This window comes from Colwellia sp. MB3u-8 (assembly GCF_014076985.1).
Lineage (GTDB): Bacteria > Pseudomonadota > Gammaproteobacteria > Enterobacterales > Alteromonadaceae > Cognaticolwellia.
On sequence record NZ_JACGVA010000030.1, the window covers coordinates 115,343 to 230,685 of the forward strand.

The following is a 115,343-nucleotide window of genomic DNA, read 5'->3' on the forward strand; positions in this document are numbered from 1 at the left end:
TTTAACCTTGCCCCTAAATACAAAGCAAAAACAGGTTTCATCATAGTAATCAACGCAACAGTACTCGCCCTTAATCTTTGTAAGATGAAAAACAGGCTAAAAACACAACCAGTGAGCCAAATATACCTAGATATCAAATCGCCCAAATAGAGCGTGCTTGCCATTGCTAATAAGGCAAACTACCATCAATAAAAAAAGCACTAAGCAGAGATTAGGCTGATAGTGCTTTCGTCGTTATTTATTGTCTAATAGTAGCGCTGCTTTAACGTTAGGCTTTCTTTAAATAGCTAGCCACTAGCACAATACGTGTTCCGTTAACTTTACCTTCGATATGCTCTGGATTATCCGTTAAGCTAATGCCACGCACCATAGTGCCTTGTTTAGCGGTAAAGTTTGCGCCTTTAACTTTTAGATCTTTAATCAAGGTGACATTATCACCGTCTTTCAATTCAGCGCCATTGCTATCGCGGGTTGGCCCTTCGCGCTCAGCGGCAGCTATACCCTGCTCTGCCCATGTTTTTACCGCATCTTCTAGATAAATCATATCTAGCGCATCTTGCGCCCAGCTTTCTGCTGACAATTTATGTAGCAGACGATAAGCCATGACTTGCACTGCGGGTTCTTGATTCCACATCGCGTCAGTTAAACAACGTAAATGATTAATATCGAGTTCAGCATGGCCTTCGACTTGTGCTAAACAAACGCTACACAAATAAATGCTTTGCTGTGCACTTAAATCGCTGGTCGGCGGCACAGGAAATACCGTTAAGTTGTTAGTTGAAGTACAAAGTTCACAACTTGAGTTACTACGTTGCTTTAATGCCTGTTCGGTTACCATAATAATATATCCACAAAAATTTTGGCGTTATTATGCTCTTAATTAAGCGATTTAAGAAGTGCTGATTATTGCCACGGTAGAAATTAAGCCGCACAATTTATTTAATGACAGTGTTTTACTGTATTTTTCATAAGCAGCTTATGCAGTAAAATTGTAAAAAAGCCATCGAGCCGAAGGTATTGCAGGACGATGGCTTTATTCAGTTTATTCCGTATGACAGTAACAAAGCACACTAAAATAGAGCTAAATGTATTATAAATTTTTAGTAATATGATGCGAGGCCGCTGCAGTAAAAACAACATCTGTAGAGCTATTCAGTGCTGTTTCTGCTGAGTCTTGGATAACACCAATAATAAAACCTATCGCCACCACTTGCATAGCAATGTCATTATCAATACCAAACAAACCACAAGCCAGTGGAATAAGCAATAATGAACCACCAGCAACGCCTGAAGCACCACAAGCTGATACCGCCGCAATAACACTCAATAAAATAGCGGTAGCAAAATCAACTTCAATATTTAAAGTGTTTGCTGCCGCAAGGGTTAATACGGTAATCGTGATGGCAGCCCCAGCCATGTTAATAGTGGCACCTAAAGGGATAGAGACCGAATAAGTATCCTCATGTAAATCAAGTTTTTCACATAACTCCATATTTACAGGAATATTTGCTGCCGAGCTACGCGTGAAAAATGCGGTAATACCTGACTCTTTTAAACACCTTAGCACTAACGGATAAGGATTTTTACGCATAACAAAGTAAACAATGACGGGATTAACGATCAGTGCCATGATCAGCATTGAGCCTAAAAGTACCAGCACTAAGTGGCTAAATTCACCTAAGGTATCAAAGCCTGTTGTCGCTACTGTATTGGCAACTAAACCCATGATGCCTAAGGGTGCGAAACGAATAACTAATTTAACAATACTTGAAATAGCTTCAGCAAAATCATGCACCATCACTTTGGTTGATTCACTGCCTTTTTTCAACGCGAAGCCTAAACCTAAGCCCCAAGCTAAAATACCAATAAAATTACCGGTAACAACGGCATTGAAAGGGTTATCAACAATTTTAAAAGCTAATGTTGATAATACTTCACCTAAACCCTGTGGAGGATTAGCGCTGGCGCCAACTAAATCTAAGGTTAATTGCACAGGAAAAATAAAACTTAATACGACCGCCACTAATGCCGCACTTATAGTGCCAATTAAATAAAGTCCGACAATAGGCTTTAAGTTGGCATCGCTATTTGGTTTTTGATTCGCAATAGATGACGCGACTAAAACTAAGACCAAAATTGGCGCAACCGCTTTCAATGCACTGACAAATAAACTGCCCAGTATGGAAAATGACTGAGCAATATCAGGTGAAACAAGTGCTAAAGCAATGCCCAAAACAATAGCAATAATGATTTGGTTGACAATATTAATCGCTTTTAGTTTGCTAAAAAGTGACTGACTTTCTAAAGGAGTATTTTCTGTTGTCATAGTTGCTCTTATTTAAGTTATTGTTATTTGAGTTGTTAAGATAACGTTTTGATGAAATATTTTTACCACTTATGCACCAATACTGTCTAGTTTATTCGTTACACAGTAACTTTAAAAAGACAGTTCACCCTGCCATGAAACAGCAAACGCTGAAGTTTTGTTATCAGCGACATAGGCCTGACAAACAAACTGCCCTGCTACAGCGACTAGTTCATGATCATAATATATAAAAGGTAATCTTTTCCTCTGCCATGGTGGGATAGTAAGCTCTTGTAATACTTTTTTTACCGGGCGTGAATGCTGTCGGTATTGCGGTAAGCAGATAGGATTTTCGTGAGAAAAACGTATTGTGACTATTTGATTATTTTTTGGTTTTTTGATCAAGGCTTGCCAGTGACTTATATCTTGCTCTTGTGCGAGTAAACTCGAAAAGCTCAACACGCCTAATTTATCTGGCAGACAAACCTGAAAGGATTTTTCATCGGTTAAAACCGCTACATCTAGACTCTGTTGCCATTGTGAAAGATCCTGATAAATAGGTGTTAAATATAGCGCTGCTTTATATCGCCTTATGCAACAGGCGGCTAACTGAATAACCGGCGACTTATCAGCTTGTGCATTTAATTGTTGGCATATTTGCATTAATTGCTGATGACTTGGCATTAAAAAATCATGGCTAGATAAAAAATAGCGTAACAGGTTTTTAAGCCGTGGCTCACTCAGTACATTTAATTTAGCAACAGATAATTGAAAAGACGAATATTGGCAATCAGCTAAGTCTTGCTGCGCTAATTCATCGAGCAGTTGCTGCGCTTCCAAGCAATGCTCAGCACTGCGTGCTATCGTCTTATTGATACTTGGCCAACGCGCATTCAATGTTGGTAAAATTTGATGACGCAAAAAATTTCGCTCAAAGCGCTCATCGGCATTAGACTCATCTTCAATCCAACTCAGTTGCCGCTGATTGGCATAGGCAACAATATCTGTACGAGACATCGATAACAGCGGCCGGGCAAGCGTGTGCTGCGCTAACGGTAAGCTTACCTGCATAGCCGATAAACCTTTTAATCCCGAGCCACGTTTTAAGGCCAATAAAAATGTTTCTGCTTGATCATTAAGATGATGACCAGTAACAATAAAAGCAGGTTCAGTGCTTGCTTGCACTAAAACTTTATAGCGTGCATCACGCGCAATCGCTTCTAAGCTTTGCTGTGCTCGCTTTTTTAAATTTAATTTATGACTGATAAAAGTTAAGGATAATCTATCGCATTCTTGCTGTGCAAACGCTTGCCACGCATCGGCATCAGGACTTAAACCGTGGTTAACATGACAAACAACAATCGCATTGGGCAGTTGTTGCTGTTGTTTTAACTTTGCCAAAGCAACCAGTAGTACTTGGGAGTCGACACCACCGCTATAGGCAATAATAATAGGTTTTTCTGGTGTAGGTTTAAAGAAACTCACCAGTGCTAATTCAATTATATTCACAGTTCTAAAACAACATCGCGTATAAAATATGATGACTAAGGAAGTGTTACCAAGCATATAAAAAGCGACCCTTTGTCGGTCGCTTTTTATGGTTTTAACAGTAGCCGAATGACATTAATTTATCATAACGACTTTCAATTAATTCATCGCTGGAAAGTTTATCAAGTTCAGCAAGATCAGACTTTAACGCTTGCTTAAGAAATGCCGCCATTTGATCCATATCACGATGAGCACCACCTAAGGGTTCTTCAACAATACTATCGATAAGCCCTAACTCTTTAATACGTTTAGCCGTAATACCCATAGCTTCTGCTGCTGTGGGTGCTTTCTCAGCCGTTTTCCACAAAATAGAGGCACAGCCTTCTGGAGAAATCACTGAGTAAGTTGAATATTGCAGCATATTCACTTTATCACCAACACCAATAGCGAGTGCACCACCTGAGCCACCTTCACCGATAACAGTACAAATAATCGGTACATTTAAACGTGACATCGCTTTTAAATTCGTCGCAATTGCTTCACTTTGGCCACGTTCTTCAGCGCCAATACCAGGATATGCACCCGGGGTGTCAATAAAAGTGATAATTGGCATTTTAAAGCGCTCTGCCATTTTCATTAAACGCAAGGCTTTACGGTAACCTTCTGGACGTGGCATACCAAAATTACGTTTAACTTTTTCATTAGTTGAACGACCTTTTTGATGACCAATAATCATCACAGGTCGACCGTCTAAACGCGCAGTGCCACCAACAATAGCTCTATCATCAGCATAGGCTCTATCGCCAGCCAATTCGTCGAATTCAGTAAAAATACGTGGCAGATAATCTAAGGTATATGGGCGCTGAGGATGACGTGCAACTCGCGCCGTTTGCCAAGGATCTAAACCAGAAAAAATCTTTTGAGTGAGTTCGTTATTTTTCTCTCGCAACTGAGAAATTTGATCTTCTAAATCAAGATCTAAACCTTGGCCATTATTGACCAATTGCAATTCTTCAATTTTTGCTTCAAGTTCCGCAATTGGGAGCTCAAAATCTAAAAAATTTAGTGACATATGATTATTATTACCTATGTTGTCTTTGAGTATCGTTGTTAATAAACGCTACCTATTTAAATTTTAACTCGACTTGCTCTTCACCCAATAGGGTTTTCAAATCGTATAATAGCGTGTCGCTTGGCGACACGCGCCACTGTACCCCCAACTCTAGCATACCTTGCGCTTCATCTCTTTGATAAAAAACACGAACTGGGCAAATACCATCTTTATAAGGCGTTAACACCTCCGTAAACTGATCGATAAATCGTCCTGAGAGCTGATTTTTATCGATTTGCAAATCTAATGACGAGACATAGTTTTCCCGTGCATCAGCAATGGTCATAATATCTCGAGCGGTCATTGTAATACCCCCAGAGTAATCATCAAAGCTGACCTGTCCACTACAGACCAAAATTGCATCAGATATGAGTAATTCAGCGAACCTATCGTAGTCATCTGGAAATAATCGGATATCCATACGCGCACTTTTATCGTCTAACGTGACTAAGGCCCAGCGCCGACCACGTTTATTGACTAATACCCGCACCGCTAAAACCAAGCCTACGGCTATGCTAGTTTTATCTTTATTAGTTGGCTGTAAGCTGACTAAACGCCCGGTTGCGTAACGTTTAATTTCATTTAAATAACGATTTATCGGGTGACCGGTTAAATATAAACCTAATGTTTCTTTTTCGCCATCTAGCCAGCGTTGTTCAGGCCACTTTGCAACCGTTTTAAATGCTTGTCGATTGTCTTCTGGCTCTTCATTAATCAAACCAAATAAATCGTTTTGCCCAATAGCTTGTGCTTTGGCATGTTGCTCGGCCGCTTTTAACGCTTCGGGTAAAGACTCAAACAAGGCAGCGCGATGTGGTCCGTCTTTGGCATTAGGACCAAGCGCATCCATGGCACCAGACTTAATTAATTTTTCTAATATGCGTTTATTAATTTTTTTCAAATCAACTCGAGCACAAAAATCAAACAAATCAATAAACTCACCATCACTTTCACGTGCGGCGATTATAGCTGCTATCGGACCCTCACCAACACCTTTGACCGCGCCAATACCATAGATAATTTGGTCGGCGTCATTGACGGTGAACTTATAGTGGCCACGGTTAACATCTGGTGGTAATAAATCAAGTCCCATGTTGCCACATTCATCAACTAAGGTAACAATTTTATCTGTGTTATCCATATCGGCTGACATTACTGCCGCCATAAAAGGTGCTGGAAAATGGGTTTTCATCCACAGCGTTTGATAAGATACTAAAGCATAGGCGGCAGAATGTGATTTGTTAAAACCATAGCCGGCAAACTTCTCAACTAAATCAAAAATCTTTATCGCCAGCTCACCATCAACGCCACGGCCAACAGCACCGGCTTCAAAACCCTCACGCTGCTTGGCCATTTCTTCTGGCTTTTTCTTACCCATTGCACGACGTAACATATCTGCGCCACCCAGCGAGTAACCCGCTAGCACCTGCGCAATTTGCATGACCTGTTCTTGGTAAAGAATAATGCCGTAAGTGGGCTCAAGGATAGGTTTTAAGTCAAGATGTTGCCAAGTTGCATCAGGATAACTTATCGCTTCACGGCCATGTTTACGTTCAATAAAGTTATCAACCATGCCTGATTGCAAAGGCCCGGGTCTAAACAGTGCTACCAGGGCAATGATATCTTCAAAGCAATCCGGCTTAAGTTTGGCGATAAGTGACTTCATACCGCTAGATTCAAGTTGGAAAACAGCCGTTGTTTCCGACCTTAATAACACTTTAAAACTGGCTTTATCTTCGAGATTGATGGTCGCTAAATTGATCCGCTCTTTACCCTGCTTCAACAGTTTTGTATCAGCCATTTCTATGGCCCACTGCAAAATGGTTAAGGTACGTAAACCAAGAAAATCAAATTTAACTAAACCGGCGTCCTCAACATCATTTTTGTCAAATTGGGTGACCGGATTTTTACCGTCTTCATCACAATAAAGTGGTGCAAAGTCAGTAATAGTGGTGGGCGAAATAACTACACCACCAGCATGTTTACCGGCATTTCGTGTTGTGCCCTCTAAGATGCGACACATATCAATAAGATCTTTTACGTCACTGTCTTGAGCATACATCTCCGGCAGCTTTGGTTCTTCTTCAAACGCTTTTGCTAAGGTCATGCCGGGTGTTGGTGGGATCAATTTTGAAATACGGTCAACAAAACCATAAGGATGACCAAGTACTCGGCCAACATCACGAATAACCGCTTTTGCTGCCATAGTACCAAAGGTAATGATTTGCGATACCGCATCACGGCCATATAACTCTGCAACGTGGTCAATAACCTCATCGCGTCTGTCCATGCAAAAATCAATATCAAAATCAGGCATAGAGACACGTTCGGGGTTGAGAAAACGCTCAAAAAGTAAATCATATTCAAGTGGATCAAGATCGGTGATTTTTTGGGCATAAGCCACCAACGAACCTGCCCCTGAACCACGCCCAGGTCCGACCGGAATATTATTATCTTTGCTCCACTGAATGAACTCCATCACGATCAGGAAATAGCCCGGAAAACCCATGTTATTAACCACTTTTAGCTCAATAGCTAAACGTTCATCATAAGGTTTACGTTTTTCGGCATAATCAGGGGCGTTTTTATCAAATAAAAATTCTAATCTTTCTTCTAAACCTTCTTCTGATACTTTAACCAAAAAGTCTTCAATCGATAAGCCCTCAGTAGGAAAGTCAGGTAAGAAATATTCTCCTAAACGCACGGTAACATTACAGCGTTTGGCTATTTCAACTGAGTTGGCTAGTGCTTCAGGGATATCAGCAAAAAGCGCTAACATTTCCTCTTCAGTGCGAAGGTATTGCTCTTTAGAATATTTTTTTGGCCGACGTTTATCGTCTAAAGTATAACCGTCATGTATAGCGACGCGAATTTCGTGAGCATCAAAGTTATCCGGACTCAAAAACATCACTTCATTGGTGGCAACAACAGGAAGCTCATAACGAGAGGCAAGATCTACAGCAAGATGAAGGTAATTCTCTTCATCGTTACGACCGGTTCTAATCAGCTCAATATAATAACAATTAGGAAAATATTCTTGATAAAAACCGAGCATTTCATCAACAAGTTCATTATTACCTTTTAGTAATGCTTTACCAACATCGCCTTCTCGGCCACCGGAAAGTATAATCAAGCCTTCTGCGCGCTCAATTAGCCAATCGCGGTCTAGTACCGCCTTACCTTGAATATGGCCACGTAAATAGGCTTGAGAGATTAATTCTGTTAAGTTTTTATAGCCTACATTGTTACTGGCTAAAATTACTAAACGTGATAATTCATCTTCAAGCGCAGCGCTTTTAACCCAAAAGTCACAGCCTATAATAGGTTTCATGCCGGCGTCGTGCGCGGCATGGTAGTACTTTACTAAACCACATAAATTAGTTTGATCGGTTAATGCCATCGCTGGCATATTTAACTCAGCTGCTCTGGCAATGATGGGCTTAACTTTTTTTAAACCATCAGACAGAGAATAGTCGCTATGCACTCTTAGATGAATAAACTTGGGATCATTAGCGCTGACTAATTGACCCGATAGTGCGGCAGATATTGGGAACTCAGATTCAGACATCTAGTGCTCTAATTATTGGTAATATGGGCTGCTGTATTAGCAAGTACATTGGCGACAGGCTTAAAACTTCTGCGATAACAATCTAATACCCCATGTTCAATGATTTTTTCTAAATGTGCTTTTGTTGGATAACCCTTGTGTTGTGCAAAACCATAGTAAGGGTATAGCTTGTCTAAGGCGACCATCTCGCCATCTCTGGCTACTTTCGCTAAAATAGAGGCGGCACTAATTTCTGCTACACGCGCATCGCCTTTAACTACACTTTGCCCGGTAATATGACCACTTTCATGAGCAAAGGTTGGACAACGGTTACCGTCGACTAAGACGTAATCAGGTGTCACGTTTAAGCCTTGCACAGCACGTTGCATCGCCAACATGGTGGCGTGGAGAATATTAAGGCTGTCAATTTCTTCTGGCGACGCACGGCCTATTGACCAAGCAATAGCACGATGCTTAATTTCTCCTGACAAATGCTGTCTTTTTTTTTCTGAGAGCTTTTTTGAGTCCATTAATCCTTCAATAGGATTGTCGGGGTCTAGTATCACCGCAGCCGTCACGACATCGCCGACCAATGGCCCGCGACCCACTTCATCAACACCGGCAATGCAGTAGGCTAAGGGATATTCAAAAGGTGGAAAAACTTTTTTAACTGCAGGCATAATTACTCTAGTTCACTATTATAATAAGTCGATAACCGCTTTAGCCGCTTGCTTGCTAGCATTTTGCTTAAGCGTTAAGTGGATATCAGTATAAGCTTGATTCAACGCAGACTGATCTTCAAACAAACGCTCTGTAACTAAAGGGAGAATATTTTCTACATTAACGTCTGCTTGCAAAAGCTCAGGCACTAAGCTTTTATTAGCAAGTAGATTCGGTAATGAAAACCATTTCAGTTTTACAAAACCTTTAAACATATGATAAGTCAACGGGTTAAACTTGTAACAAATCACCATTGGGCGTTTTACTAAGGCTGCTTCTAACGTGACCGTACCGGATGCGGTTAATAAGCAGTCACTGGCAGCCATGACTTGTTGAGTTTTACCAACGATAACCTGTACTGAAAGCTCTGGCGCTATTTTATGGTGTAATTGATGAAATTGTTGCGCCCTTTGCTCACTGATCATAGGCACAACAAAGATAACTTCAGCGCTATTTGCCTGCTCAGTACTCAAGAGTTTTTTTGCTGTCAACAAAAACGGCTCAACCAGTCGGGCAAGCTCTCCTGTACGACTACCTGGCATCAGTGCCAGTATTTTTGCTGACTCAGATAAACCGAGCGCTTGTCGCGCCATGCGTTTGTCACTCACTAGCGGAATATCATCAGCAAGCGAATGGCCAACAAAGGTACAAGGTATTTGATGTTTGTCGTAAAAAGCTTTTTCAAAAGGTAATAAAGACAGCACCATATTGGTTGCTTTAGCAATTTTGAAAACGCGCTTTTCACGCCAAGCCCAAACTGAAGGGCTGACATAATGTACGGTTTTTATTGCTTGTGTTTTTAGCCGTGCTTCCAAGCTAATATTAAAGTCAGGCGCGTCAATACCGATAAAAACGTTAGGTTTATTGGCAATAAAATAATCGCTTAAGGTTTTTCGAATATGCAGTAGACGCCGCAAGCGCCCAAGCACTTCAAAAACCCCCATTACCGATAATTCTTCCATATCAAATAGACTTTCAAAGCCCAACGCCAACATCTTAGGGCCACCAATACCGATAAATTTAGCCTTAGGGTAACTCAGTTGCAGTTGTTGCATTAAGCTCGCACCTAAGGTATCGCCAGAATGCTCACCAACCACCATAGCAAAAGTTACTGCAGCATCATTCATCGTTTCACTACTAGGTAAATGATTGTCAGATAAGGGCTTTGAATTCATTTTCATCACAGGAAAATCAACGGATGATGCCGCGACTAGAATTTTTAATAAAGTCAGCAAAGAAGGTTAATTCAGCTATATTCTCATCCCCTTCAGCAATTTTTTTCATGGCTTCATCAACCGTTAAGCCTTGGCGATAAACCGCTTTATAAGCACGTTTAATATGCAAAATAACCTCTTTATCAAAACCACGGCGTTTTAAGCCTTCACTATTTAAACCAAAGGGTTTTGCCGGTTGGCCTGAGGCCATGACATAAGGAGGAATATCTTTAAGAATTAAAGAATTGGCGCCAACAAAACAATGCGCGCCAATATGGCAAAACTGATGCACACCTGTCATACCGCCAATAATGGCATGGTCGCCAACATGAACATGGCCTGCAATTGACGCACCGTTTGCCAAAATACAGTGGCTGCCAACCATACAGTCATGCGCAACATGAGTGTAAGCCATAAATAAATTGTTGCTACCAATTTGCGTAAGATTATTGTCTTGAATAGTACCGCGATGCACGGTGCAGTATTCACGAAAAACATTGTTGTCCCCGATCACCAATTCTGTTGGCTCACCGGCATATTTCAAATCTTGGCAATCTTCACCAATCGAGGCAAATTGGAAAATACGATTGCCATTACCAATAGTCGTTGGGCCATTAATAACCACGTGTGAACTTATCTGACAATTATCACCAATAACAACATTCGCTGCGATATGAGTCCATGGTCCAATGGTAACATTTTTGCCAATAACAGCCCCGACTTCAATAATGGCCTGCGGATGGATCAATGACGTTGAATTTATCATATTATATTGCTCTTCTTGCGCACATTAAATCCGCAGAACATACCACTTTGCCATCAACTTTAGCTTCGCCGTAAAACTTCCACATGCCACGGCGCTCTTTAATAAGTTCTAAATGCAAATGTATGGTATCTCCAGGATGAACGGGCTTTTTAAATTTTGCTTTATCAATTGAGGCAAATAAAAACAATTCACCATCGACTTTATCTGCAACTGATTTAAAGCCTAGAATACCGCTAGCCTGCGCCAGCGCCTCAAGAATAAGTACGCCTGGAAAGATAGAATAGCTTGGAAAATGCCCCATAAATGCAGGCTCATTGACTGTGACGTTTTTTATCGCATGGATTGACTTTCCAGGCGTATAATCAAGTACACGATCAACTAATAAAAACGGGTAACGATGTGGAATGATCTGTTTAATTCCTTCAACATCGATAATATTATTTTGCGATTCCAAAATTTATTCCTTTATGTATTTAAGTATGACGTTTAAGTGCAAATTTTTTACTCATCGCCATTAACTTAATGAATTCATTAGCGAGAATTATTTCAATTGGGATAATTCTTTTTCTACTGTACTTAAGCGTTTAGTTAACGATTCAAGTTTTTTAATTCTAGCGTTATTCTTATGCCATTCTTTATTGGGTTGACATGGCATGCCGGATGAATAAACCCCTGGCTCAGGTACAGCTTTTGTTACCATGGTCATACCGGTAAATACACAGCCATCAGCAATATTAATATGACCATTTATACCAACAAGGCCGGCAATAACACAATTTTTGCCAACCTGAGTACTACCAGCAATAACACTACAAGCGGCCATGGCGGTATTCTCACCGATTACCACATTATGAGCAATCTGTATTTGATTATCTAAAATAACGCCATTATTAATAATAGTGTCACCTAAAGCGCCACGATCTATTGTCGTGCTCGCCCCTATTTCGACATTATCGCCAATAATAACTGTGCCTAATTGCGGTATCTTAACCCAACTGCCTTTATTATTTGCATAACCAAAACCGTCGGAGCCAATAACAGTATTAGCATGCACTGAGCAATTTTTACCGATAACCACGCCATGATAAATACTAACGTTAGACCAAATGCTGGAGTTAGTGCCTATTTGAGCGCCAATACCAATAAAACTCCCTGCGCCTATACTGACGCCGTCTGCAATATTCACACCGGCTTCTATCACCGCATTAGCACCAATAGTCACGCCTTCACCAATAATAGCGCCATCATCAATAACAGCGCTGGCGTGAATGCTGTGGGCAGGTTTTGGTGTGGTATCAAGTAACTGCGCAACTAAAGCATAGCCCATGTAAGGATTATCCATGACTAATGCGTTGGTTTGACATTTTTCCGCTTCAGCTTGGGTTACAATAACGGCACTGGCATGAGTTGTTGCTAATTGATCGCTGTATTTACTGTTCGCTAAAAAAGCGATTTGTCCGAATGATGCCCCAGCTAAAGTGGCAATACTGAATATTTCACATTGTCCATTGCCTTGAACAACAGCCCCAATTTTTTCTGCAATGTCTGCAAGAATGTAACTCATAAGCATCAACTTTTTTATATGTGGTCTAAGGTAAAAGTGTAAAGTAGCCGTTATACTAGGCAGGTTAATTAATTGTTCAACTTCAAATCGTCTAAGTAATACACTTTTTCGTTGTACACAATCACATCAGCTAACTATTTCAACCATGTGCTGCGACCTTGTTCTATTGGCTTACATCGACGTAAAAGTATTGCCTTATGCCGTGGAAGCCATGTGCTTACATAGGTGTAAGTCATCAGCGTATATAGCAGCAATTATCAAGATAGCTAGAAATTGTCATGTCGATAGCAATTATCCGTGTTGAACATGTCTCATTGAATCTAGTCAATTATTTAATCCATATTGAACATGTCTCATTGAATCTAGTCAATGATTTAATCCATTTCGACTGAAAGAAAAGTGCTAGCCATCTTAGGGCTAAACGCAATATTCCGAATCAACTTGATTCGGAATATTAAATAAGCGAGAAAGCAAAGAATAAAAAACTGTATTAGCTTTTATTCAAACTGCCTGACAATAAATTATTACTTCAGTACACTCACTTGCTTAACCACTTCTGCTGTGATGGCAGAGTCTGGTTTTGAGTAAACTACGGCACTTTGCTCAAGTACTAAATCATAATCACCTTTTGCAGCAATATTGTCTATTGCTTGGCGAACTAATGCGATGATTTTATTAGTTTCTTCGTTTTTACGTGCACCAGTTTTTTCCTGAAATGCTTTGCCTTTCGCTTGATAATCTTGATAAAGCGTACCAATTTTAGCTTCTAGATCTGCAATATCTTTAGCACTCATCACAGAACTATCGCGCTTACGCTTTTCTTGAAGGTATTTAATCTCTGACTCAAGTTGTGATAACGCAGCTTGTTCGTCTTTAAACTCTTCGCCTAGACTTTTCATTATTGCTGCAGTTTGTGGAATTTTACCCATAACTTCTTGAAAGTTAACTACACCAATTTTTTGCTCTGCTGCCATAGCTGAACTTGCTAATAAAAACCCTGATGCTGCAGTAGCCATAGCGATAGTTTTAATCAAATTTTTCAATTTTTACTCCTAAAATATTGTTCAATATTTGTATTTAATTTTGTTATGCGGTAGTTATACCGCCTCAGTTAATTTGGTTCAAGCCTATTTATTTAAAGGAAGCTCAATTATGTCAATTAGCCGCCTTTATTTAAGCAAAACTTAAAACGTTTGGCCGATATTAAAGCTAAAGAATTCGGTATCATCGCTTTCAATTTCTTTCAACGTTTTAGCAAAACTAAAAATCATTGGCCCCATGGGTGATAACCACTGTACAGATAACCCTGCCGACGCTCGATAGCGACCTGCATCTGAGTAGTCATCAATTTTTTCACGCTCAATGCTATTTAAGTCCTTATAGCTGTCTAGATCAAATTCTGTATCCCAAACATTACCGGCATCAATAAATATACTTGTGCGAACACTGTTGCTAAAGCCTTCATCTAAAAATGGCGTTGGTACAATCAGTTCAAGACCTGCAATAGCAATAGCATTACCACCAACAGAACGTCTAGAGGTTTGAATGAAATCGTGATCAGGACCTAAACAACAACCACCATCAGAGCCAACTGAATCAGGTGTCCCTGGAATTGAGGTTGGTCGGCGATATATGGCACGTGGTCCGACAATATTTGATTCAAAGCCTCTTAAAGTGCCAGAGCCACCCGCTCTAAAGTTTTCCCAAAATGGTAGCACTTGGTCGTTGCCTTCGACCGAACCATAACCATTACCATAACCGAGCTGAAACTTAGCTAAAACAGTCCAGCGTTGGTCTTGGCTTAACGGAAAATACCATTTAGTATCTAAGTTAATTTTAAAATAATTCACGTCTGAGTTAGGCGTGGTCATCTTATAAGACAGACTTTGTTGCGAGCCGGCAGTAGGAAATGTTCCGCGATTCAGCGTTGAACGTGATATGGCGGCATTAAGATCAAAGTTCTCAAAATTTAAACCACCATCAGGATCATCAGGATCTGAATATAATTCATAAAACTTCTGAATTTGTTCGTAAGATTCTAAGCGCGTAATACCATTATTCTTATAACCTGCACCAAAATTTAAGCGCACATACTCGTTAATAGGAAACCCTAAGGTGATACCTGCACCGTAAGTTTTATTATTATACTCAACTAAGTTGGCATTACCGGCGTCAAACTCTTGATAGAAAAGATTGCCGCCTAACGAAACACCGTCAACCGTAAAATAAGGGTCGGTGTAAGAAACATTGGCACTTTTTGAGTAGCTTGAGGTATTAATACTAAAACCTAAGCGATTACCCGTACCTAAAAAGTTATTTTGCTGGATACCCGCGTTTAAACTTAACTGTGTCGTTGAGCCATAACCGATACCGGCGGTAAATGAACCCGATGGTTGTTCTTTCACTTCAAAGTCAATATCAACGAGGTCGTCTTCACCAGGTAATTGATTAGTTTGAAATTCAACCGTCTCCATATAAGGCAAACGTTGTAACCAAGCTTTTGAGCCTTCAACTAGGTTGTTAGATAACCAAGCTCCTTCCATTTGACGCATTTCACGGCGTAAAACGTTTTCAGAGGTGACATTATTGCCTTTAAAGTTAATGCGATTAACATAAACTCGTTTACCTGGATCAATAGACAATACCAGTTTTACGGTTTTGTTTTCTTCATCAATTTCAGGAATAGTGACCACTTTGGGATAGGCATAACCATAGCGGCCTAAAAACTTGCTGACTAACTCTTCTGAGTAAGTCACCAGCGCACCATTATAAAGTTCTTCCGTTTTAATCGGGGTAATGGCACGAATAGTTTTGCCAAAGCCGGCCATATCACCAATAAAGTCAACTTCACTAACGGTATAAATCTCGCCCTCAGTAACATTAAGCGTGATGTATACCGCTTCTTTATTCGGTGTCATTGATACTTGCGTTGAATCAACTTTATATTGCAAGTAACCTCGGTCGAGGTAGTAGCTTTTAATGGTTTCCATATCACCTTGCAAGGTTTGCTTTTGATAGCGATCTTGCGCCATAAAGTCCCACCAAGGTGAATCATAAGTTAATTCAATTCGCTCGAGTAACTCGGCATCTGAAAACTTTTCATTACCCACAATATTGATTTGCTCTATCGCTGCAGCATCACCTTCTTTAAAAACAAAGTCGATGTTAACCCGGTTACGTGGTAAGTGAGTGACATTGGCTTTAACATCAGCGTTGTATTTACCCACACTGTGATAAAAATCTTCCAAACCGACTTCAAGACCTGAGATAACGGTCATATCTAGTGTTTCACCAACACGAATATCACTGCCGTCGAGGCTTTGAGTTAATTGCTCTTCTTTGAGATCTTTATTACCATCAAAAGTAATAGCACTAATCGTTGCTCTTTCTCGGACCCGATAAATAACAGTATTAGCATCTCTTGAGACCACAACGTCACTGAAGTGGCCAGACTTATAAAGTGCCTTAATTGATTGTGATACCCGAAACTCGTTTAAGTTATCACCGACATTGAATGGGATATGAGTTAAGGCCGCTCCTAGCGCAACACGCTGAAGGCCTTTAACTTGAATATCTTCTACTTGAAAATCGTCAGCCGCTTGCACTGATGTTCCCAAACTACCTAATAATACCGCCAGGGCAAGTTTTTTAATAATCATAAAATATTAACTTTATATACTTCTTTTAGTTATAATCGCGATAAATCGTTAAATATGGCGATACTCATTAAGCTTAGTAGCGCTATAGTACCAAATTTAAAACCTATTTCTTGTATTTTTTCTGGCACGGGTTTCCCCGTTAAAAGCTCAATAAAATAATAAAACAAATGTCCTCCATCTAAAACAGGTAAAGGTAAAAGATTAATTATGCCAAGGTTGATACTAATAAGCGCTAAAAAGCCCAGAAAGTAGACAAAGCCATAACTAGCGCTATTACCTGCACCTTGTGCAATTGATATTGGGCCACTTAAATTTTTAACTGATACGTCACCGGTAATTAACTTACCAATCATATCAAAACTTAATGTTACTAAATTCCATGTTTTTACCACACTTTGTTCAAGTGCAGATATTGGACCATAAGCTTGTTCAAATAAATATTCTTTGGGATAGGGATCCGATATCGGCTGTACACCTAAATAACCAATCACCTTACCTTGCTGCATTTTTGCCTCAGGTTGAACGTTAAGCGTTAATTCTTTACCATCTCGTAATACCCTAACCGGAATGTTTTTGTCTGGATAGAGTTTAATTTGATCAGAAAACTTCTGCCACTGACCATTAATGTTTTCATCCGCAATCGAAAGTAATTCATCACCCACGACTAATCCTGCTTTTGCTGCTGGGCTACCTGCTGCAACAACAGCTAACTTTGCTTGCACATTTGCCCGATATGGCACAAAACCTAAGCTGGCTATCGAGGATTCTTTTTCCGGAGCAAATGTCCAGTTTTTGGTATTTAAGTTAAAGTCTTGACTTGATGTTCTATCCGCGGTCTTTACCGTAAAGATAATATTGTTGTCGCCTATTGCACTGACTAACGCCAAATTAACCGCTTGCCAGTCTAAGGTTTCCTGCCCTGAAATAGCGATTATTTCACTATTTTTCGGTAAATTAGCTTGACTAGCAATTGAACCCGCCGTCACCTCACCAATAATGGGTTTTACGCTAGGCACACCAATTAAAAACATTAAATAGAAAGCGACAATAGCAAAGCCAAAATTAGCAAAAGGCCCAGCGGCAATAATGGCAATGCGTTGATATACTGACTTGGCATTAAAGGTGCGACTTATTTGTGCTTCGCTTACGTCATCGACTCGACTATCGAGCATTTTAACGTATCCGCCCAGTGGTATCATGGCGATAACAAACTCAGTACCGTGACGATCGACTTTACGCCAAATGGCTTTACCAAAACCGATAGAAAAGCGGTCTACTTGCACACCGTTTTTACGTGCGACCCAGAAATGACCGTATTCATGAACGGTAATTAAAATACCCAGTGCAACGACAAAAGACACAAGATTCCATATAAACTCTATCATGCTACTACTCTTTTATTACGCTAATGCTTGGCTTGAGTTATCAGTGATTGTGCGAAAATTCTAACATTTTTATCCAAAGCAACAACATCTTCGATTGAAGTTACCCTTTCTGAGACAAATTTATTGACAGAAGTTTCATTTATTTTCGCAATATCAGTAAATTTAATTTTTTCGTTTAAAAAAGCATCAACGGCAATTTCATTGGCAGCATTCAGTGCCGTACATGCACCTTGGCCACTTTTACAGGCATCAATGGCTAACTTTAAATTCGGGTACTTAACCAAGTCGACTGCTTGAAATTCTAATGATTTTGCGGCGAAAAAATCAAAGGGTGCGACACCAGATTCAATGCGTTGTGGAAAACTTAACGCATGCGCAATCGGTGTTCGCATATCAGGATTACCCATTTGAGCAATAACAGAGCCATCTTTATATTGCACCATAGAGTGAATAGTACTTTGCGGATGCAGCACAACTTGAATATCATCAGGGTCAATATTAAACAGCCATTTAGCCTCAATAAACTCTAGGCCTTTATTCATCATAGTAGCTGAATCAACCGATATTTTACGGCCCATATCCCAATTAGGATGTGCACAAGCCTGTGCGGGAGTCACATGTTCTAATTCATGATTCTCCCAGGTTCTAAACGGCCCACCTGAACCCGTTAATAAGACTTTACTCACCCCGTTATCAGCTAGGTCACAATAACCTGGCTGTTGTTGTGCCCTTAACGGTAAACACTGAAATATTGCATTGTGTTCGCTATCAATCGGCAAAAGCTGGGCGCCAAACTCTTTTACGGCCTCAATAAATATGGCGCCAGAAGTCACTAAAGCTTCCTTATTAGCGAGCAACACTTTTTTACCGGCTTTTACTGCCGCTAGTGTCGGCAATAAGCCGGAAGCACCGACAATGGCAGCCATGACGGTATCAGTAACAGGGTCTTGCGCGATGATTTCAAGCGCATGAGTACCTGAGGTCACCTCAATGGTAGCAAGTTTTGCAACAGTCAATTTTTTAACAAGCAGTTCGGCATGTATTTCAGAGACCATAACGACTTTATTAGGCTGAAACTCTAGGCATTGATTAAACATATCATCAACGCTTGAATAAGCCGACAAACTCACAATATCAAATTTTTCAGGATGCAATCGCACAACATCTAAGGTGCTTTTGCCAATGGATCCGGTAGAGCCGAGAATACACAATTTTTGCATTTATGCTACCACCCCAAATATACGTAACATAACGCATAAATAGGTGCTGTTGCGGTTAAACTGTCAATACGGTCAAGTACCCCACCGTGCCCGGGCAATATGGTACCGCTGTCTTTTACACCCGCTTGACGTTTAAACATACTTTCATTTAAATCACCCAAGACAGAAATAGTGGTAATTAAAATCGTTACGGGTATTACGACGCGATATTGCGCTATAGACCAATCAATAATATAACCGGCAACTGCCACCATAACACAGGCAAAAATAACCCCCCCTAAAAAACCTTCTAAAGTTTTACCTGGGCTGACATTGGGTAACAGTTTACGCTTGCCAATAGACTTGCCAACAAAGTAAGCACCAACGTCAGCACTCCACACCATGAGAAGCAGAAACATCAACAATTGCGCGCCATGGTAACTGTCGACTTGGTAATCGCTACTTCTAAGTACCATAAAAGCCAACCAGGTAGGAATTAAGGTTAAACAGCCAAAAATTCCGCGCACGGAGCGATGACTTGACCAAAATGTGCTATAGCGTGGGTATAAAAAGGTTAAGCCTGCAGACAACAACCACCAAGCAACAGCTAACCACAGCACTATATTGGCTTGCTCAAGCAAAAGCTTTGGCGCATGCCACAATTGCTCAAGCGGTAAAAAATGCCATAAGGTTGCTATTAAAATACTGGTGATACCGACAAAAGCTAATCGGCGACGCTTGTTAGCAAAACCCATTAAGGGTCCCCATTCCCAAGCACCAATAGCCATAACAACTAGCATTACTGCTGCAAAGTTAATTAGAGATAAATAAAAAATCGCCCAAATCGCAGCGGGTGCGAGTATTAATGCAGTTATAATGCGTTGTTTTAACAAACGATATTCCTTAAATTGTGTTATCGCAACTTGATTAATTATCGGTTAATTTTTAAGGGTTAAAATGAAAAACTACGGCGTTATAAAACTTATCAGTAGAATAATTACTGACTAAATTTTATGCCTGGTATTTATCCATTTTTCCTCTTTAAAAAGTAGATTACTTGAATCATCAAATTGCTATTAAGTATTTTTAGTTTTTATTAGTTACTTGTTCACCCGTTTGACCAAAACGTCGTTCTCGTTGGTCAAACACAGTAATCGCTTTTATAAACTCTTTTTCATTGAAGTCTGGCCATAACACATCGGTAAAATATAACTCTGCATAGGCTGCTTGCCAAAGCAAAAAATTACTTATGCGATAATCGCCACCTGTTCTGATCAATAAATCTAATTCAGGTAACTGCGCCAAACTTGTTTGTTCGTGAAGTGCGGCTTCGGTAATCTCATCAGCGGTAATTTCTTGACGTGCTACTTTTTCTGCCAATTTTTTTGCTGCGTGAGTGATATCCCAACGTCCGCCATAGTTAGCGGCAATGGATAATACCATACCGGTATTTTCCGCTGTTAAAGCTTCAGAGTCTTTGATCATTTTCTGCAATTTGCTAGAAAACTTACTCAAGTCACCGATAACATTAAATTTAATACCATTTTTATGCAAGCGTTTAACTTCTCGGGTTAAAACAAACATAAACAGATCCATCAAAACGCCAACTTCACTTTCGGGGCGTTGCCAGTTTTCGCTACTAAAGGCAAATAAGGTCAAGGCTTTAACACCATTTTTTGCTGCCGTAGCGACTGAAGATCTTACTGAGTCAACACCAGATTTATGCCCTGCTGCACGTTTTTTCCCTCTTAACTGTGCCCAACGGCCATTACCATCCATAATAATAGCAATATGCTGAGGTATTTTTGCCTCTACTGCTAGCAAGGGATTAATTGGGTTGTCTGTTTTACTCACATACTCTCCACAGTAAGATTAACGCTGAGTGTTAAATTGGTCTATGCAAAAACGCCGTAGTCATTATCTACGGCGTTATGGATTAAGCAATGAAAACTTTAAATTTCCATTAATTCCTTCTCTTTAACGGTCAAAATATCATCAACTTGTTTAATAAACGTGTCAGTAATTTTTTGTACGTCATCTTCCGCTTGATGCATTTCGTCTTCACTGACTTCTTTTTCTTTATTCAATGATTTAATGTCAGTATTTGCATCACGACGGATATTACGGATCGCAACTTTACCACCTTCGGCCTCAGCACGAACGACTTTAACTAAGTCTTTACGTCGCTCCTCGGTTAGCGCCGGTAAAGGGATACGAATTAACGTACCTTGTGATGACGGGTTAAGCCCTAAATCAGACTTTAAAATGGCTTTTTCAACCGCACCAATCATACCTTTGTCAAATACGGTAATAGCTAGAGTACGTGCGTCTGGTACAGCGATATTACCCACTTGGTTAAGCGGTGTATCCATACCGTAATATGAGACAACAATATTATCGAGTAATGAGCGATGTGCTCGCCCAGTACGTATTTTGTTCAAACTAATTTTTAATGACTCGATACTTTTCGCCATTCTTTCTTGAGCGTCTTGTTTTATTTCGTTTATCACTATTTTATTCCTGCACTAATTAATTTAAATTTTTGCCGTGATCTATCGTTGTACCTTCATCACCACCCATAATGACAGACTTTAATGCGCCAGGTTTATTCATGTTAAAAACACGTAGCGTCATACTATGATCACGCGCTAGCGTAAAAGCAGCTAAATCCATCACTTGTAATTCTTTTTCTAAAACGTCTTGATAGTTTAAATGGCTGTATAAAGTTGCATCTGGATTGGCCACTGGATCTTCTGAGTAAATGCCGTCAACTTTGGTCGCTTTTAACACCACATCAGCTTCAATTTCAATACCACGTAAACAAGCGGCTGAATCAGTGGTAAAAAACGGGTTGCCTGTGCCAGCACTAAAAATAACCACACGGCCAGATTTTAATAAGCTAATAGCTTCAGCCCAATTATAGCGGTCACAAACACCGGCTAAATCGATTGCTGACATTAAACGCGTATTAACAAAAGCACGATGTAAAGCATCACGCATGGCTAAGCCATTCATCACGGTTGCCAACATGCCCATTTGGTCACCCACAACACGATTCATACCGGCTTCAGCCAGGCCTTTACCACGAAACAGATTACCACCGCCAATAACTAAGCCAACCTGAATGCCCATTTCGATTAATTCTTTTATTTCTTGCGCCATGCGATCCAATACTTTCGGATCTATGCCAAAACCTTCTTCGCCCATTAGGGCTTCACCACTAAGTTTTAAAAGAATTCGACGATACATTGGTTTGGGGTTGATGCTCATGTAATAAACATTCCTTAAGAATTTTAAATTAATAGACTAGGTCTGATCGACCGCGATTATTTTAATACGTTTAGCCACGGTTCGAAAGTCAAATATGAAAAAAGTCTACCCTAGAAGCTATTTATCGTTTTTCACTGATAAAATAGTACAATATTCGAACGATAAATGTACATCATCGAAAGTAGCTGACTTATGCTAGCCTGCATTTGCTGCAAAACTTTGTCATAAAAAAAGCGCCAATCGGCGCTTTTTCAAGAAATATGCTTTAACTCATATCAATTCACTAAGGTGAATTAAGCTTTAGCCGCAGCGATTTGTGCTTCAACTTCAGCAGCGAAATCTTCTTGTTTCTTCTCAATGCCTTCACCAACTTCTAAACGAACAAAGTTAGCAACTGAAATGCCTTTCTCTTTTAAGATAACGCCGACAGTTTTCTTAGGTTCCATAATGAAAGGTTGACCGGTTAAAGATACTTCACCAGTGAATTTTTTCATACGACCAATAATTATTTTTTCAAGCAATTCTACAGGCTTTTTCTTGTTGTCTTCAAGCTTGTCATTTTCAATTTTTAAAATATCTAATTGAATCGCTTTTTCTTTTTCAACAACATTAGCAGGAACATCTTCAGGATTGATGTAATCAGGCTTGCTTGCAGCAACGTGCATAGCGATGTGCTTAAGTGCTTCTGCATCACCTTCACCAGCAACAACAACACCGATAGTAGCGCCGTGGCTGTATGTCGCTAATGTAGTACCTTCAATGTATTCTACGCGACGAACATTGATGTTTTCACCAATTTTTGTCACTAGCGTAATGCGCTTCTCTTCGAATTGAGCTTGTAACTCTTCGATACTTGCTCTAGCAGCAAGAGCGGCATCAGCAACTTCATTAGCAAAAGCTAGAAAGTTATTATCTTTTGCTACGAAATCAGTTTGGCAGTTAATTTCAACTAAAGCAGCAAGGCCAGCTTCAGTTTTAATTAAGATTGTACCTTCAGCAGCGATATTACCCGCTTTTTTAGCCGCTTTCGCTTGGCCAGACTTACGCATATTTTCAATCGCAAGTTCCATATCGCCGTTAGCTTCTTGTAAAGCTTTTTTACAATCCATCATCCCCGCAGCTGTGCGTTGACGTAATTCTTTAACTTGTGCAGCAGTAATTGTCATGAAATTTTCCTCAATATAAAAAGTGTTCAGTAATTACCACAACAATCAAAATTGTTGTGGTAATAACAGCATAAAACGTTACTTAAAACTGAATTTATTCAGTTTCAACAAAACCGTCTTTTTCAGCTTGTACTGCGATGTTTTGCTCGCGACCTGAAAGTACAGCGTTAGCTGCAGAATCTAAGTATAAGGTCACAGCGCGAATCGCATCATCGTTACCTGGAACGATGTAGTCAACGCCATCTGGATTTGAGTTTGTATCAACAACAGAAATTACTGGAATGCCTAAGTTGTTAGCTTCTTTAATAGAAATGTGCTCATGATCCGCATCAATAATAAATAAAACATCAGGTAAACCACCCATGTTTTTGATACCACCAAGGCTTTTCTCAAGTTTTTCCATTTCACGAGTACGCATTAAAGCTTCTTTTTTAGTAAGTGCTTCAAATGTACCGTCAGAGCTTTGAGCTTCAAGATCTTTTAAACGTTTGATTGATTGACGTACTGTTTTCCAGTTAGTCAACATACCACCTAACCAACGGTGATTTACGTAAAATTGATCACATTTTATCGCTGCATCTTTTATAGCATCGCTTGCTGCGCGTTTAGTACCAACAAATAAAACTTTACCTTTCTTCGAAGAAACATTGCTTAATACAGCAAGAGCTTCGTTGAACATTGGTACAGTTTGTTCAAGGTTGATGATATGAACTTTATCACGAGCACCAAAAATGTATGATTTCATTTTTGGGTTCCAATAACGGGTTTTGTGACCGAAATGAACACCTGCTTTAAGCATATCGCGCATAGAAACGTTTGGCATGTTTTTTCCTTTGTGGGGTTAAGCGTTCATACATCCAATATACACGACCCTTATTGCGCTTTACTTATTGTAAATTCGCTGAGCACCCCGGTATATCTTTGCTAGATGTATGTGAGTTTAGTTTTAATGTACTGAATTTTTTCAATACCCTTTTTAGTGCTAAATATATTCGAAAGATTCAGCAAAGATATAGACAAGCATCATCGAAGACTCAGACAAACAATTTAACGGCGCACTTTATAACATATTCAAGAGCAATTAACTAGTTTTTAACTTGAAATTAAGCTTAATCATATTTTATTTTACTAAGGGCTAGGATCTTTAATACCAGCAAGTTAAAATTAAGCCTCTTTTTTATCAGGCTCGTTAACTCATGTCATTGAACACAACAAATGCAGAACTTTTTTATATTTATGATAGTCATTGTCCTTGGAGCTATGCCTCTGCAGTATTAGTTGAAAAAGTGTTAAGTGCTTTTCCAAACATTACGCTTAGAGCTATGCACATAGGTTATTACGATGGCGACAACAAAGTATCAGCCACTACCCTTGCTGATGTAGGCGAATTTAGTCAAGTCGTGTTTGGTGCTAACTACCTTGATACACTCAATTACACAAAAGACTCGACTTTAGCCGCTAACTTAATGGCCTGGGTGCAAAATAAATCAGCAAAGTCTGCCTTTGAATTGTTGACGAAATTGCAGCATGCACATTTTGTTTTGGGTAATGAATTGACTGACCAAGAAAGCGTTAGTGAAATAATTGACGAGCTCAAACTGTCACCACCAGCAAAGTGCCTGCAATCTAACAAGTTAACCAAAGATGCTGAATTTGCTATTTATGACATTACAGAGGTGCAGGAAATTATAGGCACACAAGCTATTCCAGCGATGTTATTGGCATGTAATGATAGTTTGGTATTGTTAAATCATAACCTTTACTTAGAGAATCCTGAAGCCATAATAGAAGCGGTTAACATTGAATTAGAAAATTTATCTTAATGCTAAGTCATGACAACTTTACGTTGTCATGACTCTATAGAAATAGCTCAATAAACATCGTTCGATAAGTAGAGAAAAAAGAGCGCTGAAATTATTTTTAACTGCTGCACTGTGCTTTTTCCGTCGTTAATATTTACACGCTATACCCAGCAAACATCCGCTATTTGTCATTTAATTATGCACTCTAGCGTTTTACGATTGGGAAAAAGTAACAAAAGCAGGTAAAATCACCCATAATTATTATTTACCTACGACCTAATTTTATTGCAATACAGTTTATTACAATACAATGAGTAGCTAATTAATTTATCATAATCACATTATTTACAGATTCACGTTTGAGGTTTTATGACAATAACGATTAAAGATCAGCAAGAAATTCAAAAAATGAAAATTGCGGGAAAACTTGCTGCAGATGTATTGGAAATGATCGAACCTCACGTTCAGGCTGGCGCAACAACCGACCAGCTTAATACTTTATGTGCTGAATTTACTGACAAAGTACAAAATGCCATTTCGGCACCTTTAAATTACCATCATTTTCCAAAGTCCATTTGTACTTCGGTTAACCACGTAGTTTGCCACGGCATTCCCAATGACACGCCTTTAGTTAATGGCGATATTATCAACATTGATATTACCGTGATAAAAGATGGCTACCACGGTGACACCAGTAAAATGTTTTTAATTGGCGAAACTTCTGCTGAAGATAATCGTCTTTGTCGTATTACCCAAGAAGCACTTTATATCGGCATTAAAAAAGTTAAGCCTGGCAATACCTTTGGTGAAATAGGCACGGCTATTCAAAAATTCATCAAAAAATCGGGTCGTTATTCGATAGTCAAAGAATATTGTGGCCATGGTATAGGCACAGAATTCCATGAAGAACCGCAAATTGTTCATTATAAAAATAATGACAACGAAAAGATGCAAGAAGGTATGTGCTTTACCATCGAACCTATGATCAATTTAGGTCGTGCTAATACCTTGCTCGACAAAGAAGATAAATGGACGGTATATACCTTAGATGGTAAAAAATCGGCACAATGGGAACACACCCTTGTAGTGACCAAAACGGGTTGCGAAATATTAACCTTACGCAAAGATGACACCATTGCCCGAATATTACATAATTAAATGCTTAATAAGCCAGTAACCGAGTAACCGAGTAACCATTAGTGTCATTATAAATTAAAAGCTAATGGTAATATTTATATCAATAAAAATTATGAGAGCTAAATATGAGAGCTAATTGTTGAATACATCATCATTAATTCCAGAGAAGTACATTGAGGCTCTCGCCATTAGTGCCCCTTCATTAAGTAGTTCACAAATATGTTTACTGAGTCATGAATTTCTTCAGTGGCAAAAAGAGCAGTTTCCCATTAGTGAAGTTACCTCGCTTGTTGCCGCTAGGGCTTTTTATGTTGATCTAATTTTAACTAAGCTTTGGTGTCAACACCATTTAGATGAATTTCAAATTAGTTTGGCTGCTGTTGGCGGTTATGGTCGTAAAGAACTTCATCCCTATTCAGATGTTGATATTTTATTAATTACCCAAAATGTCGTAGCCGATGACTTAGCTGAAAAAATATCCGCCTTTATTACCCAGCTTTGGGATGTAAAGCTGGATATTGGCCATAGTGTTCGCAGCATAAAAGAATGTCTAAACCAAGCAATTGACGACGTTACCATCGCGACAAATTTGATGGAATTACGACAAATTTGTGGTAACAAAGCCTTAGTATCTCAACTACAACCCTTATTGATTGAAGATATATTCTGGACCTCTGAAAAGTTTTTTCTTGCCAAGCGTAATGAGCAGTATCAACGTCATCAACAATACCATGGTGCCTCTTATACCCTCGAGCCTAACTTGAAAGCGAACCCTGGTGGTTTACGCGACATTCAAACTATTGGCTGGGTCGCCAAACGCCATTTTATGGCAGATACGCTTGAGCAATTGATTGACCATAACTACCTCACCACTAATGAGTTTTTTGAACTGCTTGAGTGTCAAGATTATTTATGGCGCATGCGCTGTGCATTGCACTTTATCGCTGGGCGTAATGAAAACCGCTTACTGTTTGACTACCAGGCTGATGTTGCTGAGTTAATGGGTTTTGGCGATGGTGGCAAGCTTGCTATCGAGCGGATGATGAAGCGATTTTTCCGTATTATATCGCGTGTTTCAGAGTTAAATAGAATGCTATTGCAGCATTTTGAATACGCTATATTAAATGAAAAAAAACACAGTAAAAAAATAGTCCTTAACGATGACTTTGTCATTATCGATGGTCAAATCAAGGTCTGTGATAAACGAGTTTTCACCCGTTCAACCATGATCATGGAAATGTTTTTACTGATTGCCCAACATAAAGAAATTACTGACTTGCATCCAGAGACTTTACGCTTAATGCGTAATGCGCGCCGGCGTTTAGTCTCCGGCATGATTGACTATGCTCGCTGCCGGGAAATCTTTGTCGCCTTAGTTAAACACCCTCGTGGTTTAGGTTTGGCCTTTACGCTTATGCATCGCCATTCTATTATTGGTGCTTACTTACCGCTATGGCGAAATATTGTTGGCCAAATGCAATTTGATTTATTTCATGCCTACTCTGTCGATGAGCATAGTTTTCGTTTATTGAAAAACTTGTATCGTTTTAGCCAAGTAAAATATAATGATCAATACCCTTTGTGCAGTAAAATTGTTCAACGTGTACGTAAACCTGAACTATTATATTTTGCTGGTATATTTCACGACATTGCAAAAGGTCGTGGTGGTGATCATACAAAACTTGGTGCGATTGACGCGTTAGACTTTGCTAAAATCCATAAATTGGGTGATCACGATGGTCGAATGATCGCTTGGCTAGTAGAAAAACATTTATTAATGTCAGTTACCGCTCAGCGCAGAGATATTTCTGACCCTGAAGTCATTAAAACTTTTGGCGCGATTGTACGAGACGAAGCTCACTTAGACTATCTATACTGTTTAACTGTCGCTGACATGCGTGCCACCAACGAAAGTTTATGGAATAGTTGGAAAGCTAATCTACTGGAAGATTTATATTATAGTACTAAACGAGCCTTTAGACGTGGTCTTGAAAAGCCAGTGGATTTAAGAGCAAAAATTAGAGAAAATCAACAACAAGCTATTGAAATTTTAAAAGTAGAATCGCTCGATCAAGAACGCTTAAAACAATTATGGAAAGAGTTTAAAGCCGACTACTTTTTGCGTTATTCCCCTGAACAAATTGCTTGGCACTCTAAGAATATTTTGTCGCACAACAAAGTTAAGCCCTTGGTCATTATTAGTCCAAAACCTTATCGCGGTGGCACAGAAGTATTTGTTTATACAAAAGATAAACCTAATATATTTTTCAATATTGTTTCATTACTTGGCGCGAAAAAACTGTCCATTCATGATGCAAAAATAACCACTAACAAGTCTGGCTTCACTGCTAACACCTTTGTGGTCTTAGATAACCGTAATAAAGCCATTAATGATAGTGCTAGGGCCCTAACCATAGCGCGCTCATTAAGCGTTAAATTAGCGTCAAAAGAAATCCGTATCAAGCCTAAGCCTTTAGCGAAACGCTTTCGCCAATTTAAAGTGCCAACACATGTGAGTTTTATAGACGGTACAGCAAAAAACCGGACGATATTAGAAATAGTGGCTTTAGATCATCCCGGTTTATTGGCTAATATTGCTACTATTTTTCAAAAATGTAACATACAAATACATTCAGCTAAAATCACCACATTTGGCGAAAAAGCTGAGGATGTTTTTACCATTTCAAATAATGACAATAAAATACTAACCACAGAGCAAAAAAACGTATTAGAAAACATGCTTTGCGCTGATAGTCACCGATAAACTTTAGCAAATTAATCTAGGAATTTTTGATGTTAGCATTACAAACAATTATTGAACAAGCGTTCGAAGAGCGTATGAACATTACGCCTGCCACTGTATCTACTGAGGTAAAACAAGCGGTATTAGATGCATTAGCGGCATTAAACAATGGCTCAGCGCGCGTTGCAGAAAAAATTGCGGGTGAATGGGTTGTACACCAATGGCTGAAAAAAGCAGTGTTACTCTCATTTAGAATTTGGGATAACGAAGTTATCGACGGTGCAGAAAGCACATTTTTCGATAAAGTGCCGATGAAATATACTGATTATAGCCATGCCGATTTTGTTGCAGATGGTGTCAGAGTTGTACCGGGTGCGTCAGTGCGTACCGGTAGTTATATTGGCAAAAATGTTGTAGTAATGCCAAGTTTCGTTAACATTGGTGCCTATGTAGATGAAGGCTGTATGGTAGATGCTTGGGCAACTGTTGGCTCTTGTGCACAAATTGGTAAAAACGTGCATCTATCAGGTGGCGTTGGCATTGGCGGCGTACTTGAACCGCTACAAGCGGGACCAACCATCATTGAAGACAATTGCTTTATTGGCGCTCGCTCAGAAATTGTAGAAGGCGTTGTGGTTGAAGAAGGTGCCGTAATTTCAATGGGCGTTTATATCGGTCAAAGTACCCGTATTTATGACCGAGAAACTGGCGAAGTGCATTACGGTCGAGTACCAGCAGGTTCAGTTGTTGTGCCAGGTAACCTACCCTCTAAATGTGGTACCTATAGCTTATATGCAGCGATAATCGTTAAAAAAGTTGATGCAAAAACACGTGCTAAAGTAGGTATTAACGCCTTACTTCGCTCGGTATCTGAAGAGTAATTTTCTGCTTTAACTGTTAACCTTAACTTGTGTAGTGTTGTTAAGTACACTGCACAAGTTTGATGAAAACATTATCACCTCTTAAATAAAACGCTGTTTATTAACACCTCGCTTCTCATCTAGATTGACCCAATAAATTTTCTAAAGAACTGCTTAACACCATAATATCAATGCTTAAAAAGCGCTTTAAATCTAAAGTTTATTAACCAGCCAAAGCACTAGAATATTAAGCAAGAACGTCAAATAATCTAACTTAATCAAATTTATAATTGCGCTAAGCTTTGCCGCCATAACACTTACCACTGTAACCTTTGCAATAATGAAGCTCAGTACACTTTATTATCAAAAACACCATCATAATTTACTACTACAAATAGAGCTAAAACGTTATTAGGCAACCTGTCTATTAAACTGCTTTGTTTTAATGCCTAGCGGGTTTGTAGTCAGTTAATCCACCTCAATAGCGGCAGACAAAAAATAATAGATTTTTGCTGGTGCTAATTAGATAACATCAGTATCAGCTCATGTCGAATTTATAGCTAAATTATTGTTTTTTTAATGTTGAAAATACAAGCACATGTTAAGCTTGAAAAAATTTATAGCGAACGCTTGTTATAACAGAGTTTTATTGTCAAATCGCCGTAACAGCAAAGTCTACAGAAAACTTACCCATAGGAACTATTTGATGAGATTTTTTACCACCCTTTCTATCCGATCTAAACTGGTGATTGCCATGTTAATGGCTGTCGTGATATCTACCAGCATCGTCGGGTTTGTCGGTCACTCAAAAGCTAAAGAGCTACTTATTTCTCGACTACAGCATTCCGACTTACCTAACCTTTTGCTGCGCGTTCGCAATGCTGTAGATGGAGAAATTTCAGAAATGAAAGTGCTGACAAAATCAATTGCAACAAACCCCTTTTTGCTTGATTGGATAAAGTCTGGTGCGAATGCAGACAATGACGCTAACGTTATAAAAATGCTAGATAAAATAGCTAAAGATAACAACTTGAGTAATGCATCCTTTGCCGATCGTAAAACAGCTAAATATTGGAACCAAGATGGTTTTCTTCGTGTACTTAAAGATGACAATATTGATGGTTGGTTTTTTGCGTTCACCAATGGAAACAAACAAGAGTCCGCGAGTACCTACGCATACCCTAATGGTAATGTAGATGTATTTATCAACTACCAGCAGCTTAACGGAAGAGGTATATCCGGGTTGTCAAAGTCATTTAATGACATGGTGAGTTATTTAAATAGCTTTAAAATTGAAGAATCTGGCTTTGTTTATCTTGTGGATGATTCAGGGTTAGTGAAAATTCATAAAGATAAGGAAAAAAGTGACAAAACAAAACTCACTGATCTTTATAATAATATAAACGCTCAAATTCTTTTATCCCAAAAAGAGTTTGCATTCCAAGAAACCGAAGACTTAATCATTGCGACTAGCTATATCTCAAGCCTTGGCTGGTATGTAGTTGCAGAAGTTCCAAAAGCTGAGCTTTACTTAGCATTGAACGAATCTCGAAATTATATGCTGATATGGTTTGGTATTATTGTTGTTGTGTTTATCTTTATCAGTATCATTTTAGCAAAAAGTTTAACCAAACCTATTAACGATCTTGCTCGAGTATTCAGTCAGTTAGGTGATGGAGAAGGCGATCTTAGTTACCGACTAAGTGAAAGCGGTAGTGATGAGGTATCGCGTTTGGCTCATGGCTTTAATACCTTTATCAATAAAATACATGCTGTGGTTAATGATGTGTCTACAACATCGAAAAATGTTCGCCAAGCAGCTATCAAAGTTTCTCAAGATGCAGAGCAGTCAAGATTAGATGCCGAAAGTCAGCGTGATATCGCAATGCAAGTTGCAACGGCCATTAGTCAAATGGGTTCAACAATCAGCGAAATTGCCGAAAATGCCGCCCATGCAGCAGACTCGACAAGTGAAGCAACAACTCAAGCTAAGCATGCACAAATTATTGTTAAAGATTCCACTGAAAATATTTACCAGATGGCTCAGAAGATGGAGTCAGTATCTACTACTATTGCGTCGTTAGCGGATAAGAGCAATGCAATTGGTAGTGTTCTCGATGTTATTCGTGGCATTTCAGAGCAAACAAACTTGCTGGCCTTAAATGCCGCCATTGAGGCAGCTCGTGCTGGCGAACAGGGTCGTGGTTTTGCTGTTGTCGCTGATGAAGTACGCAACTTGGCGAAGCGCACCAGCGAGGCAACAGATGAAATTAATAAAATGATTAACCTGTTACAGACGGAATCTAAGCGAGCGGTAGAGGGTATAAGAGAAAGTAAAGAGACTGCCGAAATTGGGGTGACTGATGCTCAGCAGACCACAGAAGCACTCGATGAAATTGTTGCAAATATTCAACAAATTTCTGATTTAAATACTCAGGTCGCCACGGCAACAGAAGAGCAAGCCGCGGTCGTTGGTGAAATTAATACTCATGTGCATGCAATTAGTGATAGTACAGAAAGCAGTGCACAAATATCAACCCGCATAGCCTCTTCAAGTGAATCGTTAACGGCAATGGCCATGAACTTAGATAGCTTAGTAGAACGATTTAAAATATAAGAAAAAAGTTTAACAAGTGCTAATAGCAACATCTAAGCAGATATAGAAGCTGAATAAAAATCGACACAAACATCCCATGCAAGCCTACTTATGCCGTTGAGCATAAATAGGCTTTTGTGGATAAAGATGGCAACAAATTTGGCAGTAAGCTTTATTGATTAAAAAAGTATCAAAAACATGCCAAATAACGTTGGAACCTGACTTCTTGGTACGCAACGCAAGAGCAGAAGAAAAAGTTTGAATTTTTTTGTATAGGTAAAAGTCGACTGTACCCTTTAGTTGACTTACGCAGGTCGAAAGTTAATTTCGATAATCATTGCCATAGCAGCCGTTTCAAAATTTATTTTGAGACTCATATCATGATCAAAAAATCAAATACAGTTGTAGAACGAGAATAATTTCTATAACTGCTGCAAGCTCATTGCTGCCGGTGGCGATTCGTCAGCATGCTGCTGTAGTAGATCTAAAGTATCCACACTAGTAAGAGAAAGAGGTTCTCTCAAAACAACGAGCCTGTAACAGGCGTAGTTAAAATATCTTTTCATCTTTGAAAATATTTCTAATTGTTTTTTGAGTCTCTACATATTTCGTCGACAAACTCAAATTCCAAAGCTGTATGTTCAAGATGAAACGGGCTTAGTCGTGTTGATATTTCATGCTTTATTTCAATATATTCTTGTTTATCAAAATAATGGTTCACTACTAAATGAGCCGTAAGTACATGCCTTTCACCATCAAGGGACCACAAATGAAAATGATGAATATCTTTAACAAACTTCAATGTTGATAATTCATTTCTTATTTTTTCTTGCATGTCTTGCTCTGGTGTTGCCTGCAAAAATAGACGTATTGCAGTGCGGAGATTTTTTAAGACATTAAAAAGAATAAATAACGTAAATCCGATTGAAAGTATGGGATCAAGTATTGGCAGTTCGATAAACATTAAGACGATAGCGACAATTAACACAGCTACCCAACCTAAAGCGTCTTCCAGTAAATGCCAATTAAGTACACGTTCGTTTAATGTTTTCCCGTCACTTAATTTGAAGGCAGCATAACCATTAACAGTCACCCCTAATATCGCTAACCACAGCATGCCTTGAGCATCAGGCATTTCTGGTGATAACAATCGAGGGAATGATATGGTTAACACCCAAATTGACCCCGTGATTAAGACAACGCCGTTAATAAGCGCACCAAGTAAAGAAAAACGGTGGTAGCCGTAACTAAACATTTCATCATGGTTTTTCTTGCTGAGTTTATTTAATCCCCATGCGAGACCGATGGATAAACTATCTCCTAAATCGTGAACCGCATCCGCCATGATTGCGGTACTGTTGGTTAACCAGCCGCCAATAAATTCGATAATAGTAAAACAAACATTTAGTATAAATGCCCAGCCAATACGACTTGAAGACATATCTTTAGGAATATGACTGTGTCCATGGCTAGCTGGGTGTTGATGTAATTTGTCGGACATTACTTTCTCCTATAAATTGATATCCCGCAGCGAATACCTACGAGATATCTAGTTAAAGTAAAAAGTTATATTTACTTTAACCAAGTAGAACTACCTTCTCATTTCTTCAATCCGACCTTTTGAAAACCAAGCATAAAGTACGGGGAGAACAAATAAAGTTAAGAAAGTTGCGGTGACCAAACCTCCCACAATGACTGTGGCTAATGGTCGTTGTATCTCAGAGCCTACACCATTTGACATGATAATAGGTATCAAACCAAGGGCGGAAGTAATCGCTGTCATCAGTACTGGACGAAGCCTTGATACAGCGCCTTCGTAAACGGCTTTGGCAATACTTTCCGTACCTGTTTGAATGCGTAAATTAATTGCTTCAACCATAACCACACCATTAAGAACAGCAACACCAAATAAGGTAATAAAACCAATCGAGCTAGGTACAGATAGGTATTGACCAGAAATATATAAGGCGACAACCCCACCAATCATAGCTAAAGGTAAATTAACGAGGATGAGCATGGCTTGATTAACACTGGCAAAAGCAAAATATAATAACAGCGCTATCATGGCAATAGAAAGTGGTACAACGATAGCGAGTCTTTGTTGTGCCCTTTGTTGATTTTCAAATTGTCCACCGATATCAACGGAATAACCGGGAGGTAAATCAACCTTACGCTCAATTGCTGCTCGAATATCTTTTACGACACTACCCATGTCTCGTCCTTGTACATTAGCTTGAATAACGACGCGTCGCTGAACATCATCTCGACGTACCTGAGGAGGACCAGATTCAATGGCAATATCGGCAACATCACCTAGCCGTACCCATGCACCTGTTGGGGCTTGTAGTCGTAAATCAGCAATAGCTTGTTGCTGATCTCTAAACGCTTTGCCTATCCGCAGATAAATATCATAACGTTCATTGCCATTAATGACTTGTCCTACTTCCTGACCACCGATACCATTACGCACTAATCTCATGACATCACCAACCGATAAACCATATCGAGATAATTGACGACGGTTTGGTCTAACGACTAACTGAGATTCGCCTGTTATTGGCTCCATAGCTATATCCCTTGCACCATCAACACCTTGAATGGCATTAACAATGGATTGACCTTGCTGAGCAAGAATATCGAGATCTGCACCAAATAGTTTTATTGCTAACTGTGCTTTAACACCCGAAAGTAATTCATCTACTCTTGTCGCTATAGGTTGAGAAAAATTCAGTAGTAAACCAGGAAATTGCTCAAGCTTTTCTTCCATTAATCCTTGTAGTTCTTGGCGTGTTTTTGCGCTCGTCCACTCAGGGGTTGGTTTGAGACCAATATAGATCTCAATATTACTCACTGGCTCTGGATCGCCACCAATTTCTGCTCGGCCAATACGACTGGTAGCAGAAGTAACTTCAGGAAATTCAAGTAATATTTTTTCCAATTTAGGGGAAACTGAAAGGGCCGTCGCTAAGCTGGTTGAAGGGGCCATTGTTACCCGTAAATTAATAGTGCCTTCTTCAAGCTCTGGCACAAATTCAGTGCCTAAATGCGGCACTAGAAATAACGTACCAACAAGCAAGGCTCCAGCCCCTATAAGAACCACTTTCTTTGCATTCATTGCTTTGGTTAAACTACGACGGTAAAATTTTTCTAGCACACTAACGAAAGGGCTGGTTCGCGCTTTAAAACCTCGTTTAAACAGGTAACTTGCCAAGGCAGGTACAACAATGAGGGATACGGCTAAAGACGCCACCATAGCAATCATAATACTAATAGCCATGGGTTGAAATAGTTTACCTTCGACTCCTTCTAAGCTAAATAAAGGCGCAAAAACCACCATAATAATTGTTACAGCAAAAAATATCGGTTTAGCTACTTCCCTAGCGGCAATTTGTATACGCAAACTAACATTGATATCTTTTTCGACATCAAAAGGGTTCTCACTGTCATGCTTTCTTTCATGACGACGGTCTGGCTGACTGAGATGTTTGAAAATATTTTCCATCATCACCACCGCACCATCTACCATCATACCAATAGCAACCGCTAAACCACCCAGTGACATTAAATTCGCAGACAAGCCACTGTAAGCCATAATCATTAATGCCATACCAACAGAAAGCGGGATAGAAATAAGTACCAGTAAAACCGCGCGTACATTCAGTAAAAAAAGTACCAATACAATAACAATAAAGATAAAAGCCATTATCAATGCTTGAACGACCGTACTAACCGCTTTTTCGATTAAGTCTGCTTGGTCATAGATAGGTTCAAAAGTAACCCCTTTTGGTAAAGCTTGTTGAATTAGCGGTATCCGGTCTTTTATCCCATCAATGGTAACTTTGGTATTCGCGCCCATACGCTTTAATACAATCCCAGATACCACTTCACCCAGAGACTTAACGCCTTTAGCACCAATACGTTTAGTCATAGTGACTGCGCCTTGTCTAATTTCGCTACCAAATTCAACAGTGGCCACATCAGCAAGGTAAACAACAGTACCTTCAATTGTTTTAACCGGGATTTGTTTTAATTCCTCTATACCTTTTTTATTACTACTTAACCAACCCACACCTCGAATAATCAGTTGCTCTTGGCCTCTATCCATATACCAGCCACCCGCGTTATCATTATTATCTTCTAATGCGTTAGCTATATCTTCTTGGGTCAATTGGTAAGCCAGTAAACGTGATGGATTAATATTTACTTGGTACTGTTTTACATTGCCACCAAAGGCTAAAACATCAGTAACACCGTCTACGGGCATCAATAATAATTTAACCACCCAATCATTTAGACTTCGAAGTGACGTACTGTCATAACCAGAGTCTTCATCGGCGAGCAATAAATACTGATAAACTTGACCCAACCCAGACGAATTTGGACCAATTTCAGGCGTACCAACACCTTCAGGGATCAATTCTTTTGCTGATTGCAATCGTTCAAAAACTAATTGACGGGCAAAATAAATATCTGTGCCTTCCTTAAAAACAACTGTAATACCCGACAAACCTGTTTTAGAAATAGAGCGTACTTCTTCGACATCAGGTAATGCATACATTACCGCTTCTATTGGAAAGGTAATGAGTTGTTCCACTTCTTCTGAAGCTAAACCTGGGGCTTCGGTATTAATGGCCACTTGCACGTTGGTCACATCTGGAAACGCATCCAAATTCAAACGTGGAATAATAAAGATGGCCGAAGCCGTTAACGCAATCAAGGCAATAATGACCAATAATCGGTTAGTAACAGACCAGTCAATCAAACGATTTAACATGTTTTAGTTCTCCAATTATCAATAAATTAATGGTTATGAGGGTCAAAGCTGCCTTTGGCAATTTCCGCTGCAATATAAAAAGCGCCCGTTGTGGCGACTTTAGTGCCTGCGGGTAAACCATTAATTTCACGTAATGCGCCAAGTTGTCGGCCTAGTTCAATTTCTACTCCATTAAATTCACCATTTTCTTCAACAAATACCATCCAGTCACCATCACTACTCCGCATTAATGCTTCTTCCTGTACAGCCAGGACCTTTTTGTCAGTTTCAAAGGCAAAATAGACATCGGCAAATAACCCTGGATGAAGCTGATGATCGTCGTTTTGAACCGTCAAACGTATAATGCGCGTGCGCGTGATAGGGTCTATGGTATGAGCTTTTTGAGTGACAGTAGCTAGGTATATTTTATCAGCCACTTTTACTTGCGCTTTTGAGTTTTTGGGCAAGTCCAGTTCCATCGAAGGCGCTAAACGTGCTTCAACCCATAACGTGCTCTCATCAGCCAATTCAAATAAAGTACCACCGGATTCGATGCGTTGACCTTGGCGAAAATCATCAGATAATACCGCGCCAGAAATCTCTGCGTTTAAGGTGTATTGACCCAATTTTTTAGTATTGGTTGCCAAAGAGGTAATAGCGTCAGCAGATAAGCCAAACGCATATAAACGTCCTAAGTCAACCTCAAAAGCGGTCTGACTTTCTATAAATCGTTTGTCACCAACCGCTTTTTGACCCAGTTTTTGCACTCGTTTCCACTCTGAATCGGCGAGTCTATAGCTAGCTTGCGCCTCAGCCATTGACTCACTAAACAAGGTAACCAAGGGCTGATTAATTTCAACATGGTCACCTAAAGCAACATGGCGTTTGAGTATCACTGAATCCACTCTTGGCGAGACTATATAACTGGTATAATCATTAGCCTTTATCTCACCTTGAGCATAAATACTATAAGACATCGCCTGAGGCTCTAGTACGGATATATTAATTTCTGCTAAATTTAATTGCTCCTTTGAAAGTTTAACTCCCGCACCTTCTTCTTCGTGTTCATTTTTATTTTCATGCCCATCGTCTTTATCTTCTTCGTGCCCATCGTCTTTTTGTTCTTCAAGATGCTCTTTACTATGACTTTCGGCCTTATGCTTTTCGGCTTTTTCAGCCGACTGAACATTTGCAAATGTCGCAGGACTTATGGTTGTTATTCCACAAAAAAGTGCGGCAATAGCTAATAATTTAATTTGCTTATTCATATGTTATTTCCAAAATTTGTTCATTGACTATTAATTTATTATTGAGCGTGCCTTTACTATTCAAGGCTGAAATAATTGCTGGAGCACAGTCTTTATTTGTCCCACTTGTAATAGCCAATCGATTTGGCTTAACTGAAATTTACTGTGTAATTCAATACCTGCATTAAGACCTTGAGCACGTTGTTGTAATGCGAGTAAATACTCGGTAGTGCTTACATCACCGCTTTGCCATTGCTTTTGCAGTAAATCGCCACTACGTTTCCCTCTGCCATTCATCAATTGTTGCCATCGTTGATAGCTTTGTTGGTAGGTCTTTAACGTGTCTGTAGCTGATTGAATTTCATATTTTTGTTTCCTGTATATCGCGCGAAAATTAGCTTCTGCGGCAATGGCTTGTTGGTTTGCAGCCCTAGCTTGTGCCGAAAAGTCATTACGGATATTTAACGGCATTGAAAAAGTGACGCCTAGCACATTCTCTCGATCATTCTTACCCGCACTAATACCAATAGTTGGCTCGGCTTTAGTTTCTAATAACGCGAGTTGCGCATCAGTTTTGCTAATTTTCCATTGTGCTTTTGCCTCTAGAACTAAAGGGTGTTGTTGAAGCCATTGAGTTGAAAATTGAGCATTGGTGATACTTAAACCTTGCGCAGGTAGAACACGTTTATCCGGCGCCCAATCTCTTAGTAGCTCCTTAACTTGAGCTTCTGCTTGCTTTAATTGCACTTGTACCTTTGCAGTGACATTCAACATTTGCGTTAAGCTTAAAAAAGTGAGTTCGGTATCCACTTGTCCAAGATCACCTGCTTTTTGACGGTCGGTAACGATATTAAGTAAGATCCCTAACTGCTTTTCTTGTGCTTGGGCGATAACAGCTTGTTTTTTGGCTGCTTGCCAAGTAACTAACGCTTGTAAAGCTTGCGCTGTTTTTTCTTGAACAAGGTAATTAAAGTGAGCACTCGCTTGAGTTAAGCTAAAGTTAGCTTGTTGTTCTTTTGTTGCTCGCTTATCCCACCAGTCAATAGTTTGATTAATACCAATTGAATAATTATTAACATCACCTTCTCGTTCATAACCTGTCTCTAATTCAGGATTATAAAGCGGTTGCTTGTCTCCCTCTGCGGTTGAAAAAACAGCATTCAGTTCTTCTTTAGCGGCAATAATATCGGGGTGTTTGTTTATTTGCACCGACACCCAAGACGTCGATGTTGTTTGTGCATTGACTCTTTGTATATTAATTACAATAGCCAAAGACATACTGACGCATAGTAAAGCGCCAATATTTTTTTGAAAAAATATTTTCATAAATTAAACTCATATTTATTTAAATAGTGCTAACTGACGACAGTAAAATCGTAAGTAGACACGAATATAAAGATGCTCAGCTAAACTGAGCGGTTTTAACAGAGTTAACTTATAGGGGGGATTATTGGGTTATCGTGAAGAGGGTTTGAATATTGAGATAAATATCTATACTGATGTTCTATCTGATTTTGACGCTCAGTAAAATTTTCAGTTTGAACGAGCCACTGAGTATGAAATCCATGACAGTGTCCACAGTGATGACAATCTTTAACGTTATGTTCATTGTCTGTAGATAGGTCGTTATCAACCACTTGATCATCAGATTCATGTGAATGTTCTGTTTGGAGATGTTGTACATCTAATTCATGCGTTTCTTGTGAATTGGCAATAGCTCCAAACGATTGTAATACAATCGCGATAACTAAAATAAAATTCAGAAACTTATTTTTCACAGCAAGGACCTTTAATGATGCACATTACAATTTGAACATTTGTGATCTAGTTCGTCAATTTAAACTAAACGATAATAAGTAAGTAAATGATAAAACTTAAGGGCTTATAACTTGGGTATGCTCGTTTCGCGAACAAAAAAATATATAATGAGATGGTTTTATTGTCCGAAATTGTTTTCAGTGAGCATGATTTTGGTTAAATCTGCAAACTTAAATTAATTGATTTTGTGAAAAAACAGCATCTACAGCTTGATGTGAACGACAGGTATGAACTTAAACCTGCCCCACGAACAAGCAGTACATTTTAGTTAAACTTACCCTGAATATGATCATGGTTTCTCAAAACTCAATCTCAGCTTCTGGCTAAGAGAAGCATTCTTATCTACATACGCATAATGTCTGCTATAAATAAATTTTAGTGTTTCAAGCCATACTTATAGTCCTTCAAGAAAGGAGCACTATTATGTTTAACAGCAAATCAACTTCACGAAAAACCTGCTGGAATAAAGGCAAACTAGTTGGTCAAAAACTTCCCCTTAAACTCGAAGAAATATGGTCAATTAGGATACGGTTAGAGCTGGAAAATAACCTGCGAGAATTAACAATGTTTAATTTGGCTTTAGACTGTAAATTACGCGCCTGTGATTTTATTAAACTAAAAGTTTTGGATATTGCTCATGGAGCTACTATTCAGTCCAGAGCCATGCTTATTCAACAGAAAACAGGTAGTTCGGTTCAATTTGAATTACCCCCTAAAACTAGAAAGTCACTGCAAGAATGGATAGCACAAAAATCGCTTAGGTCTGGTGATTATTTGTTTGGCAGTAGAGTAAAAAAAGATTTTCATTTAACTACTCGTCAATATGCAAGGATCGTTAAAAAATGGATTTCAAGTATAGGTTTAGATCTCATATTATATGGCACTCATACCATGAGACGAACTAAAGCATCTTTAATCTATAAGAAAACAAAACATTTGAGAGCAGTACAAATATTACTTGGGCATACAAAACTAGAGAGTACGGTTCGTTATCTTGGCGTTGAAGTAGATGATGCGCTTGAGCTGTCGGAAGCAACCGATATTTAACTCAAACTGAAGGCATGGACGCCTTCTTCAATGATACGCTAGCTGACATTTCAATATCTATTTTAAACTTCTATCGTTTTCCAATTTTTTGTTCCAACTATAGGTTACAATGTACCTTGTTAATTTAGTGCCTATTGAGTAAGTCATAAAGTATGAAAATGAGTAAAATCTGCCATCGTTTGAACAATAAGTTATTGGCTGTATTAGACCAAATCAATGAAGAGGCAAAGCAAGTCGGTGGTTTTAGTCATATAAGTCACACTGTTCAGTTCGATTGCTTCCCTGCCAGTTTATTAGTGCACTGCCATTTTAGTGAAGCACAAAAGCTACGTGTTGCACATAGCAGTCATGCTGAAACCAAATTACAAAAGCAGTTGCATAAATTTCTTTTTAAAAAAGGAATCGTGTTAAAAAATCCTAAAATGAATTTAAAACTGCAAGGTCCGGCTTAGAATCAAACAGACTATATTTCACAAGTTGTGTAATAAATATTTAGCTAGATGGATAATACTCTAATACTCACTGACCAGATGTCAACAAAGCCACCAGGCTGTGTGAAAACTCTCAGAGTAAATTTTTTATGCGACGCTACGTGAATTAACAGGTGGTTTTACCTCAAACGTACTACAGAATTTAATCTACGGAGCCTTTTTACGTTGATATTATCCAATTACGCAAGTTCGAAATAGTTTTCACACAGGCTGCCACCACAGCGGTCGTTCATCATTTAGTGCTAACAAAATCAATACTTCTGCTCATATCCAATAAATAGATATTTTTGCTATCACCCCCCATAATCAGGCTGATCCACAATCAGGAAAATAAGCACACTGTATGTTGAATAAACCTAACTTCAAGAGCTAAAAAAGAGCAGTTTAACTTTATTAAAATTTTGTGGTGATAGTTGACGCTTTAATACTTGCAATCCACAGCGGGACATTTCGCTATTTTTTAATTTTCAGCTTCCACTTTGGAAGTATATTTAGCAATGGTTTTACCACTTATTGCCCATACCAAAACGCCTCCCCAAGCAATGAAAGATAAACCTGCTGGAATACAGGCCAACACTATCAGCTTAAATTGCTTCCGATTAAAAATTAATGCAAGCATCGCAGGGAGAAACCAAAGAATAAATACTCCGACTAACACAAGCGCTATAAAGGCATAGTTTTCACTTATTAATACTTTGTTTAATATATCCACCTACTTATTTCCCTTTAAATTACGTTCCGCATAATAAATCATTGCTGCACGGGCATGTTCAGCATAACCTTCCCCATAATGCTCACAAAGTTCGTTCATTTCTGACATATCCACACTGTTGGCCATTTGTATATAGCTGTCAAAACTAATGCCCGTAAAATCTTCAACCATAAGGCTCGACATATGATTGATACTTTTATAGTGTTTGTCAGTCAACTCTTGCACTTCTTTACTATCTATCGGTTGACCGATTGTCTTTGCAAAAGCTTTTGTGATTTCAAGACTCTCTTCTTGTAGTTCCTGTGCATCCTCCTCACTTAATTTAGCAAAATTTTGTACACTTTCTTGAACCTTTTCTTCCCCTACCCGAGAGCGAGTCATAGCATCCCATCGCTCTACTTTATCTTTAGGGATGTCTTGAAAAAAGATATCCAAATTTTTCTTCGCTTGTAAATTATTCATAGTCGCCTCAATACTGTTAATCATTAGAGAAATTGATTGTTGACGTTCTACTAACATCACTCTTTGTTCAGATAGGACTTGATGTAAGTCTTGACCTTTAGCGTTGAGTAAATTCTTAATGTCTTCAATACTAAAGTCCAAGGCACGGTAGATTAAAATTTGCTGTAAAATAACTAAGTGCTTTTGACCATATGTTCGATAGCCGTTATCAGGTTGACGCATTGGTACCAGCAACCCCTTATGATCATAATAATGTAAGGTTTTTACGCTAACATCAGCCAACTTGCTTAACTGACTTACACTATATATTTTGGCATCAACCATATTATTTCTACCCATTAAAGTTGTGATGTTTTGTAACTTCGTCCTACATTGCCAATGTTCAACTATGACCTAGGGTGAGAGTCAACCAGTATTTATTGTATTAAATGTAACAATCCAAACGTAAGGCAATAACACGCCCTTAAAAGTCGGAGGTAGTAATAGATTAATTGAACCGCCCAGACTACATTAATATTGAATGTCTAAAATGCTAATATTTGTATCTTAGCAAGCATGTGGTAAGTTGGATATTCCAAAGAACAAAGATCTTTTTGTGGTAATAGCTCGCTTTCAAATATGAAATCTCACCGGCAGCAATGAGCTTGAAGCGGACGTTAATAATAACGATGGTGTAACTTCCGCTTAGCGCACTTTTCAGACCAAATTTATGCCTATTTGCTCTAAACATAAGATACAAAGTACTTAGTCCGCTTAATGCCTCATAGCTGACTGTAAAAAAAACTGACACTATCAAATAATTAGTTCCGCTAGCGCACGAAGGTAACATTAGCACTAACAAATATTAGTGCCCAAAAATGAAGTCACTTGGGGGATTGGGTTTAATCGTCACTTATGCCACTTTGAAGACATAAAATTTGGAGAGTTTTCTAGTTATATAATGGTATGTTTATATAGGAAAAAAGACATTACAAAATCACATACGTCGATTAACGCCGCTTTATGAGACGCACAAAACTGTTCCTGCGTTTTTGGCATTCCCACCATCCTTGGCGATCGAAAAAGCATCTACCTAATTGGAAGATGCTTCTTGATGATTTTCAACAACATTGGGTTATATGGCTTGGCTAATATCAACCAAGGTATAACATTGTCGATAATTAATTTTGATAGCGAAAAATATTGATTAATATTTTTTCTTAAAGCGACGTAATGCTAAACCCATTAAACCTAATGTGAAGATTGCAAGGGTAGAAGGTTCGGGAACACTTGATGCCGTCCCCTTATACAACAAAAACGGTAAATTACTCATGTACTCATTTTTTGTTGTATAACTTGTCTCATTCACAAGCAACCCATATCGGCTATACCAAAACGTACCGACCCCACCCGTCTCATCGTTATTAAACAAAAAATAATCACTGCTCCCATTTGCGTTGTTTCCCAATGATCCGTCCGTGTAATAATCCTTCCCACCGCACTGATTAAAATTTCCATTTCCATTGAACACAACGTCGCAGCTTGAATTATAGCCTAACACTGAATTTGTAAAACGATAAGCAGCCGCAATGTCCGCAATATCGAAATCTTCGTATATTCCGCCAACCGAAGTTACAGTGACAAACTCATCGTAAGTTGAACCCTCCATTGTGTCTAAGCTTAGGTAGGTGTATCCGTCGCCGAAAATATAGGTTCCATCGTAGGATAGATTACCAATTAACGTAGCGTTAACTGACCCTGAGAATAATATGACAGCGGCTGCACTTGCGATAATCGTTTTTAAAAATTTAAATTTCATTTGATATTCCTGTTAATCCCTTCGTATATTATTACGCTTGGGTAATGCTAAAAGTGATACGTCATCACGAATGCCCTACGAAAAGCACAAAACACGCCAAGTTATTAATATATAATTATTTCAAGTAGATATAAAATATCAATGATATATGTCAGTTAGAAGTGTAAAGTAACCTGACACAATAAACTCATCAACCCATTTATTTTGTTACATAAAATCAACAAGTAAGGGGGTATTGGTCTTATGATAAAAATAGTTTTAAATGCTTGAATTTATAATACAACTTTAAATAATTCATCGGAAAAGTATGGTTAAACTAGGTAAAAAACCCATTTAGTAGTGTAATTGATTAAAACTTTGCGGTGCTAGTATTTGTTGATTAATTGCTTTAATCCCACTACAAATCAGTGAAATCAACCATCAAGACCATCTAGCAACTGACTTGTATCCTTTGCTAGTGCTAATACATCATCTGCTAGTGAACAGCAAAAAAGACATATAAAGTAATTAGTCCGCTTACTTTCCCATAGCAGACTGTAAAAAAAGCTGACACTATTAAATAATTAGTTCCGCTTAGCGCACTTTTCAAACCAAAATTTATGCCTATTTGCTCTAAACATAAAATATATTGTACTTAGTCCACTTACTGTCTTATAGCTGACTGTAAAAAAAGCTGACACTATCAAATGATTAGTTTCACTTTTCGCACATTCGATACATTAAGAATTGAGTTGATATTGCAGTTCGGATTATATTTTTTGCGTCAGCCAAACTTAACAAAAAAAACAATAGGTAGGCATTCCGTATAGCTTGACCTGATTTAAACGCATAAGTCTGTCAATATTTAAGAAACTTGTTACAATGCTATTTTTGATTTTAGGTAGTCTATGAATAAAAGTAATGAGCCTCTACACGGCGTGAAACTTGAACAGATTCTAACCGAACTGGAGAAGGAAGTTGGTTGGGATAAGATGGGTGAGTTACTTAATATTCGTTGTTTCACTAATAAACCACGTCTTAAATCAAGTTTGAAATTTCTGCGTACAACCCCTTGGGCACGCAGTAGAGTTGAAATTTTGTACCTAAAAACATTTTGTAGTAAGCATAAAGCAACAGGAAAAGTAATTAGGGGGATACTCGCTCAAAAAACAGCAGTATCAGGAACGTCTTCCACAAAGCCCGCTCCCTTTGTTTGGCCAACATTAAAAAATAAATAGACGTGATTTAAAGGATTCTACTATCACTGTTTACAGCGCTAACAAGCACAGCAGTAACGAGATAATCTACCCTCATTTCGTCCGCGCTACTAAAGAGGTCCTATTCAGTATGTTGTTTTGCGACAGTCCCGAAATATCCGGGATTGTCTGCCATCGCCAATAAACCTGTGGGGTCAGGTCTTTGAATTATAACCATCGACATTTCCCTTAGAGTTTAACGTTTGTGACTGAAAAATCATCATATTAGGATAAAAGTATATATCCAACCTCGCATAAAAAACAAAGCATTAGAAAATTTATCGCTACGTTATAGCTGCTACCTTCCGCTCTACGCCTTGAGTTCTTTAAAAAGCAATGCGCCACCATAAACCAAATAAACTCACATAACCCGTTGTGAAGTGAACGAGTTCACCTTGGTCAATCACCATCACTAATGGAGTAACTTGCACACCTAACGAGTTAGCTATGCGATTATTATCGTCGTTAATGACATTAAATTGATAACTTTCTATTTCCATGTATGTTTTTAGTGTCTTATTATTACCAGATTGCATGGCAATACTGTAAACAGGGTAATGCTGTGAAATAGTATCTACAGAAGGGCTAACAAAGGAACAAACTGGACACCAAGTCCCCCAAAAATAGACTAGAACTGGTTGTTCAAAACTTAGTTCCTTTAAATTAATGGTTGTATTATAGATTGTCTGTCCCTGTAGATCGGGCAGCGATTGTCGATCAATCCCCCTAGTTCGCCACGTATCTACAGCAAAGCTCGTGATGAGAAAAACGATGACAATAAAAAAGATTTGTTTTAACCATGACTTCATTTATTGCCTCTCCTACAAGACTATTTTTTTAACTATTTTCACTTTTGTTGATAATAGTTACCATTAAGACTAGCCATTCTAATGTCTTCAATGCGAACTGAAAAGTCGTTAGCAATAAATAATTCTTAAGGCCAAAATTGCAACTACTTGGAGGATTTTTTTAACTGTCACTTATGCCAAAAATCGGTCTAAATTTATCAAGATCAATAGTCCCCTCAGCCACCATTTCGGTCATAGAAAATGATTAAGTATCTTACTGGTGGTAGTTTAGTGACGGAGACCACGGATAATAAAACAATAGGTGTCTATATTTTTTACTAATCACCTGACAAAAAAACATCAATCATTACAATTGATGTTTCTTGAATAAAATCACTTTAAATTATTAATATTTTCTCTTAAATCGACGTGATGCTAAACCCATAAATCCTAAAGCAAATATAGCGAGTGTAGTAGGTTCAGGAACAGAGGAAGATATGACCTGTTTATTTACTGGCTCGCTATAATCAACCAAAAAGCCATTACCTAATGGGCTAAAATATCCAACTCCGTCCAAAGCACCGTTTGAACCACCAGGATTTAAGGCTAAAGCTCTAAAAGACAAAGCATTGCCAATGAAGCTAGAATTGGAATCTACGTCCCATGTAAATGACCATAGGTTCCATGCTCCACGAGCTGGTGACTGAGCGCTATAAGATGAAGCTAAACTCTGACCCATACCAGCAAAAGTAATATCAAACCCAGTGAATAGTGCGTTACTCCAATTGCCTGCAGAAAATAAAATAGTATAAATCCCTTCTTCAATTGTGTAAGCGCCATTAGAAATATCATTCGTATAGACGACATGACTAGGGTTGGAATGAGAAATATATCCACCTTCAGGGTTTGCCTGCCCACCATAAAAACCTGCTTGAGAGGTCGTGCTATACCAACCACCTGTAGATTCCCATCCATTGGTGCTAGGTTCGAATGATGCGTCAACAATTAGGGAAGCGTGCGCAAAAGAGGTGAGTAAAATAGCAATACACAGTGTAGTTAGAGCTTTAAATTTCATTTTTATCCTTATTAATCCCTATCTGACTTTTTAAAAATAGGTAATTACTAATAAAGTGACAAATTGCCACATCTTTTTTAGATGGTAAATATAATACCGGGGCTTGAAATTTACATGCACCATTCAGGCCAGTTATTTTATTATCAATAATTACAGTAACTTGTGTGTTCAATGTTAATTTAATCATGTGTTAGTGTAAAAAAACTCGACACAAAAACCTCATGAGCTAGTGATCTTTAAACATAAAATACTGTTCGATAATTAAAATAAAGTCTTAGCTAGGTCATCAGATTCCCACTAATCAGTAAATGTCTTCTCCTCTCTTATTAAGAAGACATAAAGTTTTTACATAAATATGGTATTCAATGCACACTTTTCTGACAAAAACTGTTTTTTAATTCGTCAAACTATAAGGTCAGAATCATCAACTATGCGCATCAACTGCCATCAACTATGCCACCCATGATAATTCTACGCAATAATAATGCTCTGAAACACTGCTATCCATTGGTCAACAACAATGCATGTACTTCATATGCTAAGCCTTTGTATATCGATTTTTATATATTTTCATTAAATGAGTGAATGTCAGGCAAGCGGTACTTGCCACCCAAAGGTAGCCGTGTTTTTCTTGCTGCAATCAACTATGCCACCCATGATAATTCTACGCAATAATAATGCTCCAAAACACGGCTATCCATTGGTCAACAACAATGCCTGTACTTCATATGGTAAGCCTTTGCATATCGATTTTTATATATTTTGATTAAATGAGTGAATGTCAGGCAACCGGTACTTGCTACCCCAAAGTAGCCGTATTTTTCTTGCTGTCTTAGCATGTAGTTAAGTTTAAGCGCTATTCAAACAAGCTTGAGCATTGGCTTTACCGTGTGCTCGCTTTAAACCCACGTGTTCAGTAAATTCACACAAATGCTCTGCGGTGCCCACCGCACCAGTGAATATACCTTCAAAGTTTGTGGTGAGTTTGAGCCAACTTTCATTGCTGATGTGAAGTCTTGACAGTATCTGTGCGGTTTTAGTGTCGATAGCGCCTCGTTTGTCTTCTCTTATTACGCGACCTGTTTCATCTACTAGGGTTAAATAGTCCTTCAAGCTAAAGCTGATACCTGAGGCTTTATCTTGATGTTCATGGCCAGTAAAGGCTAATAACGTTGTCGGTTGCTCTCCCATGATGGCTGCTTTGATACGAAGTTGAATACTGGTAAAACTCGATTGTTCCGGTGTTGGCGCAATGCCCGCACGGACTGGATTTAAATCTACATAAGCCATACAAGCGAGTAATGCACCTTCATCGAGCAGGGCTTGTGATGTAAAGCGTCCTTCCCAAAAGTGCCCTGTGCATTTATCTTCTTTATTGGCTTGTCGAGCAATAGGCTCGTTTAATGCCCGCATAAACCAACTGATATCGATTAAGCGTTGCTTATAGACCTGCGCTGTTTCTTCAACCATTTTTATTTCGAATGTAGTTAATGATTGCTCTCGCTAATATTGACGGGTCAAAAGGGTGCCTTTAAACAACTTATGCCAACGGGAAAGTACATCTAGCGTAGTCCAATTTTTAACGTGTTCACTATCAACATGAAGGACTAAATGTAAGTGATTATTCATGACAGCGTGAGCACAAATATCAATAGCAAATACCTGAGATAATTGAAAAACACGTTTTTCAATCCAACTACGTCTATGCTCATAGCTAACACCCGTTGCTTTATCAACACCACATAAAAAGGCTTTGCGGACGGTTCGACTACAAATATGATAATACGGCGTATCAGATAAACTAATTTGTTGTGAACGAGGCTTAGGCATAACAATCACCACACTTAAAAAGGGTAAATTAAGTGTAGTTTATTGTTTAAAAAACAAACAAGTTATTATGGGTGGCTAAATTATATTATATAAAAAACAAACAATTTATTATGGGTGGCTTAATTATATTAATTATATTAAACAATTTATTATGGGTGGCTTAATTATATTATATTATACTCAAGTAACTTCCGCCAACAAATCTGGCTGCGCTCATTTAAACCTTGAGGCAGCGCTTTTGACTGCTTCTCCAAGAGAGTGCCAGGCGTTTTCGGTGCCAGCTTTAAGATCTTCCCATGCGTCGTCACTGGCCTCGGTTAACTCTATTAGCTTGTCTTTTGCCGAAGCCTGTTTCGCCCTAAGCCTTTCAATTTGCTCATAATATTCAATTTTAACACTCGCTTCAGCTTTGTCAGCCTTGGCCTTTAACTTGTCGATATCCTCGCCCCACTGGTCGAGTTCAGCTCGTAGTTTTTTCTGATACGATTCTTTCATGCTCATAATTTATACGCCTCATTATTGTTGAATGATTGTCCAGACTTATAGTCCAGTCAGGTTTTTGTATCAATTAACAATCCCCGCTGATTAATACATTGAGGAATTATAATATTGGCCAATGCTAAAAAGCACATTGATATTTATCAATCAAAAGGTGATGTCATTGCAATACTTAAAGATTAGGAAGAAAAGTATCGCGAGATCCTTGCAAAAATATTATTACGCTTCAGCTCGACAAACAAAAGTGCACAAAAAATGATAAAAAATTAGCGAGGTCGGCAAGTTTAAGATAGTGAATGTTAATCCCCCTGTTCACTCTTAAAAAACAATCTTTGTTATCACTCTATGGATGAGTTTTTTTAGAAAACTAGTGATAATTATCAATGCAATAAGAGAGGATTTTTGAAATAAGTCAAAAAAAAGACAAGAGCTAAATTTAATCACGTTTTCTTTAATCAGTCTTAATTATCTCTATAAAATCTGCACTTACTTCCTTGCAACAACAAAAACTCTTAAATTAACAAACAAAACCAGCAATCGCACTATTACAACGAGTTATGAACTCAGCACTAGTGGAGTCAGTTTGTGGTTAGCGGGTGTTTGATTAATGATCTGAAGCGGGAAAAGGTTTAATTCATTGCTAATACTGGCAACAATCCTAGAGATGATACTCAGCATCACTAAAAAGCAGCTATAAAAAATGAGGATGTCGATGAAGAGGGTTGTGTACTAATCAAAATATAATCGCATTAAAAGGGAGATAAAGTAGTGAGTGAAAAGTTCAACCAAAATAACCAGACTCGTCGTTTATTTCTGGGTGGCGTAATAGACTTGCCTGCATGCCTATTTTCAAATTAGTTTTTTACAAATTAGTTGACCACTATAGTTTCTCTTTTTTTGGTTAGCATGTCGATATCACTGCGTATTTCTTTGCTGACCTCTTTTTTACCTTCTTTCGCTTCGAGGTCATCGATTTCCCGTGCCATTCCTTTAGTTTAGCTTTAGCCTGTTTTTTGTATTCGTCTTGTTTAGTCATTTTAGCCTATCATTGATAATTGATTTCTCAATGATAAAGAGCATTGGTTATATTAGCTTCACTTCTGTATTACTTCTAAATTTATGAAATTACTCTGACAATAATCAGTAGGTATAGCTCATATTGTCAGCTAAAATTTTATCAAATAACTTTTATTATCCTATCCTTTTATAAAATAATTTTTGTCTTTTTTTGATGTTTTAATAAATAGTGAGCAAATTTCATGTCAGAGCAGGATGAAAATCGACCACCAAATAAACATTCTCTTAGTCGGCTAGAAGAAGGCTTTGAAAAAATAATTGGACCATTTCAATCCTTCGTCAAAGACCAGTCTATCGCCAGTATCATATTGCTTTGTAGCGCGATATTAGCGTTGTTAATTGCCAATTCTTCCTTAGCTGATTTTTATCAATCCTTATTACATACTCAAACAGGCTTTGTTTTTGGCGAATGGAGCTTCCAAAAAAGTATTCACGACTGGATTAATGAGGCGTTAATGACGCTGTTCTTCTTTGTTATCGGCCTAGAAATGAAACGCGATTTTTTGGTTGGCGAGTTACATGATCCGCGTAATTCAGTCCAGGTCGTTATCAGCGCAGCCGGAGGAATGTTGATACCAGCGTTGATATTTTATGCATTCAACTCAGGCTCATCCACCGTTCATGGATGGGGAATACCGATGGCAACCGATACGGCTTTCGCGGTTGGATTTTTATATCTACTCGGCAATCGAATACCCAGAACTTTAACAACGTTTTTAACTGCACTGGCAATTATTGATGACCTAGGGGCGATAGCGGTTATTGCTGTTTTTTATAGCGACTCGATTTCATTCGTTCACTTGGGGTTCGCCGCTTTATTTCTTATAATATTGATAATGCTTAATTTATTAGGGTTCCGTAGACCCTGGCTTTACTTTTTTCCTGCGCTTGCAGTATGGCTATTCCTAGGGGATTCAGGAGTGCATGTGACCTTAACTGGCGTGTTGGTGGCAATGACAATTCCGGCGCGACCAAAACGTAATCCCCGTTGGTTCATTCAAAAGGCGCATCGTTTAACCAACAAGTTTGAAGAGATTGAATCGAACAAAAAAAGAGCTAAAAGTATTCTTGCCGACGAAGAGCAAGACACACTTGCAGCCCGCCTGGAAGATGTCGCAGAAAAAGCGACAACCCCGTTACAGCGTTGGGAAAGGAAGCTCGAACATCCCGTTGCACTATTAGTACTGCCCGTATTTGCGTTGGCTAATGCAGGGATCACTATCGATGGCAGTTCCTTTTTAGCCAGTATTAGCAGTCCACTCTCTTTAGGGATTATTTTTGGCTTGACCTTCGGTAAGTGTATCGGGATAACCTGTTTTTGTTGGATATCCCAAAAATTAAAACTGGGCGTTCTACCAAAAGGAGTCACTATGTCACATATTATTGGCGTAAGTCTGATGGCAGGGATCGGATTTAGCATGTCAATATTTATCGCTAATTTGGGATTTGACGACAAACCGGATAAATTATTGATTGCCAAGTCAGCGATATTTATTGGCTCACTAATCGCAGGTGTTTTGGGTTATTGCTGGCTACGATTTTTAACTCTAGCGCAAAAAAAATAGGCTGATACCCAATACTTTAAATAATAGTGGGTATCACGCTAACGTAGTTAGGTTAAATCCTGCGACAAAGCATGAGCAATGTAAATTAACACCCCTTGATTCGTTAGCTTGAGACAAATAATACACCACGACTTTAAAAGCCGAGTATTACCATTCAAAGACATTAAATATCTGCTGCCATTGTTCATCAAACTCGGCTTCGATTAACATGTCCAGCCCTGTTACGGGGTGAATAAACTCCACCTGTTTAGCCATTAACATTAAACGTTTAAAACCAAAGTGTTCTCCAAAAAATGGATTTTGCTTATTGTCACCATAATTTATATCACCAATGATAGGGTAGCGTAAGTGAGCGAGATGTCGACGAATTTGGTGACGGCGTCCCGTATGAGGTTGGCATTTAATTAACGAATATCGCACGCTGGCATATTTACCTAACGTCACCGGCAATGACGCAATAGCGACTGACTCGTAAAATGTCTCTGCACTTTGCGCTTCTTTAGCACGGCTAACATTTTTATCCCCTAAATCATCAAGCTTTTCTTTTAATGGATGATCAATAACACCTTCATTTAGTAAATGTCCGCGCGTCAAGGCAAAATAAGTTTTTTTTATCTTCCGCTCACTAAACGCTTGCCCCATTAAGCGAGCTACATCCTGGGTTAAGGCAAATAACAACACACCTGATGTGGGTCTATCAAGGCGATGTAATGGGTAAACATATTGGCCAATTTGATCACGAATAAGTTGTAAGGCAAAGTAAATTTCATCTTTGTCCATAAAGCTTCGGTGGACAAAAAGCCCGGGGGGTTTATCAACAGCCACAAGATATTCATCTTGATATAAAATTTTTAATCGTGGTTTATCAACAATTACCGTACCGGCATTTTTAATTGTCATGTTTATTTATCTCTCTCACATTAACTTATTATTGCCCAAAATAATCTGGTTAATACTTCACAGGCCAAATGGTCAATATTTGTTATTACTGTATTCTTGCTATTCATCGTTCGATAAAAATAGTACTTAGCCAATTTAGCGGTCAATAATAGATTTTTACCTGATCAAATTAAGTGCTGGATTTATTAACGTCACAGCAGTGCTACTTTAAGTGCTAAATATAAATTGTGCAGTAAAAATTTTATAGATAAAAGCTAATAAACGTTGCCGTTACCTAAAATCACCGGATAAAGATTAACGGTGGAGTTAAAGCAGCGTTATCTCTATAATGTTGAGCCATAACAAAACCTAGCCACTTATCAAACTTTTAATAGCGACAGTAGATTCTATGAGTATAACTTCGGACACTATTTCTTCAATTTCAGCATTGCTGAACTTATCAGATTCTCAATATTGTATTTACGACATCGGTCGTCGAGTAGATAAAATATCCATAGAGCAATTTGAACAAATTGAAGCAGCTCAACTGCCCTACCCCTTTCCAATTCAAGGTCATGCAATGCTTGCCATCGCATTTTGGCAAAAGCAATCTACTAGCCCTTACTTATGGTTCGTCAAACTACCGTTAGATGAACGAGGTCTATTAAATCAAGGAGCTAGAAATCATTTTATTGCCATTATTGTTGAAGCCTTAGGTGAAAACCTTACGGTAAATCCAACCGAGCAACAAGAAGCGTTACTGAAGAAAAATCCTTATCACTTTACACCGGCCCAGTATAAATTAGCTGCGATAAACAGTGTTTTGTCAACGTCGCTTAAACAATCGGCTAGCAAGTTTTATGCACCTGCACAACGTTACTTATCGGGTGTCAACGGATGGGAAGCTTGGCAAGACCTTGGGGTACAAGGTTTATCTGACTTTGCCTTTCGACTCAACGAAGCTAACAATAGTGAGGTTTTAACCCACGCTTTAAGTTACTTGCCTGAACAAGTACTTGTACCCTTATCTTCTGCACTTGAAAACGTTAGCTTACCTGATGACGTTATTGAGCAAATAACACTACGTTTTCAACAAGCACAAACCAGTAACAATACAGTCATTACCATCGCATTGTTGCGTGCACTGGCATCAAGTACAGAGCACACTTATAGTCAAAACCTGCTGAGTAATTTAATCACTAATCAAAGGTTAGATGAAGATATACTGATTATTATTGCGGGTCGTTTATGGCCAATATTAAGTACGGAAAAAATGCTTTTTGTCTACTTAGAACATTTAATAAAAGATAAAAACAAGGCCTTATTTTCAGCAATATTTAAAGATTTAGTTGCAATACCGATGATACGCCCCGTACTATTGCAAGCCATTCGTTCACCAAAACGCAGCCCTGATTTGGCCCAAGCCATTGGCACGCTTTTTAAACCATAGGCATTCTCATGGAAAACATTTACTATCTACTTTTTATCGGCTTACTCTTTTGGTATTTTGTGTATTTACGAAAAGTATCTGAGTATGCTCGCTCCCATGTTGATAAATATTGTAAACATGAAAATTTGCAATTTATAGCGATAGCGCGTTTATCGAGTCGATTTAGGTTCTCTAAACGCTTAGGACCACATTGGTTAAGTCATTTTGATTTTGAATTTAGTGGTGATGGTGAATCTACATACCATGGCACCATGATAATGCGAGGTTACAAACTTGACAATATTGACACCCCCCCTTACCGAGTTAACTAACACAACGCTGAAAAATGAGCAGGTAAAGAAAAAGCGACCTTAAGTCGCTTTTTTTGATTTAGCTAATTATGCCAAACATATCATCCACAAAGCTCTGTTCACGCCATGAATAACCTACGCGTCCTGCAAAGTATCCATATTAACTTAAATTAAATAACCCAAGACTTTCTTAGCAATAAATCGATTAACGCTATAAATACAACGCTATTTTTACTCTATACTTAATCGCTTCCCTCGCACTGTGTCTGTTTGACAGTATGGAGTCTACTTTAATTGATGCTCTAAAATAGCTAGATAAAGTTTTATTTTTGTTAGTTTAATAAATGACTATGAATGCATAAACAAATATCTCAGATAAACTGACTTCGCAGGCTAAATTGGTTACCCTTGATGATTCTCATTGAGTTTTATTTTAGTAATTTTCAAGTTAGCGTATACCGCCATATAGCTAACTTATTTTTGGAGGTCTTTTGCAACTTATTAAGTCGCTATTTTGCTGGCACGGTTTTGATAACCGACAACGTTTTATCTTTATTAGTCTTACATGTTTTATTGCTTTTATCATACTAAATGAAAGCTTGAGTGATCATAAATTCAGCGCCATTTTTATACTGTTATTATGTTCATCAACATACTTAGCGGCTACTCGGCGCCGACTCAATGATGCGCATCTACATAACACTTGGATTCTAGCGCCTGCGGGTAGTTTTTTGGTGACAGGTTTTTTTATTGTTTTTACTGGCTACAACAGCAGCTATTGGTTGCTATTAATACCATTACTTATGATGGTAGTACTTTTAACTTACCCAAGCAAAAGTCAAAGGCGCTATATACTTGGTTATAATGGTCCAGTTAATTTATCTGATTTTCAACAACTAAAAAAAACTAATTCTCGCAACAGTCAACGTATTGAACCTACTATGAATAGTGTCAATATCAGTCAATCTTCGAATAATAAAAATGATTATTCGCCACTTGCAGATAACAGTCAAAATACCTCTTCAACCACTCATGCCAATCACTTCAGTGACAGTACGCAAGATAAGATCGAATTTGCTGAGTCAATTCGCTTAGCGCTTTTTAGCAAAAAAAACAGCCAACTTATTATAGCCTTGATTAGCTTTTTATTAGTACTAGCATTCATTATATCAATGCTATTTGCTCAGCCAACGCCGGCTAAAAAACCTGTGGAACACACAAATGAAATTCAAAAAATAGCAAAAGAATTTCAACATCAAATAACATTGCCAGACAACTTCTCTATCATGATCGCTGCTGATAGCGCTATTGTTATCCAGTGGCAAGCTAGTGTTGAAAATAACCTTAACGTTTGGTCCCTAGGCACTGCTGAAGGTGATAAAAGTTGCAAAAGCATCGAGTTTACGAAAGATGAAGTGATTAGAACCTATAGTGTCAGCACTTTAGATAATAAGTATTATGCCTATTTCTCGCCATTAGACACCAAAGCGTTAATTAAAAATATCGCTTTTAAAAACAAATTTTCACTCTGCGGCTACAGCTTCTCATTAAAAGGTAGTCAAGCTAGGTTAGGGAAATCGCCTTTTTATGCCAATTTAATTGACTATTAATTTGACCTGATAAATAAAAATAAACCAGCCTTGAATTAATTGATGATTGGACTTAAAGAGGGTTTAATGACCTTATTTAAAATAAGCTTTGACAAAATTGCTTGTTAGCTTGGCTTTAAATTAGACTGGCATTAGTATGTTGAGTGAATTTCAGACAAAAAAAAGCGGTTCAATGAACCACATTTCTATAACTAGCTTATATGCATCCTGCATAAATATATAATGTTCCCTCTTCATCCATAAAGAGCTATCCCTAGCCTATCCTAGCAAACCTTTTGCTGTCCATATTGTCCTTAATAATAACTATCCTAGTTACATCAATTGTCTATATTCATCTTCCTGATGATTATTCCATGACAATTATTCATTCTATCCTTGCGAGATATCCTATCTCTTTGCTAATCTAAGCATTCTATCTATCCTTGCGAGATATCCTATCTCTTTGCTAATCTAAGCATCCTATCTATCCTTGCGAGACGTCCTATCTCTTTGCTAATCTAAGCATCCTAATGGTAAGCCATTACCCTTATCCGTAATCCCTTTGTCTTCCTGACAGGTATAATAGTAGACTAAATCCTAGCTTTTCAAAGTAAGTGATTTAAAAAAAACATGGACAATTAAATCACGGAAGAAAATAAAGAATATAAAGCAATATAATACAACAACTTAAAATAAAAGCATTAATTTAAGTTCCTTTAAAAAGCATTATCTCTCACAGTATTGTGAGATATGTCTTACATTGATTCGGCATATTTAGGCGTTCAGAAAATCACATGGGTAGAAATTAATTTTTGCTTCTCGGTTTTTGATACCCAAGTAGGATTTTTAACGATTAACTTAAATCACAGCTAACTTCCAACATATCTACTAATGTGTAAAAATTTTCAACTTAATCCAGCCGCTAGTAGATATAGTGGTTATCGTTTTTATATGCTCAAAATTTAGTGATTCAGTCATGATTTGAAAGGCTAAGTAATTTTATTATCGGCTTGGTAATAGTTTAAATCAGATAAGTTTATAGAATAGAACTTATCTTGGGGTTTAGGTTTTTTTCAGTCAGACCTTACTTAATATTGGTTATATCTGTTCTTTCAACCATATTAAAGCATCATCTACATTATGAAAATATTCAATATTTTGAACAGATTTTGAAGGTACCCATTGTTGATCTATATTTTTAATTGTTTCAGATGTAATAACTATCGCTTTTGCGATCATGTTTTTATTATTTAACCATCGATTGAATTTATTAGATATGTAAAAAGCTTCTGGCGTTGCGCCGTCCAAACTCAAAAGATTAGCAAGTATCAAAAATCTATCTTGTTTGAGCGCAGCAATAATTTCCTTTGTTTTTTGTGCTACATCTTTAGCTCCGTATTCATTAAAAGCACCATTCAAGGTAATATGTATAATATTTTCTTTTAGCACTATCGTGTTTTCACCGTGCTCTAAGGTCAACTTGCTTCTCCAATGACATAATACCAACTATTGGTGGGTGTTCAGTTAAATCAACTACAATTCAAGATTATAACTGCATTATCTCAAATATAGATAGCTATTGATCTTCTTTCAGAGCGCACCATATTCATAAAAGCAAATCAGTAGGGTGTGTAACTTTATTTATATAATATGGTGCTTAAATTACTAACCATTAACTTTCCGCTGCTTCTCGATAATAAACCATCAAAGAACCAGAGACATTACCCACAGCAACTTCTTTAATGAACTGATAGTTTACGTCTTTAAAAAATGCTTTATATTTTTTACTGGTAGCGTAAACGGCAACACCTTCACTGTCTTTATGCTCTGCTAAAATGGTATTTACCGCTGCCATTAGATAATGACCAAAGCCATGGTGTTGATGTAATGGGTGTATAGCAATAAAAGACAACATGTGAAATTTTTTCAACGGTACTGTCGCTAAAACAATTTTTTCTTTTTCAATCATTTGTTTGGTACTAAAATAACCTGCACCAAGCAGCATTTTCAAGCGCCAATGCCAAAATCGCTCAGATGACACACCTTCTTCAGGGTTATTTAAGCAGGCAACGCCCACCATGGTTTCACCTAAATACAAACCGATCATTGGCTGCTTTGCTTGCCAAAAAACATTCAGTTCTTCGCGTATCGCTGCCCGTAAGCGTTGTTCATAATCGCTTTTATCTGCAGAAAATATTTCAAGAAACACCGGATCGTCATGATACGCTTGGTATAATAATGATGCGGCTAATTTTAAATCTTCAGCCGAAAGATATGCAGCTTTTATATCAACATTGGTTTTTTCAATGACTTCTGGTGACATCTAGAGTCCCTCATAAATAGTACGATTTTTATTGTTTTTTTATCTCTCAACCATATCAGGATATTAGAAATCAGGTCAAACTTTATTACTATACATAAGCGACAAGCCACGCTATTTTCGCTAATAGTCGCTTTATTACTACGATATTACTACGAAATAACATAACCTTGTCAGTTTAATTGATTTTTTAATATTGTCCGAATTTAACTAAACAATAGCGGTAAACTAAGGCCAATAATGCGCCGAACAACAACCAACTACTGCCCCCTGAGTGTTCATCGTAGTATTCAACCGCTATATACTCAGGATCATAGTCGCTACTTTCTAATGGCAGTGCATAAAGCGCATTAGTATTACTTGCACTGTAAGTCGCCATCACAGCACTAAAGCCCACTTCATATAAGTCAATTAACACATCATAATGATCTGCTACATAACCCGAATCTAACTGAGTAACCACTTCAAACTCATCTTCACTATCTTCGCCAGTAATAACAAAGTCATCACTAGAAAAGTACAAAACCCAAGGTCCACCATTTTGACTCAGGTATAAATCAGCATAAACAACGGCTTGTTCATTAGCCATTGACGATAATATATCGGCATCGAATGTTACACTAAAACTCTGATAATAGCCGTCTTCATCAATATCCAGAATAAGTTCACTGTAACCGCTGTAAATTACAAAGCTATGATAGGAGTCGGCATCATATTCAGCATCTTGACTTAGCGTTGAGGTGAGTAAATTTGATGTTGCTTTTTGCTGGCGGGCATAGCTTACCTCAGGTCGACTCATGCCTTTAAATGCTAAGGTTCTCTGAGAAATCTTAATCTGCTCTTCAGGTTTAAGGTTACTTTTTAGATTAGTTTTTTCACGCTCGACGACATTATTTTTTAATCCGCTAGCAGAGCGACTTACCTGCTCAACTTGTAGCTGTGTTTGTGCAACAGACACTTGGCTCACCAACAACAATGTTGCCGTTAACTTGATAGTAAATTTCTGATTAAATAGCTTATTAAGCCGTTTGTTAAACAGTTGATAAAAATTTTTATTAAACATAATGATAGCCTCGATAAAGTATGGCTGTCATTTAACCTGAGGTATTCTGAACCCTAGCTGAACACTGTTTTTAACTTTTAAATACTACCGTCATTAAACACCATGTGCAGCCTGATAAAACAGTTAGCTTATATTCAGAAAGCATTCAGCTTAGTTATTTTAAAATAACGCTACTTGGATTCTATCCATCATTATTTTACACTGTTTGGCAATCTCGTTTTTATCAAGTCGTTTTAATAAGGTTTCACAATGAAAAAACAATTATTTATGTTAAGCGTAGTAACGTCATTACTAGCAGCCCCAGTGTCTGCTAGTCTTGAGGCTACGCCTAATAGCTTGATGATTGTAAAAGCTAAATATGGTCAATCTAACAGTGCTAAATCACTTAGTCCTCAACAAGCTGCCCGTATTGTTCAAAAGAAATTTGGCGGTAAAATATTAAAAGTTAATAACAATGGTTCTAAAAAAAATCCAAGCTACCGGGTAAAGTTACTTAAAGACAACGGTCATGTAATTTCAGTTAACGTTGACGCCCAATCAGGCCGTGTATCAGGAAACTAATTAATGCGAATTTTGCTCATCGAAGACGATAAAAATCTGCAACAACATGTGAAAGATCATTTAATCACGGCAAAATACTGTGTCGATGTAGCCAGTGATGGTGAGCATGGCTTATTTCAAGGCCAAGAGTTTCCATACGATGCGGCTATTATTGATTTAGGTTTACCAAAACTTGACGGAGTGAGCGTTGTTAAGTCTTTGCGCGAACAAGGTTTCAGCTTTCCTATATTGATACTCACGGCACGTGGTAGTTGGCAAGATAAAGTCTCTGGATTAGACGCTGGCGCTGATGATTATTTAACTAAACCTTTTCATATTGAAGAGCTGTTAGCACGGTTAAATGCCTTAATTCGACGCAGTGCTGGTCAAGCAAGTCCGTTAATCGCAAATGGCCCCTTTGCGATTAACACCGCAAGTAGGCAGGTTAGCGTTAATCAACAGGCTATTTCGCTCAGTAGTTATGAATACAAATTATTTGAATATTTGATGCACCATTTAGGTGAAGTCAAATCAAAAACACAGCTCACTGAACATATTTATGATCAAGACTTTGACCTGGACTCAAACGTGATAGAAGTTTTTATCCGCCGACTACGAAAGAAACTTGACCCTGAAAACCAATACCAATTTATTGAAACTTTACGTGGCCAAGGCTACTTATTAAAAGACTTAACGCACCTAACCTCTGGTTAATTAAGCTAACATGGCATTGGGCTTTTATTTTACAAAAGGTAAATTTAGTTGTTAAATTCGCTAAAAAAGTCACTTAAATCATTAAAAACCAGAGTGCTGCTTAGTGCCTTATTAATGATTTTCATCTTATTGCCCATTGTTGGGTTAATTATCAGTAATGCCTATGAAAAACATATGCTTGCTAGTTTAAAAAATGAACTCTCTGCTTATTCCTACTCTATTTTAGCCATTATTGAAGTTGAAAATAACACCTTGCTGATGCCTGAGCAGTTATTGGAAACGCAATTTAATGTTAGCCAGTCAGGTTTATATGCTGTGCTCACTAGTAGCTCAGCAACCATGCAAGAAAATACGGCGCATCAACTACCCAGCTCACCTGAAAAGCTTTGGAGTTCTCAGTCATTGCTGTCGCCATGGCCGGCAGAAAACTTTCAACAACCTCACTTAGGAAAGAGTGCATTTTATCAAGCTCAGATAGCAGCGCAGCCACACTTTGTTTATAGCTTAAGTGTCAGTTATGGCAGTGAACAACAACCTTTGCCCATGACCCTACATATTATTAAGCAACAAAACGACTTAACTCAGATGATGGCCGAATTTCATCGCCAATTAATGCTAGGGTTAGCCGGTTTAATGCTGGTACTTTTATTGATTCAATACCTATGGTCGTTATGGACGTTAAAGCCGTTAAAAACTTTACAAACAGAGCTTAGTGATGTCGAACAAGGTAAAAGTGAACGTCTTATGGGCACTTATCCAACCGAGCTACATCAAGTGACTGAGCAATTGAATTTATTATTAAATGCCGAACAAAAACAGCGCCAACGCTATCGTAATGCCTTATCAGATCTCGCTCATAGTTTAAAAACCCCCCTAGCCGTTATGCAAACTCAAACCGCGCTATCGCCACTAACTCAAGAGCAGCTCAATATTATTAATGCCATCATTGAATATCAGTTACGCAAGGCACAAAGCGCTGGCCAATCCTCCTGGTACTTGGGTACAGCGGTAGCACCAATAGCCAATAAATTAATCAAAAGTTTAGAAAAAATATATCGCGATAAATCCTTATTATTTGTGGTCAATATTACCGATGAATGCAACTTTAAAGGTGATGAAGCCGACCTATTAGAAATACTAGGTAACTTATTAGATAACGCCTGCAAAGCCGCTAAGCAAGAAATACAGCTTGAGATCAGTCACAGTAGCAAAAACATGATGATCATTATTGAAGATGACGGTGCTGGTATAACGCCCAATTTAAGAGAAGATATATTACAGCGTGGTACTCGAGCCGACACTTATCAGCATGGTCATGGCATTGGTTTGGCGATAGTGCGAGATTTAGTCAATAGTTACCAAGGTAGTATACTTATTGAGTCGTCAGCGCGACTAAAAGGTGCCAAGTTTACGCTTAATTTCCCACTATAGAATTTAATTCGCCCGATAAGCACTCGATTCAGCTAACGTTCAGTTTACAGCAGTTATATTGCTAGCATAACTTAAAAAGTCACCTCAGCTGTTTTACACTAGCTATTTACCGTTAGGCTATGTAAATAGCTAGTGTAAATAGGCGGCTTTTTAATCATACGTATTAAGGATTAGCAAGATGCAAAAAATTAACTTTAAAAACTCACTGATTTATTTCATGTTATTTTTATCAAGCGCCTTGGTGTTTTCAACCCTTGGTTTTGCCGCTAACAACACCAGTGTAACTTTCGATGAGTCAAACATTGAACCCAGCTTAACCGAGCAAACTAGTCACTTTACTGATGCTGAGTTAGCACAAATGCTAGCGCCCATCGCATTATACCCAGACGCGTTGCTTAGCCACATGCTTATTGCCACAACCTATCCTATTGAAGTTGTTGACGCCGAGCGATGGTTAAATAAAAATAGCCGGCTAAGTACTCAAGCACTTGCTGATGCCGCAGAAGACAAAGATTGGGATCCTAGCGTTAAAGCCTTATTACCTTTTCCAAACATACTTAAAAAATTAAGTGAAGATTTACATTGGATGACTAATTTAGGTGATGCTTTTTTACAAGATGAAGCACAGGTGCTTGCCAGTGTACAAAGATTGCGCCAACAAGCAGATCAAGCAGGTAACCTTGAAAATATGAGTAACGTCAAGGTTGTTCGAGAAAGCCAAATAATAGTCATAGAGTCAAGACAGCCTGATATTATTTATGTGCCTTATTACGATACTCGAGTCGTTTATGGCGATTGGCGCTGGTCGCATTATCCACCCATTTTTTGGCACCACCCTGTGCACTATGCTTCACATCATGGCGCCTATTATTGGCATAACCCTGTTCACCTGACTGTTGGGCTATTCTTTGGTGCCGTGCACTGGAGTAATCGTCATGTGGTTGTTCATCATCACAAGTCTCGATATTACAAACACCATAGTAATAAAAAAGCGTCTACCAGTTATCAGGCAAAACGTTGGCAGCATAACCCTCGCCATAGAAAAGGCGTAGCGTATCGCACATCCAACATACAGAAGAAATATCGCAGTCACACACTTAGGGTGCCAAGGAATAAGGCTTTGCGTACAAAACAAAAGCCTTTTGTTAATAATAAACGCCGTACTGAACATACCGGTAATGAATATATCCACAGTAAAAATAAAAGCCAAAACCAAAGCCTGAAGCATAAACGGCAGGTAAATCGAGCAGTAAAAATTGACAAACATCCGCTTAACAAAAAGTCATTAACTCAACAAGAAGCCTATAAAAATAAGCATTGGCAACAAACTAAAGGCAGTAAAAAAGCTTATAACAATAAAATCGAAACAGCTAAGCCGCATCTAAATATAAATAGGCATGATGAGGTTAAAAAATATATAAAAAAAGACAGTTATAGGCAAAGTGATCAAGGCATCACTAATAGAGCCCGTACTGAGAAAAGTTATCTTAACGCTGTAACAACAGCTAAAAAAACTTACCAAAACCGCCCAGCTTCAGCAAGTGAAAAAAGCGTGCATAAGCGCTCAAACGCCAAAGTAACTCACAGCCAAAAAAACAGTGGTAGCAGAACACATCAAAACAGAGCAAAGCGGCATAACTAATTTATCCCAGCTGTTTATCCCAGTGGGTCGTTAATAACATACTTAGTCGATGCTGAAAAATGTTGTGTTGGTCAGACTAAAAAGGGCGATATCAATTGATATCGCCCTTTTCTCATGCCCTGGAGATACTAAGGCCGATCAACACACCACAGATTATCACCCTTACTCTATGGCAGTTAATTCATCGTTAACAAAAACTAACTTTGTACACTCATCTTTCGTTGTTAAGCCATCTTTGTGCAAACGATGTGTACGAAAATAAACTACATTAACCGTTTTGCCATCATCGAAATAAGTTTCATTAAAATCAGCTACACCCATTACACGAGAAACATCAGCAAACGTGGTGTTTAATTGTATACCGGCGATTTTCTTTCTATTTTGGTATTCTCTATCGTCAAAATCGCCAGAAATAGAGTGGCCATCTTCGCCGCCAACGGCAATAACGCAACCGGTTAAAGTCAAGCTTAACGGTGCAATAACAATGAGTGCTAATAACGTTTGTTTCATTTTATTTTTCTCTTATCAAAAGTAATGGTTTAGATAAGGCTAATTGCAAATACCAAACCACTTTCATAACCAACTGATTGTATTGAATATAAATAAAAAAACTAAAAACAAAGCAAGACAGCGTTAGTGTTTTTCGCTAAAATATTGCTTCTTTAACACCTGAGTTATGCGTTATGACTATATCTGATGAAATTTCCATCATCGCCAACAAGCTAGCCAATGAAGGTAAAGTGCCCAGTGTGGCTCTGATTAAAAGTCAGCTGAATCAAGCCGTACCTTTGCCAAAAATAATTTCGGCTTTAAAAAACTGGCACCACGAGCCAAAATTTATACAGGCTCAAGATCAAGAAATCACCAGCAAAATATCGACTGAAGCAAAACCTAACAACACAGAAATAAGCTTACTGATAGCAAATGCTTTAGTGCCATTGCAGCAGGAGATAACTGAATTAAAGCAACAATTAAAACAATTATTAGACCAGCAAAAAAATAGCTGACTTTATGCTCATCACGGCCAAAAAGTCATTATAATGTTTGAGCAATTTATAGCTTACTGAGCATTTTCAATACTGGTTGGCGGTATCCGTGGCGTAAGTTGCGACATAAATTCAGCCAGTGTCTCTGCTATTTTTTTATGTGGCTCACGGCCCACTTTTTCCACCCAAACTGAGCCCGTGTCATTGTCTAATGAAATGATATGGTCGTCATCATCAGTAAGCGCAAAAAATATCGTTAGCTTTTGTTTTAATTTTTTTTTCATTAAAATATGGCCAATAATATTTTCTTGTAGACGCGCAAAGTCTTTTTCGCTCCATGCAAATAACAATGACAAGTCTCCTTCTACACAACTGGCGTCTAAGCTGTCACTATAGATAGTGGTAAAATAGTCTTTAATGTCAGCATGAAGTTTGACTTCCAAGGCCGCTTCAACATTATCAAACGTTAACACTTGGGCCATTTTTATTGGCTGCCATAAAGAAAAATCTTCTTCATGCACACCCTGCTCACAAGGCGATGACCAGTCTTCATCTTTTTGGGTAATAGGTAAATGTTGAAACCTATCTTGGTATGCTTGTAAGTAATCTTGAGAAAATTGCCATACGAGTTCATTAAGAGAGTGATTTGATATTTTCATCTAGCAGTTAATTCCTATAAAATAGAGAAAGATTTCAACCTTGTTACAATCAGAGAAGAAGTTACGCAAAAATGAGCACTTATACAAACGCAAAAGCGTTAAGCAAGTTAACGCTTGGAAAAGTAACAAGCTATTGCAGCCAATATACCCCAGAATTACTACAAGCGGTACCTAGGAGCTTAAATAGAGACAGTTTAGGTTTAACAACAAACAAGCTGCCGTTTAAAGGTGAAGATGTTTGGTATGGCTATGAGCTGTCATGGTTAAATGACAAGGGTAAGCCCGTTGTTGCGGTGGCTGAATTTAGTTTTCCGTGTACCAGCCCAAACATTGTAGAGTCAAAGTCCTTTAAACTGTATTTAAACAGTTTTAATCAGACTAAATTCTCCTCGTGGCAAAGTGTAGAGTCAGCATTAATAAAGGACTTATCAGCTACCGCTGGTGCTAATGCAGAAGTAAAACTTTTTCCTGTCAATAACTGCCCTGCACTAGCTATATCCCTTGATAGCGCATTATGTATAGATGAGTTAGACATTGAAGTGAGTCATTACCAACTTGCTCCTCAAATACTGAAAAATATCAACCCTACTCAAGCAGATGTTGTGACTGAATATTTAGTTTGCCATTTATTAAAGTCAAATTGCTTAATCACTAATCAACCTGACTGGGCGAGTGTTTATATTGAATACAGCGGTAAACAAATTTGTCATGAAACCTTATTAAAATATTTAATTTCGTTTCGCCAACATAATGAATTTCATGAACAATGTGTTGAGCGAATTTTTTGTGATCTCAAACGTTTTTGTCAGATTGACCACCTAACAGTTTTTGCTCGGTATACACGCAGAGGCGGCTTAGACATTAATCCATTTCGCTCAACAAGCAAAACAAAAGCGCCTAAATTAAGAACACTAAGACAATAAGCTAACACAATGTGTAGTTTTTAAGCAGTCAGTTATTAGATATACACTTATACTGGCTTTTTATATGGTTGTGTTTATTATTATCATATAACAATAAACTATTGCTTTAGCCTTGATGTAAAAGCAATAGTTTCAAAACATATGTAGTGCTATTGTTTCCATTCAATGAGTATATTTTAGAGCGCTTTTTTATGGCTGAAAGTTTATGGGTGAAAGCTTTATTTGATACCGCGATTCACTCTTGGCGCACTAGCAGCATTATTGAACAACTTTATGATAAATTGTCACTCACTTGCAAAGACAATGACATACGGTTGAATAATAAGTTAATCGACTTAAAATATATGTTAAAAAACTCGCTAGTTTAGTAAAAAATCAAACCACTTACCTTAACAAGTGTTATGGCCAAAGATGCTTTTATTAGCCGTTATAGTGACGAGGAATTTGTTGAGTAATATCGATAAATCCACTGTGGTAAACAAGCTTAATATATTACGTATAAAGGTGGCAAGTCTACCTTTCACTTTTACAAATTACCGTGTCAGTCTCTCTATTGATCATAGCTTAATAGAAAGACTGATAATATTCACTCCGCATTTGAACATGCAAACGCTGCATGGTATCAAGCTAAAAAGACGGAAAGATAGCGTTATTTACGGATAACAATCAGCATGAGGAAGTACTGTTATGCATACCCAAATTAATCCTGTTGGCAAAATGAATTTACTGTCTCAAGCAGAAGTTGACCGTTTACAACAATCCGCCACCAGTGAACTCTATAATCTCTATCGTAATTGTTCGTTAGCCGTACTCAATGCCGGCAGCCATACAGATAATGCTGAAGATATATATCAACAATTTTTAGACTTTCAAATTAAAGTATTAAGGCGTGAGCGTGGTGTTAAGTTAGCCTTAGATAACCCGCCCGAACATGCTTTTGTCGACGGTGTTATTATCAAAGGTATTCAAGAGCACCTTTCGGCGGTATTACGCGATATATTATTTATTGGTGATTCTTACAGCACTAAAGACATCGACAGTGTGACTAATGTTATTTTTGATATGTTACGCAATGCCAACGCAATAATTCCTGACAGTTCACCTAATTTGATCACCTGCTGGGGTGGACATTCGATTAATAGTACCGAGTATAAATATACCAAACAAGTAGGTTATCACCTGGGTTTGCGTGGTTTTAATATTTGTACAGGTTGTGGGCCTGGCGCAATGAAAGGCCCAATGAAAGGAGCAACCTTTGGTCATGCCAAGCAACGCAACGCAACTGGCCGCTATATAGGATTAACTGAGCCTAGTATTATTGCAGCGGAGCCACCAAACCCTATCGTTAATGAATTAGTCATTATGCCCGATATTGAAAAGCGCTTAGAAGCGTTTGTGCGTATGTCGCATGGTATTATTATATTTCCCGGTGGTGCAGGTACAGCAGAAGAACTGCTTTATATTTTAGGCATTATGCTACATCCAAAAAACCAGTTACAAAAATTGCCTATTATTTTAACTGGGCCCATTGAAAGTGCGGAATATTTTCAGCAAATTGACACTTTTATTGCCAACACGCTTGGTGTATCAGCACAGCGACTCTATAAAATTATTATTGATGACCCTGAACAAGTCGCAAAAACCTTTAAATTAAGCACAGAAGAAGTGGTCGCACATCGAAAATTGACTGGTGACTCTTATCATTTTAATTGGTCATTAGTGATTGAAACTGAATTTCAACAGCCGTTCGAGCCTGATCACAAAAACATGGCCTTATTAAATTTGCATTATGACCAAAGCATAGCGTCATTAGCTGCCAATTTACGTCGGGCTTTTTCTGGCATTGTTGCCGGTAATGTCAAAGCCAGTGGCATAAAAGCAATCCGAGAAAACGGACGTTTTGAAATAAGTGGTGATAGTAAAATGATGGCATTAATGGACACGCTATTGAATTCTTTTGTCAAACAACAAAGAATGAAGCTACCCGGCAGTAAATACATTCCTTGTTATACAGTCATTGAAGGTTAAATTTTATGACGGTCCATTTGGTATTAATTGATGCCTTAAATTTAATCAGAAGAATTTATGCTGTGCAAGAACGGCCATTTTTGTTGAACAATGAATTGGCTGAAAATACTAAGCAACAAGTGTTATTTAATACCGCCAAAGCATGTGAGCAAGCCTTACAAAAAATTATTGAACAATTACAGCCTAGCCATGCGCTTGCGGTGTTTGACTCTCAAGCGCCATGTTGGCGCTATGACATTTATCCTGACTATAAAAAAGGCCGTAAAAAAATGCCCGAGCATTTGGCTGACAAATTAACTGATATTCAAGACCGGTTTATGAAACACCACGTTGACTCTTTAGTTTCAGAAGCAGACGAGGCTGATGATTTAATTGCAACCTTGGCAATAAAGGTTGCATTACGTGGTCAAAATGTAACCGTGGTATCTACAGACAAATGTTTTTTATCACTACTCAATCCCAATATAAAGGTCTATGACTATTTTAATCGTCGTTATTTAGATGAAGAATATGTACTTAACAAGTTCACGGTAAAACCAGACAAGTTAATGGACTTGTGGACTTTAACAGGTGATAACACTAATAAAATTCCTGGCGTAGCCGGCATAGGTCAAGTAACCGCAGCAAAATTATTAAATCAGTATGGCTCGATTAAAAGTATACTGAATGCTACAGACTTAAAAAGTAGTATCAGTGAAAAGCTATTGCAACATGATGAACAAATTGCGTTAAGTCGCAAGCTACTGACATTAAAAATTGATATCCCTTTAGGGTTTAATTTAAAAGACATAAGATTACCCTTTAAAAATGTACTTGCCAGTAGTTAACAATTTGGTAATATTGCAAACTGTTACTGCCATTTTTCACTATAGCCACTAAAACGCACTAAAATATTCATTATAATTTTTATTTACAGCTTAACTTTTTATTAAAAGCCTAATAATGAATAATAACGTTAACACTATATAATGACTCAAAAATAATGACCAAGACAGCTTCAAGGAATAAATGTGAATAAAAAAATTATTGCTATAATATTAGTCGCCTTAGCAGCATACGGTATATTTGTCACATTAGTGGTCAACTTTTACGATGACAGCCCTGCAAACATGCAATGGGAAGACAGAGAAGCTTACAATCAACAATTTATTACTAAACTTGAATTGGAAAAATTTAATTTTAATAGTGCCATCGAACAGCTAGGTAGTCCTGATATTACCGAAGCAAAAATAGTCAACGAAAGCAGGTATCAGGTCAGCTTTTACCGCACCCAACATGTAAAGTCTGACGGCATCACTACACAAGATGAATGCACGGCATTATTGTTTACTAATGGTATTTTAACCGCTATTGGTAAAACAGCTTATCAGCAGTTTAAAGCGTTTTAAACTGCACATCTCAGCAATATTTAACAACGGCTATACTTAATATCAAGCAATAGCATATTAACTAGTCTGATAAGTCATATTTTTATATATAATCCGATGGCCATCACTCATATCGCATTTATTGCTGAAAACAAAACATTTATTTTTAAATAATCCACACTAAATATATCACTACCTAGCCATGCCACTTGGTTATTACCCTTTGTGCTAATTAAAATAGCCCAAGTTTAGTTGAGAACAATAAACATCAGCCTTGATTAGTTTCTTCTACCAACAACTAAAAAACGTAATAGCACAAGAATTAGACTAAAGTTTTATAGTAAAACTTACTAACTGCTGCGGTTAGTTGCTATAATTGCAGGCATTAACTCGGTTGAATCAATAAGCGCAGTGTCAGGTCAAGTATATTGGCTGGTAAGTGTTTTATATTTAAACAAAAACTCACGATTCTCGCAATTCAAAAAAGCAATACTCAAAAGGCAATTAAACAATGGCAAAACAAACCATAACAGTGATCCCAGGTGACGGCATAGGTCCAGACATTATCGACGCAACTATCAAAATATTAGATAAAGCCGGCTGTAATTTTGAATATGAGTATGCTGACGCTGGTCTAACCGCATTGGAGAATCATGGCGACTTAGTGCCAGAATCAACTTTAGCACTAATTGAAAAAAATAAAATCGCCATAAAAGGTCCGTTAACGACACCTGTAGGTGAAGGTTTTACATCAATTAACGTCACCTTACGTAAGCATTTTCAATTATATGCTAATGTTCGTCCTGTGTTGTCATTTAAAGGCACGAAAGCACGTTATGAAAATATTGATATCATTACCATTCGTGAAAATACTGAAGGTATGTACTCAGGCCTAGGACAAACAGTTTCAGAAGACGGAAATCAAGCGGAAGCGAGAAGTCTTATCACTCGTGAGGGTGCTGAACGCATTGTAACTTTCGCTTATGAAACGGCGATAAAAGAAGGTCGTAAAAAGGTAACTGCTGTTCATAAAGCTAACATCCTAAAGTCAACATCAGGTCTATTTCTCAAAGTAGCCCGTGAAGTAGCCGCACGTTACCCACAAATTGAATCAACAGAAATGATTGTAGATAACTGTTGTATGCAGTTAGTCATGAATCCAGAGCAGTTCGATGTTATTGTGACCACAAATTTATTTGGCGATATACTGTCAGATTTATGTGCAGGTTTAGTGGGTGGTTTAGGCATGGCACCTGGCGCTAATATTGGTAATGGCTGTGCCATATTTGAAGCGGTTCATGGCAGTGCGCCTGATATTGCAGGCAAAAACTTGGCAAACCCTACCTCAGTTATTTTAGCCGCTATTCAAATGCTAGAATACTTAGGTATGGCTGATAAAGCGGATAACATTCGTCGCGCTATAACGGAAGTTATCGAATCTGGCGATCGCACAACACGAGATCTAGGCGGCACACATGGCACCTCAGACTTCACACAAGCTGTATTAGAACGTTTATAACACTGTTTATTACCTTATATGAAAAACCAAGCCACAGTGCTTGGTTTTTTTATCTTCAGCATTTCTCTTATCTTGCACATGTTATTAATTTATTGTTCCTGTAAATAACAAAACCACAAGTTTAATGGCACGGATATAACAAGCTTAGTATAAATATTCTAGAGCAGGAATAACTGGTTATAACTCAAAAAAGTTAATTTGTCTGAATAGAGATGAGTAATGAAATTACCTCAACAAAAATGCTAAACGCAGTTACTGCTTCAGAAGTGATCGTTATACAAAATCTGTTACAGGCTCCAACTTCTGCATCATCAAATTGAGACTCACTCAGAAGTTGTTCATACTGAAATACATTTGAGCCTGAAACAATTTATTTCAACAACTTCAAACAACCTTATCTGATTAGCTATTAAAACAAGCGAAATATTAACGTTTAACATTTCACCTTGAAAAGACTCATTATGGCAGTTATTTTTCAGCTATTTGCCAAACAGCAACAGAGCCTGAAATTTCATTACCAACGACTAATAATGCCTGACTTGTTGGGCTGTTTTCAGCGCTAATAAAAGCCATACCTTCAGGCCCCAAGTCTCCACTAATTTGTTGCCCTTCAGCGAGACCTCGATTGATAAAGTATTCAACAAACTCGACATTATAAGGATTAGTGATGTTATACGCCAAAATCCCACTCATGCGCTCCAATCCAATAAATAAATAATTTTGTGTACCTATTTTCCCAATGGATAACGCTTCAGGCTCTGCTCCTTTGGCATCAGAGCGCGTATCACCTTCGTTTGCATCTTCATCATTATTAAACGCATGGCCATGAATTGAAGCCGTAATACGAGCAATTTGGTCACCAGAATCGAATACCACCAAACCATTACTGTCCCAAATAGTAAAAGAGCGTGCACCATAGGTAAATAGTTTATCGTAAGTACCCTTACCATCAGTGCTATTATCGCTAGCACCGAGAAAGCTAGTCACTTTCAAACGACCTAAATCATTATTGTCATTGTTAAGGTAATCAAACGATTCACCCAAAGTTAAATTTTTTGCCCTTATTTCATCAGTAAATGACAAACATCCATCTTTCACATCAAACTCAAGTCCTCCTTTGGTCAAACAATCAGCTTCATTCTCGGCAGCAAAAAAATACTCTCTACCATCACCTTCATTAGCAGATACAATAAAATCAGCGCCCTGCCACTGGTAAGAGGTTAATGTATCTGGCTGATACATACCGTACAAACTAGGATATTGACGTAAGTTAATGCCCCCGTCTTTATCTGAGGCGTCCATCATATGATCAGCCCAGCTTTTAAAGCCTAAGCCGCGTACGTTAACCTCCATGGTTTCAAGATCTAATATCGCCATCGCATTATTTTCCTGCAAAGAGATATAAGCTGTTTTATTATCTTTGGTTATAGTGACATATTCTGGTTCAAGATCCATGGCAACACTGGTATTGATAATAGTGCCGTTAATGGTGCGTCCTGTTGGATTGGCAAATACTACACCTTGCCCAGTCAATTGTGCTTTCTTATCATTAAAACTATTAAAATCAATTGATAACGCTGTATCTGATGGCACACCATTGTGTATGGTGATTACTGAAATAGAACCTTCGGGATCAATTGCGTAATCGCCACTTGGTTCACCTTCATTGGCAACCAGCACTTTATTACCATCATGGCTAAAAGTTACCATGTCAGGTAAAGCGCCAACACTGACATTCTTAATGAATTGTGGTTGCGCACCACTAATATCATAAAAAGCGATATTACCTGCAACACCTGTTTCTTTAGCTGCCATCGCTACCGCTAAAACATTATAGTTATCATCAATGGCAATACTGTTGGCATCACCCAGAGTATTTGATGAAACATCTATCGTCATAGTTGATGTTAAATTAGTGTTAGTGATCACACCTTCAGCATTTTTGGTTAACGAAGCAGCATCGATAGCATTGATATCGATAATTTCTACGCTTACATTACTCCCTGAACTATTAATCGCATAAAGCCAATTTTTTGCTTGCTGATAAGCTACAATTTCAGCTGCACCTTCTGGTGACTCGACGTTCAACAAAGCACGACCAATTAAATCTATTTGCAAACCTCTTGGCGAATCTTTGCCTGTTTGCCCCATCAAACCTGCTTGCCCTTGATCGCCTGATATACCATCGGCACCATCTTCCCCATTGAAATTACAAGCACCGAGTAGCGTTACTATTAAAGTGGCAATCATTGATTGTTTAAATTTCATATTTTTCCCTAAGTTTGGTATATAGAATTACCACTAGTAAAACATTAAAATATGAATTTTTTATTACATAAAAATGGCAGTTTAACGAAGCGATTGAGCGCTATAATATGGTTTACTATGCTGATTAGGAATCCGAAAGGTGCTATTTTTCACTAAAGAATTGAAATGATTTTTGATTGAAAACAAAGACTATTTATAAAATTTATCTACAACCGGCATCCATAAAAAACAACATATTTACAAGTGTAGTAACCCATTAAATGTAGAGTGAATATCAGCTCTAAAAAGTCTACAGAGTGTCCAAAATGGCTATTGATAGTTCACTGCCATTCAGCACTTTTTTGCGACTAAATTGTCACTCAGGTTCACCAAATAAAAAACAAGCTAAATCACTGAACAGTTTATTTATCAACAATAAAAATAGTCATATTCGTCTCTAACAACCCTATTCAGAGCTTGTTTTTCATTCAGGAAATAGTCTTCTATTGGGTAAAAGCTGAACCTTTTACCCAAGTTAGAATACAGTAATAAAGCGGCTTTAACTACTAAAAAGCAGCCCTAAAGGACTGCTCAATGCGAATAGTGACGGTTGGTTATTTCTGAATCAGGGGCACTTATCGACCTACTTTACCTTTAACGAGCGGCTCAAAAGAAAGCACGCTAAATTGGCCTTGGCTGCCGTCTTTACCATCATTAAGTGGCGGTGAGTGGTGAAGTTCATTAACAGTGAAGTAAATTTTATCATCAGCTCCATAACTGAAGCCATCAGGCCACAAAAGCCGCTCATCTTTAAATAACACTTCGTAATCGCCACTGGGTTTAACCACACCAATAGCGCCGTTAGTAATATCAGTTACATACACGTTGCCGCCACCATCTACAATAATGCCATCAGAAATAGGCTTAGTACCATAGCGCTCTACTTTTTGTTCAAGCGCTTTACTTGATAGATCTTCATCTATGATTGCGCTGGTAGCAATACGGTATACCGATGTACCCGACATGGAGCCAAAGTATAACCAATTTTCATTTGGCTCAAGGGTAATTGGGTTTACACCTAAACGTGCAGCTTGTCCCCCAATTTTCATGGTGCGACCTTCAATGACTATGTCGATGCTTTCGGCAGTAGTATAATGGCTGTTTTGCAGTATTCTTCGCGCTGCACCTGTTTTAATATTTACAGTAATAATCGCGGCTTGGCTACCTTGTGCAGTATCTGCTATATAGATATATCCATTTTTGTTATCAACGGCTAAGTCGTTTAAAAACGAGGTATCTGTAATTGTTGGCTTTGCTAAATAAATGATTTTATGAAGCTGCTCGTTAATAGTATCCCAACCTACTAATCGTCCAGCGTGATCAGGGCCTGACGTATCTAGCAGCCATAAAATACCGTCGGCTGATACGTTAATACCTAACACATCATAAAAACCTTTACCCTTATTGTAAGCATACGCCCACGCTTCGTTAGGATAAGGTTTTGTTGTGCCGTCTTTGAAAAGCTCCATAATTTTTTGCTTTTGCCCGTAAAATCCGTGTATTGACAAAAATTTTCTGCCCGATGGCGTAATAGCAATGTTGCCTGGAGGATGTTGTGCATCAAATATAGCTACCGTGTTTAGCTTGTTATTATTAGCCGATGTCGTCGCTGCACTCAGTAATGCTATGCTATAAATGGCGGCTAAAAGTAGTTTTTTCATTATTGTCTTCCTTTTTATGAAGATGTAAATATTAGGATTATTCATACAGTACAATTTTCAAGGTCTAAGCAATGAAGATACCCTAAAATCACCACTTAGAAGATAACCGCTTAATAGGGCTTAACGATCCCATGACAGTAAATTTTCGATTACTCAGTAATGAATTTCAAGCATTTTCGTCATCCATTTTGGCACTGGAAGCTTATTAACACTTGAAATGAACGCTAAAGCCAATGGTGGCAGCGAAGTTATCACTTTTCAAAATATAGTCATTCAAGGCGTGTCAAATGCGGTAACAGTCGGGGAACCAAAATCATACGCTATCCTACCATTAGCATTACTATTTTTTATAAAATAGGAAGATTATTTCTTAATATATAGCAGCGGTAAATTCGAAAGTAAAACAAAAGTATTAGCGGATAGATAAACTTAAAATATAAAAAAACCCTAAAATCTATCAGAGATATAGGGCTTTTTTCAAAATATTGTTAGTGAAAAATCACTAAATATCCATCGGCGGCGGAGATAATAACCTAGCGTGGACCGTCACTTCTTCTCGGTCATAATACAAATGCTTGGCATACAATTCATATTTTACATTGTGAAGAGAAAAAGCATCTTTCATCGTTTGTAAGTCATCATTAACTTGCTGATAACGCCCCTTCATGGGTAATTTCAAGTTGAACATAGCTTCTTGGCATAACCCTTTTAATAGCCATTCACTCATCAGCTTTGCCACGCGTTGTGGCTTTTCAATCATGTCACATACTAACCAATAAACATTTTTCTTTTGCGGCAAGTACTTAAAGCCATCCATTGTACGATGCTTTACTTGACCCGTTTGCATTAATGACTCTGCCATTGGGCCATTATCGATTGACGTTACCATCATGCCACGACGAACCAATTGATAAGTCCAACCACCTGGAGCTGCACCTAAATCAACTGCATTCATGCCTGAGGTTAAACGTATATCCCATTCTTCTCTAGGAATAAAATATAAAAAAGCTTCATCAAGTTTCAATGTTGAACGACTTGGCGCGGCATTAGGGAATTTTAAACGTGGAATACCCATCACATGTGGCGAAGTATTACGTGCTAATGAAAAGCCAAATATAACTTCTTTGCCTGATAAAAATAACGCATGTAACACCGCGCCATCTTTATTACCTTTTTCGGTCAGTACTTTGTCTTTTCTCAGTGCTTGTCGCAGTGGTACCGCTAATTTACGACAAAACTTCGACAGTTCTTTACCGTCATTTGTGTCAGGCGTTTCCATACGCAAATCAGCGTATTGCCACTCAGTGCCTAACACTTCTACAATGGCTTCAACGCGATTGTAGTCAGGTAAGTCTATTTTTTCAGTTACCGTGACAAACCATTGGCGAGCGAAAATAAGTCGTTTTAATGGAATTTTTTCCATTAAAATTTCACCCTCTTCCGGCTTATTTAAATGAAAATAAACTATGCCCTGGTTTTTAGTTAGCTCTAAATAGCCATAAACTTCATTCCATGAAGCTTTTTCTTGAATTTCTGCGCCACATTCTTTTTCAAATCCGGGGCGACAATATAAAACTATTGCAGTCATTTTAATTAATTACCTAACTTTTGGTCAAACATTTTAGTACCTGCAAATCCAACCACTAGCCAGGCAAGTGCAAATGACAGGCCGCCTGATGGCGCCAACTTTCCAATACTCAACACATCGAATAACGTTCTGATATACAAACTACCACTAAAAAACACGATACCAATCACAAATAATATTCCAGCGATCAATAATATAGCTTTTTCGTGCAGCTTATATAAGATGATGGTTAGCATTAGCGCTAACGTATGAAAAAACTGATACGTTAATGCGGTCATTAGTCGTTCTTGTGACGCCAAAGGTAGCGATTGCCCACCATGGGCTAACCAAGCGCCGAATAATACAGAAAAACACCCACTGATACCAACAAATATCATCAGTAGTTTAGCAACTGTTATTAATTTCATCGATAAAACCCCTCATTTTATGAACCGCTGTAGTTTGATGCTGTTTTAGCTTGTAGCCCGATTTTACCCGCGGCTTTAAATCGTGGTCACCGTCATTAAAATAATGTAACTGACAACGTGAATAAATTTGGTATTGCTTAATTTCACTTTCACTACCCAGCGCATCTCTTTCGCCTTGTAAGATCAACACAGGCAATTGTGTATCTTGCAATGGCGCTAAGCGTAACTTTTCTGGTTTTTTTACCGGATGAAATGGATAACCTAAGCAGATAACGCCCCGTACTAAATTACTTTTCATTAAAACGCTATCTCCCGCTAAAGTCGCGGCTACTCGCCCACCCATTGATTTTCCGGCAATATATATAGGTAAAGTGCTATTCGCTTTTGCTAATATGGCTTGATAGCACTCAACTAGCGCGGGCATTCTGTCCGGTGGTCGCCTTTTGCCATCAAGTTTACGCTTGTCCATAAAAGGGAAGTTAAAGCGTAATACACTCAATTGTTGAGCATTCATCAAACCAACAAGTTCTTCAATGTACGCGTGATGCATATCCGCACCCGCACCATGGGCAAATATGACCAATGCTTTTGCGTCTTTGGCGCTATTTAGTTCGTTACTTACTGATAATTCGTTGTTGATCACACTAGCTAGCCTTCATCAATAATAGTTTGCTCGTCGGCAACCGTTTGCAATACCCACTCGCGAAACGCCGCTATTTTACCTAATTCCGATTGCCTTTCTCGACAGACAATGTAATAAGAGTTTTTACTGATTAATACTTCTTTAAATGGGCAAACCAATCGACCACTATCAATATCCGGTTTTGCTAGCACACTATGCGCCAGAGCAACCCCTTGGCCATGAATAGCCGCTTGTAACACCATCGCCGAATGACTAAATATTGGGCCATGATTAACATTACCGCCTTTGAAGTCAACATGCTTAAACCATCTTTTCCAATCTCTTCTGGAGGCATCATGTAATAAAGTATGATTTGCTAAATCGTCAATTATACTCAAGGGTTTACTACCCGCTAATAATAAAGGTGAGCATACGGGGATCAAATACTCGGTATGTAATTGCTCCGCATGAATACCACTCCACCGCCCTCTACCATAATATATTGCTAAATCAACATCTTCAGTAAGCGAATTCTCAGGTTGGTCAACTGCTTTAATACGCACGTCAATATCAGGATGTAATAAGTTAAAGGTGTTTAACCTAGGCACCAACCACTGTATGGCAAAGCTTGGCTGCAAGCTTACCGTAATAGCCCCCTTTGCGCCGCGAGCTAATAATCTTTCTGTGGCGTCATGTAAAGCATTAAACACATCTTTAATATCAAGGTAATATGACTGACCTTCTTCCGTCAGTAACAAACTTCTATTTTTACGCATAAATAATTTTATGCCTAAATTATCTTCCAAAGCTTTTATTTGATGACTGATTGCTGCTTGAGTAACGAATAGCTCTTCCGCTGCCCGGGTAAAACTTAACTGCCTAGCAGATGCTTCAAAAGCCCTAAGGGCGTTGAGTGGTGGGAGTCTATTCGCCAAGTTACACCTATAAATTTACGTTAAAAATGAATCTATACTTGCATAATTCATCAAGTTTTCGACATAAGCATGTCGGATTAGTTTTTCTAATGAATGACATTATAAATAGTCATTATAAACTTTACCAGTTTTACCGTAATATGCACCACATAGATGAAGGGCTTCATCTTTAGCCCGAAATAATCGGGTAATAATCAAACAGGCTCCCAACCCTTGTTTGTCATTGAAAAGAACGAGTCCCAAAACATCTATAAAACCAATTGACGTTTTATTACAGGTGACTTATGAAAAACATTTTTAAATTAGCAACTATCGCCATGTTAGCTTTAGTGGCAAGTAACAGCCAAGCAACACAATTAGTTAAAATACAGGCTATCAACGCCGTTGAACTAGTAGAAATCACTAAACTACACTTGGCACAATCAATTAAGTTAAATACGATAGTTATAAACCCTATCGAAAAAGCAGCTCACGCTCAAGTGACAATGAAGGATTTTAATGTCAACAAAGGCGCTGAAATTATAATCAAAGCGGTGACGCTTGCTGAATAGTCGGGCTATTAAATTAACCATTAATTTCTTGACTATTAATCTTCATAGAAAAGGTGCCCAACAGCACCTTTTTTGTTATTTAAAGCCCAATAAATCCCACTAATATATAAAGTAATCAATAGCTAAAATAACTCAATTAACCTTATTAAAAGCTATCTGAAGCACCTAGAAATACCTTCAAAGGTATTGCCCTTGATCAAAGTAACATTAATGGCTACATAAGTGCAGTGGCACATAGAGGTATAGGAGGCAGTGAAGGTTTAAAAGTGGGTCATTATAGGTCAGCATGTATACTGCTAGATTAGTATTCAAGTTTATAACATCAAATAAATACTGTCAGGTCAAATACATCACAAATAAACTCAATTAAGCTTTTAAGTAAAGTCCCCTTCCACCAATAAAATTTTAACTGAGCGCTATTTTAATTAACCGCTATTTTCTTAAAAATAAGCACTTAACACTATCTTTAGCTCGATACTCACTCTATACACTATTATTTTTGTCTGATGATATATAGCTTTTCGGTTAGGTAATCAACTTCAAAGCTTCGCTGGGCAAATTGCTTATCTTTGAGCTCATTGGTCGCAATACATTCAATAGTAAAGCCTGAAAACAAACGTTGCACATCAGTGGCTGTTATCGAAAATGGTGGACCACTTAATTGCGTTTTTGGAAACTCCACTGTCACTAGAAACAAGCGTGTATGTGAGCAAAAAAACGTTTTCAAATGCTTCACGTATGCTTGCTGCATTGTTGTTGGTAGCGCAATTAAGGCCGCACGGTCATAGATCCAATCTACGCGGTCAATAGCGTCTGCAGAAAGCTTAAAAAAATCACCTTGAAATAGTGAAAGCTGAGAACAAAAAAACTGCTCAAAATCACCTGAGGTCTTTTTTTGATACTCAATATTGTTTTCGAGAAAGAAGTCGCTACAGGCAATTTCACTTAATTCATTACCTGTAACCTGCCAATACTGCGCTAAATAGGCCATATCAAGTGTTTTGCCACATAGTGGCACAAACACATGCTGATCAGAGGGTAAAGACAGTTTTTTGAAATATTGAGTCAATAAAGGGTGCACGTCACTTTGGTGAAAACCCAATTTGTTGCGCTCCCAACATTTATGCCAAAAAAAACTGTCCACTGATATGACCTTATTAGCTTACATTAACAAAAGCTATTAACTTGGAAAAATACGATTGTTTTGCCAAACCTTGCTTATAATACTATCAAATGACAAAGACGCTGCTTTTGAAAACTTTTCAGCTAAACCTTTCTTCGTTGCATACTTAATTTGCACTAACTTGTGAGATTTACACCGCGCCTGTAGGTAATCGTCACTGGTTTGTATTTCATCAACAAGCCCTAACTCTTTTGCTTGTGTGCCAAACCAATGCTCGCCTGTTGCCACTTTAGCAATATCTAGACTTGGACGATGCTCACTCACAAAGTTTTTAAATAACACGTGCGTATCTTCTAGCTCTTCAACAAATTTTTCACGGCCTTTATCAGTATTTTCACCAAACATGGTTACCGTACGTTTAAATTCACCAGCGGTAAACTGTTCAAAATCAACATTGTTTTTCTTTAATAATTTATGAAAGTTTGGCACTTGTGCAATAACGCCAATAGAGCCAAGAATAGCAAATGGCGCTGAGACTATCTTATTAGCCACACAGGCCATCATATAGCCGCCACTGGCTGCCACTTTATCAACTGATGCCGTTAAAGGAATATTGCGTTGACGGACGCGGTCGAGTTGTGAAGCCGCTAAACCGTAACCGTGCACCATACCGCCACCACTTTCTAAACGAACAAAAACTTCATCGCTGGGTTGAGCAACAGTTAAAATTGCACTAATTTCTTCACGTAAAGAGCCAACTTCTTTAGCATCAATACTACCGTTAAAGTCGACAACAAATAAACGTGGGATAGCTTTCTTTTCGTCACTGCCATCTTTGTGAGCTTTTTTATCAATTTTGGCTTGCTCTTTTTCAGCCTTTTTATCTTTTTTCTCTTTTTCTTTTAACTCTTCTTTAGATAAAAGCTGGTGGGTAATATCTTCTTCAACTTCAATATATTGCTCTGATAAGTCAATAATTTCTAGCTCACCCTTCTTACCGCCTTGTTTCATTGCAGAAGAGGCAATAGCAATAATAATAGCAACCACCGCAATAACGAAAGTGATGGTTTTAGCTAAAAACAAACCGTATTCATACAGAAATTCCAATATTTTTCTCCTAAACAACAGGTTAACAACTGTTAACCCTATTGTTGTATATTAATTGTAATGATTATTCTAGTTATCAATATGGGGGATATAGTTTGTAAAAAAAGGGGAATAGCTAATTATTCACTAAAGTTACCCCTTAAATGAAAATAAATAAGCAACTGTCAGCCAATCTTTGCTTTATAAAATAATGGCTAAACTGCAGAGTAGTATTTAAAAATGAGTCTTTATCCGCTACCACAATGACATTGTTAACTCATTGACCTGATTTACACCCTGCTCTTTTGAGCACAGACTGGCGTCATTTAGCATAGTTTTCCCTGGTGTAGTTTTGCTCTGGCATAGGTTACGTTAAGATAAATGGTTACTGTGTTATCAAAAACTAGGCATGAGTGCTACAGAACTAACAGCATGATAGGCAAATGAAATATCAGCCAAAAAAAACGGCCCAAGATATGGGCCGTTAGTATTTTGTCAACCTGCGACAAGATTTAATTAAAACTGATTTAACTCAATACTGTGACTAAAATGCAGGCTTTATTCAACACAAAGTGAATTAATACTCTACTGTACAATCTACTGTACAACGGCAGTGTCAGTGACTTTAATTAATTGTCCCATCGTCGCAAAGAATACCGCTACTTGTGATTGCATTTCTTGCGTTGCTCTAGCACTTAACGCAGCATCAGGTGAAGCGGCATTAGGACGAGGGTCAAGTATTGAACTATGGTGACCGCTAACAAATCTCACCGCACCTGAACCATTAGTGTCAGCACTCACACCTTGCAAGCCTAATAAAGCAATCGCAGGTTCAGTACCACCCATAGGCGTAAATGGTGCTCTATTTGTCACCACTTGGTCTGATAGATTATCATCACCATTACCGACAACTTCAATTAAATGCGTAGGTGTTTCAGTCGCCGCTAATGTTTGTACATAAGCAATAGGGTCACCCGAGTCCGTCACCGTTTGCGCTGCAAAAGTAAACTGAGCGAAACCGCCATTTAAAGTGGCTTTTTGCTCAGCCGATAAAGTGTCATAGAAAGCAAAGTAGAAAGCACTTAATTCTTCTTGGGTATAATTGGCAGGTAAAGTTGCTTCAACGGCTGCTTTAAACTCAGGCGATAGCTGTAAGGTTAAATTAGATTTAGCTAATCCTTCAAATGCTGGCGAATCTAAACCAAAGTTAGCCAACATTAAACCCGGCATGGCTAAAGATGTACTGGCAATTTTAAATAAACCATCGATTTGTGGGTTTAACTCAGTGTTAGCTAAGCCAACTGCATTAATACCGTAAATACCACCTAATGAATGACCTAACAGGTGAACTTTTGAACTATCGATTTTTATTGGGTTACCATCGCTATCAGCACCACCTAAAAAGTTCATCCCTAAACGCAAACCCAGTAAATCCGAGGTACTTTGGCGTGTATTATCACGCATGCTTAACATACTACCCAAGTTTACATAATGTAAGGTCGATACGGTGCTGGCATTAATATCATCAACATCATCGCCATTTAAATCAAAACCACGGCTACCATGTAATGGCTGATCAATCGCAACTGTTGCTATACCAAATATAGATAATATACCGGTAATGGGTAACATTTGTTCTTTTGTTGAGGTAATACCATGGACTAAAATAGCTACTGGCCAACCACCTACAGGCTCTTCTATAGCCGGTAAACCCATGCTTTCACGCACTGGGTTAGCCCAGGCTAAATCTGGCGTGGTCATTTGCACATCAATCGGCAACATCGCGCTTGTGGCTGGAATGGGATTAAACTTAGTTAAATTACGTTCAGTATCAATAGCCGCTATCGCTGGATTTGAGCTTGAGCTTAAATCACGTAAACCAAAGTTCATACAAAAGCCATCATTTGCATCTAATGGCCCAGCAGGAATTGCCGCTGGGTTTGCTGCGGCTAATCCGGCCAGTGTAGCACCTGAATCACAACGGGCACGCCACCAATCATTAACCGGTGCTAGTGGGTTTTCCGCAGAGGGTACGCCTGAGTAATAAGGTAGTGTAATTGAACCACGAATATAGTTTGCTGCAGAATATAACGGTACCAAGCTTTCAGGAATTTGATCTGCTAACACATCCGCAACTGACAGAGTGGTATCAGCTACGCCAATAGCTGGAGTTCCTTGCTGAGCATTATCGACCATCTGAGGTACACTAGCTGCCATTAAAGATTTAACCGTACTTAATACGCGTGTAGTTGACTGTGTCGTCATCGCAGCACTATAAATAATAGTATCGCTATCAACGCCAGCAGCAATTACAGCCGCTTCATAACTATTAATCGCGCCTTGTAAGCCTAATTGCGACTCGTTACCCAAAGGTAAGGTATTGATATCTTGGCGCGCTAATTCATAAGTACTAGAGCCAGCAATCGCTTTACCATTGCTGTCACGAAGATTATTCGTCATCACCATGATATAAGTTGTTTCTGCTTTAAGGGGCTGAAGCGGGACAAACAAAACATTGTCGCCAGATTTTTGCGTAGCGAAGTCTTGCATGTACACAAGCTCTCCAACCACTTTACAGGCTAGGCCACGTGTTACAGCAGTACAATCACTGTCATTGACATCACCACCCATCACAGTTTCAAAAACTCTTACCGATCCAGGTTCAGAAGCACTACTGGCATCTAAAGAAGTTCCCGCTGGGAATTCAATTGCGAGGGGGAAAGGTTGAGAAATTGACCAACCGTCAAGAGCACTAATAGCAACAAAAGGGTCTGAACCATCAGTGGGATCGTCAACAGGAATCTCTAAGGTTCCATCAACCGTACCAGAAAAAATCAAATCATTTGGTATAGAAAGTCCAGCAGCGCCCGCCGCTGGATCAAATTTAACGCGTGCGGTGGCTGTTACGACCGTGCCGTTTTCAACCACTTCACTTTCAACATCTGTTATGGTTTCGTCTTGGCAAGCACTTAAACCTAATGTGCTCGCTATTGCTAGACTGAGTACTAACTTTTTCATTTTATCTCCCCACTGACTTATCTTTATTTTATATACTTAACTACTGGCTAAATATATCTTTATTATTTTTCATTATTATCGTTGATTTTTATACTTATACCAGCATTAAACTCAACTTGTTCGACCAGTTAAACTTACCTCAAGAATAGTTCAAGTGCTAGTGATATTTTAATTTATTCAAAGTTTTATTCCACAAATGTAGATTAGTAACGAAAAACCCTCGTCAGCATAGCAGTGAAAGTAGTATTATTGTTATCAAATTATTTCAAAAATTAATCTTATGTTTGACTATGCAATAACACCACAAATTTTAGCCAACAAAACCATTTTAGTAACCGGTGCGGGTGCAAGTATTGGCCGCCAAGCAGCATTAACTTATGCTGAGTTAGGCGCTACGGTTATTTTATTAGGCAGAACCGTTGCAAAGCTAGAAGCTGTTTATGATGAGATACTCGCTAAGGGCTATCCTGAACCCGCTATTGTACCGCTAGATTTAAAAGGGGCAACAAAGCAAAATTATATTGATTTAGCCGCCACCATTGATAATCAGTTTGGTCAATTAGATGGCGCATTACTCAATGCTTCAATACTAGGCGAGTTAACGCCCTTTAACCAAATTAATCAACAAATTTGGCAAGACGTCATGCAAGTTAACGTTAATGCCCAATTTTTATTAGCACAAGCATTAATACCTGTGTTACTCAAAGCTGACCATGCATCCTTAGTATTTACCTCATCAGGTGTCGGTAATAAAGGTAAGGCTTATTGGGGTGCTTATAGCGTCTCTAAATTTGCCACAGAAGGACTCATGCAGGTTATTGCGGACGAATATGAAAACAGTTCGCTTAGAACTAACGTAGTGAATCCCGGGGCAACGAATACCGATATGCGTTCAGTGGCTTACCCCGCAGAAAACAAAGCTGAAATTGCTTTACCGAAAGATATCATGCCACTTTACGTATATTTAATGGCTAACGATAGCAAAGCGGTTAATGGCGAAAGAATAAACGCACAATAATGCCTTTTCCCTGCAGAATAACAAGTTAAGAACCTAGTGCTTTTAGATTGAAATAATAGCTATCTTACTGTTATCGCATTATGTTGTTGTATTATGTTCTGACAAAAAGCTCATTCATGAAAGTAAAGCTGGAGCAATTACCGAGATGGCTAAGAGCGACTTGAACATCGCCACTCTTTCACATTCATGTGAACCTAGCATACAATTCATTTGACCATAAAAAGGCCAACATTAGTTGGCCTTTTTATTAAGTCACTTTGACGTCAATTAATGGTCGATTAACGACAAGCGATAACGATCTCTAAATTAGCGTAATTCACGTCGTAATATTTTACCTACGTTGGTTTTTGGCAACTCATCACGAAACTCAACAAATTTTGGTACTTTGTAATTAGTTAAGTTTTCACGACAGTGATTAATTAACGATTTCTTAGTTAAATTAGGATCTTTACGTACAATAAATAATTTGACTGCTTCACCAGAAGCTTCATTCGGAATGCCAATGGCCGCCGCTTCTAGTACGCCTTCATGACTCATGGCTATCTCTTCAATTTCATTGGGATAGACGTTAAAGCCAGAAACAATAATCATATCTTTTTTACGATCAACGATTTTAAAAAAGCCATTCTCATCCATACAAGCGACATCACCCGTGGCTAACCAACCTGCTGTTAAAATCTCATCGGTTGCTTCTTGGCGATTATAATAACCTTTCATTACTTGTGGGCCTTTAACCCACATTTCTCCAGCTTCACCTATTTTAGCGTCGCTGCCATCTTCCAAGACAATACGAATATCGGTAGAAGGTGCAGGTAAACCAATACTGCCACTATAATGTGTTTGGTTATAGGGGCAAAGCGTTACTAAAGGTGCACATTCTGTCAAGCCATAGCCTTCAAGTAAGCGTGTTTTCGTAACACGTTCCCAATTTTCGGCCACCGGACGTTGTACCGCCATGCCGCCGCCTAGTGATAATTTTAAATTAGAAAAATTGAGTTCACTAAAGCCCGGGGTATTCAATAAACCATTAAATAAGGTGTTTACACCGGTAATGGCTGTAAAGTCATATTTTGCTAACTCTTTAACAAACCCCGGCATATCACGCGGATTGGTGATCAATAAATTGGTACCACCCAGGGTAATAAATGTCAGGCAATTAGCCGTTAAAGCAAAAATATGATAAAGCGGCAAGGCAGTAACAACCAGCTCTTTACCCTCTTCTAATTGCGGTTTAATCGCCGCTTTAGCTTGCTCTAGATTAGCAACCATGTTGCGATGCGTTAACATCGCGCCTTTTGAAACACCCGTAGTACCACCGGTATATTGCAAAAAGGCCAAATCATCACCACAAATTGTCACTGGGCTAAAATTTAATTTTTCACCCTTAGCTAAAGCTTTATTAAAATGCTCTATATTCTTAAGATTAAAAGCGGGCACCATTTTTTTAACGTACTTAATAACGCCGTTAACAATGGCACCTTTGACTGTACCTAAACGATCACCAAGCGAGGTTAAAATAACTTTTTCAACGGGTGTTTTATCAATAACTTTTTCCAAAATACTGGCAAAGTTTTGAATAATCAAAATCGCTTTAGTGTTGGAGTCTTTTAATTGATGTTCTAATTCACGTGCTGTGTAGAGCGGATTAACATTCACCACGGTTAAACCTGCTAACAGGGCGCCAAATAGTGCAATAGGATATTGCAAACAATTGGGTACCATAATGGCAAATTTATCACCTTTAACTAAACCTAAGTCTTGCTGTAAGTAGGCCGCAAAGGTTGTAGCTTGTTGCGCAAGTTCACGATAACTAATCTGCGCCCCCATATTAATAAAGGCAGCTCTATCGGCATAAACCTCAGTATATTTATGGAACATATCGACAATTGAAGCGTATTTATCAGGATCAATTTCAAATGGAACGCCAGGAGGGTAACTCTTCTCAAGCCAAATTTTTTCCACGGTACCTTTCCTCTTTAAATTTTTATTTTTAATTTAATGACACGTTTTATCAAATTTTCACTGGTCGATCCAGTTAATTTAAACACTTGTTTAAATTAACTGGATAATTAATAAATTTAATATCATCAAACTGGTTAAAATTCACCCTAAACAACTTGTACCCGCTCCACTTCAAGGAGCTGATATATGCTGCTTGAATTAATCTTACTGCTTAGCTCGCTGATGAATAAAGGTATTTATCAGCTTAGCAGCCTGCTCAGCTTGTTCCATATGTACATGGTGGCCACCAATCAACTCATGCACCTGTAAGTTTTTAAACAAAGGGCCAAAGCACTTTAAACCTTTAGTTACCATTTCCATACCTTTGCTGCCGTAAAGTAATTGCACAGGTGTACTTATATCAGCAACAAGTCGCTCGGCTTGCGCTAAGGTAAATCGATAAGGAGAAGTTGAACGTAAACGAATGTCGGCACGCCAAATAAAACCAGCCTCAGTTTGCTCAATACCGCGTTTGACAATGAGCGTGGCATTATCTGTGCTTAAATCTGACACTAACACTCGAGCCGCAACAGCAGAGTTAAGATGAGTATGATATTTTTTAGCTTTATTATCTCGCGTTAAACGACTTAACAAGCCTTTGCGTAATTGCTTGGTTGTGGTCGCTTCATCTGAAGTTAAAACACCGATGCAGTCAATCAAGGTTAATGATTTCACATGTTCAGGAAAGGCTGCCGCAAACGTAGACGCCACCATACCTCCCATAGAGTGACCAATAATATCAATAGCTTGCCATTGCTGTGAGCGAAATAAACTGATCAAGTCATAGACCCAATCTAAAAAGTGATAATGGGCATCAGCGCCTCGATGATCAGATAAGCCATGTCCGGGCCAATCAATAGCAATAACATGATAATTTGACAAATACGGCATTAACGGTTGAAAGCTTGCTGCATTATCAAGCCAGCCATGCAAGCATAAAAGCAAGGGTCCTTGCTCATCACCATAACTTATACCACTAATTTTTCGGCCGTTGACATCAAATTCCACTGGTTTAAATACATCAGAAGTTGCCATAAAAATCCTTTATAAGTTGGAAATAGTAGCCTAGCACTACAGAGCAATGAGGATTTTCTAATCGCTAACGTGTGCTACGCAAGGATAATTTACTGAGTCGATAGGTGGCAAATAATGCCGCCGAAAACCAAATAACAACCCATATTATTTCAGGAATAAAGGTCATATTAGCTAAAGCAGCACCGTCGCCTTTTGCTTGACCGTCAAGTAAATAAAGTGGGCTCATTAAACTGTTAATTAAGACTAATAAACCGGTTAATTGTAATAACGTTTGTAGGTGTTTTTGTGATGAATATTTTAGTTGCGCTATCACTAACATAAGTAAAACGATAACAATAAATAAGGTTAATAAGTCTCGTACCCACAATAAAATACTGCTCGCTAATAAGCCAATCAGCAGTATAGAAAAAATCTGTGCTGTTTTTCTATGACTCGACGCCAAATAAAATATCAGACTGCCCCATAATATTGCGCCGCCATAACCCATTAAGCTGATAAAAAATGCCGAGCCACCTCTTGTGGTACATAACCCAGCGCCGTTAGGAAATAGTTGGATTTTTACAATACTTCCGCCGGTTAACAGCGCCGTTAAGCCATGGCTAATTTCATGAAAATAGCTTTCTAACCATTTAAATGGAATGGAAATAAAAGGCAGTTGTAAAATAATGATAGCCGAGAATAACATCAGCCAAAATTTGTATTTAGGGCTAAAGTTCATGGTGTTTTTTCGGTAGAGGAATGATAATTTTTATCCAATAAATCAGGCAAACAAGTCAACACCAAAAATTTGTTGAATACTATCGCGTTGAGCAATAGCATCAACCGACTGATAAGCAGCTACAGCCAATTTATTTTGGCTCGATGGTGTATCATAACCACTGTGGGTACTCGTTTGCTGATAATTTTGTTGTGAGCTTTGTTGTGAGCTGTTACGACTGTCATACGGGGGCAACGGCTGACGTTCGATTAGTGCCATGGCCTGTTCATCGATATCGAGGCGTTGGCGTGTATTAATATCCGATGGTGACTTTTGGCTTTGACTTTCTTCACTACTAAGCGCTTCGCGCGCAAGTGCCTTAGTACGCTGCTCTTGAGCGGGTACAGACGAATTCTTCCCTAACCCGATAGCCGGTTGGGATGTTAAGTTGACAGAATTATTGACTTGCATAAAAGTAATCTAACAAATTTATCATCAAGGTGAAAACTATTTTTCATCAAAAAATTAGCTGGGCAATAACCAAGCTAGATTAAAATGCAGTAAAACATAACGAGTGCAATAGCATAAGCCCGTGTGAAAAAGTGTTTATCAAAAAAACTCATTCAGAACAAAAAGCAATATAATGTCTACTTTATCGCCCAGGCAGCTTCTTCCATGACACGGTATCTCGAACGTATTTAGGCTGGGCGTTTTCAGCATCAACACTTTGCTCTGCAAAGTCTATTTGCCCAATGGCTAACATAGCTAAAGCGGTTGGAAACAAAATTTCAGGTGAATCCACATTGGACTTTAATGCTGCCAAGGCAGGATAAGCGTCCCATCCTGTTCCTACGCCATAAGCGGGTAATACTAAGTCTTTATAATATTGGGCAACCAATTCAGGTTTTAATACCGTTTCTTCAGTTTTTGGCTGCATAATACCCAGATCATCAACTTCAAAGTAGCAGGTATACACCTCTGACATACGCGCATCAATCGCGGCAATAACTTTGCTAACACCTTTATCAAGGTAAGCTTGCTGAGCCATCGCTTGTAAGGTAGATACACCGCGCGCCGGCAGCTCTGCAGAAAAAGCTAAACCTTGTGTTACGCCTATGCCAATACGCACACCGGTAAAACTTCCCGGTCCTTGACCAAAAATAATACCATCAAGCTCAGTTAACTTAACGTTCGCCTGCTTTAATACACTGTCAATCATAGGTAATAAACGCAAACTATGAGACTGAGGACACAGTTCATACTCACTAAACTGTTTATCAAAATATTTAATTGCTACTGAACAAGCTTCAGTAGAGGCATCGATGGCCAAAAAATTCACGTCAAAAACCCTTTAAAATTACTGTCATTACTCATCCGGCGAGTTTAACATTATTTTACCTTAAGCCTAGAGAACTTTAACTCAGGTAAACTTTAAGCCAGATAAAATCTTCTCGTCTAAACAAGCATTCTTTCAACTGCAATCAACAGCAAGTTGGATCGTGGCAAACTTTATTGACGATAAAAGTTATTCGCGACCAACCAGTTGTGCTAAAAACTCTGCGGCTTGGTTAATATCTCTACTGCGCTTCATGTCAGGTAAACTCTTGAGAAAAACTTCTCCGTATGGACGATTAACCAGTCGGTCATCACAGATAACCAGTATACCCTTGTCATTAACATCACGAATCAAGCGCCCTACCCCTTGCTTTAAGGCAATAACCGCTTGGGGTAATTGAATTTGTGCGAATGGGTCTTTGCCTTGTCGTTTTACATCTTCACTACGGGCCTGCAATAAAGGGTCGTTCGGTGAAGCAAACGGCAATTTGTCAATTATCACACAGGTAAGTTTATCACCTCTAACATCAACGCCTTCCCAAAAACTTGCTGTGGCAAGCAACACAGCACTGTCTTGCTCAACAAATTGCTCTAATAACTTACGCTTACCCATTTGTCCTTGCACCAGTAATGGGTTATCAATACGCTCAGCTAATAACTCAGCAACTTGGTGCATAACACGGTAACTGGTAAACAGCATAAAACAGGCGCCAGCACTGGCTGCAATTAAGGGAATAGCAAGCTCACTTAAGGCTTTAGCACGATTGATATCATTAGCGGATGGCAAATAACGCGGAATAATTAATTGGCATTGTTTCGCATAATCAAACGGGCTATCCAGTAACAAACTGGCCGAATGCTCTATACCTAAATGACTAGAAAAATGTTTAAACTCGCCATCAACAGCAAGCGTTGCTGAAGTAAATATCCAACCCGCACCTGATTCTTTTACGTAAGTACCAAACTTATCTGCCACCGATAAGGGTGTTTTATGTAGCACAACATGCCGTGGCGTGGTTTCATACCAAAAGCTCATGCCCATAGCATTTACATCAGCCATCACTTCATATTGCGTTAATAGATTTAACGCTCGGTCAAAGCAATGATCAATCGCCTCGTTACGCGAAACACAAAGTTTGATCACTTGATAAAGAAAGTCTAAATCTGTTTTTAATAAGCTAAAGGCATGAGCAAACTTTTGCTGTTGGTGTTTTTCTCGCCAGTTGCCGCGCTCGGGATCGTAACTAAAAAGTAGACGAAATTCTTGACTGGTTTTCAACAGCTTTTCTGCTGCCTTTGCCAACTGTTTTACGTCGGTTAATTCTGTTCTGTAAACCTGTAAAACATCGCTACAAAGATCCAGTAACTGTCGTGTGGAAAACGCCTCACCAAAATATTCACTGGCTATATCAGCAATTTGATGGGCTTCATCAAAAATCATCACATCAGCTTTAGGGATTAACTCACCAAAACCGCTGTCTTTTAGCGCCATATCAGCAAAAAACAAATGATGATTTACCACCACAAGATCGGCATCAATAGCTTTTGTACGCGCTTTAATTAAGTAGCAACTTTCAATATTAGGGCATTCTTTGGCGAGACAGTTATCAACAGTACTGGTCACAAACGGAAATACCGGCGAGCCTTCAGTCACATTAACTAACTCACCAATATCACCACTTTGTGTGCCATTGGCCCAAGATCGCACTTTGACAAAATCAGCCAATGTTTGCGCGTCAAGTTGGCCACGCGATTGTTGATATTGCTCCAAACGATATATACAAAGGTAGTTGGCGCGGCCTTTTAATAACGCCACTTGTGCATTACTGGCCAGTGCTTGGCGAATTAAGGGTAAGTCTTTATGAAATAATTGTTCTTGGAGGTTTTTTGTTCCGGTTGAAACAATAATTTTTTTCTGTCCCTCATTATTTTCAGCATTGGCTTTGTTAGCCAATAACGCCGGAATTAGGTAGGCAAATGTTTTGCCCGTACCTGTGCCCGCTTCAACAATGAGCGAACTTTTTTGCTCGATAGCTTTAGCAACTTCTAGTGCCATATCTAACTGAGCTTGGCGTGGCGAAAAGCCATTAATAGCTTTCGCTAAGGCACCTTGATGTGAAAACGCATGTTCAACAGCACTCATAAAGGTACGACATTGATAAATTTGCGCTCATTATAATCATCACAGACAAAAATAACAGGAAAAATAACGCTAAGCTTGACTAATAATAGCGCTAATATAATGCAGATTTAAAAACATTAAAATACCCAATAAAATACAGGCTAAGGTGAAAAATAGCATGGAGCGTAGAATGAATAGTGGAGTGGAGAGTAGTGTGGAGAATGAAATAAACAGTCAGGTGGCAATAAGCACAGCCTATACCTTAAATCATGCATTGATACTAGCCGCTTAATTTAGCTAGCTTAACTCAGTCAGCCTAACTCGGCTTTTATGCCAATAGCTAAATTTTATACAAAAATATCTAGGTGGGGTTTATCATCTTTTTCTGAATGTGTGCACTCACTATCCTCAAAAACATCAATATTTTGACCGGTATTATCGGCTGGCACTGGCGTTGCTTCAACCACCTCTGGCGCTGTTTTGTCAGTGCTTTCTTCTTGATCAGACGATTTTTTAAAATATAATGCCGGTTCCTCTAAACCGTCTATATCGTCAGAAACAACATGAGTTGCAGCCGCTTTCATCAAGGCCTTAACTTTTAAACTAGCAGGTTTTATAGGCACAGGGACAACACGGGTTAATACGGTAGTGAAAATGTCCATTGTTATGCCCCCTGATTAAAATAAAACATCTCTGCTTTGTCATCGTTATATAGTCATGGTTATCTATCGGCAATACTCACTTAACCTTTACCTTTTTTACGCTACACATTTTAGAACAAAACAATACTAGCTTAGTTCAAAAAATCATATTGAGTTAACATTAAACACTTGCTCTAACTTAAGAATCCACGTATCGTTAAATCTAAATTAAAGTAAGTACTTTAAAAAGTTTTTGTCTTTTTTCAATAGCTTTTATAGAATCATTTAAAGTAACTTAAAAGTAGCGCTTTAATTTAGAAAATAGCCAAATAAATTATTATCTTACAACTATGCTAACTGAAGCAATAATAGAGTAAATACAACATGACTTTAAACTTGATTGCCATTCATCACCATCATCATACAGATTAGCTGCTCAGGTTTATTCGCTGAGGGCTATGAACCTTTCAGCGGTGTAAGATAAATAAAAATTAATTTCTAAACCCCCGAAAGAGTTCATCTCTCGGGGGTTTTCGCATTTTTATGGCTTTGAAATTGTATATACATGCTTTTTTGAACAATGATAAAACACATAAAAAGCGACTAAATAGCACAAAAAATTTAAAAATTAATAGGAAAAATCATGACAACAGAACCACGTTTACGCATTGCAATGCAAAAATCAGGTCGCTTAAGCGACGACACACAAGCGTTATTAAAGCGTTGTGGCCTTAAACTTAATGTCTCTGATCGCCTATTACTTGCTCATGTTTCTAATATGCCCATTGATATCATGCGCGTACGTAGTAGCGATATTCCAGGCTTGGTCATGGACGGCGTTTGTGATTTAGGTATCGTTGGCGACAACACCTTGGAAGAAGCCGCATTAGAGCGTGAGTTAATGGGCCAAAAATCAAAATATATTCGCACCTTAGGTTTAAACTTTGGCGGCTGCCGTTTGTCAATAGCCATGCCAGAAGGCTTTGATTATAAAGGTATAAAAAGTCTAGATGGCCTTAGATTTGCCACCACCTATCCACAGTTACTAAATCGTTTTGCCAAAAACAACGGTATCAACGTCGAATTTTGCTTACTAAAAGGCTCTGTTGAAGTCGCGCCTCGTGTTGGCTTGTCTGATGGCATTTGTGACATAGTATCTACAGGCGCAACATTAGAAGCGAATGGTTTAGTTGAAGTGGCAGAAATTTTTCGCTCACACGCGTCATTAATTCAAACCAATAAAGCTTTAATACCAGAGAAACAAGCGATTCTTGACACTTTATTACCTCGTATTCAAGGCGTGATGAAAGCCAAAGAAAGCAAATACATCATGCTGCATGCACCCAAAGACAAAATCGCCCAAGTCAGTGCGCTTATGCCAGGTAAAGAAACACCCACTATATTACCTTTAGCCGGACGTGAAGACATTGTTGCTGTGCACGTTGTCGCGACAGAAACATTTTTTTGGGAAACCATGGAGCAACTTAACGCTTTAGGTTGTAACTCTATTTTAGTAATGCCAATTGAAAAAATGATGGGCTAACGTATGAATATAAACAACCAAAATCCCAATAGACTAAAAGACCTAATCACTTGGGAAAACTTGTCCAGTACTGAACGTAATTATGCGCTTGCCCGCCCGGCCATTGCAGAAAGCGGTTTGTTATCACAACAAGTAGAAAATATTCTCACCAATGTAAGAAAAAACGGTGATAAAGCCTTATTCGATTTTACCGAAAAGTTTGATGGTGTCTTGCTTGACACTTTAACAGTGACAGCAGAGCAAATTGCTGCAGCAAAAACCAGATTAACGCCTAAACGATTAAAAGCCATTGAAACAGCTTATGGGCAAATTAAACGTTTTCACCAAGCACAAATTAGTGCTGACATTCGTGTTGAAACTACGCCTGGTGTGGTATGTACCTTAAAAACTGAAGCTATTGCTAGTGTGGGTTTGTATATTCCAGCCGGTAGCGCACCATTACCCTCAACGGTATTAATGTTAGGTGTACCCGCACAACTAGCACAATGCCCACGCAAAGTCCTAGTGTGCCCGCCCAATAAAGAGGGCCAATTAGCGGACGAAATTCTAGTGGCGGCTTCATTATGCGATATTGAAGAAATATATAGTGTCGGTGGCGCACAAGCTTGTGCTGCATTAGCTTTTGGTACGCAAACAATTAAAGCGGTGAACAAAATTTTTGGTCCGGGCAATAAATATGTTACCGAAGCCAAAAAGCAATTATCACAGCAAGTGAATGGTTTTGCTATTGATATGCCAGCAGGACCATCAGAAGTGCTCGTCATAGCAGACGCCAATGCTAATGCAGGATTTGTCGCCGCTGATTTATTATCGCAAGCCGAACACGGTCCCGATAGCCAAGTTATTTTGTTATCAGATAGTATGGCACTCATCAATGCCGTTCAGTTAGCCTTAGCAGAGCAACTCACCCTGTTATCACGAGCAGAAATAGCGCGCCAAGCCTTACAGCAAAGTCGCTTAATACTGACTAAAGATTTAGCACAAGCCGTTGAAATATCAAATGAATATGGGCCAGAACACTTAATTATTCAAACCGACAATGCTCAGCAGTTATTAACTGAGCTACGTAATGCCGGTTCAATTTTTGTTGGCGCGTATACGCCAGAATCGGCGGGTGATTATGCTAGCGGTACCAATCATGTACTACCCACTTATGGTTATTCAAAAGTGATCAGTAGTTTGTCATTGGCTGACTTTTCAAGACGCTTTACTGTGCAAGAAATTACGCGTCAAGGCTTAAGTAGTTTGGCGGAATGTATTTGCGAACTCACCGATGCTGAAGGGCTAGACGGTCATAAACGTGCCGTTACTATTCGCTTAGAAGCGCCGTTAGTGCCGACAGGAAAAAACACAAAAGCTGATTTTGATCGACAGAGCAACAGCAGCTCCAACCAGAGTACGGAGGCATAAATGAGCATTGCAAACAAACTTGCCCGCAAAGAACTCATAGATATGGTGCCTTACCAGTCTGCGCGCAGACTTTATGCTAGCAGTGGTGCAATACAAGGCAAAATTTGGCTCAACGCTAACGAAGCTTCAGGTCCCGGTATATACCAAGTCAGCAGCGACAGCATCAATCGCTACCCTGACTTTCAACCAGAAAACTTGATCAATGCTTATAGTGCTTATAGTGCTATAGCCGCAGAAAACATGTTAGCCACTCGCGGCGCAGATGAAGGCATAGAGCTGATCATCAGAACCTTTTGCCAAGCCTATCAAGACAGCATTGTTATTTGTCCACCCACTTATGGCATGTATGCTATTAGCGCTGAAAATCATGGTGCCGGTATTATTAAAGTGCCATTAACCACAGAGTTGTCGTTAGATTTAGCCGGGTTAAAAGCACAAGTGGGTCAAGCCAAAGTGGTATTTTTGTGCTCGCCAGGTAACCCAACGGGTAATTTACTGGCACAACAAGATATTAAAACCGTGCTTGAACTCTTTGTCGACTCAGCCATTGTTGTGGTTGATGAAGCCTATATCGAGTTTAGCCCTGAACAATCTGTGTCTAGCTGGCTTAAAACATATCCACATTTAGTGATTTTAAGAACGCTGTCAAAAGCCTTTGCTTTAGCCGGTTTACGTTGCGGATTTACCCTAGCTAATCAAGACATTATTTCGATGATCAGTAAAGTTATAGCGCCTTACCCAATATCTGCGCCCGTTGCCGATATTGCTAGTGCCGCTTTAGCGCCATCTGGCCTAGAACAAGTGAGTATTCGCGTACAAGAAACTGAAATTTTACGTAAACAATTAACCACCTGGCTAACCCAGCAAAGTTGGTGCAGCCAAGTATTTAAAAGTGATGCAAATTTTGTTTTGTTTCGTTGTCAAAATGAAGCAGTAAAAAACTTTATTTTTAATGGCTTGGTAGAACAAGGTATTTTAATCCGTGATCAATCAAAACAGCAAAATTTAGCCAACTGTTTACGCATCAGTATTGGTAGTGAACGCGAACTTGACCTATTACAGCAAACTATCATCAATAGTTTTATCACAACAACAGCCCAAACGCTGGCAAAAGAGAATTAATATGAGCCAACAAAATATTTTATTTATCGACCGAGACGGTACTTTAATTGAAGAGCCGATTAGCGATAAGCAAGTCGATAGTTTAGCCAAGTTAGTTTTTGAACCTAACGTGATCCCGGTGTTAATTGCCTTGCAGAAAAAAGGCTTTCGCTTAGTCATGGTGTCAAACCAAGACGGCTTAGGTACCACAAGCTACCCACAAAGTGACTTTGACTTGCCACATGACAAAATGATGGCCATGTTTGCCTCGCAAGGGATTAACTTTGACGAGGTACTACTTTGCCCACATTTTGAAGCAGACAATTGTAGCTGCCGCAAACCTAAATTAGGCTTAGTCAGTGACTATTTACAGCAAGGTAAAGTTAACTTTGCCAACTCTTATGTTATTGGCGACCGAGACACTGATATCGCGCTTGCGGCCAACATGGGTATTAAAGCGCTTAAATATAACCGTCAATCGCTTAATTGGAACGACATTGCTGAGCAACTACTGACTAGCTCAAGAGTAGCGAAAGTGGTTAGAACAACAAAAGAAACCAATATCAATGTGGCCATCAACCTTGATAAAATCGGTGATATTAAGATCAAAACCGGTTTAGGATTTTTTGATCACATGCTTGAACAAATTGCTGCACATGGTGGTTTTAGCATGCAAGTTAGTGTTGATGGTGACTACCACATTGACGAACACCACAGTGTTGAAGACACAGCTTTAGCCTTAGGCCAAGCGCTTAAGCAAGCCTTGGGTGACAAACGCGGTATTGGTCGCTTTGGTTTTGTTTTACCTATGGACGAATGTCGTGCTGAGTGCTCGATTGATCTTTCTGGTCGTCCTTGGTTAGAATTTGACGCCAAATTTACAGATAATATGGTCGGACAAATGTCGACCCAAATGGTGCCACATTTCTTTCGTTCATTAGCTGACTCGATGGCAATCACCCTGCACCTTTCAACCACTGAAGGCAATTGTCATCACCAAGTCGAAAGCTTATTTAAAGTATTTGGTCGTGCTTTGCGTCAAGCCATAGCGGTTGACGGTGATGATCTACCCAGCACAAAGGGATGTTTATAGCATGAGTGAAAACTCGCAAGCTAACTTTGTTATTGTTGACACAGGTTGTGCAAACCTGGCATCGGTAAAGTTTGCCGTCGAACGTTTAGGTTTTGCTATTACTATTTCTGATGACATCAAGGTCATTAAAAATGCTGACAAAGTTATTTTACCTGGTGTGGGCAGTGCTCGCCACGCCATGGAAAATATCAGGGCAAAAGGTTTAGTGGCTACGCTACAACGGCTTACCCAGCCGGTATTAGGTTTTTGTTTGGGCATGCAATTAATGGCTCGTACTTCTGCTGAAGGTGTAGGTAAAGATGAAGTGGTTGAATGTTTAGGCTTGATCCCTACCGATATTCGCCCGCTTGAGGCTAATACCTTACGTTTGCCACATATGGGCTGGAATACCCTAACTCAGGTTAGCGACCATGCCATATTTACCGGCATCAAGGTTGATGACTATTTCTACTTTGTGCATAGCTTTGCGGCGCCCATTTCTGAATATACTGTTGCCCGCTGCCACTATGGTAGTGAATTTTCTGCTGCCATTGCCAAGGATAACTTTATCGGTTGCCAATTTCATCCTGAACGCTCTAGTGCGCTTGGTAGTAAAATAATTAAGAATTTCTTGGAGATGTAAGCCATGATGATCCCAGCAATCGATTTAATTGACGGCGAAGTCGTGCGATTATTTCAAGGTGATTACCAACAAAAAACCAACTATCAATACACTGCAAAAGAACGACAAAATGCTTATGCTAAAGCGGGTGCAACTGTCATGCACTTTGTTGACTTAGACGGTGCAAAAGACAGCAATAAACGCCAATTAACTTTACTAGCAAGCTTAGTAAAACACGACAGCATGATCATTCAAGTGGGTGGCGGTGTGCGTTGTAAAGAAGACGTGCAACAGCTACTTAACTTAGGCGCTGACCGTATTGTTATTGGCTCACTCGCCATCAAAGAGCCAACATTAGTGCAAGCATGGTTAACCGAATTTGGTGGTGAACGTATTGTGCTAGCACTCGATGTAAAAATAGATGCTATGGGTAATAAAACCCTACCTACACACGGTTGGATAAAAGACAGTGGCGTTAATTTAGAAGCCTTATTAGATGATTACATTGCTGCCGGTTTAATTCATGTTTTGTGTACGGACATTAGTAAAGACGGTACATTAACCGGTAGTAATGTTGCCTTGTATCAAGAACTTTGTCAGCAATATCCCAGCATAAAATGGCAAGCGTCTGGCGGCATTGGCTCATTAGATGACATAAAAGCCCTAATACCCACGGGTGTTGATGGCGTCATACTGGGTCGCTCACTGCTTGAAGGTAAGTTTACGTTAGAGGAGGCAATCGCATGCTGGCCAAACGCATAATTCCTTGTCTTGATGTTCGCGATGGTAAAGTAGTAAAAGGTGTGCAGTTTCGTAACCATGAAATTATTGGCGACATAGTACCGCTGGCGCAAAAGTATGCACAAGCGGGTGCCGACGAACTGGTTTTCTATGATATTACCGCCAGCTCAGATGACCGTGTAGTAGACAAAAGCTGGGTTAGTCGCATTGCTCAAGTTATCGACATTCCCTTTTGTGTTGCCGGTGGTATAAAAACCGAAGCAGATGCAAAGCAGATTTTAATGATGGGTGCGGATAAAATATCCATTAATTCACCGGCGTTAAGAGACCCAAGCTTAATATCGCGTTTAGCCGATATTTTTGGTCAGCAGTGTATTGTGGTTGGCGTTGATAGCTTTTTCAATCAAGACGCTAATAATGGTGCGGGTGAATACCAAGTTTACCAATTTACCGGCGATGAAACCCGGACACAAAAAACTAAATGGCGCACCCTAGATTGGATCCAAGAAGTACAAAGATTAGGCGCCGGTGAAATTGTACTCAATTGCATGAATCAAGACGGTGTTCGCCAAGGCTATGATATTAAGCAACTTAGCCAAGTGCGTAAACTGTGCAATGTGCCGTTAATCGCTTCAGGTGGTGCTGGTGAAATATCACATTTTGTTGATGTTTTTCAGCAAGCAGATGTTGACGGCGCGCTCGCTGCTAGTGTTTTCCACAAAGCTATTATAGCGATGGATGAATTAAAGCAAACCCTTAAAAATGAAAAAGTTGAGATCAGATTATGCTAATTACACAAGACAATGTTAGCCAATTGGCATGGGATAAAATGGCGGGCATGATCCCAGCCATTATTCAGCATCAAGATACCGGTGCCGTTTTAATGCAAGGCTACATGAACCTTGAGGCTTTAGAACAAACTTTAGACTCTGGTTTAGCCACCTTTTACAGCCGCGCTAAACAAGCACTTTGGTGCAAAGGCGAAACCAGTGGTCACTATTTAAAAGTTAGCCAAGTAGTCACTGATTGCGATCAAGACAGCCTGCTCATCGCTTGTCGGCCGCAAGGTCCTACTTGCCATCTAGGTACAGAGTCTTGTTTCCCTGAACAAACCATTAGTCAACAAAATTTTCTTAGTCAACTTGAGCAAGTGATTGCCAGTCGTAAAAATGACGCGCCAGAAGATAGTTACACAGCACATTTACTTTCCCGCGGCACCACTAAAATAGCGCAAAAAGTGGGCGAGGAAGGTGTCGAAGTGGCGTTAGCTGCCGTTGCTGAAACCAAAGAAGATTTATTAGGTGAATGTGCCGACTTGTTTTATCACACCTTAGTGCTACTGCAAGATCAAAATATTGACCTAAGTGAAGTCATGGCAGTATTGCAATCAAGACATAATAAAAAGTAAAACTGATCACAGCTTAGCGAACTAAATAATGAGTGAGCTAAGCATGTTTTTAAAAAGTAGCCTTAATACTCAATAATGTCAGTACTAAATAATGTCAAAAATAACGTAAAAAATAAAACTAGTGCTTCAAAAGTTAGCACTAAATTTTACCCATCTCATTAATTTTCTATTTATGTCTACTGGTTATAACAAGCTTCTACGGCATTATTTATTTAATATTTAGCACCACTGGTTATTAATATAAACAAGAAATTTGTGATTATCTTGTCTAAAAGCACCCTCAAAAATATAGCCAGCGTTTAAAAGTACCGGTCAACCAATGTGAATATAAAGTAATGGAAATGTTACTTTTATGCTTTTGTTTTACTTAAGTTTTATTTTTTGTTTTACTTATGTTTTACTTATGTTTTACCTATATTTTTTCATTACATACTCGTAAATTTTTCGTTATATTAGGTAATAAGTAAAATGATTGCTCAATAGCATTTCAAGCGATAATATTAAACTATAAAAAATTAATGGAGTATCATTTTTAAAATGAAAAGTCGCTCACTAGATGATAAAATTCTATTAACCGTAACGGCTACGGCAATATTAGCATTACTTTCAGCCCTGATTTCAAGCATTCGAACACACGACAATGTAGGAATTATTATTGACCTTATTGCGATACTGGGCATAGCGAGCATTTTTTCTGGCGTTTGGTATACGAGTAAAACGAAATTTTTCAGTGGCTTACTTGTTTTTTTTATTCAACTAACCGTCTTAATAGCTATTTACATTAAGGGTGAGAGTTTAATTTTTTGGCTGTTTCCAATAATAATAGCCAGCTTTTACTTACTTCCTACAGTCGCCGCAAGCCTGTTGAATAGCTTGGTGATAATCATTGCATTATTTATGACCTATCAACAATTTGATAGTTTTACTTTACCTCGTGTTATTGGCTCCTTAATTGTAACAAATATCTTTTCATTAGCCTTTTCGATGTTTATGGAAAGTAAAAACCGTCAATTATCAGCAAAAGATAAATTAACCCAATTACGTAATGGCACTCTCGAATTAATTGCCAGCTCAAGTAAATTATCTACTATATTGCACTCCGTCATACATAACGTTGAAAACGCATATCCTGAAGCGATCTGTAGTATTCTATTGCTCGACAAATCAGGAAAACACTTAGTGTTAGGCGCTGCTCCTAGTTTGCCTGATTTTTATAACGAAGCCATAGAAGGTGTAACTATTGGCTATGGCATGGGGTCGTGCGGCACAGCAGCGTTCACAAAAAAAAGAGTTGTTGTCAGCGATATTGCAACACATCCTTTTTGGGTTAATTGGGCCCAGTTAGCTAAAAAAGCTCAATTAGGCGCTTGTTGGTCAGAGCCCATTATTAATGATAAAGGCGATCTGTTAGGGACTTTTGCTATTTATCATCGTAAAATATCAACACCAAAAGATATCGATTTTACCTTAATTGAACAAGTGTCTAATCTTGTTTGTATTGCCATTGAACGAGATAAAGCCGATAACATCATATGGCAGCAAGCCAATTTTGATAATTTAACACAATTACCAAACCGTAACTTATTACTCGAACACCTAGCTACGGCGGTCGACAACGCGAAACGTGAGAAAAAACAACTCGCTATTGCTATGCTAGACCTTGATAACTTTAAAGATGTTAATGACTCTTTAGGTCATAGTGCTGGCGATGCTCTACTTATCGAAAGTGCTAAACGCATAAAAAGTTGTCTTAGACGTAACGATATTGTTGCCCGTTTAGGCGGGGATGAGTTTATTGTCGTACTTGTCGGTACAACCACAGCAATCGATGTTGATAAGGTTGGGCAAAAATTGTTAAGCACCCTTTCCCAGCCCTATATAATTGATGAACAGAGTATTCATTGTACCACCAGTATCGGTGTTGCCCTTTATCCTGATGATGCCATGAGTATTGATACCTTATTAACAAATGCCGACCAAGCCATGTATAGTGCTAAGGCGCGTGGGCGCAATAACATTAACTACTTTACCGAAAATATGCGTACCGAACTCCTTAAGCGCATGGAAATTATTCAAGACTTACGTATCGCCATTACACAGCAACAATTTCACATGGTTTATCAACCTATTGTTAACTTAGAAAATCATAAAATAGCTAAAGCTGAAGCACTTATTCGCTGGCAGCACCCTGAAAAAGGCTTAATCTCTCCAACAGACTTTATCGCTATTGCAGAGGAAGCAGGACTCATTACAGAGATTAGTGAGTGGATATTTAATGAAGTATCACAGCAGGTTAAACATTGGAGACTAACATATTGTCAAGATCTGATGATCAGTATCAATACCTCGCCAGTCCAATATAGAAATCAAGGTAAGCAAATTATTGCATGGACTGAGTCTCTTAAAGCGCAAGGTATTTCACCTCAAGCCATTGCCTTTGAAATTACGGAGAATCTGTTAATGGAAAATCAAACAGAAGTTGTCAACGTACTTGATAAAGTTCGTCAACAAGGTATTGCTGTTTCTATTGATGATTTTGGTACTGGCTATTGCTCATTTTCTTATCTTAAAAACTATGCTATTGATTACTTAAAGATTGATAAGAGCTTTGTACAAAATATGTCTGCTAATAATAAAGATGCGGCGTTATGTGAAGCCATCATAGTAATGGCCAGCAAGCTCAATATTGACGTTATTGCAGAAGGAATAGAAACAGAGCAGCAGCAAGATTTTCTAACTGAAGCCGGTTGTCTTTTTGGCCAAGGTTACTTATTATCAAAGCCCCTGACAAAGGATGATTTTGAACAATTAATAATCAAGCAGAATAATAAAATCAAACCTGAGAGTAAGCTAACTACCTAGTGATTTACTGAAAATCGACTAAAAATTTGCTAGAAGTAAACGGTCTTAGTTCAGGCTTTATTGACGACTTAGCGGCCAATAATAAAACCTCAATGACTAATAAAACAGTTTATCAAGTGACGAACCACTATGACCAATTTATCATAGTGGTTCGTAAGAAGTGCGTCGTAAGAATAACAATTGACCACTAATAACTAATAACTAATAACTAATAAAAAATCGTCATGAAGCAAGTGACTTTATCCGCAAGTATATAACGAAATGTGTAACAAAAAATAGCTAGTACAAGGCTGTACATCACCTAAATCTCATGAAAAAGTATGATAAAATATGAAACATTTGCTCAAAAAACCGCTTATACCTACTGAAATAATCTGGCAAAACAAAACCTTCTCACAGCTAACCACTCATGAACTCTACGATTTATTAAAATTACGGATTGATATTTTTGTTGTTGAGCAAAGCTGTTTTTATCCTGACTTAGATGATCACGACCGCCACCCACAAACCCAACATCTATTTTGCTATCAAGACGGTGTTATGACCGCATATTTACGTATTTTACCCAAGGGCTTAACCTATTCAGATAACATTAGTATGGGTCGTGTCGTTATTGCCTCATGTGCCCGTGGTATAGGACTTGGCCACGAACTAATGCGAGTTGGTTTAGTTGAATGCCTGAAGTTTTTCCCAAATGACATAGTGAAAATATCAGCTCAAGAACATTTAGAGAAGTACTATAATCAGCACGGTTTTGAACGTGTCAGTGAAATGTACTTAGAGGATGACATCCCCCATATTGGTATGCTAAAAACCCATTAAAGCATGTAATAAAGGTAGAGTTAACGCTTTAGCAAGGGTTTAAGTACTAGGTAGCTTTTATCAGCTATATCACCGTTCTTTCTCACCAACCTTGCCTAAGGGTAACAATGTAGCCCGGAGGAATTGTTTTGTGATTTTTTTGTAGGTCGGACTTTAGTCCGTCAACTCTAAGCGAACTGTTAATTAGATCAGCAATAAACATCTGCAGCAGGTTTTACTTTTGTCGGTCTTGATAGCAAAAAAAGTTAAATTTCATTTAACCTGATGGACTAAAGTCCACCCTACATAAGCCTTAGGTTTTTTTAGCACAAAAAAATAGCCCTTCATACTAAACATAAAAAAGCTCGCATAAGCGAGCTTCATATTTCATAACTTAGCATTCAGTGCTTAACTTATGATAGCTTCTCATCTAACAATGAGCTCACTTGTTCAACTGGTTGTGTGCCATCAATCGTTAAATAAGCACAAGCGTTAGCTTTAGCTTCGCCTTGGTAGTAGTCAACTAATGGTTTAGTTTGTTCGTGATAAATGCCTAAGCGCTTACGTACAGTTGCTTCTTCGTCATCTGGACGCACAGATAAATCGTCACCCGTTACATCATCTTTACCGTTTTCTTTTGGCGGATTGTAAACGAGATGATAAACGCGACCTGAACCGGCATGAACACGACGGCCTGCCATGCGTTCAACAATCACTTCATCTGGTACATCAAACTCAATAACATGGTCAACAGTAACACCGCTCGCTTTCATTGCATCAGCTTGTGGAATTGTGCGTGGGAAACCATCAAGTAAGAAACCCGCTTTACAGTCGTCTTGGGCTATACGCTCTTTAACCAAACCAATAATTAATTCATCAGATACGAGCTGCCCTGCGTCCATCACTGCTTTGGCTTTTTGGCCGAGTTCAGTGCCTGCTTTAATCGCAGCACGAAGCATGTCACCCGTAGATATTTGTGGAATGCCAAATTTAGCCATTAAGAATTGTGCTTGAGTCCCTTTACCGGCACCCGGTGCACCTAATAAAATAATGCGCATTTAGTATAACCCTATTTAATTAATGAATTAGTATTGTGAAAGAGCAAACACTATACATATTCAAAGGGCTTCAAACAAGTAGCAAGCGGTGCAAAAAAACAAAAAAGGAGCTAAAAAGCTCCTTTTTTTGACTAAAGTCTAATGATAGTCGGATGATAATATGACCTAGATCATTATTTAACCTGGCTGCCGTTTATTTAGTTAGGCTCAACATTAGTTTGTTCAAACGGGCAACAAAAGTTGCTGGGTCTTTCAAACTGCCCCGCTCTGCTAACATGGCTTGTTCAAATAAAACTTCAGTCCATTGTGTGAACTTTTCATCGTCTTGCTCTTCAGCAACGTGCTTGATCAAATCATGCTCAGCGTTAATTTCAAAAATTGGCAATGAATCTGGTACTTCTTGACCCACTGATTGCATTAACTTCATCATTTGGCTGCTCATATCATGTTCATCAGCAACAATACAAGCAGGTGAATCAGTTAAGCGTTGTGATATTTTAACGTCTTTGGCTTTGCCTGCAAGCGCTGCTTTTATACGAATAACAACTGAGTCGAATTCTTGCTCAAGTTTTTCTTGTGCTTCTTTCGTTTCAGCATCATCCATATCACCTAAATCTAAACCACCACGGGTAACTGATTGTAATTGCTTACCATCAAACTCAGTTAAATGGCTCACTAACCATTCATCAATACGGTCAGCCATCAATAATACTTCAATGCCCTTTTTGCGGAACACTTCTAAATGAGGGCTGTTTTTAGCCGCTTCAAAACTATCAGCAACGACATAATAAATTTTATCTTGGCCTTCTTTCATCCGTTCTACGTATTGCGCAAGTGCAACACTTTGCAGACTGTTATCTTCATGAGTAGAGGCAAAACGCATGAGTTTAGCAATAGCATCTTTATTAGAAGAATCTTCAGCTGGACCTTCTTTTAGTACTTGACCAAATTCGTTCCAGAATAGTTGATATTGCTCAGCATCTTTGTTGCCCAATTTTTCAAGCATTTTTAAAACACGTTTAGTACAACCCTTACGTATGGCTTGCGTGATTTTATTATCTTGTAAAATTTCACGTGATACGTTTAAAGGCAAATCATTTGAGTCCAATAAGCCTTTTACAAAACGTAAATAACTTGGCATGAATTGCTCGGCGTCGTCCATAATAAACACACGTTGAACAAATAATTTTAAACCATGCTGTTTCTCACGGTTATGCATATCAAACGGTGCTTTAGATGGAATGTAAAGTAATGAAGTATATTCAGTTTTACCTTCTACTTTATTATGTTCCCATAAAAGTGGGTCACCAAAGTCATGTGATACATGCTTATAAAACTCTTTATATTCTTCGTCAGTAATCTCAGACTTTTCTCGTGTCCAAAGTGCGGTGGCTTTGTTCACAGGCTCCCATGTGGCAGGAACCGCGTCGCGTGCTTCAACGGCTGGTTGTGTTACCTCACCTGCGTCATCTTTTACTTCTTCAATCGCGTCAACACCCGGTACTTCCGGTGTTAACATTTCAACTGAAACAGAGATATGGTCTGAATACTTAGTGACAATAGTTTTTAAACGCCAATCATCAGCATACTCACTTTCTTCTTCTTTTAAGTGAAGAATAATGTCAGTACCACGGTTAGTTTTTTCAATTTTAGCGGTAGTGAATTCACCTTCACCGGCACTTGTCCACTCAACACCTTCCGAAGCATCAACACCAGCAGCACGTGAACGCACAGTGACCGAGTCAGCAACGATAAATGCTGAGTAAAAGCCGACACCAAATTGACCAATTAATTGTGAGTCAGACGCTTGGTCGCCAGAAAGTTGTGAGAAAAATTCAGCCGTACCTGATTTGGCAATAGTGCCTAGATGCTCAACGATTTGATCATGCGTCATACCAATACCGTTATCAGAAATAGTCAGGGTATTGTTTTCTTTATCGCAACTTACACGTACACGTAAATCACCGTCACCTTCATATAAATCAGCATTCGATAATGCTTTAAAACGTAATTTATCAGCGGCATCAGCAGCGTTTGAAACTAACTCGCGTAAGAATATTTCTTTATTTGAATAAAGTGAGTGGATCATCAACTGTAATAGTTGCTTTACTTCGGTTTGAAAACCGTGAACTTCTTTTTGGCTTGTCTCAGACATCTGGAAACTTCCTACTCTAACTAACATTAAAATGATTGTTTATCGTGAATATTAAACATCATTATCCAATACTCACTCGATAGTTAACATGTGGGGGTAGCGATAAGGTTTTCAAGCAAGAAATTAAAAAAACATCAGAGATGATAGTTCTGCTCAACGTTATCATTGCTTGGCTATAATTTTATTTATCACTATTTTTATATACTCTATATAACAAATAATGATTTGCTTTCAGTAACTTCTGTTCTTACATTAAAGTATTAGCTTGTTTGTACTTTAACGACCAAAATTGGCTCAGTTACTGTCTTTTCATCAGTATTGACCGTAAGCGATAACACAGGGATTTAACATCTTGCTTGATCGAAATAACAATGCCGCGATCTTATTGGCTGGCATTCTAGCCCTAGTGGTTGGTGTTGGCGTCGCGCGTTTTGCCTTTACCTCATTACTGCCAGCCATGTTGGAAAACCACCTCAGTATCGCTTTCGCCGGCGTACTCGCGTCAATTAACTATGTCGGTTATTTATTGGGTTCAATTTTCTCTATTTTTATTAAAGATATTCATGCCAAAGTGAAATTTTTCCGCATCGGCTTGGCCTTGTGTGTTATCACATCACTGCTACTGGCTTTGACCCAAAACAATACTATTTGGCTAGTGTCTCGCCTATTTGCCGGCTTTGGCGCGGCTATGGCATTAGTGGTTGGCTCTGCCATCGTGATGTCAAAACTACAAAATACCAATAAAACCAAAGCAATGGGTATACACTTTAGTGGTTTAGGTTTTTCAATATTGGTTTCTGACTTAATCATGCGCAGTGTTTTTACCTATAGCGAAAATTGGCAACATGCTTGGTTAGCTTTAGCGATTGCGGGGCTAATATTCGCCTGCTATTCAGCCTATATTCTCAGTTTTGACAAGCAAAGTGCTGACAAAGTGATTAGCCACAAATTTGATAAGTCGTTATTTACGCCACTGGTAATTGTTTTAGCGCTGGCCTACTTCACCGAAGGTGTTGGCATGGTGATACAAGCAACCTTTCTTCCTGACATTGTAAACTCACTACCGGGGTTAGCCGGTTATGGCGGCTATGCTTGGTTAGCGGTTGGTTTAGCAGGTATTCCTTCTTGCATTCTTTGGATGCGTTTGGCACACAGGTACAATAGTATCGACATTATGATGGTAGCGATGGCGCTGCAGATCATTGGTATTTTAATCCCAACCTTCTCTGCCAATATATGGCTTAATTTACTCAGTGGCGTGTTATACGGTGTCACCTTTATTGGCCTTGTTTCACTGTTTATGAATTTTGGTGGCCAATTAGCCGGTAAAAACCCCGTTTTTATTATGGGGGTGATTACAGCCGCTTATGGCGTTGGACAAGTAGTTGCACCACTTTATTGTGTGACGTTAATCGCGAAATTTAACAATTATAACGCTGCACTGTATTTAACCGCTTTTATTGTTCTATGTGGCATATTATTACTCAAATATGCGAAAAACAATTTAATGACCCATAACCAACTTGCTTGTAATTTATAGATAATTAATTAAAACCCTCTGCTCGACAACAAGGATGTTAAGTTATAAAGTTTTATTTTTAAAAGGCTATAAAGGAAGGAAGGAAGAAAGGAGTATGTTGGCCAAAATTACTTTCACGGGTGGTGATATAGCGTAAGGTAATTGTTTTGTCGGTCGGACTTCAGTCCGTCAAAGGTTTAGCGGGCGATCAAAGTGATGGCTCAATAAACATCTGCAATGGCTGTTATTTTTGTTTATTGGCATTTGTGCTGAGAGAAGTTAAATTTCATTTAACTTGATGAATTAAAGGCCAACTAAGCGGGTAAGCCTTAATAGCCACTAACCGACAAACTTTATACCTGCCCGCCACCACAGACCATATTAAAAACATTGGCATACTAATAATGGTGATGATTAAAATTGAACTTAAATAGCTTTTATTCAACCATTAAGCTTGTTGAGTAAATTTAAGCATACCTTCTGCTAAAAGGTAACTTCTTCAGCTTCATTTAAAATATGTAAAGCTATGGGCGAGTTCATTGCTTTATGCATTTTTAATAAGCGTAATATCCCCTAAAACTGATGTTTATCAAGTGCTCGCTAAATGCTAAACCTAGCTTAGATTTATCAAGACTAAAAACTATAATTTTTACGGCCTGACAGTGCATGTGACAAGGTATTTCCGTCAACATATTCTAGTTCACCACCGACCGGCACACCGTGAGCAATACGTGAAATTTTAACATCATAGGTTTGAGTCAGTTCAGCAATAAAATGCGCGGTGGCTTCTCCTTCCACGGTCGGGTTAGTCGCTAAAATAACTTCACTAAATTGCCCTGTCGCCAATTGTTTTTCCAAAACGTCTAAACCTAAGTCATCTGGACCAATACCATCAAGGGGGGATAAATGTCCCATTAAGACAAAATAAAGCCCTTGAAACTCACCCGTTTGTTCAATGGCAATAACATCACCTGGCGTTTCAACAATACACAATTGCGCCGCTATTTTACGCTTAGGACTCAGGCAAATATCGCACAAGGCTTCTTCAGTAAATGTACGACATTGTTCGCAATGACCAATATTTTCCATGGCCCGAGCCAAGGTTTGTGAAAGCTTGTTACCGCCATGACGGTTTCGCTCAAGTAAATGAAAGGCCATGCGCTGCGCTGATTTTGCACCAACCCCAGGTAAACATTTTAATGAATCAATAAGTTCTTGAACTAACGGGCTAAATTTCATTACAACTCTTTCTTGGCTTATAGCAAATCGACTAATTAATGACTCGACTTGTTATTATTAATTTTTGCAAAGTGCTTGGCTAAAGAGTTATTGCCATTAATCCTATGACTCTTTATCAAGCAAACGAATAATTTTCAAAACGCAGTTTATCACTCGATTTAACGATTGATAATAAATAATTAAAAATAATTTATTATCGTCAAAGTCGCTAATTCTCCCTAAAGTATTAAAATTTCAGTATGATAGTCTCAGACTATTTAGCCAAATTCGGCGGTCATCTATAAGGGCAGTTAATGCTAATCAATATTTTCATCACGCTGGCGTTATTGCTCTTAAGCTTTTTTGGCTTACAACGGCTGTTTACGCTACCTAAAAACGTCTGGTTACTTTTTTTAGTACAACCTCTAGTGATGGCCGCATCGCCAGTGATTGTTTTTATTGGCGGTATACTTGCCACTAGCATGGGCGCTGATCCCGCACTAGTTACCCTACCGGTGACTATGATGATACTCGGCGTGGCCAGCGGCGCTATTCCAGCGGCGTTATTAGCTAAAAATAAAGGTCGACGTTTTGCGGCGTTTACTGGCTTCTCGCTAGGTTTTTCCGGCACACTGGTCGCCATGTTTGCTGCCTTAAACGCCCATTTTGAATTACTCATTTTAGCCAGTTTTTTACTGGGTATTAGTACCGCTTTTACCCAACAATTACGCTTTGCCGCGATTGAAAGTGTTGGCAACAACAATGAAGTACCAAGGGTATTATCGATTTTAATGCTCAGTGGCATTTTTTCTGCTTTTTTAGGGCCTGAAATAGCCGTAACCGCAAAAGACTGGTTAAGCTCACCACACGGCTATGCCGGTTCTTTCTTATTTTTGTCTGGGCTATTTCTCCTTGCTATGTTGCTGATGTTGAACTTTACTAATCCTGAAATAAAAACCAGTGGTAACCAAGGCCAAGCTAGGCCCTTAATTGAAATAATCAAACAACCTATTTTCATTATCGCCATATTGTCAGCCGCTATTGGCTTTGCTCTGATGAGTTATCTAATGACCGCAACCCCTCTGAGCATGCACAAACTTCATGGTCATAGTTTAAACGATACAAAATGGGTGATCCAAAGTCACATTGCCGCGATGTTTATTCCATCATTATTTACCGCCTTATTAGTCAAACGCATTGGCTTAAAAAACTTAATGCTCGCAGGCACCATCATTTATGCGGTGGTCACGGTTATTGCCTTGTCGGGTGAACAAGTGATGCATTATTGGTGGGCATTAATTTTATTGGGCATTGGCTGGAATTTTCTTTTTCTTACCGGCACCTCGCTATTACCCCAAAGTTATCAAGCTAGCGAACGTCATAAAGTACAGGCGATTAATGACTTTATTATTTTTGGCTTTCAGGCTATCGCGTCATTAATGGCTGGCTGGATATTGTTTAAAGCAGGTTGGCATGTAGTGGTATTAACCGGTTTACCTTTTATTGTTATCTTATTCGTTGTTAGCTGGTTTTACTTTAAAAAAGAACGTGAAAAAATAAATCAAACCTCTGCCAGCACAGTCTCTGCGCTCAATGCAGAGCAAAAAAGCCAAGTATCATCATGAGCACTTTAACTATTTTACAACGTGGTGAGCCGGTTTTATCTGCTATCGCAAAACCAATAGCCAATGTTCACACGGCTGAGATAAAGCAGCTAATTGAAGATCTAAAAGGTACCGTTGCCCAAGCCAATGGTGTTGGTATTGCCGCGCCGCAAGTGGGCAAAAGTGTGCGTTTATTTATCATGTGTTCTGCGCCCAGTGAACGCTACCCTGATGCGCCGTTATTAGCGCCTGCAGTTATCATCAACCCAGAAATACTCAGCGCCAGTACTCAGCAAGTGTTAGGCTGGGAAGGCTGTTTAAGTGTGAAAGGCAAACGCGCTTTGGTCAGTCGTCATCAAAGTATCTCTGTACGATATCTCGATGAACAAGGCCAAGCGCATCAACTAACCTTTACTGACTTTCTTGCGCGTATTTTTCAGCACGAGTTAGACCATCTTGATGGTATTACTTTTATTGAACGACTCGACCATGAAACTGATGCCATTGATGAACAAACATGGCGAGCAACAATGGCAAGTAACAATAACAAGTAACTAGGTAACCAAGTGAAAATAATGAATAAACCCCCTTAATTAACGCCTAGTAACTTTTCTTATTCATCATAAATGTTGGCTTGTAAATTAACTTACTGATTTTATGCTGTTAATTACCTATTACCGATAAAAAATAAGCAATAAGCAATAAGCAACGACAGATTACTCATAACTCACGTTAACTATCCCATAAAATTGTCAATGGAAGAAACAATATGCTACAAGCTATCATCGACTACCATCTTGATGACGAAAATCATTGGGTAGCCAGACTAGAATGTGGCCATTTCCAACATGTTCGTCATCAACCGCCTTTTATTAACCGCCCATGGGTAGTCAATAAGGCAACCCGACACGCGATGCTAGGTCAGCAACTAAACTGTATAAAGTGTGATCAAGGTGTAGCTAGAGACTTTCCGGCAATCGAATCAACTTCATCGTCTTAATAGACGTAGACTCGTGCGGTTTCAAAGTTCAGAGACACCTAAAGGGAGCGCAATTTAAATTGTATCTTGAAAAATAACAACAACTAGGTAATGATTAAAGATTAACAATACAAGGATTTTTCGATGATTGACTTTAATAACAAAGGTTTTTTCAAGCTTAAGCAAGACACTGATTATGCTGAAAAAGTAAGCGACTTACTGTTGAATGATGAACAAATAGTTGACTCATATAAAACCATGCGTGACGGTGTAGTCTTTACCAATAAGAGAATAATTGCGGTTAATGTTCAGGGTATTACTGGCAGCAAAAAAGATTTCACCTCTTTACCTTACAAAAATATTGTTGCCTACTCTATTGAAACATCAGGTACCTTCGATCTTGATTCTGAACTAGAAATATATTTTTCTGCCCTAGGTAAAGTGAAATTTGAGTTTTCGGGGCAATGCTCAATACTAGAAATATCAAAAATAATTTCTAGCTATTTATTATAAGTGCTGACAGTGCCTTGGTTATTATCACTAAGCTACATACCGCTTATTTTTGATGTCAAGCTATCGTGATTTTAGCGGTTTTATCGCTCGTACAAGGCAGCTCGTATAAGACAGCTAATATTAAGCCTACAATAGCGAAAAAATTAAACCCATGATAATGCCCTAGACTCACTTACCCTCGGTTTTCATTTACTAAGGTTCACTGACCAACGGCTTTTACTTACCAACAAAAACAACCTCTTCACCACACTCAAGCCACAGT

98 protein-coding genes, 1 pseudogene and 1 other annotated feature (2 of these 100 running past the window's edge) are annotated in these 115,343 nt (G+C 38.6%); of the genes and pseudogenes, 40 read left to right on the plus strand and 59 right to left on the minus strand.

Translation table 11 applies throughout. From position 1 onward, the window contains the following. From H4J54_RS00700 to rpsB, 21 genes are all read right to left on the minus strand, one after another. Positions 1 to 164: the 5' portion of an EamA family transporter gene (locus H4J54_RS00700; RefSeq protein ID WP_259366962.1), read on the minus strand. It extends 139 nt beyond the left edge of the window; only the first 164 of its 303 coding nucleotides appear in the window; it begins with the start codon at positions 162 to 164; its stop codon lies off the left edge, out of view. Between the two features lie 104 nt (positions 165 to 268). Further along, positions 269 to 838: a PhnA domain-containing protein gene (locus H4J54_RS00705; RefSeq protein ID WP_182188916.1), complete on the minus strand. Its 570-nt coding sequence runs from the start codon at positions 836 to 838 to the stop codon at positions 269 to 271. Between the two features lie 252 nt (positions 839 to 1,090). Next, the gene (gene sstT, locus H4J54_RS00710; RefSeq protein ID WP_182188917.1) at positions 1,091 to 2,326 is read right to left on the minus strand and encodes a serine/threonine transporter SstT; all 1,236 of its coding nucleotides are present in this window, start codon (positions 2,324 to 2,326) and stop codon (positions 1,091 to 1,093) included. A gap of 111 nt (positions 2,327 to 2,437) precedes the next feature. Beyond that, positions 2,438 to 3,814: a tRNA lysidine(34) synthetase TilS gene (tilS, locus tag H4J54_RS00715; RefSeq protein WP_182188918.1), complete on the minus strand. Its 1,377-nt coding sequence runs from the start codon at positions 3,812 to 3,814 to the stop codon at positions 2,438 to 2,440. Positions 3,815 to 3,908: 94 nt separating this feature from the next. After that, positions 3,909 to 4,865, minus strand: coding sequence for an acetyl-CoA carboxylase carboxyl transferase subunit alpha (gene accA, locus H4J54_RS00720; protein WP_182188919.1), 957 nt, complete (start codon positions 4,863 to 4,865; stop codon positions 3,909 to 3,911). Positions 4,866 to 4,917: 52 nt separating this feature from the next. Next, positions 4,918 to 8,472: a DNA polymerase III subunit alpha gene (dnaE, locus tag H4J54_RS00725; protein WP_182188920.1), complete on the minus strand. Its 3,555-nt coding sequence runs from the start codon at positions 8,470 to 8,472 to the stop codon at positions 4,918 to 4,920. A gap of 8 nt (positions 8,473 to 8,480) precedes the next feature. Beyond that, positions 8,481 to 9,131 (minus strand): ribonuclease HII, encoded by a 651-nt coding sequence (rnhB, locus tag H4J54_RS00730; RefSeq protein ID WP_182188921.1) that lies wholly within the window; start codon positions 9,129 to 9,131, stop codon positions 8,481 to 8,483. Positions 9,132 to 9,149: 18 nt separating this feature from the next. Next, positions 9,150 to 10,298: a lipid-A-disaccharide synthase gene (lpxB, locus tag H4J54_RS00735; protein WP_182189181.1), complete on the minus strand. Its 1,149-nt coding sequence runs from the start codon at positions 10,296 to 10,298 to the stop codon at positions 9,150 to 9,152. Between the two features lie 64 nt (positions 10,299 to 10,362). Then, positions 10,363 to 11,151 carry an acyl-ACP--UDP-N-acetylglucosamine O-acyltransferase gene (lpxA, locus tag H4J54_RS00740; protein ID WP_182188922.1) on the minus strand — a complete coding sequence of 263 codons (789 nt, stop codon included), beginning with the start codon at positions 11,149 to 11,151 and terminating at the stop codon, positions 10,363 to 10,365. Position 11,152: 1 nt separating this feature from the next. After that, positions 11,153 to 11,605, minus strand: a complete 453-nt coding sequence (gene fabZ, locus H4J54_RS00745) for a 3-hydroxyacyl-ACP dehydratase FabZ (RefSeq protein ID WP_182188923.1) — start codon at positions 11,603 to 11,605, stop codon at positions 11,153 to 11,155. An 87-nt stretch (positions 11,606 to 11,692) separates the two neighbouring features. Continuing rightward, positions 11,693 to 12,715 carry a UDP-3-O-(3-hydroxymyristoyl)glucosamine N-acyltransferase gene (gene lpxD, locus H4J54_RS00750; protein ID WP_182188924.1) on the minus strand — a complete coding sequence of 341 codons (1,023 nt, stop codon included), beginning with the start codon at positions 12,713 to 12,715 and terminating at the stop codon, positions 11,693 to 11,695. Between the two features lie 524 nt (positions 12,716 to 13,239). Further along, on the minus strand, positions 13,240 to 13,758 hold the full coding sequence (locus H4J54_RS00755; protein ID WP_182188925.1) for an OmpH family outer membrane protein: 519 nt from the start codon (positions 13,756 to 13,758) through the stop codon (positions 13,240 to 13,242). A 141-nt stretch (positions 13,759 to 13,899) separates the two neighbouring features. Continuing rightward, positions 13,900 to 16,374, minus strand: a complete 2,475-nt coding sequence (gene bamA / locus H4J54_RS00760; protein WP_182188926.1) for an outer membrane protein assembly factor BamA — start codon at positions 16,372 to 16,374, stop codon at positions 13,900 to 13,902. A 29-nt stretch (positions 16,375 to 16,403) separates the two neighbouring features. Next, on the minus strand, positions 16,404 to 17,759 hold the full coding sequence (rseP, locus tag H4J54_RS00765; protein ID WP_182188927.1) for a sigma E protease regulator RseP: 1,356 nt from the start codon (positions 17,757 to 17,759) through the stop codon (positions 16,404 to 16,406). A 20-nt stretch (positions 17,760 to 17,779) separates the two neighbouring features. Then, positions 17,780 to 18,979, minus strand: a complete 1,200-nt coding sequence (gene ispC / locus H4J54_RS00770) for a 1-deoxy-D-xylulose-5-phosphate reductoisomerase (RefSeq protein WP_182188928.1) — start codon at positions 18,977 to 18,979, stop codon at positions 17,780 to 17,782. A 5-nt stretch (positions 18,980 to 18,984) separates the two neighbouring features. Further along, on the minus strand, positions 18,985 to 19,851 hold the full coding sequence (locus H4J54_RS00775; protein WP_182188929.1) for a phosphatidate cytidylyltransferase: 867 nt from the start codon (positions 19,849 to 19,851) through the stop codon (positions 18,985 to 18,987). Between the two features lie 193 nt (positions 19,852 to 20,044). Next, positions 20,045 to 20,812 carry an isoprenyl transferase gene (locus H4J54_RS00780; protein ID WP_310650089.1) on the minus strand — a complete coding sequence of 256 codons (768 nt, stop codon included), beginning with the start codon at positions 20,810 to 20,812 and terminating at the stop codon, positions 20,045 to 20,047. Between the two features lie 98 nt (positions 20,813 to 20,910). Then, positions 20,911 to 21,468 (minus strand): ribosome recycling factor, encoded by a 558-nt coding sequence (gene frr, locus H4J54_RS00785; protein ID WP_182188930.1) that lies wholly within the window; start codon positions 21,466 to 21,468, stop codon positions 20,911 to 20,913. A 19-nt stretch (positions 21,469 to 21,487) separates the two neighbouring features. Further along, a complete protein-coding gene (gene pyrH / locus H4J54_RS00790) occupies positions 21,488 to 22,228 on the minus strand; it encodes a UMP kinase (RefSeq protein WP_182188931.1) in 741 nt (246 codons plus the stop codon). A gap of 293 nt (positions 22,229 to 22,521) precedes the next feature. After that, complete coding sequence (gene tsf, locus H4J54_RS00795) at positions 22,522 to 23,394, minus strand: translation elongation factor Ts (RefSeq protein ID WP_182188932.1); 873 nt, start codon at positions 23,392 to 23,394, stop codon at positions 22,522 to 22,524. A gap of 94 nt (positions 23,395 to 23,488) precedes the next feature. Next, positions 23,489 to 24,217 (minus strand): 30S ribosomal protein S2, encoded by a 729-nt coding sequence (rpsB, locus tag H4J54_RS00800; RefSeq protein WP_081153010.1) that lies wholly within the window; start codon positions 24,215 to 24,217, stop codon positions 23,489 to 23,491. Between the two features lie 373 nt (positions 24,218 to 24,590). On the opposite strand from rpsB, the gene H4J54_RS00805 reads away from it, so the two are divergent. The 5 genes from H4J54_RS00805 to H4J54_RS00825 all read left to right on the plus strand — a co-directional run bounded on the left by H4J54_RS00805 (position 24,591) and on the right by H4J54_RS00825 (position 32,553). Beyond that, positions 24,591 to 25,217 (plus strand): hypothetical protein, encoded by a 627-nt coding sequence (locus H4J54_RS00805; protein ID WP_182188933.1) that lies wholly within the window; start codon positions 24,591 to 24,593, stop codon positions 25,215 to 25,217. A 348-nt stretch (positions 25,218 to 25,565) separates the two neighbouring features. Beyond that, a complete protein-coding gene (gene map, locus H4J54_RS00810; protein ID WP_182188934.1) occupies positions 25,566 to 26,354 on the plus strand; it encodes a type I methionyl aminopeptidase in 789 nt (262 codons plus the stop codon). Between the two features lie 118 nt (positions 26,355 to 26,472). After that, complete coding sequence (gene glnD, locus H4J54_RS00815; protein WP_259366960.1) at positions 26,473 to 29,097, plus strand: [protein-PII] uridylyltransferase; 2,625 nt, start codon at positions 26,473 to 26,475, stop codon at positions 29,095 to 29,097. A gap of 29 nt (positions 29,098 to 29,126) precedes the next feature. Continuing rightward, positions 29,127 to 29,957 carry a 2,3,4,5-tetrahydropyridine-2,6-dicarboxylate N-succinyltransferase gene (gene dapD, locus H4J54_RS00820; protein WP_182188936.1) on the plus strand — a complete coding sequence of 277 codons (831 nt, stop codon included), beginning with the start codon at positions 29,127 to 29,129 and terminating at the stop codon, positions 29,955 to 29,957. A 685-nt stretch (positions 29,958 to 30,642) separates the two neighbouring features. Beyond that, entirely contained in the window at positions 30,643 to 32,553 is a 1,911-nt protein-coding gene (locus tag H4J54_RS00825) for a methyl-accepting chemotaxis protein (protein ID WP_182188937.1), read from the plus strand. A 559-nt stretch (positions 32,554 to 33,112) separates the two neighbouring features. On the opposite strand, the gene H4J54_RS00830 is transcribed toward H4J54_RS00825, so the two are convergent. The 5 genes from H4J54_RS00830 to H4J54_RS00850 form a co-directional block, all read right to left on the minus strand. Next, positions 33,113 to 34,033: a cation diffusion facilitator family transporter gene (locus H4J54_RS00830; RefSeq protein WP_404851883.1), complete on the minus strand. Its 921-nt coding sequence runs from the start codon at positions 34,031 to 34,033 to the stop codon at positions 33,113 to 33,115. Between the two features lie 90 nt (positions 34,034 to 34,123). Further along, positions 34,124 to 37,306, minus strand: coding sequence for an efflux RND transporter permease subunit (locus H4J54_RS00835; protein ID WP_182188938.1), 3,183 nt, complete (start codon positions 37,304 to 37,306; stop codon positions 34,124 to 34,126). A gap of 26 nt (positions 37,307 to 37,332) precedes the next feature. Further along, positions 37,333 to 38,553: an efflux RND transporter periplasmic adaptor subunit gene (locus H4J54_RS00840; protein WP_182188939.1), complete on the minus strand. Its 1,221-nt coding sequence runs from the start codon at positions 38,551 to 38,553 to the stop codon at positions 37,333 to 37,335. Positions 38,554 to 38,613: 60 nt separating this feature from the next. Beyond that, the gene (locus H4J54_RS00845; RefSeq protein ID WP_182188940.1) at positions 38,614 to 39,858 is read right to left on the minus strand and encodes a TolC family protein; all 1,245 of its coding nucleotides are present in this window, start codon (positions 39,856 to 39,858) and stop codon (positions 38,614 to 38,616) included. A 104-nt stretch (positions 39,859 to 39,962) separates the two neighbouring features. Further along, entirely contained in the window at positions 39,963 to 40,310 is a 348-nt protein-coding gene (locus H4J54_RS00850; protein WP_182188941.1) for a DUF2946 domain-containing protein, read from the minus strand. 463 nt (positions 40,311 to 40,773) lie between these two features. Between H4J54_RS00850 and H4J54_RS00855 the strand changes: the two genes are divergently transcribed. Beyond that, positions 40,774 to 41,397, plus strand: a complete 624-nt coding sequence (locus tag H4J54_RS00855) for a tyrosine-type recombinase/integrase (protein WP_182188942.1) — start codon at positions 40,774 to 40,776, stop codon at positions 41,395 to 41,397. A gap of 158 nt (positions 41,398 to 41,555) precedes the next feature. Beyond that, positions 41,556 to 41,849, plus strand: coding sequence for a hypothetical protein (locus H4J54_RS00860; RefSeq protein WP_182188943.1), 294 nt, complete (start codon positions 41,556 to 41,558; stop codon positions 41,847 to 41,849). 499 nt (positions 41,850 to 42,348) lie between these two features. On the opposite strand, the gene H4J54_RS19205 is transcribed toward H4J54_RS00860, so the two are convergent. From H4J54_RS19205 to H4J54_RS00875, 3 genes are all read right to left on the minus strand, one after another. Continuing rightward, positions 42,349 to 42,600 (minus strand): superinfection immunity protein, encoded by a 252-nt coding sequence (locus H4J54_RS19205; protein ID WP_182136054.1) that lies wholly within the window; start codon positions 42,598 to 42,600, stop codon positions 42,349 to 42,351. After that, positions 42,601 to 43,386: a MerR family transcriptional regulator gene (locus tag H4J54_RS00870; protein WP_182188944.1), complete on the minus strand. Its 786-nt coding sequence runs from the start codon at positions 43,384 to 43,386 to the stop codon at positions 42,601 to 42,603. It lies immediately after the preceding gene. An 862-nt stretch (positions 43,387 to 44,248) separates the two neighbouring features. Further along, positions 44,249 to 44,860 (minus strand): PEP-CTERM sorting domain-containing protein, encoded by a 612-nt coding sequence (locus H4J54_RS00875; RefSeq protein ID WP_182188945.1) that lies wholly within the window; start codon positions 44,858 to 44,860, stop codon positions 44,249 to 44,251. Positions 44,861 to 45,747: 887 nt separating this feature from the next. On the opposite strand from H4J54_RS00875, the gene H4J54_RS00880 reads away from it, so the two are divergent. After that, positions 45,748 to 46,077: a VF530 family DNA-binding protein gene (locus H4J54_RS00880; protein ID WP_182188946.1), complete on the plus strand. Its 330-nt coding sequence runs from the start codon at positions 45,748 to 45,750 to the stop codon at positions 46,075 to 46,077. 344 nt (positions 46,078 to 46,421) lie between these two features. Here the strand turns inward: H4J54_RS00880 and H4J54_RS00885 are convergent, their stop codons facing one another. The 4 genes and pseudogenes from H4J54_RS00885 to H4J54_RS00900 all read right to left on the minus strand — a co-directional run bounded on the left by H4J54_RS00885 (position 46,422) and on the right by H4J54_RS00900 (position 50,289). After that, the gene (locus tag H4J54_RS00885) at positions 46,422 to 46,904 is read right to left on the minus strand and encodes a protein disulfide oxidoreductase (protein ID WP_182188947.1); all 483 of its coding nucleotides are present in this window, start codon (positions 46,902 to 46,904) and stop codon (positions 46,422 to 46,424) included. Positions 46,905 to 47,289: 385 nt separating this feature from the next. Beyond that, positions 47,290 to 47,958 (minus strand): PEP-CTERM sorting domain-containing protein, encoded by a 669-nt coding sequence (locus H4J54_RS00890; RefSeq protein ID WP_182188948.1) that lies wholly within the window; start codon positions 47,956 to 47,958, stop codon positions 47,290 to 47,292. 849 nt (positions 47,959 to 48,807) lie between these two features. Continuing rightward, positions 48,808 to 49,788: pseudogene (locus H4J54_RS00895) on the minus strand (transposase). 213 nt (positions 49,789 to 50,001) lie between these two features. Then, positions 50,002 to 50,289: a coiled coil domain-containing protein gene (locus tag H4J54_RS00900; protein WP_182188949.1), complete on the minus strand. Its 288-nt coding sequence runs from the start codon at positions 50,287 to 50,289 to the stop codon at positions 50,002 to 50,004. 1,256 nt (positions 50,290 to 51,545) lie between these two features. On the opposite strand from H4J54_RS00900, the gene nhaA reads away from it, so the two are divergent. After that, a complete protein-coding gene (gene nhaA / locus H4J54_RS00905; protein WP_182188950.1) occupies positions 51,546 to 52,928 on the plus strand; it encodes a Na+/H+ antiporter NhaA in 1,383 nt (460 codons plus the stop codon). 147 nt (positions 52,929 to 53,075) lie between these two features. On the opposite strand, the gene truC is transcribed toward nhaA, so the two are convergent. After that, positions 53,076 to 53,828 carry a tRNA pseudouridine(65) synthase TruC gene (gene truC / locus H4J54_RS00910; RefSeq protein WP_182188951.1) on the minus strand — a complete coding sequence of 251 codons (753 nt, stop codon included), beginning with the start codon at positions 53,826 to 53,828 and terminating at the stop codon, positions 53,076 to 53,078. A 388-nt stretch (positions 53,829 to 54,216) separates the two neighbouring features. Here truC and H4J54_RS00915 point away from each other — a divergent pair, with 388 nt between their 5' ends. The 3 genes from H4J54_RS00915 (at position 54,217) to H4J54_RS00925 (ending at position 57,157) form a co-directional block, all read left to right on the plus strand. After that, on the plus strand, positions 54,217 to 55,257 hold the full coding sequence (locus H4J54_RS00915) for a DUF3549 family protein (RefSeq protein WP_182188952.1): 1,041 nt from the start codon (positions 54,217 to 54,219) through the stop codon (positions 55,255 to 55,257). Between the two features lie 8 nt (positions 55,258 to 55,265). Further along, positions 55,266 to 55,568 carry a DUF3301 domain-containing protein gene (locus H4J54_RS00920; protein ID WP_182188953.1) on the plus strand — a complete coding sequence of 101 codons (303 nt, stop codon included), beginning with the start codon at positions 55,266 to 55,268 and terminating at the stop codon, positions 55,566 to 55,568. Between the two features lie 578 nt (positions 55,569 to 56,146). Continuing rightward, positions 56,147 to 57,157, plus strand: a complete 1,011-nt coding sequence (locus H4J54_RS00925; protein WP_182188954.1) for a hypothetical protein — start codon at positions 56,147 to 56,149, stop codon at positions 57,155 to 57,157. A 1,077-nt stretch (positions 57,158 to 58,234) separates the two neighbouring features. Here the strand turns inward: H4J54_RS00925 and H4J54_RS00930 are convergent. From H4J54_RS00930 to H4J54_RS00940, 3 genes are all read right to left on the minus strand, one after another. Next, positions 58,235 to 58,615 (minus strand): STAS/SEC14 domain-containing protein, encoded by a 381-nt coding sequence (locus tag H4J54_RS00930; RefSeq protein WP_182188955.1) that lies wholly within the window; start codon positions 58,613 to 58,615, stop codon positions 58,235 to 58,237. Between the two features lie 193 nt (positions 58,616 to 58,808). Further along, entirely contained in the window at positions 58,809 to 59,459 is a 651-nt protein-coding gene (locus H4J54_RS00935) for a GNAT family N-acetyltransferase (protein ID WP_182188956.1), read from the minus strand. Between the two features lie 187 nt (positions 59,460 to 59,646). Beyond that, positions 59,647 to 60,519, minus strand: coding sequence for a choice-of-anchor H family protein (locus H4J54_RS00940; protein WP_182188957.1), 873 nt, complete (start codon positions 60,517 to 60,519; stop codon positions 59,647 to 59,649). Positions 60,520 to 60,768: 249 nt separating this feature from the next. Here H4J54_RS00940 and H4J54_RS00945 point away from each other — a divergent pair, with 249 nt between their 5' ends. The 4 genes from H4J54_RS00945 to H4J54_RS00960 all read left to right on the plus strand — a co-directional run bounded on the left by H4J54_RS00945 (position 60,769) and on the right by H4J54_RS00960 (position 64,846). Further along, positions 60,769 to 61,080, plus strand: coding sequence for a PepSY domain-containing protein (locus tag H4J54_RS00945; protein WP_182188958.1), 312 nt, complete (start codon positions 60,769 to 60,771; stop codon positions 61,078 to 61,080). Between the two features lie 3 nt (positions 61,081 to 61,083). Further along, the gene (locus H4J54_RS00950) at positions 61,084 to 61,773 is read left to right on the plus strand and encodes a response regulator transcription factor (RefSeq protein WP_182188959.1); all 690 of its coding nucleotides are present in this window, start codon (positions 61,084 to 61,086) and stop codon (positions 61,771 to 61,773) included. Between the two features lie 48 nt (positions 61,774 to 61,821). Further along, positions 61,822 to 63,204: an ATP-binding protein gene (locus H4J54_RS00955; protein ID WP_259366980.1), complete on the plus strand. Its 1,383-nt coding sequence runs from the start codon at positions 61,822 to 61,824 to the stop codon at positions 63,202 to 63,204. 178 nt (positions 63,205 to 63,382) lie between these two features. Beyond that, complete coding sequence (locus tag H4J54_RS00960) at positions 63,383 to 64,846, plus strand: DUF3300 domain-containing protein (RefSeq protein WP_259366979.1); 1,464 nt, start codon at positions 63,383 to 63,385, stop codon at positions 64,844 to 64,846. Positions 64,847 to 65,008: 162 nt separating this feature from the next. On the opposite strand, the gene H4J54_RS00965 is transcribed toward H4J54_RS00960, so the two are convergent. Further along, positions 65,009 to 65,356, minus strand: coding sequence for a DUF3192 domain-containing protein (locus tag H4J54_RS00965; protein ID WP_182188960.1), 348 nt, complete (start codon positions 65,354 to 65,356; stop codon positions 65,009 to 65,011). Between the two features lie 173 nt (positions 65,357 to 65,529). On the opposite strand from H4J54_RS00965, the gene H4J54_RS00970 reads away from it, so the two are divergent. Continuing rightward, positions 65,530 to 65,853, plus strand: a complete 324-nt coding sequence (locus H4J54_RS00970; RefSeq protein ID WP_182188961.1) for a hypothetical protein — start codon at positions 65,530 to 65,532, stop codon at positions 65,851 to 65,853. 53 nt (positions 65,854 to 65,906) lie between these two features. On the opposite strand, the gene syd is transcribed toward H4J54_RS00970, so the two are convergent. After that, on the minus strand, positions 65,907 to 66,491 hold the full coding sequence (gene syd, locus H4J54_RS00975) for a SecY-interacting protein (RefSeq protein WP_182188962.1): 585 nt from the start codon (positions 66,489 to 66,491) through the stop codon (positions 65,907 to 65,909). Between the two features lie 71 nt (positions 66,492 to 66,562). Here syd and queF point away from each other — a divergent pair, with 71 nt between their 5' ends. The 6 genes from queF (at position 66,563) to H4J54_RS01005 (ending at position 72,328) form a co-directional block, all read left to right on the plus strand. After that, a complete protein-coding gene (gene queF / locus H4J54_RS00980; protein WP_182188963.1) occupies positions 66,563 to 67,414 on the plus strand; it encodes an NADPH-dependent 7-cyano-7-deazaguanine reductase QueF in 852 nt (283 codons plus the stop codon). Positions 67,415 to 67,605: 191 nt separating this feature from the next. Then, positions 67,606 to 67,782 (plus strand): hypothetical protein, encoded by a 177-nt coding sequence (locus H4J54_RS00985; RefSeq protein WP_182188964.1) that lies wholly within the window; start codon positions 67,606 to 67,608, stop codon positions 67,780 to 67,782. Positions 67,783 to 68,101: 319 nt separating this feature from the next. After that, positions 68,102 to 69,442, plus strand: a complete 1,341-nt coding sequence (gene ppnN / locus H4J54_RS00990; RefSeq protein WP_182188965.1) for a nucleotide 5'-monophosphate nucleosidase PpnN — start codon at positions 68,102 to 68,104, stop codon at positions 69,440 to 69,442. 5 nt (positions 69,443 to 69,447) lie between these two features. Beyond that, positions 69,448 to 70,269, plus strand: coding sequence for a flap endonuclease Xni (gene xni, locus H4J54_RS00995; RefSeq protein WP_182188966.1), 822 nt, complete (start codon positions 69,448 to 69,450; stop codon positions 70,267 to 70,269). Between the two features lie 183 nt (positions 70,270 to 70,452). Beyond that, a complete protein-coding gene (locus tag H4J54_RS01000; protein WP_182188967.1) occupies positions 70,453 to 70,830 on the plus strand; it encodes a DUF3192 domain-containing protein in 378 nt (125 codons plus the stop codon). 490 nt (positions 70,831 to 71,320) lie between these two features. Next, positions 71,321 to 72,328 carry an isocitrate dehydrogenase gene (locus H4J54_RS01005; RefSeq protein WP_182188968.1) on the plus strand — a complete coding sequence of 336 codons (1,008 nt, stop codon included), beginning with the start codon at positions 71,321 to 71,323 and terminating at the stop codon, positions 72,326 to 72,328. Positions 72,329 to 72,796: 468 nt separating this feature from the next. Here H4J54_RS01005 and H4J54_RS01010 read toward each other — a convergent pair whose 3' ends face one another. The 6 genes from H4J54_RS01010 to H4J54_RS01035 all read right to left on the minus strand — a co-directional run bounded on the left by H4J54_RS01010 (position 72,797) and on the right by H4J54_RS01035 (position 79,848). After that, positions 72,797 to 74,596, minus strand: a complete 1,800-nt coding sequence (locus H4J54_RS01010) for a choice-of-anchor I family protein (RefSeq protein ID WP_182188969.1) — start codon at positions 74,594 to 74,596, stop codon at positions 72,797 to 72,799. Positions 74,597 to 75,210: 614 nt separating this feature from the next. Beyond that, positions 75,211 to 76,296: a major royal jelly family protein gene (locus tag H4J54_RS01015; protein WP_259366978.1), complete on the minus strand. Its 1,086-nt coding sequence runs from the start codon at positions 76,294 to 76,296 to the stop codon at positions 75,211 to 75,213. A gap of 502 nt (positions 76,297 to 76,798) precedes the next feature. After that, positions 76,799 to 77,884, minus strand: coding sequence for a 23S rRNA (cytidine(2498)-2'-O)-methyltransferase RlmM (gene rlmM / locus H4J54_RS01020; protein WP_182188971.1), 1,086 nt, complete (start codon positions 77,882 to 77,884; stop codon positions 76,799 to 76,801). 5 nt (positions 77,885 to 77,889) lie between these two features. Then, on the minus strand, positions 77,890 to 78,291 hold the full coding sequence (locus H4J54_RS01025) for a DUF423 domain-containing protein (RefSeq protein WP_182188972.1): 402 nt from the start codon (positions 78,289 to 78,291) through the stop codon (positions 77,890 to 77,892). Continuing rightward, a complete protein-coding gene (locus H4J54_RS01030) occupies positions 78,269 to 78,934 on the minus strand; it encodes an alpha/beta family hydrolase (RefSeq protein ID WP_182188973.1) in 666 nt (221 codons plus the stop codon). The genes H4J54_RS01025 and H4J54_RS01030 overlap by 23 nt, the downstream gene beginning before the upstream one ends. A gap of 5 nt (positions 78,935 to 78,939) precedes the next feature. After that, complete coding sequence (locus tag H4J54_RS01035; protein ID WP_182188974.1) at positions 78,940 to 79,848, minus strand: transcriptional regulator GcvA; 909 nt, start codon at positions 79,846 to 79,848, stop codon at positions 78,940 to 78,942. A 284-nt stretch (positions 79,849 to 80,132) separates the two neighbouring features. On the opposite strand from H4J54_RS01035, the gene H4J54_RS01040 reads away from it, so the two are divergent. Continuing rightward, positions 80,133 to 80,399 (plus strand): hypothetical protein, encoded by a 267-nt coding sequence (locus tag H4J54_RS01040; RefSeq protein WP_182188975.1) that lies wholly within the window; start codon positions 80,133 to 80,135, stop codon positions 80,397 to 80,399. A gap of 493 nt (positions 80,400 to 80,892) precedes the next feature. Here the strand turns inward: H4J54_RS01040 and H4J54_RS01045 are convergent, their stop codons facing one another. From H4J54_RS01045 to H4J54_RS01055, 3 genes are all read right to left on the minus strand, one after another. Next, complete coding sequence (locus H4J54_RS01045; protein WP_182188976.1) at positions 80,893 to 81,543, minus strand: thiopurine S-methyltransferase; 651 nt, start codon at positions 81,541 to 81,543, stop codon at positions 80,893 to 80,895. 36 nt (positions 81,544 to 81,579) lie between these two features. After that, positions 81,580 to 82,629: a protease SohB gene (gene sohB, locus H4J54_RS01050; RefSeq protein WP_182188977.1), complete on the minus strand. Its 1,050-nt coding sequence runs from the start codon at positions 82,627 to 82,629 to the stop codon at positions 81,580 to 81,582. Positions 82,630 to 83,205: 576 nt separating this feature from the next. Then, entirely contained in the window at positions 83,206 to 85,626 is a 2,421-nt protein-coding gene (locus tag H4J54_RS01055) for a VolA/Pla-1 family phospholipase (protein ID WP_182188978.1), read from the minus strand. A gap of 280 nt (positions 85,627 to 85,906) precedes the next feature. Between H4J54_RS01055 and H4J54_RS01060 the strand changes: the two genes are divergently transcribed. Then, the gene (locus H4J54_RS01060) at positions 85,907 to 86,644 is read left to right on the plus strand and encodes a YciK family oxidoreductase (protein ID WP_182188979.1); all 738 of its coding nucleotides are present in this window, start codon (positions 85,907 to 85,909) and stop codon (positions 86,642 to 86,644) included. A 306-nt stretch (positions 86,645 to 86,950) separates the two neighbouring features. Here the strand turns inward: H4J54_RS01060 and fadD are convergent, their stop codons facing one another. The 7 genes from fadD to H4J54_RS01095 form a co-directional block, all read right to left on the minus strand. Then, positions 86,951 to 88,606 carry a long-chain-fatty-acid--CoA ligase FadD gene (fadD, locus tag H4J54_RS01065; protein WP_182188980.1) on the minus strand — a complete coding sequence of 552 codons (1,656 nt, stop codon included), beginning with the start codon at positions 88,604 to 88,606 and terminating at the stop codon, positions 86,951 to 86,953. A gap of 204 nt (positions 88,607 to 88,810) precedes the next feature. Next, positions 88,811 to 89,680, minus strand: coding sequence for an alpha/beta fold hydrolase (locus H4J54_RS01070; protein ID WP_182188981.1), 870 nt, complete (start codon positions 89,678 to 89,680; stop codon positions 88,811 to 88,813). Between the two features lie 64 nt (positions 89,681 to 89,744). Then, positions 89,745 to 90,398 carry a M50 family metallopeptidase gene (locus H4J54_RS01075; RefSeq protein ID WP_182188982.1) on the minus strand — a complete coding sequence of 218 codons (654 nt, stop codon included), beginning with the start codon at positions 90,396 to 90,398 and terminating at the stop codon, positions 89,745 to 89,747. A 42-nt stretch (positions 90,399 to 90,440) separates the two neighbouring features. After that, positions 90,441 to 90,848 (minus strand): hypothetical protein, encoded by a 408-nt coding sequence (locus tag H4J54_RS01080; protein WP_182188983.1) that lies wholly within the window; start codon positions 90,846 to 90,848, stop codon positions 90,441 to 90,443. Between the two features lie 181 nt (positions 90,849 to 91,029). Then, the gene (tsaB, locus tag H4J54_RS01085) at positions 91,030 to 91,716 is read right to left on the minus strand and encodes a tRNA (adenosine(37)-N6)-threonylcarbamoyltransferase complex dimerization subunit type 1 TsaB (RefSeq protein WP_182188984.1); all 687 of its coding nucleotides are present in this window, start codon (positions 91,714 to 91,716) and stop codon (positions 91,030 to 91,032) included. Positions 91,717 to 91,902: 186 nt separating this feature from the next. Next, the gene (locus tag H4J54_RS01090; protein ID WP_182188985.1) at positions 91,903 to 93,855 is read right to left on the minus strand and encodes an ATP-dependent DNA helicase; all 1,953 of its coding nucleotides are present in this window, start codon (positions 93,853 to 93,855) and stop codon (positions 91,903 to 91,905) included. 326 nt (positions 93,856 to 94,181) lie between these two features. Beyond that, the gene (locus H4J54_RS01095) at positions 94,182 to 94,496 is read right to left on the minus strand and encodes a hypothetical protein (RefSeq protein ID WP_182188986.1); all 315 of its coding nucleotides are present in this window, start codon (positions 94,494 to 94,496) and stop codon (positions 94,182 to 94,184) included. A 386-nt stretch (positions 94,497 to 94,882) separates the two neighbouring features. Further along, positions 94,883 to 95,014 (plus strand) — a sequence feature (His leader region). Positions 95,015 to 95,118: 104 nt separating this feature from the next. Between H4J54_RS01095 and hisG the strand changes: the two genes are divergently transcribed. The 10 genes from hisG to H4J54_RS01145 all read left to right on the plus strand — a co-directional run bounded on the left by hisG (position 95,119) and on the right by H4J54_RS01145 (position 106,056). Continuing rightward, positions 95,119 to 96,018 (plus strand): ATP phosphoribosyltransferase, encoded by a 900-nt coding sequence (gene hisG, locus H4J54_RS01100; protein WP_182188987.1) that lies wholly within the window; start codon positions 95,119 to 95,121, stop codon positions 96,016 to 96,018. 3 nt (positions 96,019 to 96,021) lie between these two features. Continuing rightward, positions 96,022 to 97,428 carry a histidinol dehydrogenase gene (gene hisD / locus H4J54_RS01105; RefSeq protein ID WP_182188988.1) on the plus strand — a complete coding sequence of 469 codons (1,407 nt, stop codon included), beginning with the start codon at positions 96,022 to 96,024 and terminating at the stop codon, positions 97,426 to 97,428. After that, on the plus strand, positions 97,429 to 98,550 hold the full coding sequence (gene hisC / locus H4J54_RS01110; RefSeq protein WP_182188989.1) for a histidinol-phosphate transaminase: 1,122 nt from the start codon (positions 97,429 to 97,431) through the stop codon (positions 98,548 to 98,550). 1 nt (position 98,551) lies between these two features. Next, a complete protein-coding gene (gene hisB, locus H4J54_RS01115) occupies positions 98,552 to 99,622 on the plus strand; it encodes a bifunctional histidinol-phosphatase/imidazoleglycerol-phosphate dehydratase HisB (protein ID WP_182188990.1) in 1,071 nt (356 codons plus the stop codon). A gap of 1 nt (position 99,623) precedes the next feature. Further along, positions 99,624 to 100,244: an imidazole glycerol phosphate synthase subunit HisH gene (gene hisH, locus H4J54_RS01120; RefSeq protein ID WP_182188991.1), complete on the plus strand. Its 621-nt coding sequence runs from the start codon at positions 99,624 to 99,626 to the stop codon at positions 100,242 to 100,244. Between the two features lie 3 nt (positions 100,245 to 100,247). Further along, on the plus strand, positions 100,248 to 100,985 hold the full coding sequence (hisA, locus tag H4J54_RS01125) for a 1-(5-phosphoribosyl)-5-[(5-phosphoribosylamino)methylideneamino]imidazole-4-carboxamide isomerase (RefSeq protein ID WP_182188992.1): 738 nt from the start codon (positions 100,248 to 100,250) through the stop codon (positions 100,983 to 100,985). Further along, complete coding sequence (gene hisF, locus H4J54_RS01130) at positions 100,967 to 101,755, plus strand: imidazole glycerol phosphate synthase subunit HisF (RefSeq protein ID WP_182188993.1); 789 nt, start codon at positions 100,967 to 100,969, stop codon at positions 101,753 to 101,755. The genes hisA and hisF overlap by 19 nt, the downstream gene beginning before the upstream one ends. Further along, positions 101,749 to 102,372 carry a bifunctional phosphoribosyl-AMP cyclohydrolase/phosphoribosyl-ATP diphosphatase HisIE gene (gene hisIE, locus H4J54_RS01135; RefSeq protein WP_182188994.1) on the plus strand — a complete coding sequence of 208 codons (624 nt, stop codon included), beginning with the start codon at positions 101,749 to 101,751 and terminating at the stop codon, positions 102,370 to 102,372. Before hisF ends, hisIE begins: the two co-directional genes overlap by 7 nt. A gap of 537 nt (positions 102,373 to 102,909) precedes the next feature. Then, entirely contained in the window at positions 102,910 to 105,234 is a 2,325-nt protein-coding gene (locus H4J54_RS01140; protein WP_182188995.1) for an EAL domain-containing protein, read from the plus strand. A 330-nt stretch (positions 105,235 to 105,564) separates the two neighbouring features. Continuing rightward, the gene (locus tag H4J54_RS01145; RefSeq protein ID WP_182188996.1) at positions 105,565 to 106,056 is read left to right on the plus strand and encodes a GNAT family N-acetyltransferase; all 492 of its coding nucleotides are present in this window, start codon (positions 105,565 to 105,567) and stop codon (positions 106,054 to 106,056) included. Between the two features lie 392 nt (positions 106,057 to 106,448). Here H4J54_RS01145 and adk read toward each other — a convergent pair whose 3' ends face one another. Then, the gene (gene adk / locus H4J54_RS01150) at positions 106,449 to 107,093 is read right to left on the minus strand and encodes an adenylate kinase (RefSeq protein ID WP_182137584.1); all 645 of its coding nucleotides are present in this window, start codon (positions 107,091 to 107,093) and stop codon (positions 106,449 to 106,451) included. 193 nt (positions 107,094 to 107,286) lie between these two features. Next, positions 107,287 to 109,248: a molecular chaperone HtpG gene (gene htpG, locus H4J54_RS01155; protein ID WP_182188997.1), complete on the minus strand. Its 1,962-nt coding sequence runs from the start codon at positions 109,246 to 109,248 to the stop codon at positions 107,287 to 107,289. 352 nt (positions 109,249 to 109,600) lie between these two features. Between htpG and H4J54_RS01160 the strand changes: the two genes are divergently transcribed. Beyond that, on the plus strand, positions 109,601 to 110,788 hold the full coding sequence (locus tag H4J54_RS01160; protein ID WP_220464161.1) for a YbfB/YjiJ family MFS transporter: 1,188 nt from the start codon (positions 109,601 to 109,603) through the stop codon (positions 110,786 to 110,788). Positions 110,789 to 111,400: 612 nt separating this feature from the next. Here the strand turns inward: H4J54_RS01160 and recR are convergent. Then, the gene (gene recR, locus H4J54_RS01165; RefSeq protein WP_182137581.1) at positions 111,401 to 112,006 is read right to left on the minus strand and encodes a recombination mediator RecR; all 606 of its coding nucleotides are present in this window, start codon (positions 112,004 to 112,006) and stop codon (positions 111,401 to 111,403) included. A gap of 293 nt (positions 112,007 to 112,299) precedes the next feature. Here recR and H4J54_RS01170 point away from each other — a divergent pair, with 293 nt between their 5' ends. From H4J54_RS01170 to H4J54_RS01185, 4 genes are all read left to right on the plus strand, one after another. Continuing rightward, positions 112,300 to 113,610 carry an MFS transporter gene (locus H4J54_RS01170; protein ID WP_182188998.1) on the plus strand — a complete coding sequence of 437 codons (1,311 nt, stop codon included), beginning with the start codon at positions 112,300 to 112,302 and terminating at the stop codon, positions 113,608 to 113,610. Next, on the plus strand, positions 113,607 to 114,143 hold the full coding sequence (def, locus tag H4J54_RS01175) for a peptide deformylase (protein WP_182188999.1): 537 nt from the start codon (positions 113,607 to 113,609) through the stop codon (positions 114,141 to 114,143). Before H4J54_RS01170 ends, def begins: the two co-directional genes overlap by 4 nt. 215 nt (positions 114,144 to 114,358) lie before the next feature. Then, positions 114,359 to 114,589 carry a DUF3565 domain-containing protein gene (locus H4J54_RS01180; protein ID WP_182189000.1) on the plus strand — a complete coding sequence of 77 codons (231 nt, stop codon included), beginning with the start codon at positions 114,359 to 114,361 and terminating at the stop codon, positions 114,587 to 114,589. Between the two features lie 123 nt (positions 114,590 to 114,712). After that, positions 114,713 to 115,081 (plus strand): PH domain-containing protein, encoded by a 369-nt coding sequence (locus tag H4J54_RS01185; RefSeq protein ID WP_182189001.1) that lies wholly within the window; start codon positions 114,713 to 114,715, stop codon positions 115,079 to 115,081. A 216-nt stretch (positions 115,082 to 115,297) separates the two neighbouring features. Here the strand turns inward: H4J54_RS01185 and H4J54_RS01190 are convergent, their stop codons facing one another. After that, positions 115,298 to 115,343, minus strand: the 3' portion of a protein-coding gene (locus H4J54_RS01190) for a glutathione S-transferase (protein ID WP_182189002.1). Its footprint extends 743 nt past the window's final position; 46 of the gene's 789 nt are visible here — the last part of the coding sequence; its start codon lies beyond the right edge, outside the window; it ends in the stop codon at positions 115,298 to 115,300.

Bases quoted from the DNA above. Each gene is read 5' to 3' on its own strand.
- H4J54_RS00705 (WP_182188916.1), bottom strand. From the start codon at position 838: ATGGTAACCGAACAGGCATTAAAGCAACGTAGTAACTCAAGTTGTGAA.
- sstT (WP_182188917.1), bottom strand. From the start codon at position 2,326: ATGACAACAGAAAATACTCCTTTAGAAAGTCAGTCACTTTTTAGCAAA.
- accA (WP_182188919.1), bottom strand. From the start codon at position 4,865: ATGTCACTAAATTTTTTAGATTTTGAGCTCCCAATTGCGGAACTTGAA.
- dnaE (WP_182188920.1), bottom strand. From the start codon at position 8,472: ATGTCTGAATCTGAGTTCCCAATATCTGCCGCACTATCGGGTCAATTA.
- rnhB (WP_182188921.1), bottom strand. From the start codon at position 9,131: ATGCCTGCAGTTAAAAAAGTTTTTCCACCTTTTGAATATCCCTTAGCC.
- lpxB (WP_182189181.1), bottom strand. From the start codon at position 10,298: ATGAATGATGCTGCAGTAACTTTTGCTATGGTGGTTGGTGAGCATTCT.
- lpxA (WP_182188922.1), bottom strand. From the start codon at position 11,151: ATGATAAATTCAACGTCATTGATCCATCCGCAGGCCATTATTGAAGTC.
- lpxD (WP_182188924.1), bottom strand. From the start codon at position 12,715: ATGAGTTACATTCTTGCAGACATTGCAGAAAAAATTGGGGCTGTTGTT.
- bamA (WP_182188926.1), bottom strand. From the start codon at position 16,374: ATGATTATTAAAAAACTTGCCCTGGCGGTATTATTAGGTAGTTTGGGA.
- rseP (WP_182188927.1), bottom strand. From the start codon at position 17,759: ATGATAGAGTTTATATGGAATCTTGTGTCTTTTGTCGTTGCACTGGGT.
- ispC (WP_182188928.1), bottom strand. From the start codon at position 18,979: ATGCAAAAATTGTGTATTCTCGGCTCTACCGGATCCATTGGCAAAAGC.
- pyrH (WP_182188931.1), bottom strand. From the start codon at position 22,228: ATGAGCATCAACCCCAAACCAATGTATCGTCGAATTCTTTTAAAACTT.
- tsf (WP_182188932.1), bottom strand. From the start codon at position 23,394: ATGACAATTACTGCTGCACAAGTTAAAGAATTACGTCAACGCACAGCT.
- rpsB (WP_081153010.1), bottom strand. From the start codon at position 24,217: ATGCCAAACGTTTCTATGCGCGATATGCTTAAAGCAGGTGTTCATTTC.
- H4J54_RS00805 (WP_182188933.1), top strand. From the start codon at position 24,591: ATGTCATTGAACACAACAAATGCAGAACTTTTTTATATTTATGATAGT.
- map (WP_182188934.1), top strand. From the start codon at position 25,566: ATGACAATAACGATTAAAGATCAGCAAGAAATTCAAAAAATGAAAATT.
- dapD (WP_182188936.1), top strand. From the start codon at position 29,127: ATGTTAGCATTACAAACAATTATTGAACAAGCGTTCGAAGAGCGTATG.
- H4J54_RS00825 (WP_182188937.1), top strand. From the start codon at position 30,643: ATGAGATTTTTTACCACCCTTTCTATCCGATCTAAACTGGTGATTGCC.
- H4J54_RS00830 (WP_404851883.1), bottom strand. From the start codon at position 34,033: ATGTCCGACAAATTACATCAACACCCAGCTAGCCATGGACACAGTCAT.
- H4J54_RS00835 (WP_182188938.1), bottom strand. From the start codon at position 37,306: ATGTTAAATCGTTTGATTGACTGGTCTGTTACTAACCGATTATTGGTC.
- H4J54_RS00840 (WP_182188939.1), bottom strand. From the start codon at position 38,553: ATGAATAAGCAAATTAAATTATTAGCTATTGCCGCACTTTTTTGTGGA.
- H4J54_RS00845 (WP_182188940.1), bottom strand. From the start codon at position 39,858: ATGAAAATATTTTTTCAAAAAAATATTGGCGCTTTACTATGCGTCAGT.
- H4J54_RS00855 (WP_182188942.1), top strand. From the start codon at position 40,774: ATGTTTAACAGCAAATCAACTTCACGAAAAACCTGCTGGAATAAAGGC.
- H4J54_RS00860 (WP_182188943.1), top strand. From the start codon at position 41,556: ATGAGTAAAATCTGCCATCGTTTGAACAATAAGTTATTGGCTGTATTA.
- H4J54_RS00870 (WP_182188944.1), bottom strand. From the start codon at position 43,386: ATGGTTGATGCCAAAATATATAGTGTAAGTCAGTTAAGCAAGTTGGCT.
- H4J54_RS00875 (WP_182188945.1), bottom strand. From the start codon at position 44,860: ATGAAATTTAAATTTTTAAAAACGATTATCGCAAGTGCAGCCGCTGTC.
- H4J54_RS00880 (WP_182188946.1), top strand. From the start codon at position 45,748: ATGAATAAAAGTAATGAGCCTCTACACGGCGTGAAACTTGAACAGATT.
- H4J54_RS00885 (WP_182188947.1), bottom strand. From the start codon at position 46,904: ATGAAGTCATGGTTAAAACAAATCTTTTTTATTGTCATCGTTTTTCTC.
- H4J54_RS00890 (WP_182188948.1), bottom strand. From the start codon at position 47,958: ATGAAATTTAAAGCTCTAACTACACTGTGTATTGCTATTTTACTCACC.
- H4J54_RS00900 (WP_182188949.1), bottom strand. From the start codon at position 50,289: ATGAGCATGAAAGAATCGTATCAGAAAAAACTACGAGCTGAACTCGAC.
- nhaA (WP_182188950.1), top strand. From the start codon at position 51,546: ATGTCAGAGCAGGATGAAAATCGACCACCAAATAAACATTCTCTTAGT.
- truC (WP_182188951.1), bottom strand. From the start codon at position 53,828: ATGACAATTAAAAATGCCGGTACGGTAATTGTTGATAAACCACGATTA.
- H4J54_RS00915 (WP_182188952.1), top strand. From the start codon at position 54,217: ATGAGTATAACTTCGGACACTATTTCTTCAATTTCAGCATTGCTGAAC.
- H4J54_RS00920 (WP_182188953.1), top strand. From the start codon at position 55,266: ATGGAAAACATTTACTATCTACTTTTTATCGGCTTACTCTTTTGGTAT.
- H4J54_RS00935 (WP_182188956.1), bottom strand. From the start codon at position 59,459: ATGTCACCAGAAGTCATTGAAAAAACCAATGTTGATATAAAAGCTGCA.
- H4J54_RS00940 (WP_182188957.1), bottom strand. From the start codon at position 60,519: ATGTTTAATAAAAATTTTTATCAACTGTTTAACAAACGGCTTAATAAG.
- H4J54_RS00945 (WP_182188958.1), top strand. From the start codon at position 60,769: ATGAAAAAACAATTATTTATGTTAAGCGTAGTAACGTCATTACTAGCA.
- H4J54_RS00950 (WP_182188959.1), top strand. From the start codon at position 61,084: ATGCGAATTTTGCTCATCGAAGACGATAAAAATCTGCAACAACATGTG.
- H4J54_RS00960 (WP_259366979.1), top strand. From the start codon at position 63,383: ATGCAAAAAATTAACTTTAAAAACTCACTGATTTATTTCATGTTATTT.
- H4J54_RS00965 (WP_182188960.1), bottom strand. From the start codon at position 65,356: ATGAAACAAACGTTATTAGCACTCATTGTTATTGCACCGTTAAGCTTG.
- H4J54_RS00970 (WP_182188961.1), top strand. From the start codon at position 65,530: ATGACTATATCTGATGAAATTTCCATCATCGCCAACAAGCTAGCCAAT.
- syd (WP_182188962.1), bottom strand. From the start codon at position 66,491: ATGAAAATATCAAATCACTCTCTTAATGAACTCGTATGGCAATTTTCT.
- queF (WP_182188963.1), top strand. From the start codon at position 66,563: ATGAGCACTTATACAAACGCAAAAGCGTTAAGCAAGTTAACGCTTGGA.
- H4J54_RS00985 (WP_182188964.1), top strand. From the start codon at position 67,606: ATGGCTGAAAGTTTATGGGTGAAAGCTTTATTTGATACCGCGATTCAC.
- ppnN (WP_182188965.1), top strand. From the start codon at position 68,102: ATGCATACCCAAATTAATCCTGTTGGCAAAATGAATTTACTGTCTCAA.
- xni (WP_182188966.1), top strand. From the start codon at position 69,448: ATGACGGTCCATTTGGTATTAATTGATGCCTTAAATTTAATCAGAAGA.
- H4J54_RS01005 (WP_182188968.1), top strand. From the start codon at position 71,321: ATGGCAAAACAAACCATAACAGTGATCCCAGGTGACGGCATAGGTCCA.
- H4J54_RS01010 (WP_182188969.1), bottom strand. From the start codon at position 74,596: ATGAAATTTAAACAATCAATGATTGCCACTTTAATAGTAACGCTACTC.
- H4J54_RS01015 (WP_259366978.1), bottom strand. From the start codon at position 76,296: ATGAAAAAACTACTTTTAGCCGCCATTTATAGCATAGCATTACTGAGT.
- rlmM (WP_182188971.1), bottom strand. From the start codon at position 77,884: ATGACTGCAATAGTTTTATATTGTCGCCCCGGATTTGAAAAAGAATGT.
- H4J54_RS01025 (WP_182188972.1), bottom strand. From the start codon at position 78,291: ATGAAATTAATAACAGTTGCTAAACTACTGATGATATTTGTTGGTATC.
- H4J54_RS01040 (WP_182188975.1), top strand. From the start codon at position 80,133: ATGAAAAACATTTTTAAATTAGCAACTATCGCCATGTTAGCTTTAGTG.
- H4J54_RS01055 (WP_182188978.1), bottom strand. From the start codon at position 85,626: ATGAAAAAGTTAGTACTCAGTCTAGCAATAGCGAGCACATTAGGTTTA.
- H4J54_RS01060 (WP_182188979.1), top strand. From the start codon at position 85,907: ATGTTTGACTATGCAATAACACCACAAATTTTAGCCAACAAAACCATT.
- H4J54_RS01070 (WP_182188981.1), bottom strand. From the start codon at position 89,680: ATGGCAACTTCTGATGTATTTAAACCAGTGGAATTTGATGTCAACGGC.
- H4J54_RS01075 (WP_182188982.1), bottom strand. From the start codon at position 90,398: ATGAACTTTAGCCCTAAATACAAATTTTGGCTGATGTTATTCTCGGCT.
- H4J54_RS01080 (WP_182188983.1), bottom strand. From the start codon at position 90,848: ATGCAAGTCAATAATTCTGTCAACTTAACATCCCAACCGGCTATCGGG.
- H4J54_RS01090 (WP_182188985.1), bottom strand. From the start codon at position 93,855: ATGAGTGCTGTTGAACATGCGTTTTCACATCAAGGTGCCTTAGCGAAA.
- H4J54_RS01095 (WP_182188986.1), bottom strand. From the start codon at position 94,496: ATGGACATTTTCACTACCGTATTAACCCGTGTTGTCCCTGTGCCTATA.
- hisG (WP_182188987.1), top strand. From the start codon at position 95,119: ATGACAACAGAACCACGTTTACGCATTGCAATGCAAAAATCAGGTCGC.
- hisD (WP_182188988.1), top strand. From the start codon at position 96,022: ATGAATATAAACAACCAAAATCCCAATAGACTAAAAGACCTAATCACT.
- hisC (WP_182188989.1), top strand. From the start codon at position 97,429: ATGAGCATTGCAAACAAACTTGCCCGCAAAGAACTCATAGATATGGTG.
- hisB (WP_182188990.1), top strand. From the start codon at position 98,552: ATGAGCCAACAAAATATTTTATTTATCGACCGAGACGGTACTTTAATT.
- hisH (WP_182188991.1), top strand. From the start codon at position 99,624: ATGAGTGAAAACTCGCAAGCTAACTTTGTTATTGTTGACACAGGTTGT.
- hisA (WP_182188992.1), top strand. From the start codon at position 100,248: ATGATGATCCCAGCAATCGATTTAATTGACGGCGAAGTCGTGCGATTA.
- hisF (WP_182188993.1), top strand. From the start codon at position 100,967: ATGCTGGCCAAACGCATAATTCCTTGTCTTGATGTTCGCGATGGTAAA.
- hisIE (WP_182188994.1), top strand. From the start codon at position 101,749: ATGCTAATTACACAAGACAATGTTAGCCAATTGGCATGGGATAAAATG.
- H4J54_RS01140 (WP_182188995.1), top strand. From the start codon at position 102,910: ATGAAAAGTCGCTCACTAGATGATAAAATTCTATTAACCGTAACGGCT.
- H4J54_RS01145 (WP_182188996.1), top strand. From the start codon at position 105,565: ATGAAACATTTGCTCAAAAAACCGCTTATACCTACTGAAATAATCTGG.
- adk (WP_182137584.1), bottom strand. From the start codon at position 107,093: ATGCGCATTATTTTATTAGGTGCACCGGGTGCCGGTAAAGGGACTCAA.
- htpG (WP_182188997.1), bottom strand. From the start codon at position 109,248: ATGTCTGAGACAAGCCAAAAAGAAGTTCACGGTTTTCAAACCGAAGTA.
- recR (WP_182137581.1), bottom strand. From the start codon at position 112,006: ATGAAATTTAGCCCGTTAGTTCAAGAACTTATTGATTCATTAAAATGT.
- H4J54_RS01170 (WP_182188998.1), top strand. From the start codon at position 112,300: ATGCTAATCAATATTTTCATCACGCTGGCGTTATTGCTCTTAAGCTTT.
- def (WP_182188999.1), top strand. From the start codon at position 113,607: ATGAGCACTTTAACTATTTTACAACGTGGTGAGCCGGTTTTATCTGCT.
- H4J54_RS01180 (WP_182189000.1), top strand. From the start codon at position 114,359: ATGCTACAAGCTATCATCGACTACCATCTTGATGACGAAAATCATTGG.
- H4J54_RS01185 (WP_182189001.1), top strand. From the start codon at position 114,713: ATGATTGACTTTAATAACAAAGGTTTTTTCAAGCTTAAGCAAGACACT.